Consider the following 97,946-nt stretch of genomic DNA (forward strand, 5'->3'; position numbering starts at 1 on the left):
GCCGTGCCGCGCCGCGGGCCCAGGTGTCGACGACGACGTCGAGGCCTTCGGGGGTGTCGGCGACGCGGTGCAGCAGGCCGAGGGCGTGGGCGGTACGGGCGTCCAACACATCGCAGGTGAGGGCCAGTTCACGGATCCGGGAGGCGCCGATCTCGGTGATCAGGCGGGCTATCGCGCCGCCCCAGGCGGTGGGCAGTCCGACGGCGAGCTCCGGGAGGCGGAAGGCGGCGTCGGCGGTACCGGCGCGCAGGTCGCAGAAGGCGGCGAGGGCGAGGCCGGCGCCCACGGCTCGGCCCTGGATGCGTGCGATGGTCAGGGCGTCGGCCGCCTCGAGGGCCTCGCACACCTGCTTGGCCTTGTCCCCGAGGCGGCGGATGTCCGCGCCGCCCGGGTCCCCGGATATGCGCCGCTCGAGGTCCTGCCGATCGGTGCCGAGGCAGAAGTCGGTCCCGTCGCCGTCGAGTACGAGGACGCGCAGCGCGGGCCGGTCGCGCAAGGCGGTGAGTACCACGGCCAGGTCGTCGAGCAGGGCCTCGTCCACGACATTGCCGGAGCCACCGCCGTGCATCCGTACCCGGAGCACCGGGCCGTGCACGGTGGCGGAGAGCGTGTCGCGTTCGTGGTTCATGCGGTCACCAGCAGATTCCGCATCCGGCGGAACGCCACCCGCGGTTCCCACTGCGGCGGCTCCGCGAGCCTCAACCGCGGGAATCGTGGCAGCAGTTGCTCGAGGAGGACCGCGGCCTCGAGCCGGGCGAGTCCGGCGCCGAGGCAGTAGTGCGGCCCCTGGCCGAAGGCGAGATGGCGTGCGGCGGGGCGCCGGACGTCGAAGCGGGCGGGGTCGGATATGAAGTCCGGATCGTGCTGCGCCGAGGCGATCATGGCGTAGACCAGCTGTCCCTCATGGATGCCTGTACCTGACAGTGTGTTACCGCGGGAGGCTACACGAGTGACGACATGGACCGGGGGGTCATATCGCAGAATCTCCTCAACGGCCCCGGGAATGCCTTCGACGTGGTATCGCAACCAGTCGGCCTGGTCCGGGTGTTGCCCGAGCAGCCACACGGCGCTGTTGAGCAGAGCGGTCGTCGTCTCGAGTCCCGCCATGACGGTGAACATGGCCAACCGGCGTACGACGTCGGGCGATTGCTCCGGCGCGGCCTGCTGCCAGAGCCGCAGCCAGCCGGACACCACGTCGTCCCCGGGGTGGCGGCGGCGTTCGTCGACGAGTGCCTCGAAGTAGGACCGCAGCTCGAGGGCGGCCCGGTCCGCGGTGGCGAGCTGGGCGGCGGTGGGGAACAGCTCCTGGGCGAGGGTCTGTTCATGGGTGAGCCGGCGCAGCAGCGGGAAGTCGGCCGGCGGGATGGCGAGCCAGCTGCCGACGGCCGCCACCGGCAGTTCTTCGCCGACGGTCGCGGCGAAGTCGGCGGTGCCTTCCTTGAGTTGCTGCTCCAGATCGTCGAGCAGCCCGGTCACCTGGACGGACACGGTCTCCCGGAGGCGGGCCAGTGCGGCCCGGTCGAAGGCGGAGCCGAGTACGCGCCGCTGCAGGGTGTGGTCGGGCGGATTGAGCACCATCAGCATCTCGCCGAACTCGGCCGAGGCGGGCGAGGTCCAGCGCTTGCCCTGCCGGCGGCGCCACGGTGCGTCGAGGGTCAGCCAGTTGCGGTCGCGCAGCACCTGGTCGCAGGCCGCGTAGGAGGTGAGGAGCGGGCCGCCCCAGGGGGAGGCGACCACCTCGCCGTGCGCGCGCAGCCGCCGGTACACGGCGGCCGGGTCGCTCTGGCCGCGCGGTGAGCGCAGCGCGGCGAGCAGAGCGACGATCCGGCGGGAGTCGGTGCCGGACACGGACAAGTCGCTTGGCGCGGACGCCTGTTGTGGTGCTGCTTGCGGTGCTCCTCGTGGTGCGTCTTGTGGTGCGCGGGCGCCGGTCGGAGCGGTGGCGTTCTCCTGTGCAGGGGCGTCGCCCTGGGCGGGTACGAAGGGGCACGTGCGATGCATGGTGTCTCCTCCGATGAGGCGGTGTGCGGGCCGGCCACGGTGATCGCCGGTGGCTGAGGTCTCTGCCGTTGCAGGGGCGCGCACGCCGGGAAGGCTCGCGGGATCGTGATGCACCGCGGGAGCCACCGTACGGGCGCGCAGAGCGTCAGAGCCGTGGCGGCCGGGTGCCGGACCGCGGCACCGACCCTACGGCGTGCCGCGCACCGGAGGGACCGCCCGGCGCACTCGCCCCACGCCACCGCGTCCGGGCCTGGCGCCATGCGTTGCGCGCCCGCTTCTCGTCGGCGTAGGTCCGCAGGCTGACGTCACCGTCGGTGCCCGGGCTGCTGCCGCGACGGACTTCGGTGACGGTCCACAGGGTGCGCTCGCTCCGGTCGGCCAGGGTGAAGCGGACGCGATCGAGGTCGATGCGCACACCGTGGCCCGGGAGGCCGCCGCCGATGCGACGGGGCCCGTCCTGCCAGGTCTCGGCCAGCTGGGCCGTGAAGCCGGCCGCCGCGAGGAGTTCGGCCGCCAGCTCGTCGGGAACCGGGCCGCGCGCCCTGGCCAGGAGCTCGACGGCCGTCATGGCGGCGTCGTCCGGCACGGTCAGGTACCGGACGATCCGCGACGGCGTCTCGCGCGTGCGGTCAAGGACCCTGAGGGCCTGGGTGTACGAGAGTCCATGGCCCTTCAACTCGCGGGTCCGCCGCTTGCGTTCGCTGTTTCCGCGTTTGGTCATGGCCACTCCACCACGGGTCCACGCTGCCCGCCTGCCAGTGAGTCCATGCCGGTCACATCTGGGTCCCTCTCCGCGGGCCGTGCCCGGACGGACGTCCGGGTGCGCTTCGGCTGGCCTTCTACCGGAACCCTGGCCGCGTGGTGGCCGTCGGGTCGTCCCGGGTGCGTGCGCGTCCTGCACCGGTCAACAACGTACCCGCGACGGCCAGCCCTCATCAACCCCGCGCAGCCCACTGCTCGTTGACGGTCAAGATGCCTACCGGACACGTCACGGCGGCCGTGGGACGTGTGCGGTCTCAGGCCGTGTACTGATACGCCGGGTACGTCAGATAGCCGGTGTCGCCGCCCTGGTAGTACGTCGCCTCGTCGACGGGAGCGATCGGCAGACGGGTGCGCAGGCGCTCGACGAGGTCGGGATTGGCGATGAACGCCCGCCCGAAGCTGATCAGTTCGGCCCCGAGACCGAGCCAGCGCTCGGCTTCGGCGAGACCGACCTGCTTAGGCCCCATCGGAAGCACGGGGTTCATGATCAGCGTCCCGGGCCAGGCGCGGCGCAGTTCCACCAGGACCGTCTCGTCCGCGGTGGCCTCCAGATGGATGTACGCCAGGCCGAGACCGGCCAGCTCGGCCAGCAACTCGGCGTACAGCTCCGGGACATCACGCTCCTGAACACCCCAGAAGTTCGCGCCGGGGGACAGCCGGATGCCGGTCCTTGACGCACCGACCGCGTCCACGGCCGCCTGAACCGCCTCCACTGCGAAGCGGATCCGGTTGCTGCGGGAGCCGCCGTAGCGGTCCGTGCGGAGATTGGCGTTGGAGGAGAGGAACTGCGAGATGAGATAGCCGTTCGCCCCGTGCAGTTCCACACCGTCGAAGCCGGCGTCGAGGGCCCGCCGCGCCGCCCGGCCGTACGACTGTGCCTGCTCCGGCACCTCGGAGGTCTCCAGTGCGCGGGGCAGCGGCGCGGGCAGCGGGCCACCCGGGGTGAACACGTCACCGACGGCCGCCACCGCCGAGGGGCCGACGGGCTGCAGTCCGGTGGTGTCCGGGTGCGAGACCCGTCCGCCGTGCATGATCTGGGCGAAGATCCGGCCGCCGTTGGCGTGCACCGCGGAGGTGACCTGGCGCCACGAGGCGACCTGTTCGTCGGTGTGCAGCCCGGGCGTTCCCGGGTTCGACTGCCCGATGAGACTGGGCTGTACGCCCTCGCTCACGATGAGTCCCGCGGTGGCGCGCTGGGCGTAGTAGGCGGCCATGGACGGCGTCGCGAGGCCGCCGGCGGCCGCCCGGACCCGTGTCATCGGGGCCATCACCACCCGGTTGGGCAGGGTCAGTTCGGCGAGCTGGTGGCGGTCGAAGAGCGTGGTCACGACAGGGCTCCCTGGTGAGGTGGTCGACCCGGTTCCGGGCCTGTCGGTTACGCTAAAACCTCACATGGATGTCAGGGTCAAGCTCCTGTGTCCCGGATCACAGCCAGGAGGGGTCGGATGCGCATCGGAGAACTAGCGGCACGGACCGGAGTCAGCGTCCGCTCGCTGCGGTACTACGAGGAGCAGGGGCTGCTCAAGAGCACCCGCAGCCCCGGCGGTCAGCGCCACTACACGGAGAGCCACGCCGAACGGGTCGGCTTCATCCAGCGTCTGTACGCCGCCGGCGTCTCCAGCAGCACGATCATGGAGCTGCTGCCCTGCGTGGACTCCCCGAGCCTGGCGGCCACCGACGCCTCCCTCCAGCGCATGGCACTCGAGCACGAGCGGCTCTCCGAGCACATCGCCGAGCTGATGCGTACCCGCGAGGCGATGGAAGCGGTGATCGCCACGGCTCGCGCCCACCGCGAGATCCAACTCGCCGAGGAACGCGCGGACATCACCGCCTGACAGCCGGCACGCATCCCCCGCCGGCCGGTCTACGCCGTGGCCTCCGGCCCGATCCTGCTGCGGACCGCGGTCTGCACCTCGTCCTCCTCGGCGGGATCCGCGGCCAGTCTGCGCAACTGCTCGACCACGCGCGTGTCACCGGTCTCGGCGTGCCGGGCCGCGACCTCCCGGGTGGACTCCTCGCAGTCCCACAGGCACTCCACGGCGAACCCCGCAGCGAACGACGGATCGGTGGCCGCAAGAGCTCGCGCCGCACGACCGCGCAGATGCGACGACGCGGTCTCCCGGTACACGTGACGCAGTACGGGCGCCGCCGCGGCGACCCCGAGGCGTCCGGCGCCGTCGACGAGCTGCCACAGGGCGGGCGAATCGGCGCCGTCGTCCCGCACGGCCCGGCGCAATGCCGCAAGGACCAGCGCATGGTCCGGTGCGCCCCCGCGACAGGCGAGCACCCGGCCCGCCGCGGCACCGAGCCCGTCCTCGCGGTGGACCCACACGCGCGCCCGCTGCACGGCCTCGTCCCCCGGCATGCGCTCGAAGGCGTCGACGGCCGCATCGTGCACGACTCCGGGCCGGCCGGCAGCGACCGCCTCCTCGATCAGCCCGAGCACCTCCCGGTCGCGCACGGCCGCCAGATAGCGCAGCGCCGTCGCCCGCGCGCCGTCGCGCCCCGAGCGCGCGGCGGCGCGGATCTCCGGCCGGTCCTCGTCGCCGGCGACCGCGGCCAGACAGCGGGCCGCCGGCACATGCCGCCCCGGTCCGCGCTCGACGGCCTCCTCGGCCCAGTCGAACACGGCCTGCACACTCCACCCGGGTCGCGGTCCGGTACTGCTGAGCTGCCGCTGCCACTGATCGAAGGAGCCGCGCTCACTCGCCGCGCGCACCCGGCCGGAGATCTCCGGCCGCGGGTCATCGGCCCACAGCCGCCAGGGCCGGGGCTCGAAGGCGTCCCGTACGGCGGCGGCGAGGTCGGCCTCGCCCTGTGCGGTCCGCGGGAATCTGGCGAGGACGGGGCCGGCGAGATCGCGGAGCGCCGCGTCCTCGTCGCGCAGGGCCAGCTCGTCCAGGGCCCAGGTCCAGTTGGCACCCGACGACGCGTAACGGCGCAGCAGCGCGAGCGCGTCCGCCCGGCCGTACGAGGCGAGGTGACCGAGGACCGCGAGCGCGAGCCCGGTGCGTGATTCGGCGTCGTCCAGCGCGTCCTCGACGCAGAACAGATGCTGTTCGATCTCGTCGAGGGCGCCGTGCAGGTCGACGTACAGGCGGGCGTAGTACAGCGAGCGGTTCTCGACCTGCCAGTCGTGGCGCGGGTCGCTCAGCACGCAGGCGTTCAGTGCCGCGAGAGCCTCGGGCCGGGGCGCGGTGAGCGCGTGCAGCGTGCCGTCTCCCCGCCCCCGCTGGAGCAGGCCGAGCAGCGTACCGCTGGGCGCTATGACCGTATCGAACATGGAATGAGCCTCACATCAAGCTGTCGACGCAACAGGGGATCGCACTACCTGGCCGCGCGACAACAGATGCGACTGCCCGCCGTCTCTTGCTTGCTGAAGACCATCTTCCTCTGCCTCTCGTCGATGACCCGGAACGGGCCGCTCACGGCCCGCGTGCTGCGGCGTCTGCCCAGCAGTCGTGTCCGTGAATCACGCCGTCATGATGACCCAGCGGTTCGACGCACCGCGACCACATTTCCGCGCAGCGCCCGCAGGCCCCGGGGGCCATGGCCCCGAGCGGCGCTCATTCGGCCCCGAACAGCTCCAGGAGTTCCGCCTTCGCGAACATCCGGGCGGTGTCCACCGCCGAGGGCGTCCCGGCGGCCGGGTCGGCGCCGCCGTCGAGCAGTGCCCGTACGACCTCGTCCTCGCCCTTGAAGACGGCGCCGGCGAGCGGGGTCTGGCCGCGGTCGTTGACCCGGTTCGCGTCGGCGCCACGCTGCAGGAGCGCACGGACCGCACCGGGCTGTCCGTGGTAGGCGGCGAGCATCACGAGGGAGTCGCCGCGGTCGTTGGTGAGATTCACCGGCACGCCCGCGTCGAGATACGCCGAGAGGGCCTCGGTCTCGCCCTGCCGCGCCAGATCGAAGATCTTGGTGGCGAGCTCCACGACCTCCGGATCGGGTGCTTCAGTCATCGGCAGGACCGCCTTTCGGTGCGGGACGGGTGGGACGTAAGGGGACCGGCGGCCTTCGGCCGACCGGGTGAATCGCCAGCGTACTGCCCTGGTGGGCACATGAGTCCGCTCGCCGGAGGCAATGATCGCCGCCGTACCGCAGCGGCCGCTCCGCCGCACCCGGGTGGCCCCGAACTACTGCGCCGGCATGGTGAAAACAGCGGAATTTCACCCAGTTGCACCTTTTATCGTATGGATACATCCTGTGAGCCTGGAAGAACTCATGGTGACTGTCCCCCTCAACCAGGAGACCCTCATGATCCTGTCCATCTCGGGCGTCGTACTGCTCGGAGTCATCGTCTTCCTCTTCTTCCGAAAAGACGGACTCAAGGCCTCGCACGCGCTGGTGTGCGCCCTGTTCGGCTTCTATCTCGCGGGCACGGCCGTCGCCCCGAGCATCAAGGCCGGAGGAGCGAGCCTGGCCAGCCTCCTCGGCGGGATCAACTTCTGACTCGTCCGTCCGATCGGAATCACTTCAGGAACCAGGAGAACACCGTGGCCAGGCGACCACTCCCCCGCATCCTGACCAGCGGCACTGCCTCGATCACCCGCAGCAGGGAGCTGGCGAGGACCGCAGCCGACAGCGCCACCGACGTGCTCCACCCCCTGATCGTCATCACCCGGGGACTGCGCCGCCTTGCCGGGGCCGGGCGGCGCAAGTGGATGGAGACGCCCAAGGACCGCCGCGGTCCCGTGCTGTTCCTGGTGGCGTCCTGCGTCCTGGTCGTGGCCCTCGTGCCGTACGGACCTGTCGTCGCCCTCGTCGCCCTGATCGCGGCCGCCGCCTGGGCCGGACGCGACCGCACTCCCCCGAAGGAGGAGCAGCCGGACGCGGGCACCGAGCGGCTGCAGGCCCTCTATGAGGCGCTGGTGCCGTATTTCTCGGTCCCCGAGGACCCCAGCCCGCTCTTCGCGCACGGCGGCTCGTGGGACCAGGCCTTCGAGAGCCACTCCTTCGACGACGACGGACGGATCTGCCGTCTGGTCGTGCACTACCCCTCGTACTTCAAGGACGGCGAGACCGAGTCCCGCGCGCGGATCGAGCAGCTGCTCCAGGCCAAGTCCGGCCGCGGCCGCGAGTACCACTTCGACTGGGACGAGGAGGCCAATCGCCTCACGGTCACCGTCCTCACCGCGCTGCCGGCCGACATCAGCGCCCAGCCGTTCGTGACCTCACCGGGCGAGACCGTGCTCGGCTTCACCGACGACGCCCATGTCCAGCGCACCCTGCCGGTACGGACCGGGGACGAGCAGCGGGACGCGCCGCCGGTGGTCTGGCGCACCGGGATCCGCTCGACCGAGCCTCATCTGCTCGCGGTGGGCCAGCCCGGCAGCGGCACCTCGACGCTGCTGCGTTCGGTCGCTCTGCAGGCCCTGCAGCACGGCGACGTGGTCGTCGTGGACGGCGGTGGCACCGGCGAGTACGCCTGCCTGGCCGGCCGCACCGGAGTCGTCGCCGTCGAATGCAGCGCGGCCGGCGCCTCGGCGACCCTCGAGTGGGCCACGCACGAGACGGAGCGCCGCCTGATCGCCGCCAACCGCGCCCGCCAGGAGGGAAACACCCCTCCTGAGGACACCCGGAAACCGCTCTGGATCCTGCTCGACCGGCCGAGCGCGCTGCTGCAGCTCGCCGAGGCCGACGGGCGCCCGGACCCGCAGTCCCTGCTGCAGGTCCCCCTGCGGCACGGCCGGGCGGCCAATGTGACGGTCCTGGTGGCCGAGCAGTTCGACAGCCTCGAGGCACTGACCGCTCCGGTACGGCAGCACACCCGTGCGCGCGTGGTGCTCGGTCCCGCGTCGCCCGGTCAGATCGAGTCGGTCCTGGGCGCCCGGCCGAACAGCACCCCGGTGCCGGACGCACCCGCGGGCCGCGGTTACGCACGCCTCGGCCTGGGCCCGGTGCACCGGCTGCAGGTGCCAGCGACCCCGGATCCGTACGACGACGCCACCAGCGACGCACACCGGCAGGCCGTACTCGACCTGCTGCCCCCGCGGCACGGAGCGGCCGCCGATGCGCGGTCGGCGGTCGGGATGCAGCCGGTGATCCTGACCAAGCGGGCGGCCGGAAGCCTCGGCACGAGTGAGTCACCGTCACCGGTCGAGGACCAGGCCGCGGTCGAGGCACAGCAGCCGGCGAGCGTCGCGGTCGAGAGATAGCCCGGGCCGGCCACGCCCTGCGCCGGGCTCGCAGCGGTCCGGTCCGCGGGCCGCCCGCCCGGGGATCACGCGACGAAGGTCCTCGGCGCCTCGGCACCCGTGCCGGCCCCCTCGCGGACCAGGCGGGCGGCCGCCGCGAGCCGCACCGCCGCCTCGTCCGCCAGCGCACCGCCCACGGTGAACGGCAGCCGTACGTACCCCTCGAAGGCGCCGTCCACGCCGAATCTGGGCCCGGACGGAACACGCACCCCGACCCGCTCCCCGACCCCGGCCAGCCGCGACCCGGAGAGCCCTCCGGCCCGGACCCACAGCGTCAACCCGCCCTGCGGGACCAGGAATTCGAAGTCGGGCAGCTCCCGGCGCACCGCGGCGACCAGCGCGTCACGGTTCTCGCGCGCCTGCTGGCGGCGCAGTTCGACGGCGTCGGACCAGCCGCCCGTGGTCAACAGCCAGTTCACCGCGAGCTGTTCGAGCACCGGGGTGCCCATGTCCGCGTACGCGCGCGCTGCGACCAGGCTGCGGATCACATCGGGCGCGGCCCGCACCCAGCCGATGCGCATGCCCGCCCAGAAGGCCTTGCTCGCGGATCCGACCGTGATCACCGTCGATCCCGCCGGATCGAACGCACAGACCGGCCGCGGCATCGCCACGTCCGGGTCGAGCCAGAGCTCGGACATCGTCTCGTCGGCGATGAGCACCGTACCGGCGGACCGCGCGGCCTCCACGAGGGAGCGCCGCTGACCGTCGTCGGGCAGTGCACCGGTCGGATTGTGGAAGTCGGCCACCACGTACCCGAGTCGGGGCGCCGCGTCCCGCAGCACCTGGCGCCACCGGTCCATGTCCCAGCCCACGAGTCCGTCCGCCATCGCCACCGGCACCAGGCGCGCTCCCGCCTCGCGCATCAGCTGCAGGATGTTGGCGTACGACGGCGACTCCACGGCGATCCGCTCACCACGGCCGCCGAAGAGATGACAGATCGCGTCGATCGCGCCCATGGCACCGGTGGTGACCATGATCTGCTCGGGCATCGTGGGGATGCCGCGCGCGGTGTAGCTGTCGGCGAGCATCTGCCGCAGTGCGGGCAACCCGGCAGGATAGTCACCATGGGTGTGGGCGTACGGGGGCAGTTCCTCGAGGGCGCCCTGGACGGCCCGGGTCAGCCAGGGCTCGGGGGCCGGCAGGGCGGCGCAGCCGAGATCGATCATCGAGCCGAGTGCCTCTGGCGGCAGCGGTTCGAGTCCGCGGGCCGGCAGCGGGTTGCCGGCCGGTACGGCGGTCCAACTGCCCGCGCCGCGGCGCGATTCGAGGAAGCCCTCACTGCGCAGCGCCTCGTACGCGGCGGCGACGGTGGTGCGGCTGACGTTCAGGGCGAGCGCGAGCTCCCGCTCGGCGGGCAGGCGCGCGGCGACCGGCACCCGGCCTTCCAGGACGAGCAGCCGGACGCCGTCCGCCAGCGCACGATAGGCGGGAAGCCTTCGGGTGCCGGGGCCCGCGGGTCGCTCCTGCTGCGATCCGATCAGCCGGGCGAGCTGAGTGGCACCCACCGCCGACGTCCACTGCGCCATCCGAATCAGTCCACCTAACCTGAATTGGCCATGGTTCATAGAGTCCAACGAGCCACAGAGTGACACAGGACAGTCCACAGAGACCACCAGGGAGGCACCACTTGTCCGCCGACCCGACACCGCGGGCCCGCCGGCTCCCCCGCCGGCTGCTGCAGCTCTACATCGGGCTCGCGCTGTACGGCGCGAGTTCGGCCCTTCTGGTACGCGCCGGCCTCGGACTCGAGCCGTGGAACGTGCTGCACCAGGGCCTGTCCGAGCTCACCGGCCTGACCATCGGCGTGGTCTCGATCATCGTCGGCGCTGCGGTGCTGCTGCTGTGGATCCCGCTGCGCCAGCGCCCCGGGCTCGGCACGGTGTCGAACGTCTTCGTGGTGGGCATCGCCATGGACGCGACGCTCGCCCTCGTCCCGGACGCCCGGACGCTCGGCGTCCGCATCCCGCTGCTCGTCGCCGGCATCGTGCTCAACGGAGCGGCCACCGGCCTCTACATCTCGGCGCGCTTCGGACCCGGACCGCGCGACGGCCTGATGACGGGCCTGCACCAGGTCACCGGGCGGTCGATCAGGCTGATGCGGACGGGCGTCGAGGTGGCCGTGGTCGTCGTGGGCTTCCTCCTCGGCGGGACGCTGGGCATCGGGACCGTCGCGTACGCCTTGACCATCGGACCGCTCGCACAGCTCTTCCTGCGCGTCTTCGCCATACCGGAGAGCAGTTCGGTCGTCGCGCGCTCCGCGCCGCGGCGCGAGCAGACCCGCCGCTGAAGCCGCCCAGGGCTTTTGGCTGGCGGATTTACCCCTGGAGGCCAAAGGCCGGTAGTGTACGCCTTTGGCCTGCCGGATGGACCGTTACTGCGTGCCGAACTCTCGGAAGCGCTGGGTGACATCTCCTGTCAGAGGTGACAAACCGGTCACTGGTGGGTACAACAAGGGCGGCTACGACGGCGACACATGACCCGGAACCGGGAATCTTTACCGCCGACCGGACGTTGACCGGATGACGACGACAGCGACACCTGTCCTGTGGGCGACAAGCCCGGGAGGCACGATTCATGAGTGAGCGAGCTCTTCGCGGCACGCGCCTCGTGGTGACCAGCTACGAGACCGACCGCGGCATCGACCTGGCCCCTCGCCAGGCCGTGGAGTACGCATGCCAGAACGGACATCGATTCGAGATGCCGTTCTCGGTAGAGGCGGAGATCCCGCCGGAGTGGGAGTGCAAGGTCTGCGGGGCCCAGGCACTCCTGGTCGACGGTGACGGTCCCGAAGAGAAGAAGGGCAAGCCGGCGCGAACGCACTGGGACATGCTCATGGAGCGACGTACCCGTGAGGAGCTGGAGGAGGTCCTGGCCGAGCGCCTGGCCGTCCTGCGCTCCGGCGCCATGAACATTGCCGTGCATCCGCGCGACAGCCGCAAGTCCGCCTGACCGGACCGCGGGGCCACAGGCACGGCGCAGCACGAAAGCCGTGGGCGGCAGCACATTTCGGTGTGCTGCCGCCCACGGCTTTCTGTCTTCTCCGGCCTTCGCCTCAGGAGTTGGTGGGCGCCTCAGGAAGTGATCGGCGGGCGCGGGCCCTCGTCCTGGGGCGGAGGAGCATCGTCCCGGATGACCTCGCCCTGGACGACCTTGCCGTCGGGGCGGTGCATCCGGGCCTGCTGGAAGGCGTTCTCGAAGGTGCCCGGGCCGGCCTCGCGCAGTCGGCGCTCCATGGCGCGCTCCGACCGTGCGGTGACCAGCTTGCGGACCGGCGGCAGCAGCAGCACCAGACCGATGCCGTCCGAGATCAGGCCCGGGAGCATCAGGAGCAGGCCGGCCAGCATCGTCAGGCCGTTCCCCTCGGAGCGGCCCGGGCTCTCCGGGACGGCGCCCAGCTGGGCCGCCCTGAGCTGCTCGTTGAGACTCTGGAAGGCCCGGCGGCCGGCTCGCTTGATCACGATCCCGCCGAGCACCACGCCGGCGACAAGCAGCAGGAAGACGGTGAGACCGCCGGCGGCACCCGCCACCACAGTGAGCAGCCAGATCTCGAGCACCAGCCAGGCCGCGAGCCCGAGCGGCAGGAACCTGCGCAGGCGCGAGCGCGGCGGTCGGGCGGACGGGGTCGGAGGCGGCGTACCGGTCGTCATGACTCCAGTGTGCCCGCACATCCGTCCGTATGGCGTAAGCGGGCTGCGAGAGGCGACGGTGCGCGGGAGTCAGCCGCGCGGCGGTGACGGGCGCTTCCGCCCGCCGGTGACCTTGCCGACCCGCTCCGTCACGCCCCAGGCGGTGACCCGCCACAGCGCCTCGACCAGGATGTCCCGGCTCATCTTGGAGTCGCCGTACTCGCGCTCGACGAAGGTGATGGGCACCTCGACCACGTGGAAGCCGGACTTGACCGCGCGCCGGGCCAGGTCGACCTGGAAGCAGTAGCCCTGGGAGGCGACGGCGTCGAGGCCGAGGCCCTGCAGGGTCTCCTTTCGGAAGGCGCGGTAGCCGCCGGTGACATCCCGGATCGGGACGTCGAGCAGCAGCCGCGAGTAGAGGCTGCCGCCGCGGGAGATGAACTCGCGGGACTTCGGCCAGTTGACCACCCGGCCGCCGGGCACCCAGCGCGATCCGAGCACCAGGTCCGCGCCCTTCAGGGCGGTCAGCAGCCTGGGGAGCTCCTCGGGGCGGTGCGAGCCGTCGGCGTCCATCTCGACGAGGACGTCGTAGCCGTGCTCGATGCCCCACTGGAAGCCCGCGAGATAGGCGGCGCCGAGGCCCTCCTTGCCCTTGCGGTGCAGGACGTGGACGTGGTCGTCGCCCGCCTCCAGCTCGTCCGCCAACTTGCCGGTGCCGTCCGGGCTGTTGTCGTCCGCGATCAGCACATGGGCGTCGGGCACGGACTTCCGGACCCGGCCGACGATCGGCTTGATGTTCTCCGCCTCGTTGTAGGTCGGGATGATCACCAGAGCTGTGCCGAGCGGGCCGTACTGCCGCTGACCGCCGTCCTTCACAAACTGCCCCTTAAGTCCGTACGCAGATGCCCCACCATAGTCGGCGGCCGGCCGTGCCCGACGGCCGCACGGGTACGGGGGCGTCGGTGAGGCTGCGGTGTGGGGCCCGGCGCCCTTCGGGCCGGCCTGGGATCCGCTGGCTGCGGGTCGACCGAGAGCCGTTGTCTACTGAGCGTCCGGGCCCCATCCGGGTCACACCCTCCCGTGTGCGGGGAGGGACTTCCGACCGGGCGGGACCTCTTCGCCCCCGAGGCGCGGGCGCTGAACCTGGCTCCCAGTGGTGGTGTGCCGGTGCGGAGCACCACCCCGTGGTCCAGCGGCGTTCGACGACTGAGTGGAGGTTTCACCGGTCGGACGTCCTGTGGTGGACCTGGCCGAACCTACCGGTCCCGGTCCGCCGTCTGTCAACAGGCGTTTGACCTGGGGCATTTCGCGGGCTCAGCAGGTCATGCCCGAGGATGCCCAGGTGACGCGCCCCCGTACACGATCTTCCGGGCGCCGCACGGCGCTCCCGGACATCACCCGCCCGGCCCTACGAAGACGGTCCGGCCCGCGACCACCGTCCGCAGACAGACCGGGAGTTCGGCGCCCGGGGCCAGATCGGGGAGTCCCGGCGTGCCCGAACGGGGATCCGTGGACCAGCGGGCGACCCGGTCGTCCGGTGCCTGGACGACCAGTTCGTCCGCACGCCACACCGCGAGGTCGGCGGGCGCACCGGGCACCAGGACCCCGGCGTCGTCGCGGCCGACGGCGCGCCAGCCGCCCCGGGTGTGTGCCGTGAACGCGGCCCGTACGGACACCCGGTGCTCGGGTGTGCGGTGGAACGCGGCGGCCCGCACGGTGCCCCACGGGTCGAGCGGAGTGACCGGGCTGTCCGAGCCGAGCGCGAGCGGGACGCCGGAACGCAGCAGCGCGGCATAGGGGTTGAGGGTCTTCGCCCGCTCGGCGCCGAGCCGGTCGACATACATCCCGTCCGGTCCGCCCCACAGGCGGTCGAAAGCGGGCTGTACGGACGCGGTGAGGCCGAGTTCGGCGAAGGCGGCGACGGATTCGGGGGTGAGCATCTCGGCGTGCTCGACGCGATGGCGGGCGGCGCGGACCCGGGCGAGGCCGAGCTTGTCCGCGGCGGCCCGTACGCCCGTGACGACGGTGTCGACGGCCGCGTCGCCGATGGCGTGGAACCCGGCCTGCAGTCCGGCCTCGGTGCACAGCACGACATGGGAGGCCACGGCATCCGCGTCCAGGTGTGCCGTGCCGGTGTGCGGGGCGTCGGCGTAAGGCCGGTGCAGGCAGGCGGTGTGCGAGCCGAGTGCGCCGTCCACGAAGAGGTCACCGGCCGCGCCGAGCGCGCCGAGTCCGCGGATCCGGTCGGCGTCCTGGGCCGTGTGCAGCTGTTCGGCCCAGTAGCCGAAGACGCGTGGACCGGGCTCTTCGGCCGCGAGCCTCAGCAGGCCGGTCAGGTCGTCCTCGCCGGAGATCTCGGGGCCGGCGCACTCGTGCACGGACCCGATGCCGAGCGAGGCCGCGTGCCGCAGGGCGGCGCGCTGGGCGTCGGTGCGCTGCTCGGGGGTGAGCGCGCCGAGGGCCGCGGCGCGGACCGCGTGGTGCGCGTCGTCGGTCAGCGGACCCGAACCGTCGTACCCGGTACGGCCGGTGACACCGGGCACCAGGTCGAGGAGTGCGGTGGTCACCTGGGCGGAGTGGACGTCGATCCGGCTGAGGTAGAGCGCGCGGCCGCCCGCGGCCTCGTCGAGCTCGGCGCGCGAGGGTGCCCTGCGCTCCAGCCAGCGGGCGGCGTCCCAGCCGTGGCCGAGCAGGACCCGGTCGCCGGGCCGGCCGGCGGCGTACGCCCGTACCCGGTCGAGGGCCTCACCGAGGGTGCCCGCGTCGCTGAGGTCGAGGCCGGTCAGCGCGAGACCGGTGGCCGTGGTGTGCACATGCGCGTCCGTGAACGCCGGGGTGACCAGCGCCCCCTGCAGGTCCCACACCTCGTCGACGCCCGGGGCGAAGGCGTCGGCCGCGCCCTCCGAGCCGACCCAGGCGACCTGGCCGCGCTCGACCACCATCGCGGTCGCGAAGGGGTCGGCCGGGCTGTGGATGTCTCCGCCGCGCAGCAGTACGGTGCCGTCGCCGCCGGCGGAGGGGTTGCTCTCGCTCATGGGAACCAGTCTCGCGCCTCGGCGTCGCCGGTCGCACACGGGGTCACCGGCGGGGCAACGCGTCGGCCGGGCCCGTGGTCACTCGGACGTGGAGCGGCCGCGGCACTCAGACGTGGGGTGGCCGCGCCTCGTACGGGGTGGAGAGGACGACCGTGGTGCGGGTGGAGACGCCGGAGAGCGAGCGGACCCGGGAGAGCAGGTCCTCGAGCTCGAGCGGGGTGGCGACGCGGACCTTGAGGATGTAGTTCTCGTCGCCGGCGACGCTGTGACAGGCCTCGATCTCGGGTACGTCGGCGAGCCGTTCGGCGATGTCGTCGGGGGCGCTCGGGTCGAAGGGCTTCACCGAGATGAAGGCGGTCAGCGGCAGCCCCACGGCCTCGGGGTCGACCACGGCCACGTATCCGCGGATCACGCCGCGCTGTTCGAGGCGGCGCACCCGCTGGTGCACCGCCGAGGTCGACAGGCCGGTGGCCTTGCCGAGGTCGGTGTAACTCATCCGCCCGTCCTTGACGAGCAGCTGCACGATCTGACGGTCCAGCTCCTCCATGGCGCAAGAACCTACAGGGCCTTGATCCCTCGTGACAGCCGAGTGGCTCGCGGGTTCGGCCGTGCACCGGGCGGGTCCGACGGGCCACCGGATCATTCGTGTGACGAACGCCACAGGCATGTGACCGTGTCCTTCGGGGAGTCGTGATTACCCACGAGGGGAGGCGGGCAATGCTTGCTGTGGCCGACGCAGCGCGTTGTCGGCCCACCCGAGGGGGAGAGTCCCATGCAGAACGTGAAGCACCCCAGTCGCAGTACCAGGCCCCGGCAGCAGTCGGCCGTCGAGCCCCTGCCGGAGGGTGTCGATCCCGCCCAGGACGGCGTCGACACCGAGGAGACCTTCGAGATGTACCGGGTGATCTGCCCGGACTGCGCTCAGTCCATCGCCCTCCTCGCGGACGAGGACGCCCTGCCCGAGCACGCCAAGTGCCCCACTCCGTGGAACCCGTTCGGTCTCACCGTCTGCTCCGGCACCGGACGGCCGGCGGCCGAGGCGACCCCGGCGGACGGCGCCGAGGGGATCCAGGAGCAGGACACGGCCACCCTCCTGACGCTTCCTCAGGGGCTCGACTGGAGGACTCAGCCGTTCTCGCACGTGGGCGGCCCCGGATCGCGTCCCCTGCAGTCGCCTCAGCTCCGCTCGGCGGCCTGACGCCTCGTCAACTGCGGTCGGCTCTGCGTCATTTCCAGTACGTGCCCTGCACCATGGCCTCGAGCGAGGCGTGGTGCAGGATCATCCGGTCCGGGTTGTGCGGCACGGCGATCTCACCGAAGTGCACCTGCCGGTAGGCGATGCGCAGCATCACCACGGCGTGCCGGAGTGCGGCGTACAGCGTGTGGAAGTCCATGTCGCGCGGGGTGTGTCCGGTCAGCGCGGCATATCCGGCGACGACGTTCTCCCGGGTGAGGAAGTCCGGCAGCCCTCGCTGGCCGGTGCCGGTGGTCAGATCCTGGAAGAAGCGGTGCAGATAGATCGTCCAGCCCAGGTCGACCTCGCGCGGGGCCACCGCCGCCATCTCCCAGTCGAGTACGGCCGCGGGCTCGAAGCCGTCGTAGATGATGTTGCCGATCCTGGCGTCGCCCCAGTTCAGGACGGGTGTGCCGGGGTCGTGCGGCCAGAGCTCCTCGAGCCGGTCGAAGGCTGCCTCGATCAGGGGTGAGCGGGGAAGGCCGTCCACCACCCAGGCGTAGTAGGCGCGTTGGGCGGTGACGTGGCGGCGCAGGGCGCACTCGGTGCCTGGTGGGCTCAGGAACTCCGCGCGTTCGACGGGGAATTGGTCGTGCAGCCGGGCGAGCAGCCCGATCGTCGCGCTCTCCAGCGCCTCCCGCTGCGCATCGCTCGCGGAGTGCAGCCAGTTGCCCTCGTAGGTGTACGGCATGACATCCGGCGGGACACGCCCCTCGACACGCTCCATCACGAAGAACGGCGCGCCGAGCGGTGCCGGGTCGGGCTCGTACCAGTGCACCGCGGGCACCGGCAGTGCGGTGGTCGCGGCGACCTCGCGCATCAGGCGGTACTGCCGCTCCAGGTCGTACACCGGGAAGACCGTGTACGCGGCGGGATCGGCGGCCAGGCGCAACGCACAGGCCCGCAGCGGTGGTTCGGGGTGGTCGATGTCGAACAGGAGCGTCTCGCTCGACATCCCGTTGGACTCCGGGATCCGCAGGCCCTTCACTCGCGCGCCGGGCAGCCGGGAGGCGAGCCAGGCGTCGATCCGGCCGGCCAGCTCTTCGGGGTCGCGGGTGCTGGTGCGCGGACGCGGCACGGCAGCCATGGGTACTCCTCGGGCAGGCGGGTCAGGGCGCGGTGGAGTCGAAGCCGGTGAATCCGCTGGGGTCGTGGCGGCCGAAGCTGCCGTGCTCGAAGATTCCGTAGCCGGTCCGCCCGTCCAGGGTGAAGCGCGCGGCGTGGTCGGTGACTCCGTAGCCGGCGAGTGGGTGGGCCGCGGGGTCGGAGAGGTCGTAGCTGCGCCGGTCGGTCCAGTCGCGGCCGCGCCAGGTGCCGTGCTGCCAGTCGTCCGCGGGCGGATACCCGGCACCGATCGCCAGCGGCGAGGAGAGCAGGATCTCGGCCTTCATCTCGAGCGGGCGGCGGTCGGGGCCGGTCAGATGCAGGACGGCCTGTTCGGGGTGGCGGGTCCCGGAGCGGTAGGTGATGTCGGTGTGCGGCCAGCCGAGTTGGCGGTCGCGGTGGCCGGGGCGGACGAGCAGCGCCTCGTTCAGGGAGCGGTGGCCGTCCGCGTCCTCCTGCACGATCACCATCACGAAGCGGTCCTCGAACCGCACCGGCACCCAGAGCCAGTGGAAGCCCTCGGGCCTCCCCTCGTCCCCGGCACGTCCGGCGTCCTCGCCGGGGATCGGCCGCACCCCCCAGCTCCGGTCCCTGGTGCCGGTCCACTCCCCCGGCGTCAGCCGCGTCTCGGTGCCGTCCGCGCGCAGCACGCCGGTGACACTGCCGGCCTGGACGAACCGGCGGCCCTCCAGGGTGAGCCGGCCGCCGCGCCGCTGCACATGGTGCGGCTCCCACACTGCGGGGAAGTCGGCGGTCCAGGTGAGGTCGTACGAGAGCGAGTCCGGGCCGTCGCCCGCGCAGCGCAGGCGAAGGCGCTTCAGGGGTTCCTCGACGGTGATGCTCAGCGGTCCGACCCGCAGGTCCGTGCGGTCGTCGCCGAGCGCGTTCGAGGCCCGTACGGCGTGCAGGGTGTCGCCGATACGGAGGGTGGCATAGGCGTCGATCACACCGGCGTTCGGATAGACGCCGAGACCGAGGATGAGCAGCCGGCGCCCCGCGTGGTCGAGGATGTGGAAGATGCAGCGGTCGTAGGCGTTCCGGTCACCGGTCGCCACATGCTTCATGGAGAGCGGCACCTGATGGACCGGATACTCGTCGAGCGGTACGGGCCGGTCGTCCTCGGCCATGGTGGACCTCCCTGGACGCGCGCTTGACGGCGTGACCCGGAGGGGTGCGGCCCCCGGCGACTGGAGGTGACGGTACGTCAGAACTGCGCACGGGAGCCAGAGTTGTGCAGCGGTCCGGCGGAGCTGCCCCTTGGGACACACGGTCGAATCCGGCGGAGAGTGACCCGGGGCGCAGGTGGGGCGTTGGCCAGGCATGACAACGATGCACGAGGCGGTGGACCGGCGGCGCGAGCACTATGCGCCGCCGCCCGCAGAATCGGTTCGGCAGAACGAGGCGCAGGCGGCCGGCGCACGCCCTTCCGATCCGCCGATCTATCGCGAGATGCTCGCGCTCTGGGCCCAGCGAGGCCGTACGTTGCCGGGCATGCGCGACGCCGAATGGACGCGCCTCGCGGCGCCGATGGTGCGTGCGGGACAGTTCGGCGGCACGGCCGCGAGCACGGGCGCCATGGCAGGCAGCAGCACGACCGGGGTGTTCAGCGTGCCGCCGACCGGTGTGCCCGGGGTCAGCGCGACTCGGGACCCACGAGGTGACGCGCGATGACCAGACGCTGGATCTGGTTCGTGCCCTCGACGATCTGCAGCATCTTCGCCTCCCGCATCAGGCGCTCGACCGGGAAGTCGGCGGTGTAGCCGTAACCGCCGAGCAGTTGGACGGCGTCGGTGGTGATCCGCATGGCGGCGTCCGTGCAGAACAGTTTGGCGCTCGCGGCCTGACGTACGAAGGGAAGTCCGGCGTCCTTGAGGCGGGCCGCGGCCAGATACAGGGCGCGGCCCGCCTCGATCAGGGTCGCCATGTCCGCGAGCATGAAGCGCAGCCCCTGGAAGTCCGCGATCGGCCGGCCGAACTGCCGCCGCCCGGTCACGTATGCGAGGGTCTCGGACAGTGCGGCTTGGGCGAGACCGACCGCGCAGGCCGCGATGCCGAGGCGGCCGGAGTCGAGGGCGGACAGCGCGATGGTGAAGCCCTGCCCCTCGTCGCCGATGCGCCGGGCGTCCGCGATGCGCACCCCGTCGAAGGCCAACTGTGCGGTCGGTGAGCCCTTCAGGCCCATCTTCCGCTCGGGCCGGGCCGCGGTCAGGCCGGCCGTATCGCCCGGCACCAGGAATGCGGTGATGCCGCGGCGCCCCTCGTCGCCCGTGCGGGCGAGCACCGTGCAGAAGTCGGCCACTCCCCCGTGCGTCACCCAGGACTTGGTCCCGTCGATCACCCAGCCGGCGGACTCGTCCCGTACGGCCCGGGTGCGCAGGGCGGCGGCGTCGGATCCGGCGGACGGTTCGGAGAGGCAGTAGGCGCCGAGCAGTCCACCGGCGAGCATCCGTGGCAGGTGTTCGGCGACGCTGCGCGTCGGTGCCGTACTCGGCGAGTGCTTGGCAGGCCAGCGAGTGCACGCTCACGCCGAGGCCGACGGTGAGCCGGACCGCCGCGAGTTCCTCGACGACCTGCAGGTACACCTCGTACGGCTGATCGCCCCCGCCGTACGCGGAGTCGTACGGGAGGCCGAGCAGGCCCGCCTCGGACAGCAGGGTGAAGAGCTCGCGCGGGAAGCGGCCCGCCTCCTCGTCGGCCGCCGCCGTCGGCTCGATCTCGCGGTGGGCGATCTCCCGTACGAGGGCGAGGAGTTGGCGGGACTCATCGGTGGGCAGCAGCCGTTCCACCTGCTGCGGGGCGAGGTCGGGCATGCGGGCGTTCTCCTCGGTCACCGGGCTGCGGTGAGATGTTCCTGCCCGTGGCGGGGACGCCCATCACGGTCGGCGCCGGCTTTCACCCGGGATCGCGACCGTAAGGGAATTGGTCCGAACCATTGACCGCAGTGGTCTAGTCCTCTACTTTTCTGGCACTGCTCAACGCGTGCATGTCAAACACACGCACTCTGCAAGGTCGATCGCACCAGGCCTTTCCTCCCGTCCCCACACGAGGAGAAACGATGCTCAGACCGCACCGTCCCCGCACCCGCGTCCGGGCGCTCGTCGCCGCCGCATGTACCGCCGTCCTCGGCGCCGGGCTGCTCGCCGGCGCCGGCAGCGCGGGCGCCGCCGACCCCGCCCCCGCCGAGGAGGCGGCGGCCGCCTCCAAGGTGGTGGGCTACTTCACCGAATGGGGCGTGTACGACCGAAATTACCACGTCAAGAACATCGAGACGTCCGGCTCCGCGGACAAGCTCACCCACATCAACTACGCCTTCGGCAACGTCCAGGGCGGCAAGTGCACGATGGGCGACTCCTTCGCCGCCACCGAGAAGGCCTACACCGCCGAGGAGTCGGTGGACGGCACGGCGGACGACTGGGACCAGCCGCTGCGCGGCAACTTCAACCAGCTGCGCAAGCTCAAGGAACTGCACCCCGACCTGAAGATCCTCTGGTCGTTCGGCGGCTGGACCTGGTCCGGCGGCTTCACCCAGGCCGCGCAGAACCCGGAGGCGTTCGCCCAGTCCTGCCTCGACCTGGTCGAGGACTCCCGCTGGGCCGATGTCTTCGACGGCATCGACATCGACTGGGAGTACCCGAACGCCTGCGGCCTGACCTGTGACACCAGCGGGCGCGAGGCCTACAAGGACCTGATGGCCGCGGTGCGCGGGAAGTTCAGCGACCAGCTGGTGACGGCGGCCATCCCGGCCGACGCCAGCGAGGGCGGCAAGATCGACGCGGCGGACTACGCGGGCGCCGCCCAGTACGTCGACTGGTACAACCCGATGACGTACGACTACTTCGGCGCCTGGGACGCACAGGGCCCGACGGCACCGCACTCCCCGCTGAACGAGTACGACGGCATCCCGCAGGACGGCTTCAACTCCGACGCCACCATCCAGAAGCTCAAGGGCCTCGGCGTCCCGGCGGACAAGCTGCTCCTGGGACTCGGCTTCTACGGCCGCGGCTGGACCGGTGTCAGCCAGGCGGAGCCCGGCGGCACGGCAAGCGGCCCGGCGACCGGCAAGTACGAGCAGGGCATCGACGACTACAAGGAGCTCAAGTCGAAGTGCCCGGCCAACGGCACGGTCGGCGGCACGGCGTACGCGTACTGCGGCAACGACTGGTGGAGCTACGACACCCCGGAGACCATCGGCGACAAGATGGCGTACAAGAACGCCGAGGGTCTCGGCGGCACGTTCTTCTGGGAGCTCAGCGGTGACACGCCCGACGGTGAGCTGATCAACGCGATCGACTGACCGGGGCGGTACGGATCACGGGGCGGGGGCCGAGCGGGGTCCCCGCCCCTTCGGGGTGCACGGCCCGCGAAGGGCCCGGGACGCCCGAGGGCTCAGAGCAGTCCGGCCTGGGTGACGAACATGGCGATCACGACCACGAGCGTCCAGCCGAGCACATGCTCGAGGATCTTCGGCCCGTCGTCCTTCGGGCCCCCGGTGCGGGTCCGGAGGCGCTCGGCGGTGGCAGTGGTGGCGGTCATGGCGGCTCGCTCAAGGTCGTCGTGCGGATGCGTCCCCCCGATGCCCGCCCAGACTGCCACCGGGTCCGGGCACCGCGGTAGAGACCTCGGTCACGCCGGCTCCGGACGCCCGGTCCGTACCGGGCCCCTGCGCCCCCGGTGTGACCAGGCTCACCGGGGGCGCAGGCTCCGAGCAGGCCGGGCGTCAGTGGATACCGGCCGCGGCGAGGGCCCGGCGCTGCGGTCCGGTCAGCTCGGTCGGGAAGTACAGGTAGCAGACTCCGCCGGTGCCGGAGACGACTTCGCCGTCGGCGTTGTGGCGCTGGGTGCGGAGCCAGATGTTCTCCCACTCGCGGCGCTTGTAGACGCGGCGGACCGCGTCATTGTCCGGTGAGGCGGGGTCGTTGGCGATCACGTCGCCGTCCGCGGTGAAGCCGATGACCGTCATCAGGTGGCCCGCCGTGCCGTAGCCCGCGCCGGTCAGCTCCTCCTCGAGGAAGGACTGCGAGGTGATGGCGGGGATGCCGGCGGTGATCAGGGTCTCCAGCTCGTTGAGGGAGCCGAGGCGGGTGACGACCGCCTGCAGATCGCGGTACGTGGCGGCGTAGGCGGCGTTGAAGGGCCAGTTGCCGCAGCCCTCGTACTGGTAGTCGTAGGTGAAGCGGGCCGCGTGGCAGACCTGCGGGTCGGCGAAGTCGGGGTCGACCCAGGCCAGGTCCTCCTCGGTGGGCTTGCGCCCCCAGTACTCGATGATCATCTGCGAAGAGGTGGGGCTGCACCAGGCCTCGCCGCCGTTGTCGTACTCGGGGTACTGGCCGACGTGGATGTTCTGCGAGTAGCGCGGCACCTGAAGTTCGTGCGCCGCCGTCGGCGTGGAGGCGGGCACCGTGAAGCGGTCCGGCACGTCGGAGCCCATCGCGCCGATGCGCCACACGGTGGGCGTCGCATCGCTGCCGGGCTTGCGGTACAGGGTGACCCGCAGCTCGTACGTGACCAGGCGGAGCCCCGAGGCCGGGTCGTCGAGCGAGAGCGTGTCGGTCCACACCGAGCTCTTGTCGTCCGACTGGTCGTCCACCGAGGTGCGCCGGATGTCCTCGTCGCCGCCCGCCCACCGGCCCATCACGTACCAGGGCGTGCTCGCACCGTCCGTGTAGGCGCCGCGCAGCTCGACCTGGATCCAGGTGCCGGCCGGGGTGTCGGCGTTCCACGAGGCGATGACCTCGGTGGCCGGTACGGAGAGGCCGTGTTCCGTGGAGGTCCAGGAGCCGTACTCCCAGGTGTCCGTGCGCCCCGTGTGCGGGTCCGTGTAGTCGGTGCTGCCGGCCGGGGTGCCGATCACGACGCCGGGGCGGGCGCCCGCCACGACGCGGGTGCCGCGTGCGGTGCCGGCGCTCCAGTCCGCGTGCGATGACCAGAAGCGGTTGTCCACCGGCCGGCCGGGGGCGCCCTTGACGGACGCACGGGCGCGCGGGCCGGACGCGGCGAGCGCGGGGGTGGCCGCGCTGCCCGCGGCCGCGGCGAGTGCTGCGGCCAGCACGGTTCTGCGCGAGGTGGGACGGGTCATGGGAAGAAGCCCCCAGTCGGGTCGTGGCCGGTCGGTGCGTGTCCGTGGGTGGGCCGACGGTCGGTCGGTCCGTCGGCGGCGCGGTGCTGGGTCAGGTGCACGACAGTGGGGCAACTATGGCCGGTCGCCGGGGACTTCTGCCAGCACCCCGGGACGCGTGGCGCAACCGATATTGGCGTACACCTCTGACGATCCCTCAGCACATGTGGACGGCTGACCTGCGGCGGCGCGGCGGTCGGCGGGCGCGGAGCCTGGTCCGGGGCGGTCGTACGCTGGACCCGATGAGTCCCGTACACCGAGCCGCCGGCCCGCCCGGCCTGGAGCCCCTCGCCCGGCGGCTGCGCGCCCTGCCGCCGTCCTGCGGTCCGGTCCGGCTGGTCGGCATCGACGGCCACGCCGGCTCCGGGAAGTCCACCTTCGCCGACCGTCTCGCCGTCGCGCTCGGCGGGGCGCCGGTGCTGCGGCTCGACGATGTCCGCAGTCACGACGCGTTGTTCGACTGGACCGAACGGCTCGACAAGAGCGCGATCGAGCCGTTCCGGCACGGACGGGCCGGCAGCGTCGCTCCGTACGACTGGGAACGCCGGCGGTACGGACCGGAACGGACCGTCGAGGCGGCCCCGGTGGTGCTGATCGAGGGCGTCGGAGCGGGCCGGGCTTCCTTGCGGCCGCACCTGGCGTGGCTGGTGTGGATGGATGTGCCGCGGGATACGGCATGGACGCGAGGGCGCGGCCGGGACGGATCGGTCCAGAGCGGGTTCTGGGACACCTGGGAGCCCGCGGAGCGCACGCACTTCGCCGGGGACCCCACAGAACCGTGGGCCGACACGGTGGTACGCCAGCGTCCCGAGGGATATCTGCTGCTGCCGGGACCCCGTAGAACCGCAGGACAACCCCACACCGCCACGGAGAGTGACGGACCGTCGGCGATGCGCTGAGGCGGCGGAAAAGCGCTTCCATCAGTCCCCCAACTCCGCTTGACCCAGGGGTCGTACAGGTCTTACGTTCTCAATGTGCGCCCCGATGACGGCGCCCCGCAGACGCGAAGCCCCCGGTTGTTCCCCCGTGATCGGGGGCTTCGTTCTGCCCTTTGTCCCTTTCGTGGGTGCGCCAGGACGCCACATGTTCACCCTGGGTCACCAGCCGTCCCTGCGCCGGTGTGACCGCCCGATCACGCGGCACCCTTCGGTCGACGGCTCCCCCGCAGGTACGATGCCTGCGGAGCGGCCCCGTGGACGGCCGCGCCGGACAGTTGTTGAACTCCCGTCCACAGCACAGTGGTTGACGAAGGCCGTCGGCCGGCGGCTGTCGGTCGGCACACCACGGGGCACGGCTTGTGGGGGGGGACGGGATGGACTTCGGCACGCAGGGCTCGTCGGCCCCGGCCGACCTCGCCTGGCTGCGGGGCGTCGACGCGTACACGATGGGGGCGTATCCGCAGGCCGAGGAGGAGTTCCGGGCCGCGGTGCGGATCGATCCGGCGATGGCGGACGGCTGGCTCGGACTGCACGCCCTGCGCATCGACACGACCAATGCCCTCCTGCGTATGCACCGGCACCGCGACCGCTTCGGCGAGCAGCGGGCCCGCCACCGGCGCACGCTCAACTCCTGGTACTGGCTGGGCTGGTGGGTGCAGCCGGTGCTCGAGTCACCACGCGATCTGCTGCTCGCGCACGCCTCGCACTGGCTGGACGGACGGCACGTACCGGAGCTCGACCGGGCCCTCACCGGACTGCCGCCGGTCGACGCCGATCCGCAGGTGCGCTTCCTGCACGCGTGCCGCGCCTATCTCGTCAAGGACTGGGAGCACCTCGTCCGGCACACCGACCCGCTGATCGACGACCCCGTACTCGGCATCGAGGCGGGCCTGTTCGGCGGGATGGCACGGGTCCGGCTCGAGATGTACGGGCATGCGGAGCCGCTGCTCTCGGCGGCCCTGATGCGCTGTCGCAGCGAGCAGCCGCAGCGCAAGGAGCTGCGCTACTGGCTGGCCCGCGCGCACGAGGGCACCGGCCGTACGGCCGCCGCACTGCCGCTGTACCGCGCGGTGCACCGGGTCGACGCCTCCTTCATGGACACCTCCGCGCGCCTGGCCGCGATCTCCGAGGGCGACGGGTACGACGAGAGCTTCGATCTGGCCACCTTCTCGCTGGCCGGCGTGGGCCAGGACCTGGCCGACGCACAGGAGTCCGGGGACGGCCTCTTCGGCGGCGACGGCCGGGATCTGCGGCTCGGCCCGGACCCCGAGTCCGAGGCGGCCACGGGGGCCGGCGGCATGCCCCCGGACCTGGTCCGGGAGAAGGCCGTCTTCCCCGTGCAGCCGGGTCCGTCGCAGCTGCCGGCCGGCCCGTCGGATCCCGCACTGCTGCAGGAGGCGCTGGCCGAACTGGAGCAGATGGTCGGCCTGGAACCGGTCAAGCGCCAAGTCAAGGCGCTGTCCGCGCAGTTACGGATGGCCCGGCTGCGCGCCGGGCAGGGGCTGCCGGTGCAGCCGCCGAAGCGGCACTTCGTCTTCTCCGGCCCCTCCGGTACCGGCAAGACGACCGTGGCCCGCATCCTGGGCCGGGTGTTCTACGCCCTCGGGCTGCTCGGCGGCGATCATCTGGTGGAGGCGCAACGAGCCGATCTGGTGGGCGAGTTCCTCGGCCAGACCGCCGTGAAGGCGAACGAGCTGATCGACTCGGCGATCGGCGGAGTGCTCTTCGTCGACGAGGCGTACGCGCTGTCCAACTCGGGCTACAGCAAGGGCGATGCGTACGGCGACGAGGCGCTGCAGGTGCTGCTCAAGCGCGCCGAGGACAGCCGCGACCACCTGGTGGTGATCCTCGCCGGGTACCCGGAGGGCATGGACCGGCTGCTCGCCGCGAACCCCGGCCTCGGTTCGCGCTTCACGACGCGCGTCGACTTCCCCTCGTACCGTCCGCTCGAACTCACCGCGATCGGCGAGGTGCTGGCCGGGGAGAACGGCGACGTGTGGGACGAGGAGTCCCTGGACGAGCTGCGCTCGATCAGCGGCCACGTGGTCGACCAGGGGTGGATCGACGAGCTGGGGAACGGACGGTTCCTGCGCACGCTCTACGAGAAGAGCTGTGCGTACCGCGACCTGAGGCTGTCCGGCTTCACCGGGACGCCGTCCCGGGACGATCTGGCCACCCTGCGGCTGCCGGACCTCATGCAGGCGTACGGCGAAGTCCTGTCCGGACGCAAGCCGAACCCGACCTGAGCGCCCGACCCGCCCGAGCCCTAGGTCGGAGCCGATTCGACCAGATCGCGCAGCGCGCGTGCGTCCTCGATGGCCCGCTGCTTGGCGATCCCGGGCTGGATCCCCATCGCCGGCAGGCTGGTGCCGTCGCTCAGGTCGAGAAAGACCCAGGCGTCACCGGGCCGCAGGTTGACCTGGACGATCTCCGCCCAGGCGAGGCGGCGCGTGGTGGTCAGATTGACCACCGTGACACCGGCCTCGTCGGCGACGATCCTGGGCCGGGCGAGCAGGAGCAGCACACCGAGGATCAGTGCGCCGACGAAGACGAAACTGATGCGCTCCCCTGGGCCGAGATTCTCGAGCAGCAGGGCGACCGCGGTGATGACGGCGAGGATGGCGACGCCCGAGGAGATCAGGACGGCGCGCGTACGGGCGGGGCGGAAGGTGACCGGGAGGGTCGGCGTGCTGGACACGGTGCGGGCCGTCAGAGCCGGCAGGCGTGGATCGCGGTGGTCAGGATGGCCCGGGCACCGATCCGGTACAGATCGTCCATGATCCGCTGGGCGTCCTTGGCGGGCACCATCGCGCGGACGGCGACCCAACCCTCGTTGTGCAGCGGGGAGATGGTGGGCGACTCGAGGCCGGGGGTGAGGGCGACGGCCTGCTCCAGGTGCTCGGCCCGGCAGTCGTAGTCCATCATCACGTACGTACGGGCGACCAGGACGCCCTGCAGCCGGCGCAGGAACTGCTCGACCTTCGGGTCCTCGGACTCGGCTCCGGTGCCGCGGATGACGACCGCCTCGGACTGCATGATCGGCTCGCCGATCACCTCGAGGCCGGCGTTGCGCAGGCTGGTGCCGGTCTCCACCACGTCGGCGATGACCTGGGCGACGCCGAGTTCGATGGCGGTCTCCACGGCGCCGTCCAGGTGCACCACGGAGGCGTCGACGCCCTTGTCGGCGAAGTGCTTGGCGACGATGCCCTCGTAGGAGGTGGCGATCGTCAGGCCGGCGAAGTCGGTGAGGCCGGTGGCAGTGCCGGGGCGGGTGGCGAAGCGGAAGGTGGAGCGGCCGAAGCCGAGCGGCAGGATCTCCTCGGCACCGGCACCCGAGTCGATGAGCAGGTCGCGGCCGGTGATGCCGATGTCGAGCTTCCCGGACGAGACGTAGATCGCGATGTCGCGGGGGCGGAGGTAGAAGAACTCCACCTCGTTGGCTTCGTCGACGGCCACCAGCTGCTTGGACTCGCGGCGCTGCCGGTAGCCGGCCTCATGCAGCATCTCCGCCGCAGGTCCTGACAGGGAACCCTTGTTGGGGACGGCGATGCGCAGCATGAGGTCGGCTTCCTTCGTTCGGTGCGGGTGGGTGCGGCGGGGGTGTGGATCAGAGATGGGCGTACACGTCGTCGAGGGAGATGCCGCGGGCGACCATCATCACCTGGACGTGGTACAGGAGCTGCGAGATCTCCTCGGCGGCGGCTTCCTTGCCCTCGTACTCGGCGGCCATCCAGACTTCGGCGGCCTCCTCGACGACCTTCTTGCCGATGGCATGGACGCCCTTGTCCACCAGTTCGGCGGTGCGGGAGGTGGCGGGGTCGCCTTCGGCGGCCTTGTGCTGGAGCTCGGTGAAGAGCTCCTCGAAAGTCTTCTTGGACATGGTGCTGCTCACTCTACGCGGAGCGCCGACCGCGGCGCGCGGCGCCTCCCGCCGCCCCGGGGGTCAGGGGCGGACGGGCGGCACGGTCGGTCAGCGCCAGGGTTCGGTGACGGTGCGCAGAGCGGCCGCGGTCGCGACGGCGGCGGTCACGGCCTCGTGGCCCTTGTCCTCGTGCGAGCCCTCGATCCCGGCCCGGTCCAGGGCCTGCTCCTCGGTGTCGCAGGTGAGGACGCCGAAACCGATCGGGACTCCGGTGTCGATGGAGACCTGGGTGAGGCCGTAGGTGACGCCCTGGCAGACGTACTCGAAGTGCGGGGTGCCGCCGCGGATGACGACGCCGAGGGCGACGACGGCGTCGTAGCCGCGGCCGGCCAGCTGCCCCGCGACCACCGGCAGCTCGAAGCTGCCCGGGACGCGCAGCAGGGTCGGCTCGTCGATGCCGAGCTCACCGAGCGCGCGCAGGGCGCCGTCCACCAGGCCGTCCATGACCTGGGTGTGCCACTGGGCCGCGATCACGGCGACGCGCAGATCGCCGCAGTTCTTCACGCTGAGTTCGGGTGCGCCCTTGCCGCTCACGTTTCTCCTCGGATGGTGCTGGGTGGTGTCCGGTTCCGGTGGTGCTCAGCGGGCGTCGAGCCACGGCAGGTCGTGGCCCATCCGGTCCCGCTTGGTGCGCAGATAGCGCAGATTGTGCTCGCCCGCCTCGACGGGCATGGTCTCCCGGCCGCCGACCCGCAGGCCGTGGCGGACCAGGGCCTCGGTCTTCTCCGGGTTGTTGGTCAGCAGGCGTACGCCCTGGACGCCGAGGTCGCGCAGGATCTGCGCGCCCGCGCCGTAGTCCCGGGCGTCGGCGGGCAGGCCGAGCTCCAGGTTGGCGTCGAGGGTGTCGCGGCCGCGCTCCTGCAGCTCGTAGGCGCGCAGCTTGGACAGCAGGCCGATGCCGCGGCCCTCGTGGCCGCGCAGATAGACGACCACGCCGCGGCCCTCCTCGGTGATCCTGGCCAGCGCGTTCTCCAGCTGGGGTCCGCAGTCGCAGCGCAGCGAGTGGAAGACGTCCCCGGTCAGGCACTCGGAGTGCAGCCGTACGAGCACGTCGTCGCCCTCGGCTTCGCTCAGGTCCCCGTGCACCAGGGCGACGTGCTCCACTCCGTCGACGGTCGAGCGGTAGCCGTATGCGGTGAACTCGCCGTAGGAGGTGGGCAGTCGGACCTCCGCTTCGCGGCGGACGGTGGGCTCACTGGTGCGCCGGTAGGCGATCAGGTCCTCGATGGAGATGATCGTCAGGCCGTGCTTGCGGGCGAAGGGGACGAGCTCCGGAAGGCGCAGCATGGCGCCGTCCTCGCCGGCGATCTCGACGATCGCACCGGCCGGGCGCAGGCCCGCGAGCCGGGCGAGGTCGACGGCGGCCTCGGTGTGGCCGTTGCGCGCCAGGACGCCGCCGGGGCGGGCCCGCAGCGGGAAGATGTGCCCCGGCCGTACGAAGTCGGCCGGTCCGGCCTCGCCGCCGGCGAGCAGCTGCAGGGTGGTGGCGCGGTCGGCGGCCGAGATGCCGGTGCTGACACCGTGTGCAGGACCCGCATCCACCGAGACGGTGAAGGCGGTGCCCATCGACTCCGTGTTGTCCTCGACCATCTGCGGCAGCCGGAGGCGGTCGAGTTCGGCGCCCTCCATGGGTGCGCAGATCAGGCCGCGGCACTCGCTCATCATGAAGGCGACGACCTCGGGGGTGGCCTTCTCGGCGGCGATGACGAGGTCGCCCTCGTTCTCCCGGTCCTCGTCGTCGACGACCACGACGGGGCGTCCGGCCTCGATGTCGGCGATGGCCTGCTCGACCGGGTCGAGGGTGAGCAGCTCGTCGTCCGTGGGGCGCAGAGGGATGGCGTTCATGCCGGAGCTCCTTCGAGGACAGGTGCGGTGGCGCGGGACCGCTGCCACCAGTCGCGCATCCCCCACAGGACGAGGGCGAGGTAGATCACGTACACGAGACCGGAGAAGGCGAGGCCGCTGTGGAAGGCGAGCGGCACCCCGACCAGGTCGACGAGGAGCCAGGCGAACCAGAACTCCACCAGGCCACGGGCCTGCGCGACCATCGCGACCAGCGTGCCGACGAAAATGTAGGCGTCCGCCCACGGGCTCCAGGACAGCGACGGGAACGCGACGAAGATCCCGCCGACCGCGAGGGTGCCGGCGGCGGCGCCCGCGAGCAGCAGACCGCGTTCCTTCCAGGTCGCGAAGCGCACCGCGATGGTGCCGTCCTGCGCCTGCTGCCGGCCGCGCTGCCACTGCCGCCAGCCCCACAACGCGACGCCGATGACGAGCAGTTGCTTGCCGACGCCGCCGGACAGCTGCGCCGATGCGTAGGCGGCGACCAGGATCAGGCCGGAGAGGAACTGGGCGGGCCAGGTCAGGATGGAGCGGCGCCAGCCGAGGGCGAGCGCGGCGAGGCCGATGCTGTTGCCGACCATGTCGGACCAGATGACGTGCTGGCCGAAGGCGGTGAAGGCCTCGGCGTTCAGCCAGTCGAGGGTGCTCATCGGGCGGACTCCCGGTCGTGGTCGCCGGCGTCGGCGCCGAGCAGTCGCTCGACGTACTTGGCGATGACGTCGACCTCGAGATTGACCGGGTCACCGGTCTGCTTCACGCCGAGCGTGGTCAGCGCGAGCGTGGTGGGGATGAGGCTGATGGTGAAGAAGTCGGCCCCGGCCTCGACGACGGTGAGGCTGACGCCGTCGACGGTGATGGAGCCCTTCTCCACGACGTAGCGGGCGAGCTGCTCCGGCAGGGCGATACGGACGATCTCCCAGTGCTCGGAGGGCTCGCGGCCCAGGATCGTGCCGGTGCCGTCCACATGGCCCTGCACGATGTGTCCGCCGAGCCGGTCGCCGACGGCGGTGGGACGCTCCAGATTGACCCGCGAGCCGGGTGCGAGGACGCCGAGGCTGGACCGCTGCAGCGTCTCGGCCATCACGTCCGCGGTGAACTCGTCGCCGTCGTGCTCGACCACCGTGAGACAGACGCCGTTGACGGCGATCGAGTCGCCGTGGCGGGCGCCCTCGGTGACGACGGGTCCGCGCAGTCGAAAGCGTGAGGAGTCGCCGAGATTCTCCACGGCGGTGACCTCACCCAGCTCTTCGACGATTCCGGTGAACACGTCAGTGCTCCTTCGAGTTCGGGACGGGGACTGCAGGTGCTGGAGGTGCTGCGGGGACTGCGGTGATGCGCAGATCCGGTCCGATACGGGCGGACTCGGTCAACTCGAGTCGCAACGCGGCGGACAGCGTGCTGATTCCGGCGTCGCCGAGCGCGGCGGGTCCGGAACCGAGCAGTACGGGGGCGAGATAGCCGATGACGCGGTCGACGGCGCCGGCCGCGACGAAGGCGCCGGCCAGCGTGGGGCCGCCCTCGAGCAGCACGGAGCGCACATCGCGCTGGTGCAGCGCGGTGAGCAGCGCGGTCACGTCGAGACCGCGCGCGGCGCGCGGCAGACGCAGCAGCTCGGCGAGGGCGGTGGAGTCGGCGGCCCAGGAGGGCGCAGTCGCGTCCTGGGCGACGGCGACGAGCGTGGGCGCCGCGTCGTCGAGGATGCGGGCACCGTCACGTACCGCGGAGGCATGGGTGTCGACGACCACCCGCAGCGGCTGTACGGCGCCGGGCACCCCGCGGACCGCGAGGTGCGGGTCGTCGGCGGTGGCCGTGCCCGAGCCGACCACGACGGCGTCGCTCTCGGCGCGCAGCCTGTGGACGTCGGCGCGGGACTCGGCCGAGGTGATCCAGCGGCTGCTGCGGTCGGCGGCAGCGATACGGCCGTCGAGGGTGGCGGCGTACTTCCAGGTGACGTACGGGCGGCCGAGGCGCATCGAGGTGAGCCAGGCCGCGTTGCCGGCGGCGGCCTCGTCCTCGAGGAGGCCGGCGACGACGTCGATGCCGGCCGCGCGCAGGGTGCGTGCGCCGCCGGTCGCGGAGGGGTTGGGGTCCGCGACGGCGTGGACGACCCGGGTGACGCCGGCCTCGATGAGGGCCTGGGCGCAGGGTCCGGTGCGGCCGGTGTGGTTGCAGGGCTCCAGGGTGACGATCGCGGTGCCGCCGCGGGCGCGTTCGCCGGCCGCACGCAGGGCGTGGATCTCGGCGTGCGGTCCGCCGGCCCGCTCGTGGTGGCCCTCGCCCGCGACCTGTCCGTCCGCGTCGAGGACGACGCAGCCGACGACCGGATTGGGGCTCGTGGCGCCGAGGCCGCGTGCGGCGAGCGCCACGGCGCGGCGCATGGCGGCACGCTCATGCTCCGGCACTGCGGGTGGGGTGGCGGCCACCGGGTCCTCCTGCCTCTGCGGGCACGGACTCCGGGGCCTGTCGATGACGACAGAATCGACGGAACAACGCATGGGGATCGCCGGACGGCGGCCCGACGGCTGCTACGGCCGGCGAAACCGACGGCGGCGCACCCAGGGGTGCTGATCCGCCGCGCACTGCCTCCCATCCGGACTTTCACCGTCGGTCCAGGAATTTCACCTGGTCAACCGGCCACTGGATGCGGCCGGGTCGCGGACTTTAACCGCCGGTTCGGAATTGCACCGACCCCGGAGTGCGCTGCTTCTGGTACACGGCCAGTGTGCCACGCCTGATCGTCGGCCAGACAGGTGAGGGCTGTGGCCTCACTCACAGCGATCGGAGGCATACCTTCGAAGGTGCGGAATCGGGGTTCCGGGGAGCTTGCGATGTCACGTTCCCGGGCACCCTGTCCGTCCGCGTGGTGTACGGGCCGTCCCCGTGGTGTACGGCAGGCCTCAGCAGCGGGAGTGAACAGATGACGACCGTCCTCGTGACCGGCGGAACCGGGACCCTCGGCCGGCAGGTGTGCGAGCGGTTGCGCGCCGGGGGCCACGAGGTGCGCGCTCTGAGCCGGCATGCCCCGGACTTCCCGGTCGACCTGCTCAGCGGTGCCGGCCTCGACCGCGCGGTGACCGGGGCCGAGGCGATCGTGCACTGCGCCTCGGCGCAGCAGGCGGGCGCCGACGAGCGGGCGGCACGCAATCTGATCGAGGCGGCCCGCCGGGCCGGCGTCGGACATCTGGTCTACATCTCGATCGTCGGCGTGGACGAGGTGCCGCTCGGCTACTACCGCACCAAGCGCCGGGTGGAACAGCTCGTCGAGGAGTCCGGCATCGGCTGGACCGTCCTGCGCACCACGCAGTTCCACGAGCTGATCCTGCAGATCGCGACGGCGGTGACGCGGCTTCCGCTCGCGCCGTTCCCCTCGGAGGTGTCGAGCCAGCCGATCGCGGCGGCCGAAGTGGCCGACCGGCTCGCGGAGTTGGCACTCGCCGGTCCTGCGGGGCGGGTGCCGGACATGGGCGGGCCCGAGGCACGTACGCTGCGCTCGCTGATCGGGGCGTACGCGGCGGCGGCCGGGCGGCGGCGGGCGTTCGTGCCTGTGCGGCTGCCGGGGCGCACCTTCGCGGCGGCGCGTGCGGGGCGGCTCCTTGCGCAGGACCGGGCGGTGGGGCGGACGACGTTCGAGGAGTTCCTCGCCGAGCGGATGCCGGTGCGGTAGCCGGCGGCCCGGGTGTACGAGGCCGGCGAGCGTACCCGGCCGGGATGCGCCGCGGCTCAACTCCCCGGCGCGAACAGGTCGTCGTGCGCCATGTCCTGGGCGGTCAGCAGGGCGCCTCTGAGCACCGCGGTCCCGCCGAGCGCCCCCGCCCGTACCTCCGTGCGCAACGGCGAGAGTGCGGCGGCCCGTTGCTCGACGCGCTCCGCGAGTACGGTGCCTCCGACCCGGCCGACGGCCCCGCCGAGCAGCACACACCCGGGGTCGAGGATCGCCGCCACGGAGGCGACACCGAGGGCGAGCCGGTCGGCGAGTGCGTCCAGGAAGGCGGCGGCCCGGGGCTCGCCGGGCGCGTGCACGGCCGCGCCGACCGTGGCGACGGCCGCCGATTCGTCGTCCCCCTCGTGACCTGAGCCCAGACCGTGCTCGGCGGCCAGCGCGCACACCGCCGCGGCCCCCACCAGCGAGTGGAATCCGCCGTCGCAGGAGCTCGCGGACGGCACCCCGGCGGCCCCCGGCACCGGCAGGAAGCCGATCTCACCGGCCCCGCCGCTCGCCCCGCGGCGCAGTGTGCCGTCGAGCATCACGGCGGCCCCGATGCCGTGGGCGAGCCAGAGCATCACGAAGGTGTCCCGGTCCTGGACGGCTCCGACGCGCTGTTCGGCGACCGCGGCGAGATTGGTCTCGTTCTGCACGACGACGGCGGCGGGGAGCCGTTCCCGCAGGGCGTCGACGAGTCGCCGGTGCCAGGCCGGCAGGCCGGTGGTGTCGCGGAGTCGGCCGGTCGCGGGCTCGATCAGACCGGGTGCGCCGATGCCGACGCTGTGCAGCCGGCCGGCGCCCGCATCGGCGGCGGCCTCCTCGAGCAGGGCGACGGCCTGCTCCACGGCGGGTTCGGTGCCCATGGCGCCGTCGATGGGCAGCGACTTCTCGGTCAGGACCGTGCCCAGCAGGTCGGCGACGACGACGGAGAGCCCTTCGGTGCGGACGTCGAGGGCGGCCAACTGGGCGCGGTCCGCCACGATTCCGTACAGCCGGGCGTTGGGTCCGCGGCGCTCGGCGCCCGCCTCGCCGACGACCGTGATCAGGCCGGCTTCCTGCAGGCGTTCCACGAGTCCCGCGACGGTCGGCCGGGACAGTCCGGTCAGCTGCTTGAGCTGACCTGCGGTCAACGGTCCGTGCCGCCGCAGCAGTTCAAGAGCGGACCGGTCGTTGATCGCCCGGGCCGTGCTCGGGGATGCGGGCATGCCGTGATCCTCTCAGGCGGGGCCGCCGGGGCGGGCACCGGTGGTCGGCCGGAAGGCGCTCACGGTACCTCTATTTATCAGGCAAGGTTCCTGATAGTTTACGGCGCTGAATCCGGCAGGTGGTCTGGCGGTTCGGTCGGGAGGGGCCGCATGAGCGGGACGGACAGCGAGGCGGGCATCGGCGCGCGGCGGCTGAGGCAGGCGCGGTACGCGGTGGCGGCGGTCTTCTGCGTGCACGGCGCGGTGACCGGTTCGTTCGCGACCCGGGTGCCGTGGATCCAGGACCACGCCGGCGTCAGCGCGGGCCAGTTGGGCCTCGCGCTCGCCTTCCCCGCGATCGGTGCCTCGCTGGCGATGCCGCTGGCCGGCACGGTCACCCACCGGTTCGGCGCCCGCACCGCGCTGCGCGGACTGCTCGCCCTGTGGACGATGGCGCTGATCCTGCCGTCGCTCGCACCGAATCTGCTCACACTGTGCCTGGCCCTGTTCGTCTACGGCGCCACGGCCGGGATGTCGGACGTGGCGATGAACGCACTCGGGGTCGATGTGGAGAACCGCCTCGGGCGTTCGGTGATGTCCTCGCTGCACGGCATGTGGAGTGTGGGCGCCCTGATCGGCTCGGCGGCCGGCACGCTCGCCGCGCATCTCGGTTCGGACGCCCGGCTGCACCATCTGCTCGCCGCCGTCACGCTGACCGTGCTCGGGGCGATCGCATGTCAGGGCGTACTCGATCTGCGCAGCGCACCGGAGGAGGAGGCACCGCCGCGGTTCGCGCTGCCGCCCAAGTCGGCCCTGGTCATCGGGGCGGTGGGGTTCTGCGCGGTGTTCGCCGAAGGGGCGAGCCTGGACTGGTCGGCGGTGTATCTGCGCGATGTGCTGAGCACCTCACCGGGAGCCGCGGCCGCGTCCACCACGGCTTTCGCCCTGACGATGGCCGTGGCCCGGCTCGCGGGCGACAAGGTGGTCGACCGGTTCGGGGCGGTGCGTACGGTGCGGGTCGGCGGGGTGCTGGCCACGGCCGGCGGACTGCTCGTGGTGGTCGGGACCGGCCCGTGGCCGGCGATGGCCGGCTTCGGTCTGATGGGCCTCGGGATCGCCGTCGTCGTACCGCTCGCCTTCGCGGCCGCGGGGCGCAGCGGAGACAACCCTTCGCTCGCGATCGCCGGCGTCGCCACCATCACGTACACCTCCGGGCTCGTCGCCCCGTCCGCGATCGGCGCGATCGCGGACACCACCTCCCTCGTGGTGTCGTTCGGCCTGGTCACCGTGCTCGCCTTCGGACTGATCGCCTTCGCCGGAGTGCTGGCCCCCGGCCGCAGGTCCACGATCGCCGGGCGGAGCGCGACGCCCGCCGGCCGGGACTGACCGGACACGCCGCGGGACCGGCGGCACCGCCCGTGGCCGGAGCGCTCCACAACACCCCCCACCTGCGGTGCGGCCCTCCCCCGTGCCCCGTAGCATTGCCGGGTTCACGCACCCCTTGAGAAAGCGAAACCCACGATGAAGCTCGGCGTGCGCTGGTCCCTGCACGGTGATGGGCGCACCCCCGCGCCCGGCGCCGTGGTCCGTCCGGACGAGCGGCTCTCCTGGCCCCGCACCGCCGGGCTCGGTGCCCAGCACGTGGTGGCGATGTTCGGCGCCTCGTTCGTGGCCCCGGTCCTGATGGGTCTCGACCCGAATCTGGCGATCATGATGTCCGGCATCGCCACGATGATCTTCCTGCTTGCGACCGGTGGGGCGGTGCCCAGCTATCTCGGGTGCTCGCTGTCGTTCGTCGGCGTGGCCGCGGTGATCAGGGCGCAGGGCGGCAGCAGTGCGACAGTGACCGGTGCGGTCTTCGCGGTGGCCGTGGCGTTGTTCCTGGCGGGGCTCGCGGTACGGAAGTTCGGCGCACGGATCATCCACGCGACGATGCCGCCGATCGTGACGGGCGCCGTGGTGATGCTGATCGGCTTCAACCTGGCGCCCGTGACGGCCAGTACGTACTGGCCGCAGGACCAGTGGACCGCGCTGCTCGTCATGCTCTTCACGGGGCTCGCGGTCGTCTGTCTGCGCGGCTTCTGGTCGCGGATCGCGATCTTCCTCGGCCTGATCTTCGGGTACGGGATCTCCTGGATCTTCGACCGTGTCTTCGGGCAGATCCATTCGGTCGCGGGCGGCACCGAGGCCGTGGACCACTGGCGCCTCGACTTCTCCGCAGTCGGCAAGGCGGACTGGGTGGGCCTGCCGTCCTTCCACGCGCCGAGCTTCGAGTGGTCGGCGATCCTGGTCGCGCTGCCCGTGGTGATCGCCCTGATCGCGGAGAACGCCGGGCACGTCAAGGCCGTCGGCGAGATGACCGGGGACGATCTGGACGGCAAGCTGGGCACCGCGATCTCCGCGGACGGCGCCGCGTCCATGCTGTCCACGGCCGTCGGCGGCCCGCCGAACACCACGTACTCCGAGAACATCGGCGTGATGGCCGCGACCCGGGTGTACTCCACCGCCGCGTACTGGGCGGCGGCGGTCTTCGCTCTGCTCTTCGGTCTGTGCCCGAAGTTCGGCGCGGTGGTGGCGGCGATCCCCGGCGGCGTCCTGGGCGGCATCACAGTGATCCTGTACGGAATGATCGGCCTGCTCGGCGCCCAGATCTGGATCAACGCCAAGGTCGATCTGCGCAATCCGCTGAATCTGGTGCCGGCCGCGGCGGGCATCATCATCGGTGTCGGCAATGTGAGCATCAAGATCTCGGACAACTTCGAGCTGAGCGGGATCGCGCTCGGCACCCTGGTGGTCATCACCGGCTATCACGCGCTGCGCGCGATGGCACCGGCGCATCTGAAGACCCAGGAACCGCTGCTCGACGAGGGCACGTCCCGCTACGACACGGAGGCGGAGGCCCGTGCCGGTGAGCGGACCGGTGACGGTCAGCCGCCGGTCGCCAATTCGTAGGCGTAGTCCGGGGTGAAGGAACCGGCCGCACCCTTGCAGCCGTCGGACTCGCCGGGGAGCTTGATCCACAGATAGGCGTCGATGCGGGACGCGCCGGTGCTCAGGGTGGGCGGCTGGCCCAGTTTGCGGCCCGCGGGGTCGCACCACTGGCCGGCCGCGGGCGCGCCGTTGCCGTTGCGGCTGGTGTCGATGACGGCGCCATGGCTCGCGGGGCCGCCGAGCGCGGCGAGCACCGAGCGGGCGTAGGCGGTCTCGTCGGCCGTGGTGTGGAAGTTCGAGACGTTGGTGAAGATGCCGTCGGACGAGGCGGCCGAGGCGGCTCCGGCCTTGCGCAGCGCGGCGGCCTGGGTGGCCGCCGGATGCCAGCCGGAGTGGCCGGCGTCGTAGTACACCTTGGCGTTCGGATTGGCCGCGTGCAGGGTGCGGCCGGCGCGGGCGAGCGAGGCGAAGCGCGCGGAACGGTCGGCGGCGGACAGACAGTCGGAGAGGGCGACCGCGTCCGGTTCGAGTATCACCACGACCTCGCGTGAGCCGAGCCCCGCCGCGAACTGGTCGATCCACCGGTCGTAGGCACCGAGCGAGGGCGCGCCGCCCTGCGAGGCGCCGCCGCAGTCCCGGTCAGGTATCGCGTACGGCACGAGCACCGGGACCTTGCCGCCGGACGACGAGGTGACCGCGCGGACCCGGGAGGCGATGACGTCCGGGTTGTACTCGGCGAACCAGACGGCGGCCGGCCGGTCCGCTATGCGCTGCTCGATCAGGGGGCGGCGCGGGTCGTTGCGATTGGCCCGGACCCAGTCGAGCACCTGCGAATCACCGTGCCGGTAGAGACCGTTGCTCTTCGGGGCAGGGTCGGGCCGCGGAGTCTTCGGCGCGGCGGACGTCTTGGACGGTTTCGGCTTCGGAGACTTGGACTTCTTGCTCGGCGACGGCGACGAGGACGGCGTCGGCACGGCCGGCAGTGGCTCGAGCGTCGGTTCGGGCGTCTCGGTGCGCCGCGCCTCGTGCTGCTCTCCGCCGCCCTCGGCCGCCGAGATCAGTCCGGCGGCCGCTCCGATCGCCACCACGACCGATGCGGCGGCGGATATCGCCTGATGCCGTGCGGTGCGTCTGCGTGCGGCGCGCTGTGCGCGTCGCTGCGCGCGATGACCTGCCACGGTTCCGTACCCCCCTGAACGTGCTGTCGTACGTGTGCTGTTGGTGCCCGTCACCGCCTGGTGCTGCCCGCGGTGACGGCCTTGTGCTGCCTTCGGTGCGCTCGCCGCCGGGTCTCCCCGAGCGGACTCACCCACCCCCCTGGGTCCCGCTGCCGCCCCCGGCGTCCCCCGTTCCGGGGAAGCTCAGGGCCGGTCGGTCCCGCCACCACCCTATGACTGTCACGCTGCGTCCATGGTGCGCTTGGAGCAGTTGTCGACGGCCACGGCCGGTGTCGACGCCGTGGTGGCGCGGATGCGGGGGCTCGACGAGCAACTCCATCCGGCCGACGGGGTCGCCGTTTTCAACCGGGTGTATCTCTCCGTGACCGAGGCGGTGGACCGGTCCATCGACTCGGGCGGTTTCCCCGACGCGAGGTCGGCGGCGACCCTGGATGTCCGTTTCGCGGAGCGCTATCTCGATGCGGTGGACTCGGCCGCCGTGGGGCGCCGTCCGGCGCACTGCTGGCGGCCGCTCTTCCAGTACCGGCACCATCCCGGAGTACGCCCGCTGCAGTTCGCACTCGCGGGCATCAATGCGCACATCGGACACGATCTGGCCCTGGCCGTGGTGGACACCTGTCGTACGCTCGGCTGCGAACCAGCCGACATCGAGGCGGACTTCGACCGCGTCGGCGCGCTCCTCGTCGCCCTCGAGGAGCGGATCAGGGAGGACCTGATGCCCGGGCCCGACCTCCTGGAGGTCGCCGATCCGCTCACCCATCTGCTCGGCTCCTGGAGCCTGAACCGCGCCCGGGACGCGGCGTGGGCGGCGGCCCGTGTCCTGTGGGGCCTGCGCCATCTGCCGGATCTGGCGGAGGACTGCGTGGAGCGGATGGACGAGGCGCTCGGTCTGGTCGGCCGCTGCCTGCTGACGCCGTGGCGATGACCGGTCGACACCGGCGGAGCCCTCTGGCGAGAAGCGGTCAAGTCGCCTTGGATGAGATCGAGTTGACCGGGAGGTGCTGAGCGCCCAACGGTCGTCGCACGGTTCCGTATCGCCAGGAGGACACGTATGACCGTCAAGCTCGGACTCGGACTCCCCCAGATGAAGCAGTACGACCTCGGCCGCGATGTGCCGGCCGTCGCGCGGGCCGCCGAGGAGACGGGCTACGACAGCCTGTGGGTGTTCGAGCGGATCCTGTTCCCGACACCGGCGACGCAGGGCCTGTTCGGGATCGAGGGGCTGCCGTGGCCCGATCAGTACCGCTCGGTGGCGGATCCGCTGGTCACGCTGGCGCTCGCGGCGGGCGCCACCGAGCGGGCGCGCCTGGGCACGAGTGTGCTCGTGGCGCCGCTGCATGTGCCGTTCCAGCTGGCCCGTTCGCTGGCGACGCTCGATGCGGCAGCCGGCGGGCGGGTGGTACTCGGCGTCGGTACGGGCTGGTCCAAGGACGAGTACGCGGCGGCGTCGCTCGTCCCCTTCGCCCGGCGGGGCAGGGCGCTGGACGAGCTGATCGATGTGTGCCGGGCGGTGTGGGGGCCCGATCCGGTCAGTTACGAGGGCGAGTTCACCCGGATCGCGCCCGCCGAGGTGGGGCCCAAGCCGGCCCGGCCGATCCCGGTGTACCTGCCCGCGAACAGTCCGCGTGCGGCGCGGCGCCTGGTGGATCGCGCGGACGGCTGGATGCCGGGGGCGACGGGAGTGGAGGCGCTTGCGTCGGCCTGGGCGGGGCTGCGGGAGCTTGCTGCGGAGCGGGGGCGGGAGCGGGCGATCGCCGTGACGGTGCGGGCCAATGCGCGATATTCGGCGAAGCCGGTGGATGAGGCGGAACGGGCGCCGTTCCAGGGGAGTGTGGAGCAGATCGTGGCCGATCTGGTCGCGCATGCGGGGGTCGGGGTCGACGAGATTCTGATCGATCTGCAGGGGACGATGCGGGATGCGTCCGAGCTGGTCGACGTTGCGGCCGAGGTTCATGCGGGGGTGCGGGGCGCGGGGGTGTGAGTCGCCTGCGGCGGGCTGTCACCCCACACCCCGCTCCTTCCCGAAAGTCCTGCCGGACGGGCCTCCTCAAATTCCCCCGGACTCCGTCCGGGGGGACCCCCAGAGGGGCTGCATTCAGTCCTCCGGGAGCTCCACCGGTGCGATCTCCTCGTAGCGGTCGCCGGGGCCCGGGTTGGTGGGGTCCGTGGTGCCGCCGAGCTGGTGCATGACGCCCCAGACCGCGTTGAGGGCCGTCTGGACCGCGCCCTCCGCCCAGCCCGCCGTCCAGGAGATGTCGTCGCCGGCGAGGAAGATGCCGCGCTTGTCCTCGGGCAGCAGGTCCTGCATGAAGTGCGTGAACAGGCGGCGCTGGTAGCGGTAGTGACCGGGCAGGTTCGCCTTGAAGGCGCCCATGAAGTACGGCTCGTTCTCCCAGGAGACGGTGACCGGGTTGCCGATGATGTGGCGGCGGATGTCGACGTTCGGGTAGATCTCGCCGAGCGACTTGAGCATGACCTCCATGCGCTCGTTCGCGGACAGCGGCAGCCACTTCAGGCTGTCGTCGCACCAGGTGTACGAGAGGCAGATGACGGCGGGGTTGTCCGGGCCGTTGTCGAGGAGGTAAGTGCCGCGCGTCATACGGTCGGTGAGGGTCATCGACATGGTGTCCCGGCCCGACTCCGCGTCCTTGTCCAGCCAGAACGGGCGGTCGACGGGGACGAACAGCTTGGAGCTCTCCATGTAGTGGGTGCGCTCGATCGCCGTCCAGTGGTCGATCGGGAAGAGCGCGTCGTCGCACTCGATCTTGGAGAGCAGCATCCAGGACTGCGCGGTGAAGATCGCCGCGGGGTAGGTGCGGATGTCGCCGCTCGCGTCGGTGACCGTGATGCGGTTGCCCGCGGTGCGGTGCAGCCGGGTCACGGCCGGCCGGGGTTCGCCGTTCTCGTGCAGACCGGCGAGCGAGGTGCCGTGCGCCCAGTGCACGATCTTCTGCGGCTCGCGCTCCCAGAGCCGCAGCGGGAGCTGCTGGCTGCCGCCCACGATGCCGCGGTGGTGGTCGTCCGCCTCGGTGTAGACGACCCGCAGGATCTCCAGGATCGAGTTGGGGAAGTCGGTGTCCCAGCCGCCGGTGCCGAAGCCGACCTGGCCGAAGATCTCCCGGTGCCGGAAGGACTTGAACGCGGGCGAGTCGCAGAGGAAGCCGTAGAAGGTCTGGTTGTCGAGCTTCTCGACGAGCCGGGACCAGATCTCGCGGATCCGCGGGATGTCGCGCTCGCGCAGCGCCTGGTTCATGTCGGAGAAGTCGGCGCCCTCCTCCAGGCAGGCGTTCCAGGCGTGCATGACGTCCCGGTAGACCTGCGGCAGATCGTCGACGGTCTCCGCGTAGTGCGACTCGCCCTTGAGGTCGACGACCGTCGAAGGGGTGTCGGGGGCGAGCGGGTTGGGGAACGGCTCGGTGCGCAGGCCGACCAGGTCGATGTAGTGCTGCAGCGCGGTCGACGACGGCGGGAAGCGCATCGCGCCCATCTCGGCGGTCAGTTCCCCGCCCTCGGCGGAGCAGCCGTCGAAACCGACGGTGCGCAGCCGCCCGCCGATCCGGTCCGCCTCGTAGACGACGGGCTTGAGGCCCATCTTCATCAGCTCGTACGCCGCGACGATGCCGGAGAGACCGCCGCCGATCACCGCGACCTCACGCCCGTGCTCGGCCGCCGGTATCTGCCCGAGGCCCGCCGGGCTCGCCAGGTAGTCGTCGTACGCGTAAGGGAAGTCCGGCCCGAACATGGTTATCGGCGGCTGGGCCTCGGTGTGCTGGACGGCGGTGGGCACCGTGGACGTCATGGGGCAGGGACTCCTCGCGGGACGGGGTGGTACGCGTACGGCGGCGTGGTACGACCGGGCCGGACCTGGTGGCGGGCGCGGCGCACGGGCCCGGAGGGGGTGTCCGACGCCTCCAAGACCGTACGGGCGCGGGAGGAAGCCGGACAAGCGGTGAATCTTGCGCACCGACGGGTGATCCGTTGCGTGCCGGGGGCGTCCCGCGGTGATTCGTTGCGCCGGTGCGGAGCGGCCCGTGGGTCGGCCCGGAGTCGCATGCGTCGCCGCGCGCCCCCGCCGTACGGGGGAGGCGGTACCGCCCGAGGGCCGATGTGGCGGAGGGGTGCCGGGCGCGAGGCTGAGCCCACCCGGAACGACCGGGCGAACGGCCATCATCCCGGAGGACTCTGTGAGCCGATCCACCACCGGCCACCACCACTCGACCCAGCTCGACCACCGCCGTACCCGTATCGCCAGAACCGCGGGCGTCGCCGTCCTGGTGACCACGGTCCTGGTCACCGGCGGCGTGGCGGGGGCGGCTGCGCCCTCGGAACAGGAGGCCCCGCCCGTCCGCGGCGAAGCGGTCGCGGCCGCCGCCGCACCGCACACCGGCGACGCGGCCGCCCTCACCGGAAGGGCGAAGCTGGACCGTCCCACCACGGAGGACATCACCTTCACCTTCGACGCCCACCTGGCCGAGAAGGACCGGATGAACCCGAGCCGGGCCTCTGGCACCTTCCGTTTCGTCCACCTCGACAAGCCCGGTGGCGAGGGCGGCTGGGCCGAGGGCCGGATCGACTGCCTGGTGACCGGCGGCAAGGTGGCGACCGCCACCGGCGTCGTGACCAAGGCCAACAGGCCGGGTCTGAAGGGCACCCGGGTCGGCTTCAGCGTGCACGACGTACGGGGCCAGGACCGGCTCGGCTACAGCTGGGCCGCGTACGGCACGCCCGCCGACCAGCCGGGCGAGCTGTCCAAGTGCACCAGCGCCGCCCCGTTCGAGAAGGTCCGCAAGGGCACCGGCGATTTCAAGGTGCTGCCTTGGGTACCGGACTTCTCCGCGGCGGGCGGGCAGGGCGCCGGCGACGAGCGGTAGTCGCCGGCCGGAGCCGGGCCGGGGCACACGGGGGTGGCCCTGGCCCGGCGCTCCGCTGTGTCCGGGCCCCGTCAGCCCGGCGCACCGGAGGAGAACCGGCGCAGCAGCGGCGAGAGGACGAGCACGGACTTGGTGCGCTCCACGAAGTGCTCGCCCGCGATCCGTTCGAGTACGCGCTCGAAGTGCCGCATGTCGGAGGCGAAGACCTGCGCGATGGCGTCCGCGTCGCCCGTGACGGTGGACGCCGAGACGACCTCCGGGTAGCGCTCGAGGCCGCGTTTGATCGCCTCCGGCGAGGTGTTGCGGCGGCAGTGGATCTCGATGTAGCCCTCGGTCTCCCAGCCGAGTGCCGCCGGGTCGACGCGGACGGTGAATCCGGTGATCGCACCGGTGGCCCGCAGACGGTCGACGCGCCGCTTCACGGCCGGCGCGGACAGGCCGATCTCCTGGCCGATGTCGGCGTAGGAGCGGCGGGCGTCCTCGGCCAGGGCGTGCACGATGCGTTCGTCGAGTTCGTTCAGCACGGCGGGCGGTTCACTTCTCTTCGTTCCGGTTCTCTGAGCCGGCGGCCGCTGCGTCGGGGCGGTCGGCCGGTGCGTCGGCGGGCTCCGTCGCCAGGCGGGAGCGGCGGTAGCCGTAACTGAAGTAGAACACGAGGCCCACGGCCATCCAGATGCCGAAGACCACCCAGGTCACGGCCTGCAGGCTGAACATCATCCAGACGCAGAAGCCGAAGCCGAGCACGGGGACCAGCGGCGACAGCGGCACCTTGAAGCCACGCGCCATGTCGGGCCGGTTGCGCCGCAGGACCACGACCGCGACGTTGACCAGGGCGAAGGCGAAGAGGGTGCCGATGCTGGTGGCGTCGGCGAGCTGACCGAGCGGCACGGCCGCGGCGAGCACGCCGCAGAAGAGCGAGACCAGCACCGTGTTGGCCCGCGGCACCCCGGTGCGGCGGTCGACCCTGGCGAAGACCTTCGGCACGAGTCCGTCGCGCGCCATCGCGAACAGCACGCGGGTCTGTCCGTACAGCACGGTGAGCACCACACTCGCGATGGCGATCACGGCACCGGCGGCGAGGATCACCGCCCAGAAGCCCTGCCCGGTGACCTCGCGCATGATCGAGGCGAGCGCCGCCTCGGAGTCGCCGAACTCCTGCCAGGGCCGCGCACCGATCGCGACGGCCGCGACCAGGACGTACAGGCCGGTGACGATCACAAGCGACAGCATGATCGCCCGCGGCAGGTCGCGCTGCGGGTTCTTCGCCTCCTCACCCGCGGTGGAGGCCGCGTCGAAGCCGATGTACGAGAAGAACAGGGTGGCTCCCGCGGCACTGACCCCGGCCATCCCGAGCGGCATGAAGTTCTCGTAGTTGCCGGAGCGGAAGCCCTGCAGGCCGATGACGCAGAACAGCAGCAGGGCGGCGATCTTCACCGCGACCATGATCGTGTTCGCCCGTGCGGACTCGCGGGCACCGCCGAGCAGGAACACCATCGCGAGCAGCAGCACGATCAGTGCGGGCAGATTGAAGAACCCGCCGTCGCCGGGCGGTGCGGACAGCGCGCCCGGCAGGGTGACACCGATGGTGCCGTCGAGCAGTTCGTTGACGTACTCGCCCCAGCCCACGGCGACCGCCGCGACGGACACCCCGTACTCCAGGACGAGACACAAGCCGCAGACCCAGGCGACGAGCTCGCCCATGGTGGCGTAGGCGTACGAGTACGAGGAGCCCGCGACGGGGATCGTGCCGGCCAACTCGGCGTAGGACAGCGCCGAGAACAGTGCGGTGAGCCCGGCGACCACGAAGGACAGCGTCACGGCGGGCCCCGCCTTCGGCACCGCCTCGCCGAGCACCACGAAGATGCCGGTGCCGAGGGTCGCGCCGATGCTGATCATCGTCAGCTGCCACATGGACAGGGACCGCCGCAGCGTGCCGCCCTCGCCCTGGCCGCCCTCGGCGACGAGGCGCTCCACGGGCTTGCGGCGCATCACGCCGCCGGCCCCGCCGCCGGATGCGGTGGCGGGCAGGGGTGGCGCTTGGCCTCGGTCCGACACGGGCGTGCTCCTTCATGACTGCGAACGGTCGGCGGTGACCGCGGCAGCCCGGTGGTAGGGACCACCGAGCAGACGGTCCCCGCCACACGAAGTACAGCGCCCGACTGTATGAGGCGCGGCTCACCTCGCGAAATGCGCGAACCTTGCGCGTTCGCCGCGAAATGTTGCGCTGCCCTTCCGTATACGGGAGTTCATTGCGCGGCGGTGTCTCCAGGTCCGCCCGACGTGAGCATTGACACATCGAGGGCCGGGCCTCACCCTCCTCGCCGCTCGAGCGAAAAGTTCTTCGACATTTCGAAAGCGGCGGCGGACACCCCCTTGTCCGCAGTCTCCGTCCTCTTCACCCGGAGGCTCAGATGGACCTCGACGTCCTGTACGAGATCGATGTGCCCAAGCCCTGGAACGGCCCGCACCCACACGGGCAGCGCGCCGCCGAACAGCGCGCCTGCCGTGAGGCGGTGGAGCAGATCCGGCTCGCCGACCGGGTGGGCTTCCGGACGGTGTGGGCTGTGGAGCACCACTTCCGTGACACCGCCATGGCGGTGTCCAGGTGGGCGGGCAGCCGTGCTCCGGGGGTGGTGCGATCCAGCCATCCCCGGATCTCCGCCGGTCCCGACCAGGCGAGGAAGACCTGTCCGAGCGGTGGAAGCAGCGGCAGCCGTTGGGCGGCCCAGACCTCGGGCGTACGTACCGACACCCGGCCCTCGACGGCGAGTACGACGATGCTGTCGCCCGCTACCGCGCTCACCACGTAGGCCGCCCCCGACTCCGCGGCGAGCAGCCGCAGTTCGTGCCGCGCCCGGTCCACGACCCGGTGCCGGGTCAGCGCGGCGTGCCCCGCCGCGACCAGGGACATGCCGAGCCCGTACGTCTTGCGCCGGGGATGCCGTACGAGATGGCCGGCGTCGGTCAGGGACTGCAGGACGGACAGCAGCGACGCCAGGTTGATGTCGAGCGCCTGGCTCGACTCGCTGAGCGAGTACGACTGTTCGGGGTGGGCGGCGAAGCGGTCGAGCACGGCGAGTGCGCGGCCGGCGACCAGGGCGGGACGGACCGCGCCCCCGATCGTAAGTGGCGATCGGGGGCGTGGCGAGGTCCATGCCGGGTCGGCGTGGCCGGAGGTGCGGCACAGCTGACGCCGGATCAACTCCAGCTGGCGTGCAGCGGCTTGCCCTCCGCATAGCCCGCGGCACTCTGCACACCGACGACGGCGCGCTCGGCGAACTCCTCGACGGTGTTCGCGCCCGCGTAGGTGCAGGAGGACCGCACCCCGGCGATGATCGAGTCGATCAGGTCCTCCACACCCGGCCGCGCGGGGTCGAGGAACATACGGGAGGTCGAGATGCCCTCCTCGAACAGGGCCTTGCGGGCGCGGTCGTAGGCCGACTCCTCCGACGTGCGGTTGCGCACGGCGCGGGCCGACGCCATGCCGAAGGACTCCTTGTAGAGCCGGCCGTCGGCGGACTGCTGCAGGTCGCCGGGCGATTCGTAGGTGCCGGCGAACCAGGAGCCGATCATCACGTTGGACGCGCCGGCCGCGAGGGCCATGGCCACGTCGCGCGGGTGCCGCACGCCGCCGTCGGCCCACACGTGCTTGCCGAACTTCTTGGCCTCCGCGGCGCATTCGAGCACGGCGGACAGCTGCGGGCGGCCGACGCCGGTCATCATGCGCGTGGTGCACATGGCGCCGGGGCCGACACCCACCTTGATGATGTCCGCGCCGGCCTCGATCAGGTCGCGCACGCCCTGCGCGGAGACCACGTTGCCCGCGACGACCGGCACCTGGGGATCCAGGGCGCGGACCGCCTTGACGGCCGAGATCATGGACTCCTGGTGGCCGTGCGCGGTGTCCACGACCAGGGTGTCGGCGCCGGCCTCGAGCAGCTGCTTGGCCTTGCCCGCCACGTCGCCGTTGATCCCGATCGCGGCGGCGATGCGCAGCTTGCCTTCGGCGTCCAGGGCGGGGGTGTAGAGCGTGGCGCGCAGCGCGGCCTTACGGGTGAGGATGCCGACGAGGCGGCCGTCGGCGTCGACGGCGGGGGCGACCTTGCGGTGCCCGGCGTCGAGCTGGTTGAAGGCCTCGCGCGGGTCGATGTCGGCGTCGATGAGCAGCAGCTCCTTCGACATCACCTCGGAGAGCTGGGTGAAGCGGTCGACGCCGGTCAGGTCGGACTCGGTGACGATGCCGACCGGCCGGCGCTCGGCGTCCACCACCACGCCGGCCCCGTGGGCCCGCTTGGGCAGCAGCGAGAGGGCGTCGCCGACGGTGCCGGTCGGCGCGAGGACGATCGGGGTGTCGAGCACGTGGTGGCGCGTCTTGACCCAGGAGATGACCTCGGTGACGACCTCGATCGGGATGTCCTGGGGGATCACCACGAGGCCGCCGCGGCGGGCCACGGTCTCCGCCATCCGGCGTCCGGCGATCGCGGTCATATTGGCCACGACCAGCGGGATCGTGGTGCCGGTGCCGTCGGGGGCGGACAGGTCCACGCCCTGCCGCGAGCCCACGGCCGAACGGCTCGGCACCATGAATACGTCGTCGTAGGTCAGGTCGTAGGGAACCGGGGACGTGGTGACGTGCTGTCCGGTGCCGGGCTCAAGAAAACGCATAAGTCTCACATTTTCACGCGAAACGGCGCAGGTCACTCCCACGGTGACACAACAAAAGACCCCCGCCGTCGTCTGTTCCTCCAAAGAGGTGCGGGGGCTCCGGTGCCAGGCCATGAAACCTGCCTTACGTCGAGAGCTTACCCGCCGTTGCGCCGTCCGAGCCTGTCGGCGGCGGCCGGGCCTCCCGGCTACTCCTCGGACCTGCCCAGGTGTGCCGAGCGGGCGTCCCGCCCCGACTCCAGGTGGTGGAGCACCAGGGTGTCCACGCGCGGGACGTCGCGCGCCGCGATCGCCTCGTACAGATCCGCGTGCTCCTGGGCGACGGCGAGCAGGTCGTCGTGCTGCCCGAGGACCCAGCGCATCCGGCTGCGCAGCGAACGCTCCAACTCGCTGAGCAGCTCATTGGCCGCGAGCGCGGTGACCTCCTCGTGGAAGTCCGCTGCCGCCCTGCGCGCCTGCACTGCGTCGCCGCGGCGGGCGGCGGCCAGCTCGGCATCGAGTGCCGCACGCAGCCGGTCGAGTCCGGCGCGTGTGCTGCGCTGCGCCGCGAGCCGGAAGGTCAGTGTCTCGAGCGCCCCGCGCACCTCGTCCAGGTCCGCCAGGTCCGTCGCGCTGAACTCCCGTACGACCGCCCAGGTGCGAGGCCGGGGCGTGACCAGGCCTTCCGCCACCAGCGCCTTGAGCGCCTCGCGGACGGGCAGCCGGCTCACCCCGAGCTCGGCGGCCAGCTCCCGCTCCACGAGCCTGCTGCCCGGGCCGCGCTCACCGTCCAGGATCTGGTCGCGGATCCGACGGGTGACCCGGTCGGACTCCGGCTCGAACTCCGGGGCGTCCGTGCCGGTGCCCCCGGCGCCTTCAGTACGTGCCATGCGGTGCATTCTTCCATCGGGCCCGGTGGACCCCGTCGGCCGAGGCCGGCCGGGGACCTCGCACCCGGGGAGCAGGTCAGGCCGGGGCGTATCCGCGGTCGCGGACGACCTCGGCGGCCACGTCCATGAACGCCTCGGCCGCCGGACTGCGGTGGGCGCCGTCGCGGACCAGCAGGACCGCCCGGCGGGCCGGCAGCGGCGGATCGAGCGGGACCGGTCTGAGGCGGGGACGGTCGTCGGTGACGGCATCGGGCAGCACCGTCGCGAGCTCGGGGGTGCACCGCACCAGCTCGGTCAGGGCCTGGATCGAGTCGGCCTGCACGGCGACGGGCGGACTGACGCGCTGCTCGGCGAAGTAGGCGTCAATGTGCTCGCGGGTGGCGAAGTCACCGCTGAGCAGGGCCAGTTGACGCCGCTCCAGTTCTCGTGCGGGCACCGGCCGGGACTCCACCCGACCGGCGTCACCCGCGGTGACGACCAGGCTGAGCGTCTCGGTGAAGAGCGCCCGCTCGGCGATCCCCGCGGCTCGAGCCCCGTCGAGGGCGACACCCGCATCGAGCTCGCCTGCGAGGAGTCCGGCCACCAGGCGCTCCCGGGGCAACTCCTGGACGGTCAGGGCGAGTCCGGGGTGCCGGCGGCGCAGTTCGGCGACGAGCGGGCCGACCAGATACGCCGTGAACGTCGGCGTCACGGCGAGGCGCACCGTCTCACGGGAGAGATCCGCCGCAACCGCCGCATCCGGCACCGCACGATGCGCCGCGCCCCGTACCGCACGATCGGCGACCGACAGATCCCGCAGGGCCCGCCGAGCGTGGTGCGCATAGACCTCGCCCGCGTCGGTGAGCCCGACGTCCCGGCCGCCGCGGTCGAGCAGCTCGGCCCCGACGGCCCGCTCGAGCCGGCCTATCTCCTGCCAGAGAGCCGGCTGCGACATGCCCAGGCCGTCGGCGGCACGCGGGAAGCTGCCGCACTCGGCGACCGCAATGAGACAGCGGAGCTGACGCAGCTCGGGCCCCGTGGCCGGAATCAGTGATGGGTACGGAAGCGCCCCCAGGTCTGTCCTCGTCATGCGGCAACGCTACGAGCCACCACTGACAGTCAGCCCTCACCTGCGAGCGAGCAGACAACCCGACGGACTTTTGGTCGACCATTACCATGGACGTTCCTTCGTGGAAATCGCGCTACTGATCGGGTAGTGCTCCATGACGGGTCATATGGCATACCAAATCACAGACGACTTCCGGCCCAGAAAGGCACACACCCCATGGCCCCACTCCGCGGCACCACCCGCCTGGTCATCTCCCTGGCCGGACTCGCCGTCCTCGCGACGGCCTGCAGCACGCACTCCGACAGCGCCAGGAGCGAGGGCCGCGCAACGTCGGCCACCGGCGAGCCCGCCCCGCCCGCCGACCGGTCCGGCGCCGACAAGGGCGACCCCGCGGCGAGCCGGGACCTGCTCGAGGCCGCACGCACCGGAGACGCGGACGCCGTACGCGAGGCGATCGAGCGGGGCGCGGACCTCGAGACCCGCGACGACCGGCGCCGCACCCCGTTGCTGCTCGCCGCCACCGGCGATCACATCGAGGCCGCCGAGGCCCTCGTGGCGGCGGGCGCGGATCCGGACGCCAGGGACCGGCAGCAGGACACTCCCTGGCTGGTGACGGGCGTGACGGGCAGCGTCCGGATGGCCAGAACCCTGGCGAAGGCCGACCCCGACTACGGCCTCGTCAACCGTTACGGAGGCGTCTCGCTGATCCCGGCGGGCGAGCGCGGCCATGTCGACTACATCCGCGAGGTCACCACCAACCCGGACATGGACGTGGACGTCGACCACGTCAACAACCTCGGCTGGACCGCCCTGTTGGAGGCCGTGATCCTCGGCGACGGCGGCAAGGACCACCAGGAGTCCGTGCGCCTCCTCGTCGACGGAGGTGCCGACACGTCCATCGCGGACGGCTCCGGTACCACCGCGCTGGAGCACGCCGAGGAGCGCGGCTACCGGGAGATCGCCCGCACCCTGCGCAAGTGACGCCCGCAGCGGCAGGACAGCTCGCTCAAGCCACCGTAAGGAGCACCGTCAGCGGCGTCTCACGGGTCCGCCAGTACTCGGACGCCTCGGCCAGGACCTCTCGGGCGACCGCCCAGTCCCGCGGCTGCTCCCGCGCGTACTCGGCCCAGCCGGCCAGGACCAGCACCCGACCCTGCGCCGCGGGAAGCCAGGACAGATCGGTCAGGCAGTCGGCGAGGGCGTCCCAGTTCCGGCCGAACCAGTCGGGCAGGTCGAGTCGCGTCGTACAGCGGTCCATGAAGCCCGCCTTGTCGCGTACGCCCGCGAGGTCGAGGAGCAGCACGGCGCGGCCGGACTCCGCCGCCAGCGCCAGTACGGGCCCCGGATCGCCGGGCGCATCCACCCCGGCGGGCCCGTCCTCGGCACGAGCCCGCCGAAGGTGCTCGCCGCCGCCCCTGCCCGAGGCGCCCGAGCTGCCCGTCTCCGTCATCGCAGGACCGCCTTGAAGGTCTCGTAGTGGTCGTCGGTGTAGTAGATCTCGCCGCCGTCCCCGGTCACGATGCGCCGGGCACCGCGGTCCCGCTCCCCGGGTGTGGGCACGGTGAACTCCCGGTAGTAGCCGCGTCGTTGCTCCGGCAGCAGGCCCTCGAAGTTCCCGAACCGCGAGCCGTCCTTCTCGTACGGGAACGGTCCCTCGGAGTCGATCAGACGCAGCGTCTCCCGCGCCTCACCGGGCAGCTCCCCCACGGTCAAGGTCACAAACCCCTCGGCCCAGTCGGGCACCCGAGCGCCGGCGTCGGGCGCCGCCGAGGAGCTCGCCTCCTGCGTGACCGCACTGCGCCCGCCGTCCTCGTCCCCGGCCGCCGTACAGCCGGCCGCGAGGACCGCGACGAGCAACGCGAGACAGGCGGCGATCAGGGACGGCACACGACCCCACGCGGTACGTGGGCCGGGCCGGGCGGCGGCCCTCCGAGGCTCGCGCGGCAGCCCGTCGGCCTGCACGGTCCGATACCGGTGGCGCATGGGGCCGATGCTGTCACAGGGTCCGAGCCGGTGCGCGCGATGGCGGTCCGAGGGACCATGACGGCATGCTGCTCGCCGACGTGGCCGGGGCCTCCCGGGAGATCGCCGCCACCACCGCACGTTCGCGGAAGGTCGCACTGCTCGCGGAGCTGTTCCGCGCCATGACGCCCGGCGAGGCGCCGCTGGTGGTGAGCTATCTGTCCGGCAGGCTGCCGCAGCGCAGAACGGGGATCGGCTGGACCGCGTTCCGCCGGATGCCGGATCCCGCAGCCGGCGCGTCCCTCACGGTCGAGGAGACCGACGCCGCCTTCGAACGCATCGCGGCCGTCTCGGGCAAGGGTGCGCAGTCCGAGCGCAAACGCATCCTGGACGAGCTGCTCGCCTCGGCCACCCGCGAGGAACAGCGGTTCCTGCTCGGCCTGGTCGGCGGCGAGCTGCGCCAGGGCGCCCTGGACGCCCTGGCCGCGGAGGGCCTCGCCGCCGCGGTGGGCGCGGAGCCCTCGGCCGTACGCCGCGCGGTGATGCTGGCGGGCCGACTGGACACCGTGGCAAGGGCGTTGACGGCGGACGGTGCCGCCGCGCTCGATGCCTTCCGGCTCGATGTCGGCCGCCCGGTGCTTCCGATGCTGGCCAAGTCCGCGAAGGACGTGGACGAGGCGGTCGAACTCCTCGGCGCCTGCGCGGTGGAGGAGAAGCTCGACGGCATCCGGGTGCAGGTGCACCGGGACGGCGACGACGTGCGCATCTTCACCCGTACGCTGGACGAGATCACCGACCGGTTGCCCGAAGTCGTGTCGGCGGCAAGGGAGTTGACGACCGACAGGGCCGTGCTCGACGGCGAGGTGATCGCCCTGGACGAGCGAGGGCGGCCGCAGCCCTTCCAGGACATCGCGGGCCGGGTCGGCTCCCGGCTCGATGTCGCGGGTGCGCAGGCCTCGCTGCCGCTGTACCCCGTCTTCTTCGATCTGCTGTCGGTCGACGGCCGCGATCTGCTCGACGAACCGGCGGCCGAACGCCACGCCCAGCTGGCCCGAGTGACCCCCGAGCCGCGGCGGGTCCGCCACATCGAGATCACCGATCCCGCGGACGGACAGCGGCGGGAGGAGGCGCGCCGCTTCGCCGCGGCCGCCCTCGAACGAGGCCACGAGGGCGTGGTGGTGAAGGGGCTCGACGCCCCGTACAGCGCGGGCCGCCGCGGTGCCTCCTGGCTCAAGGTGAAGCCCGTGCACACCCTCGACCTCGTCGTGCTCGCGGCCGAGTGGGGCCACGGCCGGCGCACCGGCAGACTCTCCAATCTGCATCTCGGCGCCCGCCGGTCCGACGGCACCTTCGCCATGCTCGGCAAGACCTTCAAGGGCCTCACCGACGCCCTCCTGGCCTGGCAGACGGAGCGGCTCGGCGAGTTGGCGGTCGAGGACGACGGCTTTGTCGTACGGGTACGGCCCGAGCTGGTCGTGGAGGTGGCCTTCGACTCCGTGCAGCGCTCCCCGCGCTACCCGGAGGGAGTGACCCTGCGGTTCGCCCGGGTGGTGCGCTACCGCGAGGACAAGACGGCGGCCGAGGCGGACACGGTGGACGCGGTACTCGCCCTGCGCCGGTGAGCGGGCGGCAGAAAGGGGCGGGCACCGAGCCGAGGCCCGCGCCCACCCCCGCGTACGGACGTACGGTGTCCCGCCTACTCCGCCCCGTCCGGGTCCCCCCGGTCAAGGGCGGGCCGGGGAGCCGTCCCCGCCTCCAAGAGGTGGTCGGCGGCCGCCGTGTCGGTGACCAGGCTGGTGACCAGGCCCGACCGCAGGACTGCGTCGATGGCCTCCGCCTTGCGCCGGCCGCCCGCGATGGCCACCACCTCGGGGATCCGGCGCAGCCGGTCCGCCTCGACGGTGATGCACCGCTCCCCCAGGTCGCGCCCGACCCGGCGGCCCTCGGCGTCGAAGAGATGCGCGGACATCTCGGCGGCGACGCCGAGCGAGGCGTAGTGCGCCCGCTCCTCGTCGCTCAGCATGTCGTGCACGGTGGAGATGCCCGGCTCCCAGGAACCGATGGAGACCGCCGCGACCGTGACCTTGTCGAAGTACTCGAAGGCACGGGCGATGCCGGTCTGGTTGCGCAGCGCGGCGGCGGTGGCCGGGTCCGGCAGGAGCATCGGCGCATAGATCGGGTGCGCCTCGCCCCCGGACACCTGGGCCGCGCGGCGGACCGCCTCGACGGAGCCGCGCTCGGCGGTCCCGGCGTCGTACACCCCGGTCAGCTGCACGACCGTGCAGGGCGGCAGCCGGTCCAGCGCGGCCGCCATGTGGATGGTGGAACGGCCCCAGGCGAGGCCGAGTACATCGCCCTCGGTGACGAGCTCGCCGAGCAGGTCGGCCGCCACCTCGCCGAGGTTCTCCGGATCGGGCGACTCCTCCACGTCCTCGGCGGGCGACTCCACGACGACCGCGTGCCTCAGGCCGTACCGCGCCCGCAGGCGGTCGGACCGCTCCGCGTCCAACTCCGCGGGCACCCTGATCTCGATCCGTACGAGGTCACGCTCGAGCGCCGTCTCCAGGACCCGTGCGACCTTGAACCGGCTGACGCCGAACTCCTCCGCAATCTGGATCTTGGACTTGCCCTCGAGGTAGAAGCGGCGGGCCATGGCCGCCGCCTGCACCAGCTCAGCGGGGCCCATCCGAAGGGCTGGCCGACCCGCCGACATGCCAGACACGGCGATCTCCTCACTGCTGTTCACAACTGCTGTTCACAATTTCACTTCGGCTCGCCGTTCATCCTCGCAGATGCGGCAGTACTTGATCAGTCCTGAGGGGCAGCAGTTCACCGAGCCGTGGCTCAGTGGTCGCACGCCCAGGCCGCGGATGCGGTCGTGGCGGCCGCCTTCTCGCGCAGCGCGCGCACCGCGGCCGCGGGGTCGTCGGCCCCGTACACGGCGGACCCGGCGACGAACACGTCCGCGCCCGCCTCCGCGCACCGCTCGATCGTCGCGTCGGACACGCCCCCGTCGACCTGCAGCCACAGCTCCAGCCCGTGCTTCGAGATCAGCTCTCGGGTCCGGCGGATCTTGGGCAGCATGATGTCCAGGAACGCCTGCCCGCCGAAGCCCGGCTCGACCGTCATGATCAGGAGCATGTCGAGCTCGGGGAGCAGGTCCTCGTAGGGCTCGATCGGGGTGGCGGGCTTGAGCGCCATCGAGGCGCGGGCCCCCTTGGCGCGGATCTCCCGGGCCAGGCGTACGGGCGCGGCGGCCGCCTCGGCGTGGAAGGTGACGGAACCGGCGCCGGCCTCGACGAACGCCGGGGCCCAGCGGTCCGGGTCCTCGATCATCAGGTGGCAGTCCAGCGGCGTCGCGGTCGCACGGCTCAGCGACTCCACGATCGGGACCCCGAGGGTGAGGTTGGGGACGAAGTGGTTGTCCATGACGTCGACGTGGAGCCAGTCGGCGCCGTCGACCGCCTGGGCCTCGTCGGCGAGCCGCGCGAAATCCGCGGACAGGATGCTGGGGCTGATCTGAACTGCCATGCCCCAAGCCTGCCATGCCCGCACGCACTTACCACCGCCGGTCACCACCTGCCCCGACGAATCCGACCCCGCGGTCGGACCCGTCGGGGCGGCGCGCCCTGCGCACCGGGGCTCATCCTCCGACGGACACCGCACCCGACCGGGAATCGTCCGGCACCAGGAACGTCTCGGCCGAAAGGTCGACGAGCCCGCGCAACGCCGCCATGTACTGCGGGACACCTCCCAGCTCGTCGAGCAGCCCGTGTGCCGCGCGGCGCCGGACCTCCACGTCCTCACGGAACCGCTCGACGGCACGGGTCCCGAGCAAGGTCCGCAGCACCTCCGCGCGCGCCGCCCCGTCGCCGCGCGCCTCTCCGTACCGCGCCAGGAACTCCGCCGCCGCCCCGGCCGGCAGCCCCTCCACCGCGCAGGCGAGCAGATGGGTGACCGTCCCATTGGCCAGGTCCTCGTGCCGACCGGAGGTGATGTCCTCCTGGTCGTTGAAGAACTGCCAGAGGAGGCCGAAGACGGAGCCGAGCTCCCGCCACAGCTCCACACGCGGGGCCGAGGCGCCGGCCAGCAGGGCGGCCATCGCCGTCACCATCGCGAACGGCGCACCGGACTTGCCCCGGTACACGGCGAGCACCGAGTCCCTGGTGGCGCTCCCCGTGTCGGCGCGCAGATCGCTCAACTGCCCGTCCGCAGCCGCCACCGAGGCCCGCACGAACTCGTCGCACAACCGCGCGCGCAGCGCCTCCGAGCCCGGCAGCTCCCGGATGATCCGCAGCGGCAGCAGCTGGCCACCGACGACCGCGGCCAACTGGGCCTGATCCGCGCCCAGTTCCCCGGGATGCGCCTGCGCGCTGCCGTCCGCCACGTCGTCGAAGTGGCAGGCCGAGATCCACCAGAGCTGATGGACGGCGGACACCGGAACCGCAGGCCGCGGATCACCGGTCTCGGCCGCATGCACGAGCAGCGGGAGCGCCGACAGCGGATACCTGAACGTCCGATGCCCCACGAGTGCGGCCACCGCGGCCCGTACCGGTGACGACTCCGGCCCGAGCAGATCGAGCGCGGCCGTCAACTCCGCGTCGATGTCGGGAGCCAGTCGGCGGTGCAGATCCACGTACGAAAGGGGCTCCACGGAGCAGGCCTCCCACTCGGCGATATGTCGACAGAGCCGCTCGGCCGACCCTCCACACACGAGTGCATCCGAACACACGAGTGCATCCGAGTGCATCGCAGGCACCGACGCCACAGCCGCACAATTCGAACAGTCGTGGCACCTGTGGAGCCAGAGCGTTTTTCGACCACGAATGCGGGGCGAGCGCCTGGTCGGTCGCGTCGTCCGAGGTGCTGCGCCGCTACGCCGTGCGCCGGATCAGCGCGAGGTACATCGCGTCCGTACCGTGCAGATGCGGCCAGAGCTGGATGTCCGGTCCGTCGCCGAGGGCCGGAACACCCGGCAAGTACGGGCGGGCGTCGAGGAGTTCGGTGTCGTCCCTCGCCCGAAGCACGTCGTCGACGACCGCCCGCGTCTCCGCGAGGTGCGGCGAGCAGGTGGCGTACCCGACGACACCGCCCGGGCGCACGGCCGCCAGTGCCTCGGTGAGCAGCGCACGCTGCAGCGGCGCGAAGCCGTCGAGGTCCTCGGGCCTGCGGCGCCAGCGGGCCTCCGGGCGGCGGCGCAGCGCACCGAGGCCGGTGCACGGCACGTCCACCAGGACCCGGTCGAAGGTGCCGGGCCGCCAGGCCGGACGCGTCCCGTCGGCGGCGATCACCTGGTACGGGCCCGGGTTCCCCTGCAGGGCCTGGCGTACGAGTCCCGCGCGGTGCGGCTGCTTCTCGGAGGCGACGAGCAGGGCGCCGCGCTCGGCGGCGAGCCCGGCGAGCAGCGCGGCCTTGCCCCCGGGGCCCGCGCAGCCGTCCAGCCAGCGCCGGTCGGGCCCCTCGACGGGTGCGGCGGCGAGCGCGAGGGCGACCAGCTGGCTGCCCTCGTCCTGCACTCCGGCGAGCCCGTCGCGCACCGCGTCCACCGCCCCCGGTTCGCCTCCCTCGGCCAGGCGTACGGCCAGCGGGGACCAGCGTCCGGGCAGCGCGGCTCCGGCGCCCGCGGAGGTCAGCAGCTCCTCGGCCGTGGTGCGGCCGGGGCGGGCGACCAGGGTGACCTCGGGCCGTTCGTTGTCCGCCTCGAGCAGGTCCTCGATGCCCGCACGGGGACCACCGAGGGAGTCCCACAGGGCGGAGACGATCCAGCGCGGATGGGAGTGGACGACCGCGAGATGGTCCTCGGGGTCGTCGTCCCAGGACGGCGCCACCCGGTCCAGCCAGCCGTCCAGGTCGTGGGCGGAGACCTTGCGCAGTACGGCGTTCACGAACTTGGCACGGCCGTCGCCGAGGACGACCCTGGCCAGCTCGACGCTGGCCGAGACGGCCGCGTGGGTCGGGATCCGGGTGCCCAGCAATTGATGCGCACCGAGGCTCAGCACGTCGAGCACCGGCGGGTCCACCTCGCGCAGCGGGCGGTCGATGCAGGCCGCGATGACCGCGTCGTAGGTGCCCTGCCTGCGCAGTGTGCCGTAGACGAGTTCGGTGGCGAGAGCGGCGTCACGGGCGTCGAAGTCGCCCTTGTCGCGGGCCTTGCGGAGCAGCGGCGGGAGCACCAGATTCGCGTAGGCGTCCCGCTCGTCCACCGCGCGCAGCGCCTCGAAGGCCAGGATGCGCACCGGGTCCTTCTGCGGACGGCGGTACGGCTTGGCCGGCTTGCGGGGGCGACGCTGCTGGTCAGACACGAAAAAGGTGCTCCGGATCCTGGATGTACTGGCCCGTCAAGGCTAACGGGTGGCGCACCGCCGGCCACCTCCGCACCGTCGCCGTACGCCCGCGGGCGCGGCACCTCGCCAGGTCGCGTACGCCCCGTGTCCCGTACGCCGCCGCCCGGTACCGTCAGTCGCCGAGCGTCTCCCCCGCGGCGATCCGCACCCCGCGCGCCCAGTCCGCCGCACGCATCGGCTTCTTGCCCTGCGGCTGCACCCAGAGCGGCTCGACGGCGTGCGAGCCGGTGCCGACGTACACGTTGTTCTTGCCCGCCTCGAGCTGCCCCGGCGCCAAGTCGGTCCGGTCGGCGAGGAGTTGGGCGGACACGATCTTCAGTCGCTCGCCGCGGAACACCGTCCAGGCGCCCGGCGCGGGAGTGCACCCACGCACCACCCGGTCCACCCGAAGCGCGGGCGCCGACCAGTCGATCCTGGCGTCCTCCACGGTGATCTTCGGCGCGAGCGAGATCCCGTCGGCGGGCTGCGGCACGGCCTGCAGGCTGCCGTCCTCGATGCCGTCCATGGTCGCGGCGAGCAGCCCGGCGCCCGCGAACGCGAGCCGTGTGAGCAGGTCGCCGCTGGTGTCGGTGGCGCGGACCTGCTCGGTGACGGTGCCGTAGACCGGGCCGGAGTCGAGCCCCTCCTCGATCAGGAAGGTGGACGCCCCGGTGATCTCGTCGCCCGCCATCACCGCGTGCTGCACGGGGGCCGCACCGCGCCAGGCCGGCAGCAGCGAGAAGTGCAGATTGACCCAGCCACGGGCGGGCACATCGAGCGCGACCCTGGGGAGCAGCGCACCGTACGCCACGACGGGACAGCAGTCCGGGCCGATCTCACGGAGCCGGGCCAGGAAGTCCTCGTCGCGCGGACGCGCCGGCTTGAGCACCTCGATGCCCGCGTCCTGGGCGCGCTCGGCCACGGGGCTCGCCACCAGGCGGCGACCGCGCCCGGCCGGTGCGTCGGGGCGGGTGACGACGGCTGCCACCTGGTGCCGGTCGGAGTCGATCAGGGCATCAAGGGCGGGGACGGCGACCTCGGGGGTGCCTGCGAAGACCAGCTTCATCGGTGGGCGTCTGCCTCTCGGGCGGGGTACGGGGCGAGCAGCGCACCAGTCTATGGGCCGCATCCGGCAGTTGTACGGGACGGCCTGGCGGCCCCATCGGAGGCGGGCACCAGGGGGCGTGGGATGCGCCGTGCGCCCCGCACATATGCCCACACGCCCCCGCACCGTGACCAGATCGACGGGTGGCGCGTTGGTCAAGAAAGAGTTGACCCCGTGGGCCGCATGTACGGCCCTCTTCCTTTTCAACGCCGGTTCGAGAGGCTTGTTCATGGCCGACCACGCAACCCACGACGCCCAGGCACGGGCCAGCCTGCACCTCCTGGTGCGGGACATCGAGCGGGTCCGCCGGCAGGTGGACGCACTGCGCACCCTCACCGCCCAGCTCGGCAACGTCTACCGACCGCGCCGCTCCGGACCCTCGACAGGATTCGTCGTCTACGGGCGGGCCCCCGCGCCGACCGTCCGTCTCGCCCAGGAACTGCGCGACAGCGTGGAGACCTTGGTGACGGCGGCCGTCGACTTCGACCGCTCCCTCGGCTTCTCGTGGGACGCGGTGGGTTCCGCGCTCGGTGTCACCAAGCAAGCGGTGCACCGCCGGTACGGCGCCCGGCGCGCCACCACCCAGGCCGCGGCCGAGGCCGAGCGGGCCACCCAGGGCGCGACCCGTCCGGTCTCCGTCGCGGGCACTCCGCTGCCGTCGGTGCCCGCGGCCCGCGCCATGCCGACCCAGCCGACGGCGGGCAGTCCCGCCCTGCGCGAGGAGGCCCGCCCCGGGGCTTTCCCCGGCCCGCGCCACGGCTGACCCCACACGGCGCCCGGATCCCGGGCCACCTGCCCGGCAGCAGCCGCCGACTCTGCTCGCCCGCCCCTGATCCGGCCGCACGGATGCCCCCGCTTCCTCCTGGCGGGGGCATCGGCCTGTCGGCTCCCGATTCATGGCTCAGCGGCCACTGCCGGCGCTCATGCCGGGACCGGCGCGCCGCAGTGCCGGCGGCAAGGGCTCACGGTGGACGATGCGCAGACTCGACACGGCTCGGGTGATCGCCACATAGAGCCGGTTCAGACCGCGGGCCTCGGCCCGGACGATCGCTGCGGGCTCCACGACGACCACGTGGTCGTACTCGAGCCCCTTCGCCGCCGACACCGGGACGACCGTGACGCGTGCGCCGAGCGTCTCCGGTCCTCCCGCCTCGACCCCGGCCGCACGCAGGGCCTCGCCCAGCCCCGGGGCGACCTCGTCGGAGGCGATCACACCGATGGAGCCAGCCGACTCCAGCGCAGAACGTACAGCCGCGATGGTCGCAGCGACCGGCTGCCGTTCGGATCCGATGCCGAATGCAACGCCTCGGCAGCCGCAGGCAGTTCGGCGCGGCGGGCGGCGCTCGGGTCAGCCGATGTCCGGTGGATCGATTCTGATCCGGACCGTGTCACCGTCCGCCCGGCTGTTCCGCGCCATCCGCGCGGCCTGCGCCGTCTTCAGTGCGGCGGCCAAGGCCGCCCCCCGGCCGGGCGGCACCCGCACCAGCACCCTCTCCCACCGCTCACCGACCGGCGGCCCTCCGACACGGACCGGCCGCCCGGGCTCGGCCACCGGCAGCGGCACCGGGCCCAACACCTCCGCCTCCCCCGGCAGTTCGGCCGCGGCCAGGAACTCCGCGAGCGCCTCCGGCCTCCCGGACACCGCGGCCATCCGCGACACCGGTGGGAACCCGAGCTCCGCCCGGTCCGCCAGCTCACGCACCGCGTGGCCCACCGGGTCCCAGCGCACCAACGCCTGCACCGGCCGAAGCGACGGCTCCGCCACCACCACGACCGTGCCGCCCTCGCTCTGCGGCCGTACCAACGACGCCGCCCCTGTCCAGCGGCGCAGCGCCTCCTCCCCGGCGCGCAGATCGGGCCTGCCGAGCATCGCCCAGCCGTCGAGCAGCAGCGCGGCCGCGTAACCGCCCTCGGCGACGGGCTCGGCCCCCGGCGTCGACACCACGAGCGCGGGGACACCGGGCACCGTGTCGAGCACCTGCTCACGTCCCGACGTCCGCACCGGCACCGCCGGGAACGCACGCCCGAGCTCCTCCGCGGTCCGCCGCGCCCCCACCACCTGGGCCCGCAGCCGGAAGCCGCCGCACTCCGGGCAGTGCCAGTCGCTCTCGCCCTGCCCGCACCAGCCGCAGCGCAGCGGCCCCGCGTCCCGCGCCTCGAGCGGTCCGGCGCAGTGCCGGCAGCGGGCCGGCGCACGGCAGCGGTCGCAGGCGAGCCGCGGTACGTAGCCACGCCGCGGGACCTGCACCAGTACGGGCCCGAGCTCGAGGCCCTTGCGCACCGTCTGCCAGGCGAGGGTGGGAAGCCGGGCCGCCCGGGCCGCCTCGTCCCGCGCCAGGTCGCCGTCCCCGACGGTCCTCACCAGCGGTGCCGCGGCCCGGACTTGGGGCCGCGCGGCCACCAACGGCCGGGCCCAGCCGCTCTCCACGAGCTGCGCGGCCTCCACCGTGCAGCTCTGGCCGCCGGCCAGGAAGGCGCATCCGTCCAGCGCGGCGCGCAGTTGCAGCACTTCGCGGGCGTGCGGCTGCGGCGCGTGCAGTTCGCTGTGGCTGCCGTCCCCGTCGTCCCAGATCGCCACCAGACCGAGGTCCTGCACGGGTGCGAACATCGCGGCCCGGGTGCCGACCACGGCCCGCACGGAGCCCCTGCGGACCGCCAGCCACTCGCGGTACCGCTTCTCCGGCCCGGCGTCGGCGGTGAGCAGCGCATGCCGTCCGGCACCGAGCAGCCCGGTCAGCGCACCGTCGACGCGCGCGGCGGCCCGTCCGTCCGGGACGACCACCAGGGCGCCGCGCCCCGAGGCCAGCGTCGCGGCCACGGCCCTGGCCAACTCCTCGGCCCAGTACGGCCCCGGCAGTGCGTTCCACACCGCACGGGGGGAGGCGCCGCGGGACAGGGCGTCCAGGAACTCCGGCCCGTTCTCGTACCGCTCGAAGGTGCCGGGCTCGGGGGGCGCGGGCGGAGGCAGGGGCTCCGGTGAGGGCTTCCGCTCGGCGCGGGCGTTGCGCGGAGGCACGGCGAGCTGCAGCACATCGGCGAGGCTGCCCGCGTACCGGTCGGCGACGGCGCGGGCGAGCCCGAGCAGCTCGGGCCCCAACACCGGCTCCGGCGAGACGACTTGGGCGAGCGCGGCGAGCGGCCCCGAGTAGTCCGACTCGGCCCGGCGCTCGATGAGGAAGCCGCTGATCAGGCCGCCGCCCTCACGGCGCCCGCCGTGCACCTGGTGCCGGCCCGCGCCGAAGCGGACGCGGACACGGACGCCCGGCTGCGCGTCGGCGTCGAGCTCCGCGGGGACCGCATAGTCGAAGTAGCGGTCGAGATGGAGCACGCCCTTGTCCACCAGGACGCGGGCGACCGGCAGTTCGGCCGCCACGTCCGCGCCGCGCCAGGTCCGCGGCTTGGCCCGCGGCACCTTGGCCCGGCGCACGGACTCGCGGATGAGCGCAAGCTGCTCGGGCGGCGCCGCCGCGTCGCCCTCCCGGTCCTCGTCCTCGCTGCTCACAGCCCCATCCCTATCAGACGCCTCCGACAACGGCCCCGGGCCGCATGCCGGTCGCGACAGCACGAAGCCCCCTGCCACCACGCGGCAGCAGGGGGCGTACGCAATGACGCGACGAACGACGCGATGACGCGCCGGGTGCTACACGCCGACAGCGGCCCGCAGGGCGTCGACCCGGTCGGTGCGCTCCCAGGTGAAGTCCGGGATGGCCCGCCCGAAGTGGCCGTACGCAGCGGTCTGCGCGTAGATCGGCCGCAGCAGGTCCAGGTCACGGATGATCGCCGCGGGACGCAGGTCGAAGACGCTGGAGATGGCGGCCTCGATCTTGTGCACATCCACCGTGGCCGTGCCGAAGGTCTCGACGAAGAGGCCCACCGGCTCGGCCTTGCCGATCGCGTACGCGACCTGCACCTCGCAGCGGGCCGCGAGTCCGGCCGCCACCACGTTCTTGGCGACCCAGCGCATCGCGTACGCGGCGGAGCGGTCGACCTTGGACGGGTCCTTGCCGGAGAAGGCACCGCCGCCGTGCCGGGCCATGCCGCCGTAGGTGTCGATGATGATCTTGCGGCCGGTCAGCCCCGCGTCACCCATCGGTCCGCCGATCTCGAAGCGGCCGGTGGGGTTGACGAGCAGCCGGTACCCGTCGGTGTCCAGCTTGATGCCGTCGTCGAGCAGCGCCTTGAGCTCGGGCTCGACGACGAACTCGCGGATGTCCGGGGCGAGCAGCGAGTCCAGGTCGATGTCGCTGGCGTGCTGCGAGGACACCACGACGGTGTCGAGCCGGACCGCCTTGTCACCGTCGTACTCGATGGTGACCTGGGTCTTGCCGTCGGGGCGGAGGTAGGGGATGGTGCCGTTCTTGCGGACGTCCGAGAGGCGCTTGGACAGCCGGTGCGCGAGGTGGATCGGCAGCGGCATCAGATCGGGGGTCTCGTCGGAGGCGTACCCGAACATCAGGCCCTGGTCGCCCGCGCCCTGCTTGTCCAGCTCGTCCTCATCGCCCTCGACCCGCTTCTCGTACGCGGTGTCGACGCCCTGCGCGATGTCCGGCGACTGGGCGCCGATCGACACCGAGACGCCACAGGAGGCCCCGTCGAAGCCCTTCTTCGACGAGTCGTACCCGATGTCGAGGATCTTCTCGCGCACCAGCTGCGGGATGGGCGCATAAGCCTTGGTGGTGACCTCGCCGGCCACATGCACCAGGCCGGTGGTGATCAGCGTTTCCACGGCCACACGGGAGGACGGGTCCTCCCGGAGCAGCGCGTCGAGGATGGTGTCGCTGATCTGGTCAGCGATCTTGTCGGGGTGACCTTCGGTCACGGACTCCGAGGTGAACAGACGACGGGACACAACGCTCCCTGGGGTTGCAGCGGCTGCTGGCTGATCATTGACGGAACCGACCGGGAGCTGCGCCCGGCAAGTTCCGTGACCAGTTTATCGGTCGCTTCCGGCCACTGGGCGCTGCGTCTCGCTTCCTGGAAGCCCTGTGACCTGCGGCACGGCATTCTCCGGTACGAAGATACGTCGGCGCCAGAGGGCGGTGCCCCAAATCCCGTGATTTGGGGCGCCCGGAGGGGCGAAAGTCACCCGCGGTCGATCCGTTCGACGACCAGATCCCACACGGTGTCCGCGAGTCCTTCCTTGGGGCCGTACGGCACCGGGGTCTCGCTGCCGTCCGCGCCGAGCACCACGGCCTCGTTCTCCTCCGAGCCGAAAGTCTTGCGCTCGCCGACCTCGTTCACCACGAGCAAGTCGCAGCCTTTGCGCCGCAGTTTGGCCCGACCGTTCACGAGAACTTCATCCGTCTCCGCGGCGAAGCCCACCACGACCTGACCGGCCCGCGGACGCTCCGCCGCCACCTCGGCGAGGATGTCGGGGTTGCGGGTCAGGGCGATGGGATCGGGCTCCTGCCCGTCCTTCTTCTTGATCTTCCCGGCGGCGTACTGCGTGGGCCGGAAGTCGGCCACGGCGGCGGCCATGACCACGGCGTCCGCGTCGGTGGCGGCCTTCAGGACGGCCTCGCGGAGCTGTACCGCGGTGCCCACGTGCACGACGTCGACGCCGGCCGGGTCGGCCAGCGCGGCATTGGCCGAGAGCAGGGTGACCCGGGCTCCGCGGGCGGCGGCGGTGCGGGCGAGCGCGTAGCCCTGCTTGCCCGAGGAGCGGTTGCCGAGGAAGCGGACGGGGTCGAGGGGCTCGCGGGTGCCGCCGGCACTGATCACCACATGCCGTCCGGCGAGGTCCGCCTCAGCCGTGCCGCGGGCGAGGACCCGGCGGCAGATCTCGAAGATCTCCGCGGGGTCGGGCAGCCTGCCCTTGCCGGTGTCGACGCCGGTCAGCCGGCCGACGGCGGGCTCGACGACGATCGCACCGCGGCGGCGCAGGGTGGCGACGTTCTCCCGGGTGGCCGGGTGCTCCCACATCTCGGTGTGCATGGCGGGGGCGAAGACGACCGGACATCGGGCGGTGAGCAGGGTGTTGGTGAGCAGGTCGTCGGCCATGCCGTGGGCGGCCCTGGCGAGCAGGTCGGCGGTGGCCGGGGCGATCACCACCAAGTCGGCGTCCTGGCCGATCCGCACGTGCGGGACCTCGTGCACGTCGTCCCAGACCTCGGTGGACACGGGATGGCCGGAGAGCGCCGACCAGGTCGCGGCGCCGACGAAGTGGAGCGCCGAGTCGGTGGGGACGACGCGCACGTCATGACCGGACTCGGTGAGGCGGCGAAGGAGCTCGCACGCCTTGTACGCGGCGATCCCGCCGCTGACCCCCAGAACGACCTTCGGCTTGTCCACTGCCTCTCCCCTGCTGGCGAACCGTATCCACTCATGAGACACCACAGGCCCGGCGGTTGTTCCGCCGGGCCTGTGGCCGAGATCCTGCTGCGCTACTGGGCCGGGCCCTCGATGGCCTCGGACGTCAGCAGACCCGCGTTGATCTCACGGAGCGAGATCGAGAGCGGCTTCTCGTGGACATGGGTGTCGACCAGCGGACCGACGTACTCGAGGAGGCCCTCGCCGAGCTGCGAGTAGTACGCGTTGATCTGGCGGGCACGCTTGGCCGCGTAGATCACCAGGCTGTACTTCGAGTCGGTGGCTTCGAGGAGCTCGTCGATCGGCGGGTTGATGATGCCCTCGGGCGCGGTGATGGAAGAGGACACGCTCTACCTTCCGAAAGGGGGGAAATGACCAGAGAACTGATCAGTCAACGTTCATCAAGGCTAGCAGCTCGCGGGAGACGTCCCCGACGGAGGTGTTGACCAGGGTGGTGTCGAACTCCGCCTCGGCCGCGAGCTCCACGCGTGCGGCCTCGAGACGCCGCTCGACGACCTCGGGTGCCTCCGTGCCGCGGCCGGTGAGCCGGCGCACCAGCTCCTCCCAGCTCGGCGGTGCGAGGAAGACGAGCTGAGCCTCCGGCATGGACTCCCGGACCAGGCGGGCGCCCTGCAGATCGATCTCGAGCAGGACGGGCTCGCCGTTCTCCAGGCGCTCGGCGACGGCGCGGCGGGGTGTGCCGTAGCGGTTGCCCGCGAACTCGGCCCACTCCAGGAGCTCGCCGTTGGCGATGAGCTTGTCCATCTCCTCGTCGGAGACGAAGAAGTAGTGGACGCCGTGCTGCTCGCCGGGGCGGGGCGCCCGGGTCGTCGCCGACACCGAGAGCCAGACCTCGGGATGCGCCTTGCGCAGATGCGCGACGACCGTGCTCTTGCCGACCCCTGAGGGGCCGGAGAGCACGGTCAGCCGCGGACGCGAGTCCTGGGGGGCGGGATCCGCCCCCTGGGACGCCACTGCCGGGGGTGCGGGGGTTTCCCCCCGGGATGTTGCTGCTGCCATGCAGCGATTATCCAGGTTCGCGGGAGTGCCCGGGACCGTCAGGCGGCCGTCGAGCCGAACTCACGCTCCAGGGAAGCGATCTGGTTGGACCCGAGACCCCGCACGCGGCGGCTCTCGGAGATGCCCAGACGCTCCATGATCTGCTTGGCGCGGACCTTGCCCACGCCAGGCAGGGACTCCAGGAGTGCGGAGACCTTCATCTTGCCGATCACATCGTTCTCCTGGCCCTGCTTGATCACCTCGTGCAGGGAGGCACCGGAGTGCTTGAGTCGATTCTTGACCTCGGCCCGCTCCCGGCGAGCCGCGGCGGCCTTTTCGAGCGCGGCTGCGCGCTGTTCAGGGGTAAGGGGCGGAAGAGCCACGCCTACGTCACCTCGGTAGTCGAACTGTCGGATACGGACCGGTGAGGAACCTAGTCGCCCCACACCTGGGGAGCAACGAGCAACGCGTACCCGACCTCCCCCATGGGATGAAGGGCGTGGGCGGTGCCCCCACCCGACGGAGACTAGCGGCCAAGACCTCTCCAGTCAGCGAGAACAGCGGAAAAGTCCTGGTCAGCCTGCGCCGAACTGTACATAACCGGCAAAACGCACGAGTTTTCGGCCCGGAGAGCGGGTCCCGTGGCCCATGCACGCTGTACCTCATCACCGCAGAACGCGAAAGACCGCCTTCCCGGTGCCTGTTTCGAACGCATCCGGCTCCGAGGGCGGTCCTCCGTATCGCGGCCCGTGAATCGCCGCTCGCCGCGGGCCGCGGGTCAGTTCGCGACGGCCGTACGCACCTCGTCGGCGAAGCGCGCGGCCGCGTCCCGGAGCGCGCCGGTGTCCGGGCCCGCCGTCAGCACGCCGCGGCTGACGGCCGGCACCACGTTCCGTACCGAGTCGCCGAAGACGCCGGGCAGATCGGCCGGCGTCGCGCCCTGGGCACCGATCCCGGGAGCGAGCAGCGGGCCGTTGATGGCGAGATCGGCGCGCGCGTCGCCGAGGGTCGCGCCGACGACGGCACCCACCGAGCCGAGCGGTGCGGCCCCCGCGTTCTCGGCTGCCATGTGGTCGAGCATGACCTGAGCCAGCGATCCGCCGCCCGCGGCGGTGGCGCGCTGCACCTCGGCTCCCTCCGGATTGGAGGTGAGCGCCAGGACGAAGACACCCGCGCCGGAGACGGCCGCCGCGTCGAGCGCCGGCCGCAGGGACTCGAAGCCCAGGTACGGGGAGACGGTGAGCGCGTCCGAGAACAGCGGCGAGTCCTTGTCCAGGAAGGCCGCCGCGTACGCCCCCATCGTCGAGCCGATGTCGCCGCGCTTGGCGTCCATCAGGACGAGTGCTCCGGCGGCCCGCGCCTCCTCGACGGCCTTCTCCAGGACGGCGATGCCGCGCGAGCCGAAGCGCTCGAAGAACGCGGACTGCGGCTTGAGCACGGCGACCCGGTCGGCGAGGGCCTCCACGCAGGTGCGGGTGAAGCGCTCCAGACCTGCGATGTCGTCGCTCAGGCCCCAGGCCTGGAGCAGCGAGGCGTGCGGGTCGATGCCCACGCACAGCGGGCCCCGGGTGTCCATGGCGTGGCGGAGGCGGGCACCGAACGGTTCGGGTGCGGTGATGGCGGACGAGGTCATACGGCGGCCTTTCGGGTGTCGGCGCCGACCGCGTCGGCGAGCGTGGCGTACGGGCTGGTGCGCAGCCGGGCGGCGAGGCCCTTGTGCATCGCGCGCATCCAGCAGGGGCCCTCGTAGATGAAGGCGCTGTAGCCCTGGACCAGGGTGGCGCCGGCCAGGATGCGCTGCCAGGCGTCCTCGGCGTTCTCGATCCCGCCGACACCGATCAGGGTCAGATCGTCGCCCACGCGCGCGTACAGACGCCTGAGTACTTCGAGGGAGCGTTCCTTGAGTGGGGCGCCGGACATTCCGCCGGTCTCCTCGGTCAGGGACGGCTCGGAACGCAGGCCCTCGCGGGAGATCGTGGTGTTGGTGGCGATGATTCCGTCGAGGCCGAGTTCGACGGCGAGGTCGGCCACCGCGTCGATGTCCGCGTCGGCCAGATCGGGGGCGATCTTGACCAGGAGCGGCACACGGCGGTCGGTCACGGTGCGGTCTGCTGCCTCGCGTACGGCGGTGAGCAGCGGGCGGAGGGACTCGGTGGCCTGGAGGTTGCGCAGGCCGGGGGTGTTGGGCGAGGAGACGTTGACGACGAGGTAGTCGGCGTACGGGGCGAGGCGCTCGGCGGACTTGACGTAGTCGGCGGCGGCCTCGGCCTCCGGGACGCTCTTGGTCTTGCCGATGTTGACGCCGACGGCCGCCTTGAAGACGGGCCTGCGGGTGCGCAGGCGATCGGCGACGGCCGCGGAGCCCTCGTTGTTGAAGCCCATCCGGTTGATCAGGGCGCGGTCGGGGATCAGGCGGAACAGGCGCCGCGGCGGGTTGCCCGGCTGTGCCTCGCCGGTGACGGTGCCGATCTCGACGTGGTCGAAGCCGAGCATGGTCATGCCGTCGATGGCGACGGCGTTCTTGTCGAAGCCGGCGGCGAGCCCGAAGGGGCCGTGCATCCGCAGGCCGAGCGCCTCGGTGCGCAGCTCCTTGAAGCGCGGCGCGAGGAACGCGGCGACGAAGGTGCGCAGCACGGGGACACGGGCCGCGAACCGGATCCAGGCGAAGGCGAGGTGGTGGGCCTTCTCGGGGTCCATCCGCTTGAAGACGGTGGTGAAGAAGAACTGGTACATGGTGGCTGTCCTTGAGGAACCTCATGAAGAGGGGGACACCGTTTCCGGTGTCCCCCTCGTCGGTCGCTAGTCGCGGGCCGCGGTCAGGTGCTGTGCGTGTTCCTGGAGTGAACGCACGCCCACGTCACCGTGGTTGAGCGCGTCGATGCCCTGGACGGCGGCGGCGAGTGCCTGGACCGTGGTGAGGCAGGGCACGGACCGGGCGACGGCGGCGGTCCGGATGTCGTAGCCGTCGAGGCGGCCGCCGGTGCCGTACGGCGTGTTGACGATGAGGTCGACGTCGCCCTCGTGGATCAGCTGGACGATGGTCTTCTCGCCGTTCGGGCCCTCGCCCTCGGACTGCTTGCGCACGATCGTGGCGTTGATGCCGTTGCGCTTGAGGACCTCGGCGGTGCCGGAGGTGGCGAGCAACTCGAAGCCGTGCGCGACGAGTTCACGCGCAGGGAAGATCATCGAGCGCTTGTCCCGGTTGGCGACCGAGATGAAGGCGCGGCCCCCGGTGGGCAGCGGGCCGTACGCCCCGGCCTGCGACTTGGCGTAGGCGGTGCCGAAGACCGAGTCGATGCCCATGACCTCGCCGGTGGAGCGCATCTCCGGGCCGAGCACGGTGTCGACGCCGCGGCCGTGGATGTCGCGGAAGCGCGACCACGGCATGACGGCCTCCTTGACGGAGATCGGCGCGTCCATCGGCAGGGTGCCGCCGTCCCCGGTCGCCGGGAGCAGGCCCTCGGCGCGGAGTTCGGCGACGGTCGCGCCGAGCGAGATGCGGGCGGCAGCCTTGGCCAGCGGTACGGCGGTCGCCTTGGAGGTGAAGGGCACGGTGCGCGAGGCCCGCGGGTTGGCCTCCAGTACGTAGAGGATGTCGCCGGAGAGCGCGAACTGGATGTTGATGAGGCCGCGGACGCCGACGCCCTTGGCGATGCCCTCGGTGGAGGCGCGAAGCCGCTTGATGTCGTGCCCGCCGAGGGTGATCGGGGGCAGCGCGCACGCCGAGTCGCCGGAGTGGATGCCGGCCTCCTCGATGTGCTCCATGACGCCGCCGAGGTAGAGCTCGTGGCCGTCGTAGAGCGCGTCCACGTCGATCTCGATGGCGTCGTCGAGGAAGCGGTCCACGAGCACCGGCCGCGAGGGGCTGATCTCGGTGGACTCCTCGATGTACGCGGAGAGCCGGGCCTCGTCGTAGACGATCTCCATGCCGCGGCCGCCGAGCACGTAGCTCGGGCGTACGAGGACGGGGTAGCCGATCTCGTCGGCGATCGTCTTGGCCTCGGTGAAGGTGGTGGCGGTGCCGTGCTTCGGCGCGGGCAGCCCGGCCTCGGCGAGGACCTTGCCGAAGGCGCCGCGGTCCTCGGCGGCGTGGATCGCCTCGGGCGACGTACCCACGACCGGGACGCCGTTGTCCTTGAGGGCCTGCGAGAGACCGAGCGGGGTCTGGCCGCCGAGCTGGACGATGACGCCCGCGAGCGGGCCCGCCTGCTGTTCGGCGTGCACGATCTCCAGGACGTCCTCCAGGGTGAGCGGCTCGAAGTAGAGCCGGTCGGAGGTGTCGTAGTCCGTGGAGACGGTCTCCGGGTTGCAGTTGACCATGACGGTCTCGTAGCCGGCGTCGCTCAGGGCGAAGGAGGCGTGCACACAGGAGTAGTCGAACTCGATGCCCTGGCCGATGCGGTTCGGGCCCGAGCCGAGGATGATCACCGCGGGCTTCTCGCGGGTCGCGACCTCGCTCTCCTCGTCGTAGGAGGAGTAGAAGTACGGGGTCTTCGCGGCGAATTCGGCGGCGCAGGTGTCGACCGTCTTGTACACCGGGCGCACGCCGAGCGCATGCCGGACCTCGCGGACGACGTCCTCGCGCAGGTCGCGGATCTCGGCGATCTGGTGGTCGGAGAAGCCGTGCCGCTTGGCCTCGGCGAGCAGCTCGGCGTCCAGACGCTCGGCGGCCGCGAGCTCGTCCGCGACCTCCTTGATCAGGAAGAGCTGGTCGACGAACCAGGGGTCGATCTTCGTCGCGTCGAAGACCTCCTCCTGGGTGGCGCCGGCCCGGATGGCCTCCATGACCAGGTTGATCCGGCCGTCGGTGGGCCGTACCGCCTCGCGAAGCAACTCGCCCTTGTCGCCGGTCTCGCCGACGAAGGTGAACTGCGAGCCCTTCTTCTCCAGCGAGCGCAGCGCCTTCTGGAAGGCCTCGGTGAAGTTCCGGCCGATGGCCATGGCCTCGCCGACGGACTTCATGGTGGTGGTGAGCGTGGAGTCGGCCGACGGGAACTTCTCGAAGGCGAAGCGCGGGGCCTTGACCACCACGTAGTCGAGCGTGGGCTCGAAGGACGCGGGGGTCTGCTCGGTGATGTCGTTCGGGATCTCGTCGAGCGTGTAGCCGACGGCCAGCTTGGCGGCGATCTTGGCGATCGGGAAGCCGGTGGCCTTGGAGGCGAGCGCGGAGGACCGCGAGACGCGCGGGTTCATCTCGATCACGATGACCCGGCCGTCCTTCGGGTTGATCGCGAACTGGATGTTGCAGCCGCCGGTGTCGACGCCGACCTCGCGGATGATCGCGATGCCGACGTCCCGCAGGCGCTGGTACTCGCGGTCGGTGAGCGTCATCGCGGGCGCCACGGTGATCGAGTCGCCGGTGTGCACGCCCATCGGGTCGAAGTTCTCGATGGAGCAGACGACCACGACGTTGTCGTTCTTGTCGCGCATCAGCTCCAGTTCGTACTCCTTCCAGCCGAGGATGGACTCCTCCAGGAGCACCTCGGTGGTCGGCGAGAGCGTGAGGCCCTGTCCGGCGATGCGGCGCAGCTCCTCCTCGTCGTGCGCGAATCCGGAGCCGGCGCCGCCCATGGTGAAGGAGGGGCGCACGACGACGGGGTAGCCGCCGAGGGTGTCGACGCCGGCGAGCACCTCGTCCATCGAGTGGCAGATGACCGAGCGGGCCGACTCGCCGTGCCCGATCTTGGCGTTGACGGCCTCGACGACCTCCTTGAAGAGGTCGCGGTCCTCGCCCTTGTTGATCGCCTCGACGTTGGCGCCGATCAGCTCGACGTCGTACTTCTCGAGGGTGCCGGCGTCGTGCAGCGAGATCGCGGTGTTGAGCGCGGTCTGGCCGCCCAGGGTGGGCAGCAGGACGTCCGGGCGCTCCTTGGCGATGATCTTCTCGACGAACTCCGGGGTGATCGGCTCGACGTACGTGGCGTCGGCGATCTCCGGGTCGGTCATGATCGTCGCGGGGTTGGAGTTGACCAGGATGACGCGCATGCCCTCGGCCTTGAGGACGCGGCAGGCCTGGGTGCCGGAGTAGTCGAACTCCGCTGCCTGGCCGATGACGATCGGGCCGGAGCCGATGACCAGGACGGACTGGATATCGGTGCGCTTAGGCACGCTGGGCTCCCTTTTCTGCCATGAGCTCTACGAAGCGGTCGAACAGGTAGGCGGCGTCGTGCGGTCCTGCCGCCGCCTCCGGGTGGTACTGGACGCTGAATGCGGGCTTGTCGAGCAGCCTCAGGCCCTCGACCACGTCGTCGTTGAGGCAGACGTGGGAGACCTCGGCGCGTCCGTAGGGGGTGTCGGAGACCTTGTCGAGGGGCGCGTCCACGGCGAATCCGTGGTTGTGCGCGGTGACTTCGACCTTGCCGGTGGTGCGGTCCTGCACCGGCTGGTTGATGCCGCGGTGGCCGTACTTCAGCTTGAAGGTGCCGAAGCCGAGCGCGCGGCCCAGGATCTGGTTGCCGAAGCAGATGCCGAACAGCGGGGTGCCGCGGTCGAGGACGCCGCGCATCACGGAGACCGGGTGCTCGGCGGTGGCCGGGTCGCCGGGGCCGTTGGAGAAGAACACCCCGTCCGGCTGGACCGCGTAGATGTCGTCGAGCGTCGCGGTGGCGGGCAGTACGTGCACCTCGATGCCGCGCTCGGCCATCCGCTGCGGGGTCATGCCCTTGATTCCGAGGTCCACCGCGGCGACGGTGAACTTCTTGGTGCCGATCGCGGGGACGACGTACGTCTCCTTGGTGGCGACCTCGGCGGACAGGTCCGCGCCCTTCATCTGCGGGACGTCCTGCACGCGCGCGTGGAGGGTGCTTTCGTCCGCGAGGGCGTCGCCGGAGAAGATGCCGACCCGCATGGCGCCGCGCTCGCGCAGGTGCCGGGTCAGGGCGCGGGTGTCGATGCCGCTGATGCCGACGACGCTCTGGCGCCTGAGTTCCTCGTCGAGGGAGCGCTGCGAGCGCCAGTTGGACGGCACGCGCGCGGGGTCGCGCACCACGTAACCGGACACCCAGATGCGGGCGGACTCGGGGTCCTCGTCGTTGACACCGGTGTTGCCCACGTGCGGGGCGGTCATCACGACGACCTGGCGGTGGTACGAGGGATCGGTGAGCGTCTCCTGGTAACCGGTCATACCGGTGGAGAACACGGCTTCGCCGAAGGTCTCCCCCACCGCACCGTAGGCGCGGCCGCGGAAGATCCGGCCGTCCTCGAGGACGAGTACGGCGGGAGCCGCCTGGCGGGCGGTTCCCCTGGTGGAGGTCGTCATCGTGCGGCGCCTTCCGTCGTGTCGGTGTGGTTCTCGGTTTGCTGAGGCTGCTGAGAGGTCAGGGCGTTGATCGCGGTGACCCACGCAGCCTGCTCGGCGGCGTGGTCGGAGCGGAAACCGGAGTCGATCAGACGGTCGCCGTGCGCCCAGGTGACGATCAGGAGGCCGCCCTCAGTGAGCACCTTGCCCGCGATCCCCTTGTCGAGGCGCGCCTCGCGCAGGGCTTCCCGCGGGATGAAGAAGTCCTCGGCCCCGGGGCGTACGACGTCGATTCCGGCGTCGCTGAGGGTGAGTTCGGCCCGGCTGCGGGTACCCAGGCCGTGCGCGACGATCCGGTCGAGCCACTGCCCCGCGGTCGTCGAACCGTGGTAGCGGCCGCTCATGGTCAGGGTCGCGGGGCCGGTGTCCTCGGGCGTGGCCGGCAGCTCGGGCAGGTCGCCCTGCAGGGTGCCGCGCCACTTCCAGCCCTGCCGCATCAGCCAGTAGACGAGGGCCACGAACAGGGCGAGGCCGATCAGCCAGCCGATCCGCGCGGACCAGTCGGTGACCTCGGCCGACTTCTTCTCGGCCGCGAGCATCACCTGGGTGAGTCGATCAGTTGTCACGCGAGATTCCCGTCCATGAGGGTGGCCCGGCCCCGCAGGAAGGTGTGGGTGACACGGCCCGGCAGCTCGCGGCCCTCGTAGGGGGTGTTGCGGCTGCGGGACGCGAAGCCCGCGGGGTCCACCGCTCCACGGTATGCCGGATCGACCAGGGTGAGGTTCGCGGGCTCGCCTGCCGAGACGGGGCGGCCGTGTCCGGCGAGACGGCCGATACGGGCCGGGGCGAGGGACATCCGGTCGGCGACGCCGGCCCAGTCGAGGAGCCCGGTCTCGACCATCGTCGCCTGGACGACGGACAGCGCGGTCTCCAGGCCGACCATGCCCATCGCGGCGGCGGCCCACTCGCAGTCCTTGTCCTCGCGCGGGTGCGGCGCGTGGTCGGTGGCCACGATGTCGATGGTGCCGTCGGCGAGCGCCTCGCGCAGAGCGAGCACATCGGCCTCGGTGCGCAGCGGCGGGTTGACCTTGTAGACGGGGTTGTAGCTGCGGACCAGTTCGTCGGTGAGGAGCAGGTGGTGCGGGGTGACCTCGGCGGTGACGTTCCAGCCCTTGGACTTGGCCCAGCGCACGATCTCGACCGAACCGGCCGTGGAGAGGTGGCAGATGTGCACACGGGAGTCGACGTGCGCGGCGAGCAGCACATCGCGGGCGATGATCGACTCCTCCGCGACGGCGGGCCAGCCGCCGAGGCCCAGCTCTGCGGAGACCAGACCCTCGTTCATCTGGGCGCCCTCGGTGAGCCGCGGCTCCTGGGCGTGCTGGGCGACGACTCCGTCGAAGGCCTTCACGTACTCGAGCGCCCGCCGCATGATCACGGCGTCGTCCACGCACTTGCCGTCGTCGGAGAAGACGCGCACGCCGGCCGCGGAGTCGTGCATCGCGCCGAGCTCGGCGAGCTGCTTGCCCTCGAGCCCGACGGTGACGGCACCGATCGGCTGTACGTCGCAGTAGCCGGACTCCTTGCCGAGCCGCCAGACCTGCTCGACGACTCCGGCGGTGTCGGCGACCGGGAAGGTGTTGGCCATCGCGTGCACGGCGGTCCAACCCCCGCGCGCGGCAGCCTTGGTGCCGGTCAGGACGGTCTCGGAGTCCTCGCGGCCGGGCTCGCGCAGATGCGTGTGCAGGTCGACCAGGCCGGGCAGCAGGACTTTGCCGTCCGCCTCCACGACCTGCGCGCCCGAGGCGTCGAGCCCGGTGCCGACGGCCGCGATGGTCTCGCCGTCGATCAGTACGTCCTGCGCCTCGCCGCCGAGCACCTTCGCGCCACGGATCAGGATCTTGCTCATGGTCGTCACTTCTCCTCGGAGTCTTCGGCGTACGCGGTGCCGGCGCGGCCGGTCTCTGCGGCCGTGGGGCGGGTGTGGGTGACGGCGGGCTCGTTGCCGCCGAGCAGCAGGTAGAGGACGGCCATCCGGATGGAGACGCCGTTGGCCACCTGCTCGACGGCGGTGCAGCGCTCGGAGTCGGCGACGTCGGCGGTGATCTCCATGCCGCGGACCATCGGGCCCGGGTGCATCACCAGGGCGTGCCCGGGCATCTTCGCCATCCGGTCGCCGTCGAGTCCGTAGCGCCGCGAGTACTCGCGCTCGGTCGGGAAGAAGGCGGCGTTCATCCGCTCCCGCTGGACACGGAGCATCATCACGGCGTCCGACTTGGACAGCACGCGGTCGAGGTCGTACGAGACCTCGCAGGGCCAGGTCTCGACGCCGACGGGCAGCAGGGTGGGCGGCGCGACGAGGGTGACGTCGGCGCCGAGGGTGTGCAGCAGGTCGACATTGGACCGGGCGACCCGGCTGTGCAGGACGTCGCCGACCAGGGTGATCCGGCGCCCGGCCAGGTCCCGCCCGAGCCCGGCGTCACGGCCGAGCAGGCGCCGGCGCATGGTGAACGCGTCGAGGAGGGCCTGGGTGGGGTGCTGGTGGGTGCCGTCGCCCGCGTTGATCACGGCGGCGTCGATCCAGCCGGAGGTGGCGAGCCGGAAGGGCGCACCGGAGGCGCTGTGCCGGATGACGACGGCGTCGACCCCCATCGCCTCGAGCGTCTGCGCGGTGTCCTTGAGGGATTCGCCCTTGGAGACGGACGAGCCCTTCGCGGTGAAGTTGATGACGTCGGCCGACAGCCGCTTCTCGGCGGCCTCGAAGGAGATCCGGGTACGGGTGGAGTCCTCGAAGAAGAGGTTGACGACGGTGCGTCCGCGCAGGGTGGGCAGCTTCTTGATGGGCCGGTCGGCGACCCGGGCCATCTCCTCGGCGGTGTCGAGGATGAGGACGGCGTCGTCGCGGGAGAGGTCGGCGGCCGAGATCAGGTGGCCGGTGGTCTGGGGGTGTCCCCCAGGAGAACTCAGCATCGGGAGAGCTCCATGCGGAATCTGATGATTTCGGGCATACGGGCGCGCAGCGCTCGCACTCGGACGGAGTGGGAAGGGCGTGATCCGAAGGACACGCCCCGGGCCGAGGCGCTACTGCTCGCCGGCCGGGACGGTCGGCTTGTCCCCGAGCAGCACGGTGTCGCGACCGTCCTCCTCGGCGAGCTGGACCTTGACCGTCTCCCGCAGCGACGTGGGGAGATTCTTGCCGACGTAGTCGGCGCGGATGGGGAGTTCGCGGTGGCCGCGGTCGACGAGGACCGCGAGCTGGACGGCGCGCGGCCGGCCGATGTCGCCGAGTGCGTCGAGCGCCGCGCGAATCGTGCGCCCGGAGAAGAGCACGTCGTCGACGAGCACGACCAGCCGTCCGTCGATGCCGTCACCGGGGATGTCCGTACGTGCGAGGGCGCGCGGCGGATGCATGCGCAGATCGTCGCGGTACATGGTGATGTCGAGCGAGCCGACCGGAGTGGAGCGGCCGGTGATCTCGTCGAGCTTGGCCGCGAGACGCTGAGCCAGAAAGACGCCGCGGGTCGGGATGCCGAGCAGTACCACGTCGTCGGCGCCCTTGGCGCGTTCCACGATTTCGTGGGCGATGCGGGTCAGTACCCGCGCGATGTCGGGGCCCTCGAGAACAGGCCGGGCGGCACCGGAATTCTTGGTGTCCATACGAAACGGACCTCCTTCTCCGCCTCACGGGACGGACCTTAAAGGACGTCGAGATTGCGCCATCTACCGTACCAGGATTGGCAACGCCGCCGGTCACACCCCTCTAATGGGGCGGTACAGACCATTCGGCTTGACGCATCCAAGTAACGCTGCGTAACCTCACAGTCAGTTACAAGGCGAGCGGTGAAGCCGCACGTGTCACAGCGTCCGGGGAGCTATATGTCCAGCGAATACGCCAAACAGCTCGGGGCCAAGCTCCGGGCCATCCGCACCCAGCAGGGCCTTTCCCTCCACGGCGTCGAGGAGAAGTCCCAGGGCCGCTGGAAGGCGGTAGTGGTCGGTTCGTACGAGCGCGGAGACCGCGCCGTCACCGTGCAGCGCCTTGCCGAACTGGCCGATTTCTATGGGGTCCCGGTCCAGGAACTCCTCCCCGGCACCACCCCCGGCGGAGCGGCCGAGCCGCCCCCGAAGCTCGTGCTCGACCTGGAGCGCCTCGCGCACGTCCCGCAGGAGAAGGCGGGCCCGCTGCAGCGGTACGCGGCGACGATCCAGTCCCAGCGCGGCGATTACAACGGCAAGGTGCTCTCCATCCGCCAGGACGACCTGCGCACGCTGGCCGTCATTTACGACCAGTCCCCCTCGGTGCTGACCGAGCAGCTGATCAGCTGGGGCGTGCTCGACGCCGACGCCCGTCGCGCCGTGGGCCACGACGACGCCTGACCGACCGCCCGGACGTTCTGCAGAAACGTGCCGTCGGGTACCCCGCCCACGACGAGGGGCCCGCACCACACTCACCGTGTGGCGCGGGCCCCTCGTCGTATCGGGCCCCGCGATGCGCTCAGGCCTCGTCCCGCCGCAGCCCCGGCTTGAGGTCCTTGAAACGGCCGAGCAGGCCGTTCACGAAGGCCGGGGAGTCGTCCGTGGAGAACTCCTTGGCGAGCTGCACGGCCTCGTCGAGCACCACGGCGTCCGGGGTCTCGTCCACCCAGACCAGCTCGTAGGTGCCGAGGCGCAGGATGTTGCGGTCGACGACCGGCATCCGGTCGAGCGTCCATCCCACCGCGTACTGCGCGATCAGCTCGTCGATCCGCCCGGCGTGCTTCGTGTACCCCTCGACGAGGTCCATCGTGTACGCGCTGACCGGCGGCTGGCGGGTGTCGCTGCGGGCGTGCCGCACCCAGTCGGCGAGCACCGTCTCGACGTCGGTGCCGCGCTGGTCCGCCTCGAAGAGGATCTGGAAGGCGCGCTTACGGGCCGTGTTACGGGCAGCCACGGTTAGCTGTTCACCCGGCCGAGGTAGTCGCTCGTGCGGGTGTCGACCTTGATCTTCTCACCGGTGGTGATGAACAGCGGCACGTTGATCTGGTGACCGGTCTCCAGGATGGCGGGCTTGGTGCCGCCGGTGGAGCGGTCGCCCTGCACGCCCGGCTCGGTCTCCTTGATGACCAGCTCGACGGCGGCCGGCAGCTCCACGAAGAGCACCTCGCCCTCGTGCTGCGCCACGGTCGCCTCGAAGCCCTCGATGAGGAAGTTCGCGGCGTCGCCCACGGCCTTGCGGTCGACGTGCAGCTGGTCGTACGTCTGCATGTCCATGAAGACGAAGTAGTCGCCGTCCATGTACGAGAACTGCATGTCGCGCTTGTCGACGGTGGCAGTCTCGACCTTGACGCCGGCGTTGAAGGTCTTGTCGACGGTCTTGCCGGACAGCACGTTCTTGAGCTTGGTGCGCACGAATGCAGGGCCCTTGCCGGGCTTGACGTGCTGGAACTCGACGACGGACCAGAGCTGGCCCCCGTCGAGCTTGAGCACCAGGCCGTTCTTGAGGTCGTTCGTGGAAGCCACGGTTGCGGAATCTCCTGGACTGCTGGTGGGACCACGAAGGCAGGCGCGCCCTAGAGCGCGAGCAGCTCCTTGGTCGTGATGGTGAGTAGCTCGGGTCCGCCGTCCGCCTCGGGACGAACGACGAGAGTGTCATCGATCCGGACCCCGCCCCGGCCCGGAAGGTGAACCCCGGGTTCGACGGTGACCGGCACACGAGCGTCCAGTTTACCCATGGCCGCGGCGGCGAACTGAGGGTCCTCGTCGATTTCGAGCCCCACACCGTGCCCGGTGACCTCCACGAGCCCCTCCCCGTACCCCGCGGAGTCCAGGACATGGCGGGCCGCACGGTCCACCTCGCGGTACTCCGCACCCGGTGCGAGCGTCTCCCGGCCGGCCCGCTGAGCGGCGAAGACCAGGTCGTACAGCTCGATCTGCCAGTCCGCCGGAGTGGTGCCGATGACGAAGGTCCGGCCGATCTCACAGCGGTATCCGCGATACGTGGCGCCGAGGCCGACGGACAGGAAGTCGCCCTCCTCGACCCGGCGGTCGCCCGGACGGTGGCCGCCGCGGCCCGAGTTGGGGCCGGTGCCGACCGAGGTGGGGAAGGCGGCGCCGTCCGCGCCGTGGTCGACGAGCCGGCGCTCCAGCTCGAGGGCCAGATGGCGTTCCGTCCGGCCGACGAGGATCGACTCCAGGAGTTCGCCGAGCGCCTGGTCGGTGATCTCGGCGGCGATCCGCAGGCAGGACAGCTCCTCGTCGTCCTTGACGAGGCGGAGTTGCTCGACCGCGCCGCCCACGTCGCCGAGGCGGAGCCGAGGGGCGACGGATCCGAGTGCGCGGTGGCGGGCCACGGTGAGGTGGTTCTCCTCCACGGCGAGCGTGTCGGCCCCCTGTTCCACCGCGAGTCCGGCGGCCGCCACGGCCGGGTCCCCGCCGGCGCCGGTGAGCACCCGAAGACGCAGGGCCTCGTCGAGCCGGCCCTCGGGGGGCTGGCCGGTCGGGGCCTCGGCACACAGCAGGGTGTCCTCGCGGGGGCCGAGCAGCAGCACGCCGCCGTGCGGGGACGCGCCCGCGAGATAGCGGACGTTGGCAGGATGGGAGACCACCGCGGCGGCGTTGCCGGCCGCCGCGCATCGGTCCCTCAGCCGTTCCCTGCGGGCCACGAACACCTCAGACATGAGGCGAGCGTATGAGCGCAGGCGCGACTCGGCCCGGTCAGCGCGTCCGACCGGGGTGCGGTGCTCGCGCCCGGGCACGGACCCCGGCGGCTACCACTGCGGCGGGCTCGCGATCGAGCGGGCCAGGACGTCGTCCAGGACGCGGGCCGTGGTGGGCACGTCGAAGGTGGAGTTGTCGATGATCGGGAGGCCGGAGCCGTACCAACCGGCCATCCGGCCGTGGATCGCGGCGACTTCCTCGTCCGCGAGGCGGCGGTTCCCACTGCGCTGGGCGTTGCGCTCCAGGACGATCTCCAGGCCCGGGAGCAGTACGACGGGCAGCAGTCCGGGACCCACATGGCGCTTCCAGCCGCCGAGTCCGACGACCGGGCGGTCGGGGAAGACGGCGTCGTCGAGGATGCAGGAGATGCCGTTGGCCAGGAAGTTGCGCGCGGCGAATCCGCAGGTGCGGCGGGCCAGACGGTACTGGGCCTCGGAGTGGTCGTTCCACCCCGACTGCGGGTCGGCGAATCCGGAGCGGACCCATTCGCGTACGTCGTCGAGGCTGATGTGGGCCGTGGGCACCCGGCGGCGCTCCGCCCAGTGCTTGGCGACCGAGGTCTTGCCGGCGCCGGCCGGGCCGATGAGGAGCACCGCGAGCGTGGTGGCCCCGGTGTCCGCGGGGGCCGCGCCGCCGGGAGGCGGACTCGGCACCGCCACCGGGCCGCCGGGCGGGAGTTGGATGTGCCCGGTGGTGTCCGGGGTCGGGGGTATGGGTGCGGCGGCCTGCGGAGCCTGGCCGGTGAATCCGGCGGGTGGCGGGCCGCCGGCCTGCGCACCCGGCGGATTCGGGCCGGGCTGCGGCGCGGGGCCGCCCGGGCCCGGATGCCCCCCGGGCCCGGGGTGATGTGCGGCCGGGGACCAGCCGACGGCCGGNGTGCCCCGGCTGATGGGGCGGCGGCAGCGGATTCCCCACTGCGTGATGCATCCGGTGCCACTCCGTCTCGTCACGGCGACTGTCGCTGGTCCGGGCGGTCCGAAGACAGGGCCTCACTCCCGGGCCTACCGAACGGTACCTGCCCCGGCCGGTGTTGTGTGAACGGCCGGGGCGGCCGCCTAGTGCCCGATCAGGCGGAAACCTCGCCATAAGCGGCGAGCAGGACAGCCGGATCGGGGCCCTCCAGTACGGTCGGCCGGCCGAGGCCGTTCAGGACGATGAAGCGCAGCAGGTCGCCACGGGACTTCTTGTCGACCTTCATGGTCTCGAGCAGCTTGGGCCACTGGTCGCCGCGGTAGGTGAGCGGCAGGCCGACCGACTCCAGGACGCTGCGGTGCCGGTCCGCGGTGGCGTCGTCGAGCCGGCCCGCGAGCCGGCCGAGTTCGGCGGCGAAGACCATGCCGACGCTGACGGCCGCGCCGTGCCGCCACTTGTAGCGCTCGTTCTTCTCGATGGCGTGCGCGAGCGTGTGACCGTAGTTCAGGATCTCCCGCAGGCCGGACTCCTTGAGGTCGCTGGAGACCACGTCCGCCTTGACCCGGATGGAGCGCTCGAGGAGTTCCGCGGTGTGCGGGCCCTGCGGGCTGCGTGCCGCCTCGGGGTCGGCCTCGATCAGCGCGAGGATCTCCGGGTCGGCGATGAAGCCGGCCTTGATGACCTCGGCGAGGCCGCTGACGTAGTCGTGGACGCCGAGCGAGTCGAGCGCCCCGAGGTCGCACAGCACGCCGGCCGGCGGGTGGAAGGCACCGACCAGGTTCTTTCCCTCGGCCGTGTTGATGCCGGTCTTGCCGCCGACGGCCGCGTCGACCATGCCGAGCACGGTGGTGGGTACGGCGATCCAGCGCACGCCGCGCAGCCAGGTGGCCGCGACGAAGCCGGCCAGGTCGGTGGTCGCGCCGCCGCCGACGCCGACCACCACGTCGCTGCGGGTGAAGCCGGAGGTGCCGAGCGCCTTCCAGCAGTACGCGGCGACCTCGGCGGTCTTCGCCTCTTCGGCGTTGGGCACCTGGATGGCGACGGCCTCGTAGCCCTGGTCCGCCAGGTCGGCGCGGATCGCCTCGCCGGTCTCGGCCAGCGCCTCGGGGTGGATCACCGCGACCCGCTTGGCGTCGGCGCCGATCAGACCGGCGAGTTCGCCGAGCAGGGAACGCCCTACGAGCACCTCGTACGGGTCGGTGCCCGCGGTGCCGCCGACCTGGATACGGGTGGGGGTCTGCTCGTCGGCCGGTGCGGCTGACTGCTCCGTCATGCTTGCTTCAACTCCAGTGCGTCGAGGACGGCTCGGGCGACGTCCTCGGGGTCGCGGCCGTCGGTGGTGACCACGGCGCGGGCCACCTCGGCGTACAACGGGCGGCGTGCGTCCATCAGTTCGCGCCACTGCCGGCGCGGGTTGACGGCCAGCAGGGGTCTGGCGACGTTGAGGCCGGTGCGCTTGACCGCCTCCTCCACGTCCATCGACAGGAACACGACCGGGTGGCCGCCGAGCAGTTCGCGGGTCGAGTCGTCGAGTACGGCACCGCCGCCGAGGGCGAGTACGCCCCGGTGTTCGGTCAGGGCCGCACGTACGGCGGCCCGTTCCAGATCGCGGAAGTGCTCCTCGCCGTCCTGGATGAAGATGTCGGAGATCTCGCGCCCCTCGGCGGCGACGATGTCCGCATCCGTGTCCCGGAATCCGGTGCCGAGCTGATCGGCGAGCAGCTCGCCCACGGTCGACTTGCCGACACCCATCGGGCCGACGAGCACGACCGCGGGACCGGTGCCGGAATCGGCGCTCATCGGATCGCGAGGTGGTCGAGGTACGACTGGACGTTGCGCGCGGTCTCGGCGACGCTGTCGCCGCCGAACTTCTCGGCGACCGCGTCCGCGAGGACCAGCGCGACCATCGCCTCGGCGACGATGCCGGCCGCGGGCACGGCGCACACGTCGGAGCGCTGGTGGTGCGCCTTGGCGGCCTCGCCGGTGGCCACGTCGATGGTGGCGAGGGCACGCGGGACGGTGGCGATGGGCTTCATCGCGGCGCGCACACGGAGCAGTTCGCCGGTGGTGAGGCCGCCCTCGGTGCCGCCGGAGCGCCCGGAGGCCCGCCTGACTCCGTCGTCGGTGGCCAGGATCTCGTCGTGCGCCTGCGATCCGGGCACCCGGGCGAGGTCGAAGCCGTCGCCCACCTCGACGCCCTTGATGGCCTGAATGCCCATCAGGGCGGCGGCGAGCCGCGCGTCCAGGCGCCGGTCCCAGTGCACATGCGAACCGAGCCCGACCGGTACGCCGTACGCCACCACCTCGACCACTCCGCCGAGGGTGTCGCCGTCCTTGTGGGCCTGGTCGATCTCCGCGACCATCCGCTCCGAGGCGTCGGGGTCCAGGCAGCGCACCGGGTCGGCGTCCAGGCGCTCGACGTCGGACGGCTTCGGCACGAGCCCGTAGGGCGCCTTCGCGGCGGCGAGCTCGACGACGTGCGAGACCAGCTCGATCCCGGCGGTCTCCTTGAGGTACGAGCGGGCGACGGTGCCGAGTGCGACACGTGCCGCGGTCTCACGGGCGGAGGCGCGCTCCAGGATCGGCCGGGCCTCGTCGAATCCGTACTTCTGCATGCCGGCGAGGTCGGCGTGGCCGGGACGCGGGCGGGTGAGCGGGGCGTTGCGCGCCAGCTCGGCGAGCTCCTCCTCGGGCACCGGGTCGGCCGCCATGACCTGCTCCCACTTGGGCCACTCGGTGTTGCCGACCATGATGGCGACGGGTGAGCCCATGGTGAGTCCGTGCCGTACGCCGCCGAGGAAGGTGACCTCGTCGCGCTCGAACTTCATCCGTGCGCCACGGCCGTACCCGAGCCGCCGCCTGGCCAGTGCGTCCGCCACCATCTCCGTGGTGACGGGCACCCCGGCGGGCAGCCCCTCGAGGGTCGCCACCAGTGCGGGCCCGTGCGACTCCCCCGCCGTCAGCCAACGCAACCTGCTCAACGGTGTTCCTCTCTCCCGTCCCCGGTCTCCCGGGAACCCTCGCGCCCGGCACAGCTTCAGCGTGGCCGGGTGCGCGGCCCTGGCCCGCCAGGGTCCGATCCTCCCATGACCGGTGACCGGCCCCCGCCGACGGTCCAGCAAACGGACACGGGTGTGGACGCGCCGACGACTGCTACCGGGAGGCCAGGGCCTTCTCTCCGGCCGCCCGCATCGCGGACAGCGGGGCCGGCGAACGTCCGGTGAACTGTTCGACCTGGAGCACGGCCTGGTGGACAAGGAGGTCGAGCCCGCTCACCACCGCGCCCCCGGTCATCGACCAGCGGGCGGCGAGCTCGGTCGGCCACGGGTCGTAGAGCACGTCGAAGAGGGTGCCCGGGCGTTCCGGGACCGCCCTCGCGAGCTCGTCCGTGGCGCCGGCCGGTGTCGTCGCGACGACCAGCGGCGCTTCGAGGGCCCGAGCCGCGCCGGCCCAGTCCTCGGTGCGCACCTCGACGCCGAGCCGCTCGCCCCACTCACGCATCTCGGTCGCCCGCGCGGCGCTGCGGACGTACGCCACGATCTCGCCGGTGCAGACGCTGCCGAGTGCCGCCAGGGCGGAGGACGCGGTCGCGCCCGCCCCGAGGATCGCCGCCGACTCCGCCTGCTCGACGCCGCGCTCCCGCAGGGCGGCCACCATGCCGGGGATGTCCGTGTTGTCGCCGCGGCGCCGGCCGTCCTCGGTGAACACCACCGTGTTCACCGCGTCCACGGACGACGCCGTCTCGCTGACCTCGTCGAGCAGCGGCAGCACGGCCCGCTTCAGCGGCATGGTCAGCGAAAGGCCGGCCCACTGCGCGTCCAGGCCGCCGATGAAGTCCGGCAAGCCGGCCTCGTCGACCTCGAAGCGGTCGTACGTCCAGCCGTCGAGCCCCAGCGCTTCGTACGCGGTCCGGTGCAGCACGGGCGACAGCGAGTGGGCGATCGGCGAACCGAGCACCGCGGCGCGGTGGCGGGCCTCAGTCACTGCCCGTGTTCGCATTGAACTTTTCCTTCAGCTTCAGGAACTCCGCGTGCGTCTTGGCGAATTCGGTCTTGTTCATACCGTCGGTCGCCACGAAGTACATCCAGCCGTCCTCGGTCGGCTTCAGTGCCGCGCCCATGGCTTCCTTGCCCGGATTGCTGATGGGGCCGGGCGGCAGACCCTTGCGGGTGTACGTGTTGTACGGGTCCTTGTTGGTGAGGATGTCCTTCTCGCTGATGTTGATCTCGCTCTGGCCCTTCAGGTAGTTGAAGGTCGAGTCGAACTGCAGCAGTTGGTTGGTCTCGGTGTTGCTGGGCTTGAGGCGGTTGTAGACGACCTCGGACATCTTGCGGAAGTCGGCGTGCGTCTTGCCCTCGGCCTGCACGAGGCTGGCGACCGAGATCACGTCGAGCGGGTCCTTGAGATTCAGCGCCTCCGCCTTGGACTCGAGGTCGTACGCGTCGTACTGCTCGGTCGCGTTCTCGACCATGTCCTTGAGGACGGTCTCGGGCTTCATGCCCTTGGCGACGGGATAGCTCGACGGATAGAGGAAGCCCTCGAGGTGGTCCTTGACGTCCGGGTGGTCGTTCTTCGCCCAGTCCGGGAGTCCGAGCTTCTGCCAGTTCTTCTTGGCGTACTTCTCCGTGGTGCCCTTGGGCTGTTCGAGGCGCTTGTCGATCTCCCGGTAGATCACGGAGTTCCGCATGCCCTCGCTGATCACCAGGTTGTTCCGGCTCTTCGGGTCGAGCATCAGGTCGACGGCGGACTCGGCCGACATCTCCTTCTTCATCAGGTAGACCCCGGCCTGGATGGACTGGCCCTTGGGGTCCTTGCCCTGCGCCGCGACGAATGCGTCGACGCTCTTGACGACGCCGGCCTCCTTCAGCTTGTTGCCGATGTCGTAGCCGGTCGCGCCCTTGGGGATCTCCACCGAGACCTGTCCGGATCCGCCGCCCGCGTAGTCCTCGGCGGCCCCGAATCGGTCCTTGTAGAACTGGATCCCGTAATAGCCCGCGGCGCCGAGACCGCCCGCGAAAACCAGGCTCAGGACCAGGCAGGCGCACCCTCCGCGGCGCTTCTTGCCGCCGCGCCCGCGGCGTTCGCCCCGGCCGCCGCCTCCCGACCGGCCGCCGTCGTCGTAATCGTCGTAGTCGTCATCGTCGTCGCGGTTCGCGAAGAAGGCGTGCTCGCCCTGGTCGGGGCCCGGGTCCCAGTCGGGGGTCTCCTGCTGGACCTCGCGCCGGCGGCCCGGTGGCCGCGGCGGCGGGTAGGCGTCGGGAGTCCCGTACTGGTCGGGCCGCTCGCCGCCGTACGCGACGGGCTGTCCGCCGTACGTGTCATGGCCGCCGTACGGGTCGTAGGCGGGGTTCTGTCCGGTATCCCAACCGCCGTTGTAGTCGTGCTGCGGATAGCCCGGCTGCTGGCCGCCGTAGCCCTGCTGACCGCCATAGCTCGGCTGCTGCGGCTGCTGCGGATAGTGCTGCTGCTGGCCGCCGTACGAGCCCTGGCCTGCCGAGGCCTGGCCTGCCCACCCCTGGTCCCCGTACAAGGGGTCTTCGGGGTGCCACGGTTCGGGGCTCCTGCCCCGGCCATACTCAGTCATCGATCCCCTACGAGCCGCGAGACGGCGGTAGACGGACGCCTGTGGTGCGGCATCCCGTCCGCCTCTTTGCTGTGCGGCTGCTGTTCGAACGCCGCCGCATCGTGCGGGACGTTACCGTATCGCGATCAGACAACCACTTCGACGCCCTCTCCGGGGGCTTTACCTGACGCCCGTTCGGACTCCAGAGCGTGGCGAAGGATGACCACAGCGGCAGCCTGGTCGATGACGGACCGGCCCTTTTTGGACTTAACACCGGACGCGCGCAGGTTCTGACTGGCCGTCACTGTGGTCATCCTCTCGTCCACGAGTCGCACCGGTACGGGTGCGATGCCACGGGCGAGCTCCTGGGTGAAGGCCCGGACCTTGGCCGCCGCCGGCCCCTCGCCACCGCTGAGCGAGCGGGGCAGGCCGACGACGACCTCGATCGGCTCGTACTCCTCGACGAGTTGGCGCAGCCGCCGGTGGGCCGCCGGGACGTCGCGCCCCGGGACGGTCTCCACCGGCGTGGCGAGGACCCCGTCGGGGTCGCACGAGGCGACCCCGATCCGGGCGTCCCCGACGTCCAGGGCCAGGCGACGGCCCCGGCGAAATCCGTCCGCGGCCATCAGGCCGTCTCAGTGACGAGCCGCTCCACGGCGGCCACGGCGTCGCCGATGGCGGCCGGGTTCTGACCGCCGCCCTGGGCGACGTCCGGCTTACCGCCGCCTCCGCCGCCGAGGGTCTTGGCGGCGGTACGGACCAGGTCGCCGGCCTTGAAGCCGCGCTCGCGGGCGGCCTCGTTGGTGGCGATGACGGTCAGCGGCCGGTCGTTCGCCGTGCTGAACAGGGCGACGACGGCCGGGCGGTCGGACGGGAAGCGACCGCGCACGTCGAGGACCAGCTTGCGCAGGTCGTCCGCGCCGGTGCCGTCCGGCACCTGTCCGGTGACGAGGGCCGTGCCGCGTACGTCCTTGGCGCCGGCGGCGAGACCGGCGGCGGCCTGCAGGACCTTCTCGCCGCGGAACTTCTCGATCTCCTTCTCGGCGTCCTTGAGCTTGGCGAGCATCCCGGAGATCTTCTCGGGCAGCTCCTCGGGGCGGCCCTTGATCAGCTCCTGGAGCTGGGCGACGACCGTGTGCTCCTTGGCCAGGAAGTTGTACGCGTCGACGCCGACCAGGGCCTCGATGCGGCGCACACCGGAGCCGATGGAGGACTCGCCGAGCAGCTTCACCAGGCCGAGCTGGGCGGTGTTGTGCACATGGGTGCCGCCGCACAGCTCCTTGGAGAAGTCGCCGATGGTCACCACCCGCACCCGCTCGCCGTACTTCTCGCCGAACTCGGCGATGGCGCCCTGCTTCTTGGCGTCGTCGATGCTCATGACCTCGGCCTGTACGTCGAGTTCACGGGCGAGCACCTCGTTGATCTTCTGCTCGACGTCGGTGAGCACCGTGCCGGGCACGGCGGACGGGGAGCCGAAGTCGAAGCGGAAGCGGCCCGGCGAGTTCTCCGAACCGGCCTGGGCGGCCGTCGGGCCGAGGGCGTCACGCAGCGCCTGGTGGGTGAGGTGGGTGGCGCTGTGCGCGCGGGCGATGGCCCGGCGCCGGTTGGCGTCGATCGCGGCGTACGCCGAGGAGCCGACGGTGACCTCGCCGACCTGGACCGAGCCCTTGTGCACGGAGACTCCGGGCACCGGCTGCTGCACGTCACGGACCTGGATGACGGCGCCCGAGTCGAGCTTGATGCGTCCGGTGTCGGCGAGCTGGCCACCGCCCTCGGCGTAGAACGGGGTCCGGTCGAGGACGACCTCGACCTCGTCGCCCTCGGAGGCGGCGGGCGAGGGCACGCCGTCGACGAGCAGGCCGACGACGCGCGACTCGCCCTCGGTGGCGACGTATCCGGTGAACTCGGTCGTGCCCGAGTTGTCGGCGACCTCGCGGTACGCGGACAGGTCGGCGTGGCCGGTCTTCTTGGCCTTGGCGTCGGCCTTGGCGCGCTCCCGCTGCTCCTTCATCAGGCGGCGGAAGCCGTCCTCGTCCACCGACAGGCCCTGCTCGGCGGCCATCTCGAGGGTGAGGTCGATCGGGAAGCCCCAGGTGTCGTGGAGCAGGAAGGCCTTGTCGCCGGCGAGCACCTTGCCGCCGGCGGCCTTGGTCTCGGTGACGGCGGTGTCGAGGATGTTGGTGCCGCCCTTGAGGGCCTTGAGGAAGGCGGCCTCCTCGGCGAGGGCGACGGTCTCGATACGACTGCGCTCGGTGAGCAACTCGGGGTACTGCTCGCCCATCGTCGCGATGACGACGTCGACCAGGTCCTTGACGACCGGGCCGGTGGCGCCGAGCAGGCGCATGTTGCGGATGGCGCGGCGCATGATGCGGCGAAGGACGTAGCCGCGGCCTTCGTTGCCAGGCGTGACGCCGTCGCCGATGAGCATGACCGAGGTGCGCATGTGGTCGGTCACGACGCGCAGCGAGACGTCCGTGTTCGGCGCGGCGCCGTAGCGCACGCCGGTGAGCTCGGTGGCCTTCTCGATGACGGCCATCGAGGTGTCGATCTCGTACAGGTTCTGCACGCCCTGCAGGATCATCGCGAGGCGTTCGAGGCCGAGGCCGGTGTCGATGTTCTTCGAGGGCAGGTCGCCGAGGATCGGGAAGTCCTCCTTGCCCTCGCCCGGGCCGCGCTCGTACTGCATGAAGACCAGGTTCCAGATCTCCACGTAGCGCTCGTCGTTGACGGCCGGGCCGCCCTCCTCGCCGAACTCCGGGCCCCGGTCGTAGTTGATCTCGGAGCACGGGCCGCAGGGACCGGGCACGCCCATCGACCAGAAGTTGTCCGCCTTGCCGAGGCGCTGGATGCGCTCGGCGGGCACGCCGATGACGTCGCGCCAGATCTGCTCGGCCTCGTCGTCGTCCTGGTAGACCGTGATCCACAGGCGCTCGGGGTCGAGGCCGTAACCGCCGTCGTCCTGCGAGCTGGTGAGCAGCTCCCAGGAGAGCTTGATGGCGCCTTCCTTGAAGTAGTCCCCGAAGGAGAAGTTGCCGCACATCTGGAAGAAGGTGCCGTGCCGGGTGGTCTTGCCGACCTCTTCGATGTCCGGCGTGCGCACGCACTTCTGCACGCTGGTCACGCGCGGGGCCGGCGGCTTGACCTCGCCGAGGAAGTACGGCTTGAAGGGGACCATGCCCGCGGGAACGAGGAGCAGCGTCGGGTCGTCCGCGATCAGCGACGCCGACGGCACAGCGGTGTGCCCGCGCTCTTCGAAGAAGCGCAGCCAGCGGCGACGGATTTCAGCCGACTCCATCAGTGGTCCTCATTCCGGTTGTACGTGTAGGGGGCCTGTTTGTACGTCAGGTTGTTCTCGAGGGCGGCGAACCGCCGTTGGGCCGGGAGTTCGCGGGGGTCCGCGGTGTCCCGGCCGAGTGCGTCGTTGAGCTGGTCCTCGCGCTCGGCCATGCCGTCGCGGACGTCGAGGGCGAAGTCCTTGAGGCGGTGGCCCGCGTCGATCGCCTTGTTCGCGGCCTGCGCCGCGAGGCTCTCGGGGGTCAGCTTCTTCAGCTTCTGATTGACCTTCGTGGTGGCCCACACACCGGCGGCAGCGCCCGCGGTGAACCAGAAAGTACGGCGGAACATCGCTGCGTCAGTCCTTCTTCCGCTTCCCCCGCCGGGCGGACGGCACGGCCCTGCCCACGATCACGCGACGACGGGAGGGTCGGTCCGGCATGTCCTTGCGGGTGACGGCCCGGCGCACGCCGTAGCCGAACGCCGCGACCTTGACCAGAGGGCCGCCGAAGGTGGATGCCACGGTGGTGGAGAGCGCGGAGGCGTTGGAGGTGACCTCCTGGACGTCCGTCGCGATCGCGTCGACCCGGTCCAGCTGGGTCTGCGCGGAGCGCACGGTCGCCGAGGCGTCCGCGAGCAGCGGCACCGCCTGTTCCGTCACGTCCGCCACGAGCTTGGTGGTGGCCTTCAGGGTCTGGGCCAGCCTCACCAATGCGACGGCGAGGAACGAGACCAGGATCGCCCAGAAGACGGCCACCAGGATCCCGGCCACCTCTCCACCGGTCACGCTGCACCGCTCTCTGCTCGTCGGGACCACCGCCGCGAGGCGGGCGTCCCCTGGTAAAAGTCGTTCCCCGAGCCTATCGCGCCGGGCCTGGCGGTCCGTACCGCATTTTGCTGCACGGCGCCCGCGTTGTGCGATGCGATTGTACGGACCGCATGGGGATGAGTACGCTGCGTGGCCCATGCGACGCTCTCAGCGAGCCGGGCGTACCGACCGGCCCGGCAATCTGCCCGAGGAGCTCACCTCCTTCGTCGGCCGGGCGGACGAACTCGACCGGCTCGACACCCGCCTCACCACATCCCGCCTGGTCACCGTGGTCGGCGTCGGCGGGGTCGGCAAGTCCCGGCTCGCGCTCCGCGCGGCCGGCCGGGTCCGCGACACCTTCGCCGACGGCGCCTGGCTCGTGGAGCTGGCCGACGTACGCGACCCGGAGCTGGTCACCTACGCCTTGACCGAGGCGCTCGACCTCACCGACCACACCGCACGGTCCCCGCTCTCGGTCCTCGTCGAGCAGCTCGCCGACCGTGAACTCCTGCTGGTGGTCGACGGGTTCGAGCATCTCGTGGACGCCCTCGCGCCGGTGGTGCGGGAACTGCTGCGGCGGTGCCCCGGCGTGCGGGTACTGGCCGCGGGCCGCAGGCCGCTCGGTGTGGAGGGCGAGTGGCTGCACTGCCTGGCACCGCTGCCGGAGGCGGATGCGGCGACACTGTTCGCCGAGCGGGCCGCCTGCGGTCCGGCCGGCTTCACGCTCGGCGAGGACTGCCTGCCCCAGGTGCTGGAAGTGTGCCGGCGACTCGACGGCATCCCGCTCGCGGTCGAGCTGGCGGCGGGCCGCCTCGGGGCGCTGTCACCTGCGCAGTTGCTCGCCCGCCTCGACGACCGCTTCCGTCTGTTGACCGGGGGCGGGCTGCGCGCCGCCCGGCACGAGACGCTGCGCACGGCGATCGGCTGGAGCCATGAGCTGTGCACACCGCCGCAGCGACTGCTGTGGGCACGCCTTTCGGTGTTCTCCGGACCGTTCGACCTCGATGCGGCGGAATACGTCTGCGCGGGCCACGGCATACCTGCGGCGGACGTGCTGGACGCGCTCGAGGAGCTCATCGCCCAGTCGGTGGTGATCCGCGAGGAGTCCGCGCAGGGCGCCCGGTACCGGATGCTGGCCACCGTCCGGGAGTACGGCCTCGGCTGGCTGCGGGCCGCTGGGGACGCGGAGCGGCTGCATCGCCGGCACCGCGACTGGTACCTGGGCCTTGCCGTCTGGTGCGAACTCGACTGGTTCTCGCCCCGGCAGGACCGGATCGCCTCGCGGATCGAGGGCGAGCTGCCCAATCTGCGGGCGGCACTCGAGTACTGCCTGACCGAACCGGACGAGACCCACCAGGGGCAGCTCCTCGCGGGAACGCTGTGGTTCTACTGGGTGGGCTGCGGCCGTCTGTCGGAGGGCCGCTACTGGCTGGACCGGGGCACCGAACTCGACGGCGGACACGAGGACTCGAGGCTGAAGGCGCTGTGGGTGCTCGGCTATGTGGCCGCGCTGCAGGGCGACACGGTCGGCGCGCTCGGCGCCCTGCAGACGTGCCGGGACGAGGCGGAGGACATCGGCAATCCGCTGGCCGAGGCCTACGCGGTGCACCGCCTGGGCTGCCTGGCCCTTGTCGACGACGACATGGCGCGCGCCGAGCGGCTGCTGCGCGAAGCGGGCGAACGCTACGGGGAGTTGGGCGAGCTCAACAGCAATGTCCTGATGGGCCGGGTCGAGCTGGCCATGTCCCTGGTGTTCCAGGACCGCGCCGAGGAAGCACTCGGGCTGTGCCGCGAGGTCGACGAGATCTGCGAGCAGCACGGCGAACGCTGGACCCGTGCCTATGCGCTGTACGTCCTGGGATACGCGGCCTGGACGCGCGGCGATCTCCCGCGGGCCAGGCAGCTCGCCGAGGAGTGCCTCGCCATCGACCACACCTTCCGCGATCTGGTGGGTCTGGTCCTCGCCATCGAACTGCTCGCCCTGATCACCGCGAGCGAGGGCGATCCGGCGGAGGCCGCGCTGCTGCAGGGTGCGGCCGATCCGTTGTGGGACTCGGTGGGGCTTCCGCTGTTCGGCTCGGAGCACTTCCGGGCCCCGCGCACCCACTGTGTGCGGCGGGCCGCCGAGGTGCTCGGCGCCGAGCGCTTCGAGCAGTGCGTACGGCAGGGGCGGTCGATGGGTCTGGACGCGACGGTGGAGCGGGCGCTGGCGGGCAGGACGAACGGTGCGGTGCTGCCCGCGCCCCGGCCGGCCCGGCCGCGCCCGGCTCCGGACACACGGAAGCCCGCCGGCTCCCCCACCGGAAACGGCGGGGAGCAGGCGGGCTCCTGAGTCTGCTGCGCCTGGCTCAGCGGGCGCGGCGGAACCGCGGCCCGATGATCAGCGGGCGTAGAACTCGACGACCAGCTGCTCGTCGCAGATGACCGGGATCTCCTTGCGGTTCGGGTCGCGGTCGAGGCGGAAGGCCAGGGCCTTCAGGTTGACCTGCAGGTAACGCGGGGTCTCGCCCTCGGTGTCGTAGCCACCCTCGCGCGCGACCTGGAAGGGGTGCTTCTCGCGGCTGCGCTCGCGGACCATCACGACGTCGTCGGGACGGACACGGAAGGACGGCTTGTCGACCTTCTTGCCGTTGACCTCGATGTGGCCGTGCACGACCATCTGGCGGGCCTGGTAGATGGTGCGGGCGATGCCCGAACGCAGGACCAGGGCGTCGAGGCGGCGCTCGAGCTCGATGACCAGGGCCTCACCGGTCTTGCCCTGGGTCTTGGCGGCGCGCTCATAGGCGCGGACCAGCTGACGCTCGGAGACGTCGTACTGCGCACGCAGGCGCTGCTTCTCGAGCAGACGGACCTTGTAGTCCGAGTTCTGCTTGCGGCCACGGCCGTGCTCGCCCGGGGGGTAGGGGCGGGCCTCGAAGTACTTGACCGCCTTGGGGGTCAGCGCAATTCCGAGCGCACGCGACTTCTTGACCTTGGGACGCGACTGGTTAGGCACGTTCTCCGGACCTCCGTAGTAGGTTAGGTTAGGCTCACCTTAGTTAAGGAGATCGCATGTCTCGCCGTGGGAACACCACACACGTCACGGACAGCACGAAGAACGCCGACGCTGAGGGCGCCGCGATGACGGAGGTCCGATCAGATCGTGGTCAGCCGCGTCCCAGCCGGCTTGAGATCGCCCGGATGCCGTCAGCAGCCGAACGCACACGAACTCTCGTACAGAGTACATGCTCCGCGGTGCTGCTCGTCCCCGGGCTCCAGGGCGTACGGCCGGACCAGCTGGTGCCCGACGCGCGGCGGGTCGGTCCCGACGGTGACGTGCTGCTCGACTTCCCCGCCGACTCCCCGGCCGTACGGGCCGCGACGCATGCACAGGACGACGAGCTGTCCGCCGTGCTCGAAGTCACGGATGTGGCTCCGGTCGCCGTGCCGCACCGTATCCGCGGACGGGCCTGGGTGTCCGGGTGGCTGACCCGGCTGCCGGGAATCGCCGATCCGGGGCGGATGATGCTGCGTCTGGAGGTCGGCGAGGCGTCGGTCGACGATCTGTGGGGTGCCTCGCAGGTGGAGCCGGAGGCCTTCGCCGAGGCGCGGGCCGATCCGCTGATCGACCACGAGGCGGAGCTGCTCCAGCATCTGCATGCGGCGCACGCCGAGCAGGTCGCCTCGCTGTGCACGCTGCTCGGCGACCGGGCGGAGCTGCTCCTGAACGGTGGGCGGGCGGTGCCGCTGGCGCTCGACCGCTTCGGGCTCCGGATCCGCATCTCGGGCGGCACGCACAGCTTCGACGCCCGCTTCGACTTCCCGGAGCCGGTGCGCGATGTGACCGGACTGCGGCGGGCGATGCACCAGCTCTTCGAGGCGGCGTACTGAACGCAGCGGCGGCGAGGCGATCAGCCGGGGGCCGTCAGCGACCGTCCGGGTCCCGCTCGCCGGACAGTCGGCTGCGCACCCGGTCCACCACGTCCGCGTAGCGGGCCTCTGCGCCGTACCGGGTGGGGCGGTAGTACTGCTTGCCCTGGATGGCATCCGGTGCGTACTGCTGGGCCGCGATTCCGCCCGGTACGTCGTGCGGATACACATAGCCCTGGGCGTGGCCGAGCTTGGCGGCGCCCTTGTAGTGGCCGTCGCGCAGATGGGTGGGCACCGGTCCTGCGAGTCCCTTGCGTACGTCCTCGAGGGCCGCGCCTATCGCCGTCGTCGCGGCGTTGGACTTCGGGGCGAGGGCCAGGGCGATGGTGGCGTGGCTCAGGGTGAGGGCCGCCTCCGGGAAGCCGATCATGGCGACGGCCTGGGCCGCGGCGACCGCGGTCGGCAGGGCCGTCGGATCGGCCAGACCGACGTCCTCGCTGGCGGAGATCATCAGTCGGCGGGCGATGAACCGCGGGTCCTCTCCCGCCTCGATCATCCGGGCCAGATAGTGCAGTGCGGCGTCCACGTCGGAGCCGCGGATCGACTTGATGAGCGCACTCGCGACGTCGTAGTGCTGGTCTCCGTCCCGGTCGTACTTGACGGCCGCGCGGTCCACGGACTCCTCGAGGGTCTCGAGGGTGATCTCGGAATCGCCCTTGTCGAGCGCAGCACCGGCGCCCGCCTCGAGGGCGGTCAGGGCGCGGCGGGCGTCTCCCCCGGCGATGCGCAGCAGATGGGCGCGGGCGTCGTCGGCCAGGCCGACCGAGCCCGCCAGACCGCGCTCCTCGGTGAGTGCGCGGTCCAGGAGTCCCGCCAAGTCGTCGTCCGTGAGCGGTTCGAGCGTGAGGAGCAGGGAGCGGGAGAGCAGCGGGGAGATCACCGAGAAGTACGGATTCTCCGTGGTGGCCGCGATGAGGGTCACCCAGCGGTTCTCCACCGCGGGCAGCAGGGAGTCCTGCTGGGCCTTGCTGAAGCGGTGGATCTCGTCGAGGAAGAGGACGGTCTCCTTGCCGTATCCGCCCGTCGCGCGGCGGGCGCCCTCGATGACTGCGCGGACCTCCTTCACGCCCGCGGTGATCGCGGAGAGCTCGACGAAGCGCTTGTTCGTCGCCTTGGAGACCACGTATGCCAGGGTCGTCTTGCCGGTGCCGGGCGGGCCCCAGAGGATCACCGACGACGGGCCCGCGGGACCCGAGCCGCCTTCTCCCACCAGGCGGCGCAGCGGCGAGCCCGGCTTCAGCAGATGCTGCTGGCCGACGACCTCGTCGAGGACGCGCGGGCGCATCCGGACGGCCAGCGGACTGCTTGCCGGCTCCTTCTCCTGGCGGTCTTCGGCGGCGGCGGTGAACAGATCGGGTTCCACGCCTGGCAGCGTATGCCACGCCACTGACAAGGCCGACGGCGCCGTGGGGTGGTCAGCTGGTCCAGAAGTCCCACCAGCGGGTCAGGATCAGCATGCAGATGATCCCGATGTGCAGTACGGGCAGGACCCAGGTGAACTCGTCGAGGAAGGAGCGCACGCCCCGGGGCGCGGGCAGCAGACCGCGGCGGACGTTGTGCGCGGTGACGTACCAGAACATGACGATCGTGGCGACCCACGCCAGACAGCACCACAGACACAGCGAGTT

The 97,946-nt window shown here is 71.8% G+C and carries 90 protein-coding genes, 3 pseudogenes and 1 riboswitch; of the genes and pseudogenes, 22 read left to right on the plus strand and 71 right to left on the minus strand.

All coding sequences use genetic code 11. The features are described from left to right. The 4 genes from DY218_RS23345 to DY218_RS23360 form a co-directional block, all read right to left on the minus strand. Positions 1-628, minus strand: a 628-nt coding sequence (locus DY218_RS23345; protein ID WP_147336156.1) for an enoyl-CoA hydratase/isomerase family protein, incomplete at its 3' end; no start/stop codon positions are given. Continuing rightward, positions 625-1,848, minus strand: coding sequence for a cytochrome P450 (locus DY218_RS23350; protein WP_233521847.1), 1,224 nt, complete (start codon positions 1,846-1,848; stop codon positions 625-627). The genes DY218_RS23345 and DY218_RS23350, both read right to left, overlap by 4 nt. 298 nt (positions 1,849-2,146) lie before the next feature. Beyond that, complete coding sequence (locus DY218_RS23355; protein ID WP_128558107.1) at positions 2,147-2,722, minus strand: hypothetical protein; 576 nt, start codon at positions 2,720-2,722, stop codon at positions 2,147-2,149. 295 nt (positions 2,723-3,017) lie between these two features. Further along, complete coding sequence (locus tag DY218_RS23360) at positions 3,018-4,091, minus strand: alkene reductase (RefSeq protein WP_128558108.1); 1,074 nt, start codon at positions 4,089-4,091, stop codon at positions 3,018-3,020. 117 nt (positions 4,092-4,208) lie between these two features. Between DY218_RS23360 and DY218_RS23365 the strand changes: the two genes are divergently transcribed. Beyond that, positions 4,209-4,598, plus strand: coding sequence for a MerR family transcriptional regulator (locus DY218_RS23365; RefSeq protein ID WP_128558109.1), 390 nt, complete (start codon positions 4,209-4,211; stop codon positions 4,596-4,598). Positions 4,599-4,627: 29 nt separating this feature from the next. Here the strand turns inward: DY218_RS23365 and DY218_RS23370 are convergent, their stop codons facing one another. Both DY218_RS23370 and DY218_RS23380 read right to left on the minus strand, forming a co-directional pair. Further along, a complete protein-coding gene (locus tag DY218_RS23370; protein ID WP_128558110.1) occupies positions 4,628-6,046 on the minus strand; it encodes a HEAT repeat domain-containing protein in 1,419 nt (472 codons plus the stop codon). A 283-nt stretch (positions 6,047-6,329) separates the two neighbouring features. Next, positions 6,330-6,722 carry an ankyrin repeat domain-containing protein gene (locus DY218_RS23380; protein WP_128558111.1) on the minus strand — a complete coding sequence of 131 codons (393 nt, stop codon included), beginning with the start codon at positions 6,720-6,722 and terminating at the stop codon, positions 6,330-6,332. Positions 6,723-7,017: 295 nt separating this feature from the next. On the opposite strand from DY218_RS23380, the gene DY218_RS23385 reads away from it, so the two are divergent. Together DY218_RS23385 and DY218_RS23390 are read left to right on the plus strand one after the other, a co-directional pair. Continuing rightward, positions 7,018-7,212, plus strand: a complete 195-nt coding sequence (locus DY218_RS23385; protein WP_128558183.1) for a hypothetical protein — start codon at positions 7,018-7,020, stop codon at positions 7,210-7,212. Between the two features lie 44 nt (positions 7,213-7,256). Beyond that, positions 7,257-8,918 (plus strand): hypothetical protein, encoded by a 1,662-nt coding sequence (locus tag DY218_RS23390; protein ID WP_233521853.1) that lies wholly within the window; start codon positions 7,257-7,259, stop codon positions 8,916-8,918. A gap of 65 nt (positions 8,919-8,983) precedes the next feature. Here DY218_RS23390 and DY218_RS23395 read toward each other — a convergent pair whose 3' ends face one another. Further along, complete coding sequence (locus tag DY218_RS23395) at positions 8,984-10,483, minus strand: SCO1417 family PLP biosynthesis transcription factor (RefSeq protein ID WP_128558112.1); 1,500 nt, start codon at positions 10,481-10,483, stop codon at positions 8,984-8,986. Between the two features lie 101 nt (positions 10,484-10,584). Between DY218_RS23395 and yczE the strand changes: the two genes are divergently transcribed. Both yczE and DY218_RS23405 read left to right on the plus strand, forming a co-directional pair. Next, positions 10,585-11,244 carry a membrane protein YczE gene (gene yczE / locus DY218_RS23400; protein WP_128558113.1) on the plus strand — a complete coding sequence of 220 codons (660 nt, stop codon included), beginning with the start codon at positions 10,585-10,587 and terminating at the stop codon, positions 11,242-11,244. A gap of 287 nt (positions 11,245-11,531) precedes the next feature. Next, positions 11,532-11,906, plus strand: coding sequence for an RNA polymerase-binding protein RbpA (locus tag DY218_RS23405; RefSeq protein WP_003946969.1), 375 nt, complete (start codon positions 11,532-11,534; stop codon positions 11,904-11,906). Between the two features lie 122 nt (positions 11,907-12,028). Here DY218_RS23405 and fxsA read toward each other — a convergent pair whose 3' ends face one another. The 4 genes from fxsA to DY218_RS23425 form a co-directional block, all read right to left on the minus strand. Next, complete coding sequence (gene fxsA, locus DY218_RS23410; protein ID WP_128558114.1) at positions 12,029-12,604, minus strand: FxsA family membrane protein; 576 nt, start codon at positions 12,602-12,604, stop codon at positions 12,029-12,031. A gap of 69 nt (positions 12,605-12,673) precedes the next feature. Then, the gene (locus tag DY218_RS23415; protein WP_128558115.1) at positions 12,674-13,459 is read right to left on the minus strand and encodes a polyprenol monophosphomannose synthase; all 786 of its coding nucleotides are present in this window, start codon (positions 13,457-13,459) and stop codon (positions 12,674-12,676) included. A 518-nt stretch (positions 13,460-13,977) separates the two neighbouring features. After that, on the minus strand, positions 13,978-15,618 hold the full coding sequence (locus DY218_RS23420; protein WP_128558116.1) for an amidohydrolase: 1,641 nt from the start codon (positions 15,616-15,618) through the stop codon (positions 13,978-13,980). A 106-nt stretch (positions 15,619-15,724) separates the two neighbouring features. Then, positions 15,725-16,165 carry an Lrp/AsnC family transcriptional regulator gene (locus DY218_RS23425; RefSeq protein WP_128558117.1) on the minus strand — a complete coding sequence of 147 codons (441 nt, stop codon included), beginning with the start codon at positions 16,163-16,165 and terminating at the stop codon, positions 15,725-15,727. Between the two features lie 225 nt (positions 16,166-16,390). Between DY218_RS23425 and DY218_RS23430 the strand changes: the two genes are divergently transcribed. Next, positions 16,391-16,816: a hypothetical protein gene (locus DY218_RS23430; protein ID WP_128558118.1), complete on the plus strand. Its 426-nt coding sequence runs from the start codon at positions 16,391-16,393 to the stop codon at positions 16,814-16,816. 28 nt (positions 16,817-16,844) lie between these two features. On the opposite strand, the gene DY218_RS23435 is transcribed toward DY218_RS23430, so the two are convergent. Beyond that, complete coding sequence (locus DY218_RS23435; protein WP_128558119.1) at positions 16,845-17,939, minus strand: phosphotransferase family protein; 1,095 nt, start codon at positions 17,937-17,939, stop codon at positions 16,845-16,847. Between the two features lie 22 nt (positions 17,940-17,961). Further along, entirely contained in the window at positions 17,962-19,083 is a 1,122-nt protein-coding gene (locus tag DY218_RS23440; protein ID WP_128558120.1) for a hypothetical protein, read from the minus strand. Positions 19,084-19,276: 193 nt separating this feature from the next. Here DY218_RS23440 and DY218_RS35375 point away from each other — a divergent pair, with 193 nt between their 5' ends. Next, entirely contained in the window at positions 19,277-19,627 is a 351-nt protein-coding gene (locus tag DY218_RS35375) for a hypothetical protein (RefSeq protein WP_233521855.1), read from the plus strand. Here the strand turns inward: DY218_RS35375 and DY218_RS23450 are convergent. Further along, positions 19,590-20,766, minus strand: a pseudogene (locus DY218_RS23450) (acyl-CoA dehydrogenase family protein). The gene DY218_RS35375 and the pseudogene DY218_RS23450 overlap by 38 nt on opposite strands. A 245-nt stretch (positions 20,767-21,011) precedes the next feature. On the opposite strand from DY218_RS23450, the gene DY218_RS23455 reads away from it, so the two are divergent. Further along, positions 21,012-22,250 (plus strand): glycoside hydrolase family 18 protein, encoded by a 1,239-nt coding sequence (locus tag DY218_RS23455; RefSeq protein ID WP_128558121.1) that lies wholly within the window; start codon positions 21,012-21,014, stop codon positions 22,248-22,250. Positions 22,251-22,342: 92 nt separating this feature from the next. Here DY218_RS23455 and DY218_RS23460 read toward each other — a convergent pair whose 3' ends face one another. Then, on the minus strand, positions 22,343-22,489 hold the full coding sequence (locus tag DY218_RS23460; RefSeq protein ID WP_128558122.1) for an SCO1431 family membrane protein: 147 nt from the start codon (positions 22,487-22,489) through the stop codon (positions 22,343-22,345). A 184-nt stretch (positions 22,490-22,673) separates the two neighbouring features. Then, positions 22,674-24,032, minus strand: a complete 1,359-nt coding sequence (locus DY218_RS23465) for a peptidase C39 family protein (RefSeq protein WP_128558123.1) — start codon at positions 24,030-24,032, stop codon at positions 22,674-22,676. A 281-nt stretch (positions 24,033-24,313) separates the two neighbouring features. Between DY218_RS23465 and DY218_RS23470 the strand changes: the two genes are divergently transcribed. Together DY218_RS23470 and DY218_RS23475 are read left to right on the plus strand one after the other, a co-directional pair. Next, positions 24,314-24,970 carry a uridine kinase family protein gene (locus tag DY218_RS23470; protein ID WP_128558124.1) on the plus strand — a complete coding sequence of 219 codons (657 nt, stop codon included), beginning with the start codon at positions 24,314-24,316 and terminating at the stop codon, positions 24,968-24,970. A 413-nt stretch (positions 24,971-25,383) separates the two neighbouring features. Beyond that, the gene (locus DY218_RS23475; RefSeq protein ID WP_128558125.1) at positions 25,384-27,255 is read left to right on the plus strand and encodes an AAA family ATPase; all 1,872 of its coding nucleotides are present in this window, start codon (positions 25,384-25,386) and stop codon (positions 27,253-27,255) included. A gap of 20 nt (positions 27,256-27,275) precedes the next feature. Here DY218_RS23475 and DY218_RS23480 read toward each other — a convergent pair whose 3' ends face one another. The 8 genes from DY218_RS23480 to ribD form a co-directional block, all read right to left on the minus strand. Then, positions 27,276-27,707, minus strand: a complete 432-nt coding sequence (locus DY218_RS23480; protein ID WP_128558126.1) for a PH domain-containing protein — start codon at positions 27,705-27,707, stop codon at positions 27,276-27,278. Between the two features lie 11 nt (positions 27,708-27,718). Beyond that, positions 27,719-28,567: an ATP phosphoribosyltransferase gene (gene hisG, locus DY218_RS23485; protein WP_128558127.1), complete on the minus strand. Its 849-nt coding sequence runs from the start codon at positions 28,565-28,567 to the stop codon at positions 27,719-27,721. 49 nt (positions 28,568-28,616) lie between these two features. Beyond that, positions 28,617-28,889, minus strand: coding sequence for a phosphoribosyl-ATP diphosphatase (locus DY218_RS23490; protein ID WP_128558128.1), 273 nt, complete (start codon positions 28,887-28,889; stop codon positions 28,617-28,619). Positions 28,890-28,979: 90 nt separating this feature from the next. After that, positions 28,980-29,465 (minus strand): 6,7-dimethyl-8-ribityllumazine synthase, encoded by a 486-nt coding sequence (gene ribH, locus DY218_RS23495; RefSeq protein WP_128558129.1) that lies wholly within the window; start codon positions 29,463-29,465, stop codon positions 28,980-28,982. Between the two features lie 45 nt (positions 29,466-29,510). Further along, positions 29,511-30,776, minus strand: coding sequence for a bifunctional 3,4-dihydroxy-2-butanone-4-phosphate synthase/GTP cyclohydrolase II (locus DY218_RS23500; RefSeq protein ID WP_128558130.1), 1,266 nt, complete (start codon positions 30,774-30,776; stop codon positions 29,511-29,513). After that, the gene (locus tag DY218_RS23505) at positions 30,773-31,423 is read right to left on the minus strand and encodes a nicotinamide mononucleotide transporter family protein (protein WP_128558131.1); all 651 of its coding nucleotides are present in this window, start codon (positions 31,421-31,423) and stop codon (positions 30,773-30,775) included. Before DY218_RS23505 ends, DY218_RS23500 begins: the two co-directional genes overlap by 4 nt. Then, positions 31,420-32,040, minus strand: a complete 621-nt coding sequence (locus DY218_RS23510) for a riboflavin synthase (RefSeq protein WP_128558132.1) — start codon at positions 32,038-32,040, stop codon at positions 31,420-31,422. The genes DY218_RS23505 and DY218_RS23510 overlap by 4 nt, the downstream gene beginning before the upstream one ends. A 1-nt stretch (position 32,041) precedes the next feature. Next, positions 32,042-33,151: a bifunctional diaminohydroxyphosphoribosylaminopyrimidine deaminase/5-amino-6-(5-phosphoribosylamino)uracil reductase RibD gene (gene ribD / locus DY218_RS23515; protein WP_233521862.1), complete on the minus strand. Its 1,110-nt coding sequence runs from the start codon at positions 33,149-33,151 to the stop codon at positions 32,042-32,044. 194 nt (positions 33,152-33,345) lie between these two features. Beyond that, positions 33,346-33,476, minus strand: a riboswitch (FMN riboswitch). Positions 33,477-33,690: 214 nt separating this feature from the next. On the opposite strand from ribD, the gene DY218_RS23520 reads away from it, so the two are divergent. Next, entirely contained in the window at positions 33,691-34,437 is a 747-nt protein-coding gene (locus tag DY218_RS23520; RefSeq protein WP_128558134.1) for an SDR family oxidoreductase, read from the plus strand. Positions 34,438-34,493: 56 nt separating this feature from the next. Here the strand turns inward: DY218_RS23520 and DY218_RS23525 are convergent, their stop codons facing one another. Next, positions 34,494-35,681, minus strand: coding sequence for an ROK family transcriptional regulator (locus tag DY218_RS23525; RefSeq protein ID WP_128558135.1), 1,188 nt, complete (start codon positions 35,679-35,681; stop codon positions 34,494-34,496). Positions 35,682-35,831: 150 nt separating this feature from the next. Between DY218_RS23525 and DY218_RS23530 the strand changes: the two genes are divergently transcribed. After that, complete coding sequence (locus tag DY218_RS23530; RefSeq protein ID WP_128558136.1) at positions 35,832-37,046, plus strand: MFS transporter; 1,215 nt, start codon at positions 35,832-35,834, stop codon at positions 37,044-37,046. A gap of 135 nt (positions 37,047-37,181) precedes the next feature. Further along, on the plus strand, positions 37,182-38,612 hold the full coding sequence (locus DY218_RS23535; RefSeq protein ID WP_128558137.1) for a uracil-xanthine permease family protein: 1,431 nt from the start codon (positions 37,182-37,184) through the stop codon (positions 38,610-38,612). Here the strand turns inward: DY218_RS23535 and DY218_RS23540 are convergent. Beyond that, positions 38,588-39,769, minus strand: a complete 1,182-nt coding sequence (locus DY218_RS23540) for a glycoside hydrolase family 6 protein (RefSeq protein WP_233521856.1) — start codon at positions 39,767-39,769, stop codon at positions 38,588-38,590. The genes DY218_RS23535 and DY218_RS23540 overlap by 25 nt on opposite strands. 232 nt (positions 39,770-40,001) lie before the next feature. Here DY218_RS23540 and DY218_RS23545 point away from each other — a divergent pair, with 232 nt between their 5' ends. Both DY218_RS23545 and DY218_RS23550 read left to right on the plus strand, forming a co-directional pair. Then, complete coding sequence (locus DY218_RS23545) at positions 40,002-40,694, plus strand: DUF5995 family protein (protein WP_128558138.1); 693 nt, start codon at positions 40,002-40,004, stop codon at positions 40,692-40,694. A gap of 126 nt (positions 40,695-40,820) precedes the next feature. Next, positions 40,821-41,750, plus strand: a complete 930-nt coding sequence (locus DY218_RS23550; RefSeq protein ID WP_128558139.1) for an LLM class F420-dependent oxidoreductase — start codon at positions 40,821-40,823, stop codon at positions 41,748-41,750. Positions 41,751-41,864: 114 nt separating this feature from the next. Here the strand turns inward: DY218_RS23550 and DY218_RS23555 are convergent, their stop codons facing one another. Then, positions 41,865-43,568, minus strand: coding sequence for a flavin monoamine oxidase family protein (locus DY218_RS23555; protein WP_128558140.1), 1,704 nt, complete (start codon positions 43,566-43,568; stop codon positions 41,865-41,867). A gap of 385 nt (positions 43,569-43,953) precedes the next feature. On the opposite strand from DY218_RS23555, the gene DY218_RS23560 reads away from it, so the two are divergent. Beyond that, positions 43,954-44,640, plus strand: a complete 687-nt coding sequence (locus DY218_RS23560; protein WP_233521857.1) for a Repetin — start codon at positions 43,954-43,956, stop codon at positions 44,638-44,640. A gap of 71 nt (positions 44,641-44,711) precedes the next feature. Here DY218_RS23560 and DY218_RS23565 read toward each other — a convergent pair whose 3' ends face one another. From DY218_RS23565 to cynR, 6 genes are all read right to left on the minus strand, one after another. Beyond that, positions 44,712-45,164: an Lrp/AsnC family transcriptional regulator gene (locus DY218_RS23565; protein ID WP_128558141.1), complete on the minus strand. Its 453-nt coding sequence runs from the start codon at positions 45,162-45,164 to the stop codon at positions 44,712-44,714. A gap of 10 nt (positions 45,165-45,174) precedes the next feature. Further along, on the minus strand, positions 45,175-46,695 hold the full coding sequence (locus DY218_RS23570; protein ID WP_199566835.1) for an amino acid permease: 1,521 nt from the start codon (positions 46,693-46,695) through the stop codon (positions 45,175-45,177). A 352-nt stretch (positions 46,696-47,047) separates the two neighbouring features. After that, positions 47,048-47,842, minus strand: coding sequence for an IclR family transcriptional regulator (locus DY218_RS34310; RefSeq protein WP_158574102.1), 795 nt, complete (start codon positions 47,840-47,842; stop codon positions 47,048-47,050). Further along, positions 47,839-49,305: a GuaB1 family IMP dehydrogenase-related protein gene (locus tag DY218_RS23580; protein WP_128558142.1), complete on the minus strand. Its 1,467-nt coding sequence runs from the start codon at positions 49,303-49,305 to the stop codon at positions 47,839-47,841. The genes DY218_RS34310 and DY218_RS23580 overlap by 4 nt, the downstream gene beginning before the upstream one ends. A gap of 188 nt (positions 49,306-49,493) precedes the next feature. Then, positions 49,494-50,174 carry a GntR family transcriptional regulator gene (locus DY218_RS23585; protein WP_128558143.1) on the minus strand — a complete coding sequence of 227 codons (681 nt, stop codon included), beginning with the start codon at positions 50,172-50,174 and terminating at the stop codon, positions 49,494-49,496. Between the two features lie 76 nt (positions 50,175-50,250). Then, entirely contained in the window at positions 50,251-51,243 is a 993-nt protein-coding gene (gene cynR, locus DY218_RS23590) for a transcriptional regulator CynR (RefSeq protein ID WP_128558144.1), read from the minus strand. 195 nt (positions 51,244-51,438) lie between these two features. Between cynR and DY218_RS23595 the strand changes: the two genes are divergently transcribed. Further along, positions 51,439-52,203: an ankyrin repeat domain-containing protein gene (locus DY218_RS23595; RefSeq protein ID WP_128558145.1), complete on the plus strand. Its 765-nt coding sequence runs from the start codon at positions 51,439-51,441 to the stop codon at positions 52,201-52,203. A 25-nt stretch (positions 52,204-52,228) separates the two neighbouring features. Here the strand turns inward: DY218_RS23595 and DY218_RS23600 are convergent, their stop codons facing one another. Then, positions 52,229-52,672 carry a barstar family protein gene (locus DY218_RS23600; RefSeq protein ID WP_128558146.1) on the minus strand — a complete coding sequence of 148 codons (444 nt, stop codon included), beginning with the start codon at positions 52,670-52,672 and terminating at the stop codon, positions 52,229-52,231. Beyond that, on the minus strand, positions 52,669-53,205 hold the full coding sequence (locus DY218_RS23605; RefSeq protein WP_128558147.1) for a ribonuclease domain-containing protein: 537 nt from the start codon (positions 53,203-53,205) through the stop codon (positions 52,669-52,671). Before DY218_RS23605 ends, DY218_RS23600 begins: the two co-directional genes overlap by 4 nt. Positions 53,206-53,270: 65 nt before the next feature. Here DY218_RS23605 and DY218_RS23610 point away from each other — a divergent pair, with 65 nt between their 5' ends. Continuing rightward, positions 53,271-54,806 carry an ATP-dependent DNA ligase gene (locus DY218_RS23610; protein WP_128558148.1) on the plus strand — a complete coding sequence of 512 codons (1,536 nt, stop codon included), beginning with the start codon at positions 53,271-53,273 and terminating at the stop codon, positions 54,804-54,806. A 74-nt stretch (positions 54,807-54,880) separates the two neighbouring features. Here the strand turns inward: DY218_RS23610 and DY218_RS23615 are convergent, their stop codons facing one another. The 5 genes from DY218_RS23615 to fmt all read right to left on the minus strand — a co-directional run bounded on the left by DY218_RS23615 (position 54,881) and on the right by fmt (position 60,573). Then, a complete protein-coding gene (locus DY218_RS23615; RefSeq protein WP_128558149.1) occupies positions 54,881-55,930 on the minus strand; it encodes a sugar-binding transcriptional regulator in 1,050 nt (349 codons plus the stop codon). Positions 55,931-56,028: 98 nt separating this feature from the next. After that, positions 56,029-56,715, minus strand: a complete 687-nt coding sequence (gene rpe, locus DY218_RS23620; RefSeq protein WP_128558150.1) for a ribulose-phosphate 3-epimerase — start codon at positions 56,713-56,715, stop codon at positions 56,029-56,031. 112 nt (positions 56,716-56,827) lie between these two features. After that, entirely contained in the window at positions 56,828-57,838 is a 1,011-nt protein-coding gene (locus tag DY218_RS23625; protein ID WP_128558151.1) for a polyprenyl synthetase family protein, read from the minus strand. A gap of 220 nt (positions 57,839-58,058) precedes the next feature. Then, complete coding sequence (locus tag DY218_RS23630; RefSeq protein WP_128558152.1) at positions 58,059-59,486, minus strand: RsmB/NOP family class I SAM-dependent RNA methyltransferase; 1,428 nt, start codon at positions 59,484-59,486, stop codon at positions 58,059-58,061. A gap of 154 nt (positions 59,487-59,640) precedes the next feature. Next, complete coding sequence (gene fmt, locus DY218_RS23635; protein WP_128558153.1) at positions 59,641-60,573, minus strand: methionyl-tRNA formyltransferase; 933 nt, start codon at positions 60,571-60,573, stop codon at positions 59,641-59,643. A 268-nt stretch (positions 60,574-60,841) separates the two neighbouring features. On the opposite strand from fmt, the gene DY218_RS23640 reads away from it, so the two are divergent. Next, positions 60,842-61,375, plus strand: a complete 534-nt coding sequence (locus DY218_RS23640; RefSeq protein WP_128558154.1) for a hypothetical protein — start codon at positions 60,842-60,844, stop codon at positions 61,373-61,375. A gap of 138 nt (positions 61,376-61,513) precedes the next feature. On the opposite strand, the pseudogene DY218_RS23645 reads toward DY218_RS23640, so the two are convergent. The 15 genes and pseudogenes from DY218_RS23645 to pyrR all read right to left on the minus strand — a co-directional run. Further along, positions 61,514-61,876 (minus strand): annotated as a pseudogene (locus DY218_RS23645) (ATP-binding domain-containing protein); the annotation flags it as partial. An 84-nt stretch (positions 61,877-61,960) separates the two neighbouring features. Continuing rightward, on the minus strand, positions 61,961-64,114 hold the full coding sequence (locus DY218_RS23650) for a primosomal protein N' (RefSeq protein WP_128558156.1): 2,154 nt from the start codon (positions 64,112-64,114) through the stop codon (positions 61,961-61,963). A 138-nt stretch (positions 64,115-64,252) separates the two neighbouring features. Beyond that, on the minus strand, positions 64,253-65,461 hold the full coding sequence (metK, locus tag DY218_RS23655) for a methionine adenosyltransferase (protein WP_128558157.1): 1,209 nt from the start codon (positions 65,459-65,461) through the stop codon (positions 64,253-64,255). Between the two features lie 233 nt (positions 65,462-65,694). After that, complete coding sequence (gene coaBC / locus DY218_RS23660) at positions 65,695-66,903, minus strand: bifunctional phosphopantothenoylcysteine decarboxylase/phosphopantothenate--cysteine ligase CoaBC (protein ID WP_199566837.1); 1,209 nt, start codon at positions 66,901-66,903, stop codon at positions 65,695-65,697. A gap of 92 nt (positions 66,904-66,995) precedes the next feature. Next, positions 66,996-67,268 (minus strand): DNA-directed RNA polymerase subunit omega, encoded by a 273-nt coding sequence (rpoZ, locus tag DY218_RS23665; RefSeq protein WP_039649019.1) that lies wholly within the window; start codon positions 67,266-67,268, stop codon positions 66,996-66,998. Positions 67,269-67,308: 40 nt separating this feature from the next. Next, positions 67,309-67,941: a guanylate kinase gene (gmk, locus tag DY218_RS23670; RefSeq protein WP_233521859.1), complete on the minus strand. Its 633-nt coding sequence runs from the start codon at positions 67,939-67,941 to the stop codon at positions 67,309-67,311. Between the two features lie 38 nt (positions 67,942-67,979). Next, on the minus strand, positions 67,980-68,303 hold the full coding sequence (locus DY218_RS23675) for an integration host factor (RefSeq protein ID WP_119288626.1): 324 nt from the start codon (positions 68,301-68,303) through the stop codon (positions 67,980-67,982). Between the two features lie 395 nt (positions 68,304-68,698). Next, positions 68,699-69,553 (minus strand): orotidine-5'-phosphate decarboxylase, encoded by an 855-nt coding sequence (gene pyrF / locus DY218_RS23680; RefSeq protein WP_128558159.1) that lies wholly within the window; start codon positions 69,551-69,553, stop codon positions 68,699-68,701. Further along, positions 69,550-70,653: a quinone-dependent dihydroorotate dehydrogenase gene (locus DY218_RS23685; RefSeq protein WP_128558160.1), complete on the minus strand. Its 1,104-nt coding sequence runs from the start codon at positions 70,651-70,653 to the stop codon at positions 69,550-69,552. The genes pyrF and DY218_RS23685 overlap by 4 nt, the downstream gene beginning before the upstream one ends. A gap of 66 nt (positions 70,654-70,719) precedes the next feature. After that, a complete protein-coding gene (gene carB, locus DY218_RS23690) occupies positions 70,720-74,028 on the minus strand; it encodes a carbamoyl-phosphate synthase large subunit (RefSeq protein ID WP_128558161.1) in 3,309 nt (1,102 codons plus the stop codon). Then, positions 74,021-75,178 (minus strand): glutamine-hydrolyzing carbamoyl-phosphate synthase small subunit, encoded by a 1,158-nt coding sequence (gene carA / locus DY218_RS23695; RefSeq protein ID WP_128558162.1) that lies wholly within the window; start codon positions 75,176-75,178, stop codon positions 74,021-74,023. The genes carB and carA overlap by 8 nt, the downstream gene beginning before the upstream one ends. Further along, positions 75,175-75,756, minus strand: coding sequence for a PH-like domain-containing protein (locus DY218_RS23700; RefSeq protein ID WP_128558188.1), 582 nt, complete (start codon positions 75,754-75,756; stop codon positions 75,175-75,177). The genes carA and DY218_RS23700 overlap by 4 nt, the downstream gene beginning before the upstream one ends. 23 nt (positions 75,757-75,779) lie before the next feature. Then, a complete protein-coding gene (locus DY218_RS23705; protein WP_128558163.1) occupies positions 75,780-77,066 on the minus strand; it encodes a dihydroorotase in 1,287 nt (428 codons plus the stop codon). Positions 77,067-77,071: 5 nt separating this feature from the next. Next, positions 77,072-78,127: an aspartate carbamoyltransferase catalytic subunit gene (locus DY218_RS23710; RefSeq protein ID WP_128558164.1), complete on the minus strand. Its 1,056-nt coding sequence runs from the start codon at positions 78,125-78,127 to the stop codon at positions 77,072-77,074. Between the two features lie 111 nt (positions 78,128-78,238). Then, on the minus strand, positions 78,239-78,814 hold the full coding sequence (gene pyrR / locus DY218_RS23715) for a bifunctional pyr operon transcriptional regulator/uracil phosphoribosyltransferase PyrR (RefSeq protein WP_128558165.1): 576 nt from the start codon (positions 78,812-78,814) through the stop codon (positions 78,239-78,241). Positions 78,815-79,033: 219 nt separating this feature from the next. Here pyrR and bldD point away from each other — a divergent pair, with 219 nt between their 5' ends. After that, positions 79,034-79,534, plus strand: a complete 501-nt coding sequence (bldD, locus tag DY218_RS23720) for a transcriptional regulator BldD (protein WP_128558166.1) — start codon at positions 79,034-79,036, stop codon at positions 79,532-79,534. Positions 79,535-79,652: 118 nt separating this feature from the next. Here bldD and nusB read toward each other — a convergent pair whose 3' ends face one another. From nusB to DY218_RS23785, 13 genes are all read right to left on the minus strand, one after another. After that, positions 79,653-80,087 carry a transcription antitermination factor NusB gene (nusB, locus tag DY218_RS23725; protein WP_128558167.1) on the minus strand — a complete coding sequence of 145 codons (435 nt, stop codon included), beginning with the start codon at positions 80,085-80,087 and terminating at the stop codon, positions 79,653-79,655. 2 nt (positions 80,088-80,089) lie between these two features. Further along, a complete protein-coding gene (gene efp, locus DY218_RS23730) occupies positions 80,090-80,656 on the minus strand; it encodes an elongation factor P (protein WP_128558168.1) in 567 nt (188 codons plus the stop codon). A gap of 50 nt (positions 80,657-80,706) precedes the next feature. After that, positions 80,707-81,813 (minus strand): aminopeptidase P family protein, encoded by a 1,107-nt coding sequence (locus DY218_RS23735; RefSeq protein ID WP_128558169.1) that lies wholly within the window; start codon positions 81,811-81,813, stop codon positions 80,707-80,709. Between the two features lie 90 nt (positions 81,814-81,903). Next, the coding region (locus DY218_RS23740; protein WP_233521860.1) for a Pro-rich N-terminal domain-containing protein at positions 81,904-82,728 on the minus strand (825 nt) is incomplete at its 5' end. Positions 82,729-82,919: 191 nt separating this feature from the next. Further along, positions 82,920-84,038 (minus strand): 3-dehydroquinate synthase, encoded by a 1,119-nt coding sequence (gene aroB, locus DY218_RS23745; RefSeq protein ID WP_128558170.1) that lies wholly within the window; start codon positions 84,036-84,038, stop codon positions 82,920-82,922. Further along, on the minus strand, positions 84,035-84,565 hold the full coding sequence (locus DY218_RS23750) for a shikimate kinase (RefSeq protein WP_128558171.1): 531 nt from the start codon (positions 84,563-84,565) through the stop codon (positions 84,035-84,037). The genes aroB and DY218_RS23750 overlap by 4 nt, the downstream gene beginning before the upstream one ends. Continuing rightward, a complete protein-coding gene (gene aroC / locus DY218_RS23755) occupies positions 84,562-85,746 on the minus strand; it encodes a chorismate synthase (protein ID WP_128558172.1) in 1,185 nt (394 codons plus the stop codon). Before aroC ends, DY218_RS23750 begins: the two co-directional genes overlap by 4 nt. Positions 85,747-85,918: 172 nt before the next feature. Further along, on the minus strand, positions 85,919-86,764 hold the full coding sequence (locus DY218_RS23760) for a shikimate dehydrogenase (protein ID WP_128558173.1): 846 nt from the start codon (positions 86,762-86,764) through the stop codon (positions 85,919-85,921). Continuing rightward, positions 86,742-88,349, minus strand: coding sequence for an endolytic transglycosylase MltG (mltG, locus tag DY218_RS23765; protein ID WP_128558174.1), 1,608 nt, complete (start codon positions 88,347-88,349; stop codon positions 86,742-86,744). The genes DY218_RS23760 and mltG overlap by 23 nt, the downstream gene beginning before the upstream one ends. A 125-nt stretch (positions 88,350-88,474) precedes the next feature. Continuing rightward, positions 88,475-88,954, minus strand: coding sequence for a Holliday junction resolvase RuvX (ruvX, locus tag DY218_RS23770; RefSeq protein ID WP_128558175.1), 480 nt, complete (start codon positions 88,952-88,954; stop codon positions 88,475-88,477). Continuing rightward, positions 88,954-91,623: an alanine--tRNA ligase gene (alaS, locus tag DY218_RS23775; RefSeq protein WP_128558176.1), complete on the minus strand. Its 2,670-nt coding sequence runs from the start codon at positions 91,621-91,623 to the stop codon at positions 88,954-88,956. The genes ruvX and alaS overlap by 1 nt, the downstream gene beginning before the upstream one ends. Next, the gene (locus DY218_RS23780; protein WP_128558177.1) at positions 91,623-91,952 is read right to left on the minus strand and encodes a DUF6167 family protein; all 330 of its coding nucleotides are present in this window, start codon (positions 91,950-91,952) and stop codon (positions 91,623-91,625) included. The genes alaS and DY218_RS23780 overlap by 1 nt, the downstream gene beginning before the upstream one ends. A gap of 7 nt (positions 91,953-91,959) precedes the next feature. Next, the gene (locus tag DY218_RS23785; protein WP_128558178.1) at positions 91,960-92,388 is read right to left on the minus strand and encodes a DUF948 domain-containing protein; all 429 of its coding nucleotides are present in this window, start codon (positions 92,386-92,388) and stop codon (positions 91,960-91,962) included. 178 nt (positions 92,389-92,566) lie between these two features. On the opposite strand from DY218_RS23785, the gene DY218_RS23790 reads away from it, so the two are divergent. Then, on the plus strand, positions 92,567-94,741 hold the full coding sequence (locus tag DY218_RS23790) for an ATP-binding protein (RefSeq protein WP_128558179.1): 2,175 nt from the start codon (positions 92,567-92,569) through the stop codon (positions 94,739-94,741). A gap of 48 nt (positions 94,742-94,789) precedes the next feature. Here DY218_RS23790 and rpsD read toward each other — a convergent pair whose 3' ends face one another. Further along, positions 94,790-95,404 carry a 30S ribosomal protein S4 gene (gene rpsD, locus DY218_RS23795; protein ID WP_128558180.1) on the minus strand — a complete coding sequence of 205 codons (615 nt, stop codon included), beginning with the start codon at positions 95,402-95,404 and terminating at the stop codon, positions 94,790-94,792. Between the two features lie 185 nt (positions 95,405-95,589). Between rpsD and DY218_RS23800 the strand changes: the two genes are divergently transcribed. Beyond that, positions 95,590-96,279 (plus strand): DUF2470 domain-containing protein, encoded by a 690-nt coding sequence (locus DY218_RS23800; protein WP_128558181.1) that lies wholly within the window; start codon positions 95,590-95,592, stop codon positions 96,277-96,279. 34 nt (positions 96,280-96,313) lie between these two features. Here DY218_RS23800 and DY218_RS23805 read toward each other — a convergent pair whose 3' ends face one another. Next, complete coding sequence (locus tag DY218_RS23805; RefSeq protein ID WP_128558182.1) at positions 96,314-97,681, minus strand: replication-associated recombination protein A; 1,368 nt, start codon at positions 97,679-97,681, stop codon at positions 96,314-96,316. A gap of 52 nt (positions 97,682-97,733) precedes the next feature. Further along, a pseudogene (locus DY218_RS23810) lies at positions 97,734-97,946 on the minus strand (vitamin K epoxide reductase family protein); the annotation flags it as partial.

The organism is Streptomyces triticagri (assembly GCF_003429565.1).
In the GTDB taxonomy this organism is placed as follows: domain Bacteria; phylum Actinomycetota; class Actinomycetes; order Streptomycetales; family Streptomycetaceae; genus Streptomyces; species Streptomyces triticagri.

Bases quoted from the DNA above. Each gene is read 5' to 3' on its own strand.
- DY218_RS23385 (WP_128558183.1), top strand. From the start codon at position 7,018: ATGATCCTGTCCATCTCGGGCGTCGTACTGCTCGGAGTCATCGTCTTC.
- DY218_RS23705 (WP_128558163.1), bottom strand. From the start codon at position 77,066: ATGAGCAAGATCCTGATCCGTGGCGCGAAGGTGCTCGGCGGCGAGGCG.
- DY218_RS23500 (WP_128558130.1), bottom strand. From the start codon at position 30,776: ATGAACGCCATCCCTCTGCGCCCCACGGACGACGAGCTGCTCACCCTC.
- DY218_RS23420 (WP_128558116.1), bottom strand. From the start codon at position 15,618: ATGAGCGAGAGCAACCCCTCCGCCGGCGGCGACGGCACCGTACTGCTG.
- mltG (WP_128558174.1), bottom strand. From the start codon at position 88,349: ATGACTGAGTATGGCCGGGGCAGGAGCCCCGAACCGTGGCACCCCGAA.
- DY218_RS23550 (WP_128558139.1), top strand. From the start codon at position 40,821: ATGACCGTCAAGCTCGGACTCGGACTCCCCCAGATGAAGCAGTACGAC.
- DY218_RS23530 (WP_128558136.1), top strand. From the start codon at position 35,832: ATGAGCGGGACGGACAGCGAGGCGGGCATCGGCGCGCGGCGGCTGAGG.
- DY218_RS23355 (WP_128558107.1), bottom strand. From the start codon at position 2,722: ATGACCAAACGCGGAAACAGCGAACGCAAGCGGCGGACCCGCGAGTTG.
- DY218_RS23425 (WP_128558117.1), bottom strand. From the start codon at position 16,165: ATGGAGGAGCTGGACCGTCAGATCGTGCAGCTGCTCGTCAAGGACGGG.
- DY218_RS23395 (WP_128558112.1), bottom strand. From the start codon at position 10,483: ATGGCGCAGTGGACGTCGGCGGTGGGTGCCACTCAGCTCGCCCGGCTG.
- DY218_RS23520 (WP_128558134.1), top strand. From the start codon at position 33,691: ATGACGACCGTCCTCGTGACCGGCGGAACCGGGACCCTCGGCCGGCAG.
- DY218_RS23735 (WP_128558169.1), bottom strand. From the start codon at position 81,813: ATGTCTGAGGTGTTCGTGGCCCGCAGGGAACGGCTGAGGGACCGATGC.
- DY218_RS23750 (WP_128558171.1), bottom strand. From the start codon at position 84,565: ATGAGCGCCGATTCCGGCACCGGTCCCGCGGTCGTGCTCGTCGGCCCG.
- DY218_RS23545 (WP_128558138.1), top strand. From the start codon at position 40,002: ATGGTGCGCTTGGAGCAGTTGTCGACGGCCACGGCCGGTGTCGACGCC.
- DY218_RS23700 (WP_128558188.1), bottom strand. From the start codon at position 75,756: ATGCTCGCGGCCGAGAAGAAGTCGGCCGAGGTCACCGACTGGTCCGCG.
- DY218_RS23380 (WP_128558111.1), bottom strand. From the start codon at position 6,722: ATGACTGAAGCACCCGATCCGGAGGTCGTGGAGCTCGCCACCAAGATC.
- DY218_RS23505 (WP_128558131.1), bottom strand. From the start codon at position 31,423: ATGAGCACCCTCGACTGGCTGAACGCCGAGGCCTTCACCGCCTTCGGC.
- bldD (WP_128558166.1), top strand. From the start codon at position 79,034: ATGTCCAGCGAATACGCCAAACAGCTCGGGGCCAAGCTCCGGGCCATC.
- DY218_RS23455 (WP_128558121.1), top strand. From the start codon at position 21,012: ATGCTCAGACCGCACCGTCCCCGCACCCGCGTCCGGGCGCTCGTCGCC.
- DY218_RS23600 (WP_128558146.1), bottom strand. From the start codon at position 52,672: ATGACGGAGACGGGCAGCTCGGGCGCCTCGGGCAGGGGCGGCGGCGAG.
- DY218_RS23760 (WP_128558173.1), bottom strand. From the start codon at position 86,764: ATGCGAACACGGGCAGTGACTGAGGCCCGCCACCGCGCCGCGGTGCTC.
- fxsA (WP_128558114.1), bottom strand. From the start codon at position 12,604: ATGACGACCGGTACGCCGCCTCCGACCCCGTCCGCCCGACCGCCGCGC.
- rpe (WP_128558150.1), bottom strand. From the start codon at position 56,715: ATGGCAGTTCAGATCAGCCCCAGCATCCTGTCCGCGGATTTCGCGCGG.
- DY218_RS23435 (WP_128558119.1), bottom strand. From the start codon at position 17,939: ATGGCTGCCGTGCCGCGTCCGCGCACCAGCACCCGCGACCCCGAAGAG.
- DY218_RS23465 (WP_128558123.1), bottom strand. From the start codon at position 24,032: ATGACCCGTCCCACCTCGCGCAGAACCGTGCTGGCCGCAGCACTCGCC.
- DY218_RS23525 (WP_128558135.1), bottom strand. From the start codon at position 35,681: ATGCCCGCATCCCCGAGCACGGCCCGGGCGATCAACGACCGGTCCGCT.
- DY218_RS23555 (WP_128558140.1), bottom strand. From the start codon at position 43,568: ATGACGTCCACGGTGCCCACCGCCGTCCAGCACACCGAGGCCCAGCCG.
- aroB (WP_128558170.1), bottom strand. From the start codon at position 84,038: ATGACGGAGCAGTCAGCCGCACCGGCCGACGAGCAGACCCCCACCCGT.
- DY218_RS23605 (WP_128558147.1), bottom strand. From the start codon at position 53,205: ATGCGCCACCGGTATCGGACCGTGCAGGCCGACGGGCTGCCGCGCGAG.
- DY218_RS23430 (WP_128558118.1), top strand. From the start codon at position 16,391: ATGCAGAACGTGAAGCACCCCAGTCGCAGTACCAGGCCCCGGCAGCAG.
- DY218_RS23710 (WP_128558164.1), bottom strand. From the start codon at position 78,127: ATGCTGAGTTCTCCTGGGGGACACCCCCAGACCACCGGCCACCTGATC.
- pyrF (WP_128558159.1), bottom strand. From the start codon at position 69,553: ATGACCTCGTCCGCCATCACCGCACCCGAACCGTTCGGTGCCCGCCTC.
- fmt (WP_128558153.1), bottom strand. From the start codon at position 60,573: ATGAAGCTGGTCTTCGCAGGCACCCCCGAGGTCGCCGTCCCCGCCCTT.
- DY218_RS23800 (WP_128558181.1), top strand. From the start codon at position 95,590: ATGCCGTCAGCAGCCGAACGCACACGAACTCTCGTACAGAGTACATGC.
- DY218_RS23490 (WP_128558128.1), bottom strand. From the start codon at position 28,889: ATGTCCAAGAAGACTTTCGAGGAGCTCTTCACCGAGCTCCAGCACAAG.
- ribD (WP_233521862.1), bottom strand. From the start codon at position 33,151: ATGCGCCGCGCCGTGGCGCTCGCCGCACGCGGCCTCGGCGCCACGAGC.
- DY218_RS23685 (WP_128558160.1), bottom strand. From the start codon at position 70,653: ATGTACCAGTTCTTCTTCACCACCGTCTTCAAGCGGATGGACCCCGAG.
- DY218_RS23640 (WP_128558154.1), top strand. From the start codon at position 60,842: ATGGCCGACCACGCAACCCACGACGCCCAGGCACGGGCCAGCCTGCAC.
- DY218_RS23405 (WP_003946969.1), top strand. From the start codon at position 11,532: ATGAGTGAGCGAGCTCTTCGCGGCACGCGCCTCGTGGTGACCAGCTAC.
- DY218_RS23790 (WP_128558179.1), top strand. From the start codon at position 92,567: ATGCGACGCTCTCAGCGAGCCGGGCGTACCGACCGGCCCGGCAATCTG.
- pyrR (WP_128558165.1), bottom strand. From the start codon at position 78,814: ATGGACACCAAGAATTCCGGTGCCGCCCGGCCTGTTCTCGAGGGCCCC.
- DY218_RS23780 (WP_128558177.1), bottom strand. From the start codon at position 91,952: ATGTTCCGCCGTACTTTCTGGTTCACCGCGGGCGCTGCCGCCGGTGTG.
- DY218_RS23610 (WP_128558148.1), top strand. From the start codon at position 53,271: ATGCTGCTCGCCGACGTGGCCGGGGCCTCCCGGGAGATCGCCGCCACC.
- hisG (WP_128558127.1), bottom strand. From the start codon at position 28,567: ATGCTGCGCATCGCCGTCCCCAACAAGGGTTCCCTGTCAGGACCTGCG.
- alaS (WP_128558176.1), bottom strand. From the start codon at position 91,623: ATGGAGTCGGCTGAAATCCGTCGCCGCTGGCTGCGCTTCTTCGAAGAG.
- DY218_RS23585 (WP_128558143.1), bottom strand. From the start codon at position 50,174: ATGGCACGTACTGAAGGCGCCGGGGGCACCGGCACGGACGCCCCGGAG.
- DY218_RS23580 (WP_128558142.1), bottom strand. From the start codon at position 49,305: ATGCGTTTTCTTGAGCCCGGCACCGGACAGCACGTCACCACGTCCCCG.
- gmk (WP_233521859.1), bottom strand. From the start codon at position 67,941: ATGGCAGCAGCAACATCCCGGGGGGAAACCCCCGCACCCCCGGCAGTG.
- DY218_RS35375 (WP_233521855.1), top strand. From the start codon at position 19,277: ATGACAACGATGCACGAGGCGGTGGACCGGCGGCGCGAGCACTATGCG.
- ruvX (WP_128558175.1), bottom strand. From the start codon at position 88,954: ATGGCCGCGGACGGATTTCGCCGGGGCCGTCGCCTGGCCCTGGACGTC.
- carA (WP_128558162.1), bottom strand. From the start codon at position 75,178: ATGACGACCTCCACCAGGGGAACCGCCCGCCAGGCGGCTCCCGCCGTA.
- DY218_RS23365 (WP_128558109.1), top strand. From the start codon at position 4,209: ATGCGCATCGGAGAACTAGCGGCACGGACCGGAGTCAGCGTCCGCTCG.
- cynR (WP_128558144.1), bottom strand. From the start codon at position 51,243: ATGACGAGGACAGACCTGGGGGCGCTTCCGTACCCATCACTGATTCCG.
- DY218_RS23535 (WP_128558137.1), top strand. From the start codon at position 37,182: ATGAAGCTCGGCGTGCGCTGGTCCCTGCACGGTGATGGGCGCACCCCC.
- DY218_RS23475 (WP_128558125.1), top strand. From the start codon at position 25,384: ATGGACTTCGGCACGCAGGGCTCGTCGGCCCCGGCCGACCTCGCCTGG.
- DY218_RS23460 (WP_128558122.1), bottom strand. From the start codon at position 22,489: ATGACCGCCACCACTGCCACCGCCGAGCGCCTCCGGACCCGCACCGGG.
- DY218_RS23370 (WP_128558110.1), bottom strand. From the start codon at position 6,046: ATGTTCGATACGGTCATAGCGCCCAGCGGTACGCTGCTCGGCCTGCTC.
- DY218_RS23470 (WP_128558124.1), top strand. From the start codon at position 24,314: ATGAGTCCCGTACACCGAGCCGCCGGCCCGCCCGGCCTGGAGCCCCTC.
- DY218_RS23440 (WP_128558120.1), bottom strand. From the start codon at position 19,083: ATGGCCGAGGACGACCGGCCCGTACCGCTCGACGAGTATCCGGTCCAT.
- DY218_RS23595 (WP_128558145.1), top strand. From the start codon at position 51,439: ATGGCCCCACTCCGCGGCACCACCCGCCTGGTCATCTCCCTGGCCGGA.